At 68.5% G+C, this 112,228-nt stretch carries 96 protein-coding genes and 2 pseudogenes (1 of these 98 cut by a window edge); 35 read left to right on the top strand and 63 right to left on the bottom strand.

The annotated features are described in order from the left end of the window. The 3 genes from AC3WQR_RS10450 to AC3WQR_RS10440 all read left to right on the top strand — a co-directional run. On the top strand, positions 1-441 hold the end of the coding sequence (locus AC3WQR_RS10450; RefSeq protein WP_447776724.1) for a M81 family metallopeptidase. 1,056 nt of this gene lie to the left of the window's left edge; only the last 441 of its 1,497 coding nucleotides appear in the window; its start codon lies off the left edge, out of view; its stop codon occupies positions 439-441. A gap of 132 nt (positions 442-573) precedes the next feature. After that, on the top strand, positions 574-2,202 hold the full coding sequence (locus AC3WQR_RS10445; protein ID WP_447776722.1) for a tannase/feruloyl esterase family alpha/beta hydrolase: 1,629 nt from the start codon (positions 574-576) through the stop codon (positions 2,200-2,202). Between the two features lie 105 nt (positions 2,203-2,307). Beyond that, positions 2,308-2,538: a hypothetical protein gene (locus tag AC3WQR_RS10440; RefSeq protein ID WP_101492455.1), complete on the top strand. Its 231-nt coding sequence runs from the start codon at positions 2,308-2,310 to the stop codon at positions 2,536-2,538. 87 nt (positions 2,539-2,625) lie between these two features. On the opposite strand, the gene AC3WQR_RS10435 is transcribed toward AC3WQR_RS10440, so the two are convergent. The 3 genes from AC3WQR_RS10435 to AC3WQR_RS10425 all read right to left on the bottom strand — a co-directional run bounded on the left by AC3WQR_RS10435 (position 2,626) and on the right by AC3WQR_RS10425 (position 5,710). Next, entirely contained in the window at positions 2,626-3,966 is a 1,341-nt protein-coding gene (locus tag AC3WQR_RS10435) for a metal-dependent hydrolase family protein (RefSeq protein WP_101492454.1), read from the bottom strand. Between the two features lie 75 nt (positions 3,967-4,041). Next, on the bottom strand, positions 4,042-4,830 hold the full coding sequence (locus tag AC3WQR_RS10430; protein ID WP_101492453.1) for an alpha/beta fold hydrolase: 789 nt from the start codon (positions 4,828-4,830) through the stop codon (positions 4,042-4,044). Positions 4,831-4,840: 10 nt separating this feature from the next. Further along, positions 4,841-5,710: a fumarylacetoacetate hydrolase family protein gene (locus tag AC3WQR_RS10425; protein ID WP_447776719.1), complete on the bottom strand. Its 870-nt coding sequence runs from the start codon at positions 5,708-5,710 to the stop codon at positions 4,841-4,843. A 192-nt stretch (positions 5,711-5,902) separates the two neighbouring features. Here AC3WQR_RS10425 and AC3WQR_RS10420 point away from each other — a divergent pair, with 192 nt between their 5' ends. Further along, positions 5,903-6,772: a helix-turn-helix domain-containing protein gene (locus tag AC3WQR_RS10420; protein ID WP_101492764.1), complete on the top strand. Its 870-nt coding sequence runs from the start codon at positions 5,903-5,905 to the stop codon at positions 6,770-6,772. Positions 6,773-7,203: 431 nt separating this feature from the next. Here the strand turns inward: AC3WQR_RS10420 and AC3WQR_RS10415 are convergent, their stop codons facing one another. Both AC3WQR_RS10415 and AC3WQR_RS10410 read right to left on the bottom strand, forming a co-directional pair. Continuing rightward, entirely contained in the window at positions 7,204-8,235 is a 1,032-nt protein-coding gene (locus AC3WQR_RS10415; RefSeq protein ID WP_492741974.1) for an IS110 family RNA-guided transposase, read from the bottom strand. 141 nt (positions 8,236-8,376) lie between these two features. After that, a pseudogene (locus AC3WQR_RS10410) lies at positions 8,377-8,541 on the bottom strand (integrase); the annotation flags it as partial. A 309-nt stretch (positions 8,542-8,850) separates the two neighbouring features. Here AC3WQR_RS10410 and AC3WQR_RS10405 point away from each other — a divergent pair. The 3 genes from AC3WQR_RS10405 to AC3WQR_RS10395 all read left to right on the top strand — a co-directional run bounded on the left by AC3WQR_RS10405 (position 8,851) and on the right by AC3WQR_RS10395 (position 12,116). Next, the gene (locus AC3WQR_RS10405; protein WP_447776717.1) at positions 8,851-10,545 is read left to right on the top strand and encodes a serine hydrolase domain-containing protein; all 1,695 of its coding nucleotides are present in this window, start codon (positions 8,851-8,853) and stop codon (positions 10,543-10,545) included. 257 nt (positions 10,546-10,802) lie between these two features. Beyond that, positions 10,803-11,450 (top strand): DUF938 domain-containing protein, encoded by a 648-nt coding sequence (locus AC3WQR_RS10400; protein ID WP_492741970.1) that lies wholly within the window; start codon positions 10,803-10,805, stop codon positions 11,448-11,450. A gap of 108 nt (positions 11,451-11,558) precedes the next feature. After that, positions 11,559-12,116 carry a C40 family peptidase gene (locus AC3WQR_RS10395; protein ID WP_492734285.1) on the top strand — a complete coding sequence of 186 codons (558 nt, stop codon included), beginning with the start codon at positions 11,559-11,561 and terminating at the stop codon, positions 12,114-12,116. Between the two features lie 22 nt (positions 12,117-12,138). Here the strand turns inward: AC3WQR_RS10395 and AC3WQR_RS10390 are convergent, their stop codons facing one another. The 9 genes from AC3WQR_RS10390 to AC3WQR_RS10350 form a co-directional block, all read right to left on the bottom strand. After that, positions 12,139-13,428 (bottom strand): FAD-dependent oxidoreductase, encoded by a 1,290-nt coding sequence (locus AC3WQR_RS10390; protein ID WP_492741968.1) that lies wholly within the window; start codon positions 13,426-13,428, stop codon positions 12,139-12,141. 107 nt (positions 13,429-13,535) lie between these two features. Further along, entirely contained in the window at positions 13,536-14,903 is a 1,368-nt protein-coding gene (locus AC3WQR_RS10385; protein WP_492741966.1) for a DUF5666 domain-containing protein, read from the bottom strand. Continuing rightward, positions 14,900-15,748 carry a DUF6502 family protein gene (locus tag AC3WQR_RS10380; protein WP_492741964.1) on the bottom strand — a complete coding sequence of 283 codons (849 nt, stop codon included), beginning with the start codon at positions 15,746-15,748 and terminating at the stop codon, positions 14,900-14,902. The genes AC3WQR_RS10385 and AC3WQR_RS10380 overlap by 4 nt, the downstream gene beginning before the upstream one ends. A gap of 119 nt (positions 15,749-15,867) precedes the next feature. Beyond that, positions 15,868-16,407 (bottom strand): GspH/FimT family pseudopilin, encoded by a 540-nt coding sequence (locus tag AC3WQR_RS10375; RefSeq protein WP_492741962.1) that lies wholly within the window; start codon positions 16,405-16,407, stop codon positions 15,868-15,870. Positions 16,408-16,411: 4 nt separating this feature from the next. Continuing rightward, a complete protein-coding gene (locus AC3WQR_RS10370) occupies positions 16,412-19,513 on the bottom strand; it encodes a pilus assembly protein (protein WP_492741961.1) in 3,102 nt (1,033 codons plus the stop codon). Positions 19,514-19,539: 26 nt separating this feature from the next. Then, complete coding sequence (locus tag AC3WQR_RS10365) at positions 19,540-20,157, bottom strand: pilus assembly PilX family protein (RefSeq protein ID WP_492741960.1); 618 nt, start codon at positions 20,155-20,157, stop codon at positions 19,540-19,542. Next, on the bottom strand, positions 20,154-21,284 hold the full coding sequence (locus AC3WQR_RS10360; protein WP_492741958.1) for a PilW family protein: 1,131 nt from the start codon (positions 21,282-21,284) through the stop codon (positions 20,154-20,156). The genes AC3WQR_RS10365 and AC3WQR_RS10360 overlap by 4 nt, the downstream gene beginning before the upstream one ends. Then, positions 21,281-21,841 (bottom strand): type IV pilus modification protein PilV, encoded by a 561-nt coding sequence (gene pilV / locus AC3WQR_RS10355; protein WP_354343249.1) that lies wholly within the window; start codon positions 21,839-21,841, stop codon positions 21,281-21,283. The genes AC3WQR_RS10360 and pilV overlap by 4 nt, the downstream gene beginning before the upstream one ends. Beyond that, a complete protein-coding gene (locus AC3WQR_RS10350) occupies positions 21,835-22,242 on the bottom strand; it encodes a type IV pilin protein (protein WP_354343251.1) in 408 nt (135 codons plus the stop codon). The genes pilV and AC3WQR_RS10350 overlap by 7 nt, the downstream gene beginning before the upstream one ends. 230 nt (positions 22,243-22,472) lie before the next feature. On the opposite strand from AC3WQR_RS10350, the gene AC3WQR_RS10345 reads away from it, so the two are divergent. Together AC3WQR_RS10345 and AC3WQR_RS10340 are read left to right on the top strand one after the other, a co-directional pair. Further along, positions 22,473-24,545 (top strand): carbon starvation CstA family protein, encoded by a 2,073-nt coding sequence (locus AC3WQR_RS10345; protein WP_095744137.1) that lies wholly within the window; start codon positions 22,473-22,475, stop codon positions 24,543-24,545. A gap of 17 nt (positions 24,546-24,562) precedes the next feature. Beyond that, positions 24,563-24,769 carry a YbdD/YjiX family protein gene (locus AC3WQR_RS10340; RefSeq protein WP_062472123.1) on the top strand — a complete coding sequence of 69 codons (207 nt, stop codon included), beginning with the start codon at positions 24,563-24,565 and terminating at the stop codon, positions 24,767-24,769. Between the two features lie 52 nt (positions 24,770-24,821). Here the strand turns inward: AC3WQR_RS10340 and AC3WQR_RS10335 are convergent, their stop codons facing one another. Then, entirely contained in the window at positions 24,822-25,706 is an 885-nt protein-coding gene (locus AC3WQR_RS10335; RefSeq protein ID WP_492741957.1) for a LysR substrate-binding domain-containing protein, read from the bottom strand. Positions 25,707-25,776: 70 nt separating this feature from the next. Between AC3WQR_RS10335 and AC3WQR_RS10330 the strand changes: the two genes are divergently transcribed. From AC3WQR_RS10330 to AC3WQR_RS10320, 3 genes are all read left to right on the top strand, one after another. Continuing rightward, on the top strand, positions 25,777-26,829 hold the full coding sequence (locus AC3WQR_RS10330; protein WP_487850365.1) for a YeiH family protein: 1,053 nt from the start codon (positions 25,777-25,779) through the stop codon (positions 26,827-26,829). Positions 26,830-26,944: 115 nt separating this feature from the next. Continuing rightward, the gene (locus AC3WQR_RS10325; protein ID WP_492741956.1) at positions 26,945-27,364 is read left to right on the top strand and encodes a sel1 repeat family protein; all 420 of its coding nucleotides are present in this window, start codon (positions 26,945-26,947) and stop codon (positions 27,362-27,364) included. An 82-nt stretch (positions 27,365-27,446) separates the two neighbouring features. Next, a complete protein-coding gene (locus AC3WQR_RS10320; RefSeq protein ID WP_492741955.1) occupies positions 27,447-27,911 on the top strand; it encodes a hypothetical protein in 465 nt (154 codons plus the stop codon). A 20-nt stretch (positions 27,912-27,931) separates the two neighbouring features. Here AC3WQR_RS10320 and AC3WQR_RS10315 read toward each other — a convergent pair whose 3' ends face one another. Genes AC3WQR_RS10315 through AC3WQR_RS10305 form a run of 3 tightly spaced genes read right to left on the bottom strand, consistent with a single transcriptional unit; the run spans position 27,932 to position 30,337 of the window. Next, positions 27,932-28,762 (bottom strand): urease accessory protein UreD, encoded by an 831-nt coding sequence (locus AC3WQR_RS10315; protein ID WP_492741954.1) that lies wholly within the window; start codon positions 28,760-28,762, stop codon positions 27,932-27,934. Positions 28,763-28,784: 22 nt separating this feature from the next. After that, positions 28,785-29,312, bottom strand: coding sequence for a nucleoside deaminase (locus tag AC3WQR_RS10310; RefSeq protein WP_492741953.1), 528 nt, complete (start codon positions 29,310-29,312; stop codon positions 28,785-28,787). Beyond that, on the bottom strand, positions 29,309-30,337 hold the full coding sequence (locus tag AC3WQR_RS10305; protein ID WP_492741952.1) for an ABC transporter substrate-binding protein: 1,029 nt from the start codon (positions 30,335-30,337) through the stop codon (positions 29,309-29,311). The genes AC3WQR_RS10310 and AC3WQR_RS10305 overlap by 4 nt, the downstream gene beginning before the upstream one ends. Positions 30,338-30,687: 350 nt before the next feature. On the opposite strand from AC3WQR_RS10305, the gene AC3WQR_RS10300 reads away from it, so the two are divergent. Continuing rightward, on the top strand, positions 30,688-31,761 hold the full coding sequence (locus AC3WQR_RS10300) for an aromatic ring-hydroxylating dioxygenase subunit alpha (protein ID WP_492741951.1): 1,074 nt from the start codon (positions 30,688-30,690) through the stop codon (positions 31,759-31,761). A 52-nt stretch (positions 31,762-31,813) separates the two neighbouring features. Here AC3WQR_RS10300 and AC3WQR_RS10295 read toward each other — a convergent pair whose 3' ends face one another. From AC3WQR_RS10295 to AC3WQR_RS10260, 8 genes are all read right to left on the bottom strand, one after another. Continuing rightward, complete coding sequence (locus tag AC3WQR_RS10295) at positions 31,814-33,313, bottom strand: carotenoid oxygenase family protein (RefSeq protein ID WP_492741950.1); 1,500 nt, start codon at positions 33,311-33,313, stop codon at positions 31,814-31,816. A gap of 12 nt (positions 33,314-33,325) precedes the next feature. Continuing rightward, complete coding sequence (locus AC3WQR_RS10290) at positions 33,326-33,763, bottom strand: DUF2141 domain-containing protein (protein ID WP_492741948.1); 438 nt, start codon at positions 33,761-33,763, stop codon at positions 33,326-33,328. A gap of 145 nt (positions 33,764-33,908) precedes the next feature. Then, positions 33,909-35,018 (bottom strand): AI-2E family transporter, encoded by a 1,110-nt coding sequence (locus AC3WQR_RS10285; RefSeq protein WP_492741947.1) that lies wholly within the window; start codon positions 35,016-35,018, stop codon positions 33,909-33,911. Positions 35,019-35,179: 161 nt separating this feature from the next. After that, positions 35,180-35,887, bottom strand: coding sequence for a GntR family transcriptional regulator (locus AC3WQR_RS10280; protein ID WP_062472095.1), 708 nt, complete (start codon positions 35,885-35,887; stop codon positions 35,180-35,182). 5 nt (positions 35,888-35,892) lie between these two features. Continuing rightward, a complete protein-coding gene (locus tag AC3WQR_RS10275) occupies positions 35,893-37,224 on the bottom strand; it encodes a C4-dicarboxylate transporter DctA (RefSeq protein WP_062472092.1) in 1,332 nt (443 codons plus the stop codon). A gap of 172 nt (positions 37,225-37,396) precedes the next feature. Further along, complete coding sequence (locus AC3WQR_RS10270; RefSeq protein ID WP_492741946.1) at positions 37,397-38,608, bottom strand: dihydrolipoamide acetyltransferase family protein; 1,212 nt, start codon at positions 38,606-38,608, stop codon at positions 37,397-37,399. Further along, positions 38,609-39,622 carry an alpha-ketoacid dehydrogenase subunit beta gene (locus tag AC3WQR_RS10265; RefSeq protein WP_062472230.1) on the bottom strand — a complete coding sequence of 338 codons (1,014 nt, stop codon included), beginning with the start codon at positions 39,620-39,622 and terminating at the stop codon, positions 38,609-38,611. Between the two features lie 5 nt (positions 39,623-39,627). After that, positions 39,628-40,869 (bottom strand): 3-methyl-2-oxobutanoate dehydrogenase (2-methylpropanoyl-transferring) subunit alpha, encoded by a 1,242-nt coding sequence (locus tag AC3WQR_RS10260; protein WP_492741945.1) that lies wholly within the window; start codon positions 40,867-40,869, stop codon positions 39,628-39,630. A 207-nt stretch (positions 40,870-41,076) separates the two neighbouring features. Between AC3WQR_RS10260 and AC3WQR_RS10255 the strand changes: the two genes are divergently transcribed. Then, positions 41,077-42,867, top strand: coding sequence for a SulP family inorganic anion transporter (locus AC3WQR_RS10255; protein WP_492741944.1), 1,791 nt, complete (start codon positions 41,077-41,079; stop codon positions 42,865-42,867). A 97-nt stretch (positions 42,868-42,964) separates the two neighbouring features. Continuing rightward, the gene (locus AC3WQR_RS10250) at positions 42,965-43,939 is read left to right on the top strand and encodes a metallophosphoesterase family protein (protein WP_492694358.1); all 975 of its coding nucleotides are present in this window, start codon (positions 42,965-42,967) and stop codon (positions 43,937-43,939) included. Here the strand turns inward: AC3WQR_RS10250 and AC3WQR_RS10245 are convergent. Next, positions 43,908-44,522, bottom strand: coding sequence for a DUF308 domain-containing protein (locus AC3WQR_RS10245; protein WP_492741943.1), 615 nt, complete (start codon positions 44,520-44,522; stop codon positions 43,908-43,910). The genes AC3WQR_RS10250 and AC3WQR_RS10245 overlap by 32 nt on opposite strands. A gap of 150 nt (positions 44,523-44,672) precedes the next feature. Here AC3WQR_RS10245 and AC3WQR_RS10240 point away from each other — a divergent pair, with 150 nt between their 5' ends. Further along, positions 44,673-46,142 (top strand): HD domain-containing phosphohydrolase, encoded by a 1,470-nt coding sequence (locus AC3WQR_RS10240; protein WP_492741942.1) that lies wholly within the window; start codon positions 44,673-44,675, stop codon positions 46,140-46,142. A gap of 25 nt (positions 46,143-46,167) precedes the next feature. Here AC3WQR_RS10240 and AC3WQR_RS10235 read toward each other — a convergent pair whose 3' ends face one another. Then, complete coding sequence (locus tag AC3WQR_RS10235; protein ID WP_492741941.1) at positions 46,168-49,713, bottom strand: indolepyruvate ferredoxin oxidoreductase family protein; 3,546 nt, start codon at positions 49,711-49,713, stop codon at positions 46,168-46,170. A gap of 263 nt (positions 49,714-49,976) precedes the next feature. Here AC3WQR_RS10235 and AC3WQR_RS10230 point away from each other — a divergent pair, with 263 nt between their 5' ends. The 3 genes and pseudogenes from AC3WQR_RS10230 to AC3WQR_RS10220 all read left to right on the top strand — a co-directional run. Next, on the top strand, positions 49,977-50,864 hold the full coding sequence (locus AC3WQR_RS10230; protein WP_062472076.1) for a LysR family transcriptional regulator: 888 nt from the start codon (positions 49,977-49,979) through the stop codon (positions 50,862-50,864). A gap of 462 nt (positions 50,865-51,326) precedes the next feature. Further along, the gene (locus tag AC3WQR_RS10225; protein ID WP_492728995.1) at positions 51,327-51,605 is read left to right on the top strand and encodes a hypothetical protein; all 279 of its coding nucleotides are present in this window, start codon (positions 51,327-51,329) and stop codon (positions 51,603-51,605) included. Between the two features lie 404 nt (positions 51,606-52,009). Then, a pseudogene (locus AC3WQR_RS10220) lies at positions 52,010-52,267 on the top strand (helix-turn-helix domain-containing protein); the annotation flags it as partial. 227 nt (positions 52,268-52,494) lie between these two features. Here the strand turns inward: AC3WQR_RS10220 and AC3WQR_RS10215 are convergent. Both AC3WQR_RS10215 and AC3WQR_RS10210 read right to left on the bottom strand, forming a co-directional pair. Beyond that, positions 52,495-52,881, bottom strand: a complete 387-nt coding sequence (locus tag AC3WQR_RS10215) for a hypothetical protein (protein WP_492741940.1) — start codon at positions 52,879-52,881, stop codon at positions 52,495-52,497. A 35-nt stretch (positions 52,882-52,916) separates the two neighbouring features. Next, a complete protein-coding gene (locus AC3WQR_RS10210) occupies positions 52,917-53,465 on the bottom strand; it encodes a hypothetical protein (protein ID WP_492741939.1) in 549 nt (182 codons plus the stop codon). Between AC3WQR_RS10210 and AC3WQR_RS10205 the strand changes: the two genes are divergently transcribed. Then, positions 53,464-53,811, top strand: coding sequence for an ATP-binding protein (locus AC3WQR_RS10205; protein WP_492741938.1), 348 nt, complete (start codon positions 53,464-53,466; stop codon positions 53,809-53,811). The genes AC3WQR_RS10210 and AC3WQR_RS10205 overlap by 2 nt on opposite strands. Before the next feature lie 129 nt (positions 53,812-53,940). On the opposite strand, the gene AC3WQR_RS10200 is transcribed toward AC3WQR_RS10205, so the two are convergent. Then, a complete protein-coding gene (locus AC3WQR_RS10200; RefSeq protein ID WP_492741937.1) occupies positions 53,941-54,321 on the bottom strand; it encodes a cupin domain-containing protein in 381 nt (126 codons plus the stop codon). Positions 54,322-54,489: 168 nt separating this feature from the next. Further along, positions 54,490-56,202 (bottom strand): phospholipase D-like domain-containing protein, encoded by a 1,713-nt coding sequence (locus AC3WQR_RS10195; RefSeq protein WP_492741935.1) that lies wholly within the window; start codon positions 56,200-56,202, stop codon positions 54,490-54,492. Between the two features lie 208 nt (positions 56,203-56,410). Here AC3WQR_RS10195 and AC3WQR_RS10190 point away from each other — a divergent pair, with 208 nt between their 5' ends. From AC3WQR_RS10190 to AC3WQR_RS10175, 4 genes are all read left to right on the top strand, one after another. Beyond that, entirely contained in the window at positions 56,411-57,094 is a 684-nt protein-coding gene (locus tag AC3WQR_RS10190) for a response regulator (RefSeq protein ID WP_070061668.1), read from the top strand. A gap of 2 nt (positions 57,095-57,096) precedes the next feature. Continuing rightward, entirely contained in the window at positions 57,097-58,857 is a 1,761-nt protein-coding gene (locus AC3WQR_RS10185; protein WP_492741990.1) for a hybrid sensor histidine kinase/response regulator, read from the top strand. A gap of 30 nt (positions 58,858-58,887) precedes the next feature. Continuing rightward, a complete protein-coding gene (locus tag AC3WQR_RS10180) occupies positions 58,888-64,515 on the top strand; it encodes an alkaline phosphatase D family protein (protein WP_492741933.1) in 5,628 nt (1,875 codons plus the stop codon). Between the two features lie 458 nt (positions 64,516-64,973). Further along, positions 64,974-65,369, top strand: a complete 396-nt coding sequence (locus tag AC3WQR_RS10175) for a hypothetical protein (protein WP_492741932.1) — start codon at positions 64,974-64,976, stop codon at positions 65,367-65,369. Positions 65,370-65,387: 18 nt separating this feature from the next. On the opposite strand, the gene AC3WQR_RS10170 is transcribed toward AC3WQR_RS10175, so the two are convergent. The 3 genes from AC3WQR_RS10170 to AC3WQR_RS10160 all read right to left on the bottom strand — a co-directional run bounded on the left by AC3WQR_RS10170 (position 65,388) and on the right by AC3WQR_RS10160 (position 68,578). Continuing rightward, positions 65,388-67,517: a tripartite tricarboxylate transporter substrate-binding protein gene (locus AC3WQR_RS10170; RefSeq protein ID WP_492741931.1), complete on the bottom strand. Its 2,130-nt coding sequence runs from the start codon at positions 67,515-67,517 to the stop codon at positions 65,388-65,390. A 150-nt stretch (positions 67,518-67,667) separates the two neighbouring features. Then, on the bottom strand, positions 67,668-68,114 hold the full coding sequence (locus AC3WQR_RS10165) for a hypothetical protein (protein ID WP_095744166.1): 447 nt from the start codon (positions 68,112-68,114) through the stop codon (positions 67,668-67,670). A gap of 140 nt (positions 68,115-68,254) precedes the next feature. Next, positions 68,255-68,578 carry a winged helix-turn-helix transcriptional regulator gene (locus AC3WQR_RS10160; RefSeq protein WP_070061672.1) on the bottom strand — a complete coding sequence of 108 codons (324 nt, stop codon included), beginning with the start codon at positions 68,576-68,578 and terminating at the stop codon, positions 68,255-68,257. 58 nt (positions 68,579-68,636) lie between these two features. Between AC3WQR_RS10160 and AC3WQR_RS10155 the strand changes: the two genes are divergently transcribed. From AC3WQR_RS10155 to pyrF, 3 genes are read left to right on the top strand one after another with little or no spacing between them, the layout of a single operon-like run. After that, a complete protein-coding gene (locus AC3WQR_RS10155; protein WP_492741930.1) occupies positions 68,637-69,179 on the top strand; it encodes a carboxymuconolactone decarboxylase family protein in 543 nt (180 codons plus the stop codon). Between the two features lie 37 nt (positions 69,180-69,216). After that, positions 69,217-69,543, top strand: a complete 327-nt coding sequence (locus AC3WQR_RS10150) for an EthD family reductase (protein WP_492741928.1) — start codon at positions 69,217-69,219, stop codon at positions 69,541-69,543. Positions 69,544-69,584: 41 nt separating this feature from the next. Next, the gene (pyrF, locus tag AC3WQR_RS10145) at positions 69,585-70,295 is read left to right on the top strand and encodes an orotidine-5'-phosphate decarboxylase (protein WP_492741926.1); all 711 of its coding nucleotides are present in this window, start codon (positions 69,585-69,587) and stop codon (positions 70,293-70,295) included. Between the two features lie 181 nt (positions 70,296-70,476). Here the strand turns inward: pyrF and AC3WQR_RS10140 are convergent, their stop codons facing one another. The 9 genes from AC3WQR_RS10140 to AC3WQR_RS10100 form a co-directional block, all read right to left on the bottom strand. Further along, positions 70,477-71,373 (bottom strand): NAD(P)-dependent oxidoreductase, encoded by an 897-nt coding sequence (locus tag AC3WQR_RS10140; protein ID WP_447741999.1) that lies wholly within the window; start codon positions 71,371-71,373, stop codon positions 70,477-70,479. Between the two features lie 4 nt (positions 71,374-71,377). Continuing rightward, complete coding sequence (locus tag AC3WQR_RS10135) at positions 71,378-72,826, bottom strand: aldehyde dehydrogenase family protein (protein ID WP_492741925.1); 1,449 nt, start codon at positions 72,824-72,826, stop codon at positions 71,378-71,380. 188 nt (positions 72,827-73,014) lie between these two features. Then, positions 73,015-74,415, bottom strand: coding sequence for an amidase (locus tag AC3WQR_RS10130; protein ID WP_492741924.1), 1,401 nt, complete (start codon positions 74,413-74,415; stop codon positions 73,015-73,017). A 7-nt stretch (positions 74,416-74,422) separates the two neighbouring features. After that, positions 74,423-75,916 carry an ABC transporter substrate-binding protein gene (locus tag AC3WQR_RS10125; protein ID WP_492741922.1) on the bottom strand — a complete coding sequence of 498 codons (1,494 nt, stop codon included), beginning with the start codon at positions 75,914-75,916 and terminating at the stop codon, positions 74,423-74,425. A 52-nt stretch (positions 75,917-75,968) separates the two neighbouring features. Then, positions 75,969-76,796 carry an ATP-binding cassette domain-containing protein gene (locus AC3WQR_RS10120; protein ID WP_492741920.1) on the bottom strand — a complete coding sequence of 276 codons (828 nt, stop codon included), beginning with the start codon at positions 76,794-76,796 and terminating at the stop codon, positions 75,969-75,971. Beyond that, complete coding sequence (locus AC3WQR_RS10115) at positions 76,793-77,785, bottom strand: ABC transporter ATP-binding protein (protein WP_070061677.1); 993 nt, start codon at positions 77,783-77,785, stop codon at positions 76,793-76,795. The genes AC3WQR_RS10120 and AC3WQR_RS10115 overlap by 4 nt, the downstream gene beginning before the upstream one ends. Positions 77,786-77,791: 6 nt before the next feature. Then, positions 77,792-78,676 (bottom strand): ABC transporter permease, encoded by an 885-nt coding sequence (locus AC3WQR_RS10110; RefSeq protein WP_159274476.1) that lies wholly within the window; start codon positions 78,674-78,676, stop codon positions 77,792-77,794. Then, entirely contained in the window at positions 78,673-79,623 is a 951-nt protein-coding gene (locus AC3WQR_RS10105) for an ABC transporter permease (protein WP_070061679.1), read from the bottom strand. Before AC3WQR_RS10105 ends, AC3WQR_RS10110 begins: the two co-directional genes overlap by 4 nt. Before the next feature lie 182 nt (positions 79,624-79,805). Beyond that, positions 79,806-80,897, bottom strand: coding sequence for a tartrate dehydrogenase (locus AC3WQR_RS10100; RefSeq protein ID WP_070061680.1), 1,092 nt, complete (start codon positions 80,895-80,897; stop codon positions 79,806-79,808). A gap of 273 nt (positions 80,898-81,170) precedes the next feature. Between AC3WQR_RS10100 and AC3WQR_RS10095 the strand changes: the two genes are divergently transcribed. Beyond that, the gene (locus AC3WQR_RS10095) at positions 81,171-82,028 is read left to right on the top strand and encodes an aldo/keto reductase (RefSeq protein ID WP_492741919.1); all 858 of its coding nucleotides are present in this window, start codon (positions 81,171-81,173) and stop codon (positions 82,026-82,028) included. 4 nt (positions 82,029-82,032) lie between these two features. On the opposite strand, the gene AC3WQR_RS10090 is transcribed toward AC3WQR_RS10095, so the two are convergent. From AC3WQR_RS10090 to AC3WQR_RS10050, 9 genes are all read right to left on the bottom strand, one after another. Then, on the bottom strand, positions 82,033-83,523 hold the full coding sequence (locus AC3WQR_RS10090) for a nucleobase:cation symporter-2 family protein (protein WP_492741917.1): 1,491 nt from the start codon (positions 83,521-83,523) through the stop codon (positions 82,033-82,035). 232 nt (positions 83,524-83,755) lie between these two features. Next, positions 83,756-84,517, bottom strand: a complete 762-nt coding sequence (locus tag AC3WQR_RS10085) for a GntR family transcriptional regulator (RefSeq protein WP_062479384.1) — start codon at positions 84,515-84,517, stop codon at positions 83,756-83,758. A gap of 14 nt (positions 84,518-84,531) precedes the next feature. Further along, positions 84,532-85,269 (bottom strand): aspartate/glutamate racemase family protein, encoded by a 738-nt coding sequence (locus AC3WQR_RS10080; protein WP_070061684.1) that lies wholly within the window; start codon positions 85,267-85,269, stop codon positions 84,532-84,534. Positions 85,270-85,296: 27 nt separating this feature from the next. Next, positions 85,297-86,790 (bottom strand): NCS1 family nucleobase:cation symporter-1, encoded by a 1,494-nt coding sequence (locus AC3WQR_RS10075; protein WP_492741916.1) that lies wholly within the window; start codon positions 86,788-86,790, stop codon positions 85,297-85,299. 219 nt (positions 86,791-87,009) lie between these two features. Then, positions 87,010-88,704, bottom strand: a complete 1,695-nt coding sequence (locus AC3WQR_RS10070) for a CehA/McbA family metallohydrolase domain-containing protein (RefSeq protein ID WP_492741915.1) — start codon at positions 88,702-88,704, stop codon at positions 87,010-87,012. A gap of 165 nt (positions 88,705-88,869) precedes the next feature. Next, positions 88,870-90,096 (bottom strand): M20 family metallopeptidase, encoded by a 1,227-nt coding sequence (locus AC3WQR_RS10065; protein WP_095744180.1) that lies wholly within the window; start codon positions 90,094-90,096, stop codon positions 88,870-88,872. Positions 90,097-90,119: 23 nt separating this feature from the next. Next, entirely contained in the window at positions 90,120-91,907 is a 1,788-nt protein-coding gene (gene uraD, locus AC3WQR_RS10060; protein WP_369644303.1) for a 2-oxo-4-hydroxy-4-carboxy-5-ureidoimidazoline decarboxylase, read from the bottom strand. Further along, positions 91,904-92,866: an allantoinase PuuE gene (puuE, locus tag AC3WQR_RS10055; RefSeq protein WP_062480836.1), complete on the bottom strand. Its 963-nt coding sequence runs from the start codon at positions 92,864-92,866 to the stop codon at positions 91,904-91,906. The genes uraD and puuE overlap by 4 nt, the downstream gene beginning before the upstream one ends. Before the next feature lie 8 nt (positions 92,867-92,874). After that, a complete protein-coding gene (locus tag AC3WQR_RS10050; RefSeq protein ID WP_056574067.1) occupies positions 92,875-93,549 on the bottom strand; it encodes a GntR family transcriptional regulator in 675 nt (224 codons plus the stop codon). A gap of 93 nt (positions 93,550-93,642) precedes the next feature. On the opposite strand from AC3WQR_RS10050, the gene uraH reads away from it, so the two are divergent. Then, on the top strand, positions 93,643-93,993 hold the full coding sequence (uraH, locus tag AC3WQR_RS10045) for a hydroxyisourate hydrolase (RefSeq protein WP_070061690.1): 351 nt from the start codon (positions 93,643-93,645) through the stop codon (positions 93,991-93,993). Positions 93,994-93,995: 2 nt separating this feature from the next. On the opposite strand, the gene AC3WQR_RS10040 is transcribed toward uraH, so the two are convergent. Further along, positions 93,996-94,499 carry a hypothetical protein gene (locus AC3WQR_RS10040; RefSeq protein ID WP_307584594.1) on the bottom strand — a complete coding sequence of 168 codons (504 nt, stop codon included), beginning with the start codon at positions 94,497-94,499 and terminating at the stop codon, positions 93,996-93,998. A 53-nt stretch (positions 94,500-94,552) separates the two neighbouring features. Between AC3WQR_RS10040 and xdhC the strand changes: the two genes are divergently transcribed. From xdhC to AC3WQR_RS10020, 4 genes are all read left to right on the top strand, one after another. After that, positions 94,553-95,359: a xanthine dehydrogenase accessory protein XdhC gene (xdhC, locus tag AC3WQR_RS10035; RefSeq protein ID WP_492741912.1), complete on the top strand. Its 807-nt coding sequence runs from the start codon at positions 94,553-94,555 to the stop codon at positions 95,357-95,359. A gap of 215 nt (positions 95,360-95,574) precedes the next feature. Then, complete coding sequence (locus tag AC3WQR_RS10030) at positions 95,575-96,786, top strand: urate hydroxylase PuuD (RefSeq protein ID WP_492741910.1); 1,212 nt, start codon at positions 95,575-95,577, stop codon at positions 96,784-96,786. A gap of 69 nt (positions 96,787-96,855) precedes the next feature. Beyond that, complete coding sequence (locus AC3WQR_RS10025; protein ID WP_492741909.1) at positions 96,856-98,196, top strand: glycerate kinase type-2 family protein; 1,341 nt, start codon at positions 96,856-96,858, stop codon at positions 98,194-98,196. Positions 98,197-98,371: 175 nt separating this feature from the next. Then, entirely contained in the window at positions 98,372-99,814 is a 1,443-nt protein-coding gene (locus AC3WQR_RS10020) for an NAD-dependent succinate-semialdehyde dehydrogenase (protein WP_095946746.1), read from the top strand. Here the strand turns inward: AC3WQR_RS10020 and AC3WQR_RS10015 are convergent. The 5 genes from AC3WQR_RS10015 to AC3WQR_RS09995 form a co-directional block, all read right to left on the bottom strand. After that, positions 99,811-100,527 (bottom strand): MgtC/SapB family protein, encoded by a 717-nt coding sequence (locus tag AC3WQR_RS10015; protein WP_062480849.1) that lies wholly within the window; start codon positions 100,525-100,527, stop codon positions 99,811-99,813. The genes AC3WQR_RS10020 and AC3WQR_RS10015 overlap by 4 nt on opposite strands. Before the next feature lie 88 nt (positions 100,528-100,615). Next, positions 100,616-103,381, bottom strand: a complete 2,766-nt coding sequence (mgtA, locus tag AC3WQR_RS10010; protein WP_492741907.1) for a magnesium-translocating P-type ATPase — start codon at positions 103,379-103,381, stop codon at positions 100,616-100,618. Positions 103,382-103,405: 24 nt separating this feature from the next. Next, the gene (locus tag AC3WQR_RS10005; protein WP_492741906.1) at positions 103,406-104,149 is read right to left on the bottom strand and encodes a PA4824 family protein; all 744 of its coding nucleotides are present in this window, start codon (positions 104,147-104,149) and stop codon (positions 103,406-103,408) included. A 219-nt stretch (positions 104,150-104,368) separates the two neighbouring features. Then, positions 104,369-104,584, bottom strand: coding sequence for a hypothetical protein (locus AC3WQR_RS10000; protein ID WP_492741904.1), 216 nt, complete (start codon positions 104,582-104,584; stop codon positions 104,369-104,371). Between the two features lie 289 nt (positions 104,585-104,873). Further along, positions 104,874-105,152 carry a hypothetical protein gene (locus AC3WQR_RS09995; protein WP_492741902.1) on the bottom strand — a complete coding sequence of 93 codons (279 nt, stop codon included), beginning with the start codon at positions 105,150-105,152 and terminating at the stop codon, positions 104,874-104,876. A gap of 201 nt (positions 105,153-105,353) precedes the next feature. Here AC3WQR_RS09995 and AC3WQR_RS09990 point away from each other — a divergent pair, with 201 nt between their 5' ends. After that, entirely contained in the window at positions 105,354-105,830 is a 477-nt protein-coding gene (locus AC3WQR_RS09990) for a low molecular weight protein-tyrosine-phosphatase (RefSeq protein WP_492741901.1), read from the top strand. Positions 105,831-105,845: 15 nt separating this feature from the next. Here AC3WQR_RS09990 and AC3WQR_RS09985 read toward each other — a convergent pair whose 3' ends face one another. From AC3WQR_RS09985 to AC3WQR_RS09970, 4 genes are read right to left on the bottom strand one after another with little or no spacing between them, the layout of a single operon-like run. Beyond that, on the bottom strand, positions 105,846-106,292 hold the full coding sequence (locus tag AC3WQR_RS09985) for an acyl-CoA thioesterase (RefSeq protein ID WP_487850076.1): 447 nt from the start codon (positions 106,290-106,292) through the stop codon (positions 105,846-105,848). 20 nt (positions 106,293-106,312) lie between these two features. Then, positions 106,313-107,302 (bottom strand): Bug family tripartite tricarboxylate transporter substrate binding protein, encoded by a 990-nt coding sequence (locus AC3WQR_RS09980; protein ID WP_062480862.1) that lies wholly within the window; start codon positions 107,300-107,302, stop codon positions 106,313-106,315. 14 nt (positions 107,303-107,316) lie between these two features. Then, on the bottom strand, positions 107,317-108,939 hold the full coding sequence (locus tag AC3WQR_RS09975) for an indolepyruvate oxidoreductase subunit beta family protein (RefSeq protein WP_492741899.1): 1,623 nt from the start codon (positions 108,937-108,939) through the stop codon (positions 107,317-107,319). 14 nt (positions 108,940-108,953) lie between these two features. Continuing rightward, a complete protein-coding gene (locus AC3WQR_RS09970) occupies positions 108,954-111,113 on the bottom strand; it encodes a thiamine pyrophosphate-dependent enzyme (RefSeq protein ID WP_492741897.1) in 2,160 nt (719 codons plus the stop codon). An 87-nt stretch (positions 111,114-111,200) separates the two neighbouring features. Between AC3WQR_RS09970 and AC3WQR_RS09965 the strand changes: the two genes are divergently transcribed. Then, positions 111,201-112,115, top strand: coding sequence for a LysR family transcriptional regulator (locus AC3WQR_RS09965; RefSeq protein ID WP_492729055.1), 915 nt, complete (start codon positions 111,201-111,203; stop codon positions 112,113-112,115). Positions 112,116-112,228: the final 113 nt, after the last annotated feature.

The following is a 112,228-nucleotide window of genomic DNA, read 5'->3' as shown; positions in this document are numbered from 1 at the left end:
GCCGGCGTCGGAAACGAACTCACGCTTTCTCTCGGCGGCCTGAGCGAGCTGAAGGCCACCGGCGACGTCAATGCGCCGATCACTGTTTCAGCGCGCGTGCGCACCATCAGCGATGGCGCGTTCCGGCTGCGAGGTCCCATGATGGCTGGTGTGGCTGTCATTGCGGGAAAGACCGTCGTGCTTCAAGTCGGAGGCGTTCGAGTCGTTGTGACTTCCCTGGCGACTGAGCCACACGATCTCGCGTACTTGATGTCGCTCGGCATCGACCTTGATCGCGTCAGATACCTGATCTTGAAGAGCCGGGTGCATTGGCGGGCCGGCTTCGGCAGCCTGGCACAAGACGTCATCGAATGCGACAGCATCGGCGTGACGACGTCGGACTATTCGAAGCTGCGCTTCGAACGCGTGCGGCGTCCGATCTATCCGCTCGACGAACTCTAAGAGCCCATCGGCGCACTCCTGGCAGCCCGATGGGTCGGCCGCACCCGCAAGCTGAAACGGCCTCCGTCATCCCGATGCGCATCGCTCGATCTCGTCGCGGCGCGGGCTCGAAAACCGATCAAGGAATCAAACATGCACGTCCTCTTCTCGAAACATTCGTCAGCGCGCGCAAGGCTCCAGGTTGCAGCGGCCAGCGTGGCAATGCTGGCTGCTTGCGGCGGCGGCTCCGACAACCATGGTGTTTTGCCCGTGCTGTTTCCCGGCGCTCCGGCTGCACAGCCGGACAGTCCTCCCCCCACGCCGGTCGTAACGGTTCAGAAAGCGTGCGGAAATCTGAACGGCCAAACCGTTGCAGGCGCGTCGCTCACCGCCGTCATGATCCCCGCGACAAAAACCATGGCGATGCATTGCAGGGTCAGCGGGACGATCCCTCCTGCCCTGAACATTCAGATCGCGCTGCCGGAGGTGTGGAACGGCAAGCTTTACTACCAAGGCGGAGGCGGCTACAACGGCACCATCTTGCCGTTGCAGTCCCAGGTCCTGAGCCAGGGCTACGCCATGGTCGCGAGTGATTCGGGACATCAAGCCAATGCATTGAGCGCCGACTTCGCCTTGACCGACACCTTTGCCGCCCAGTTGTTCGGCAGCCTCTCCGTGCCCACTGTGATGTCGACGACCACCGAAGCGCTAACACTGGCCTATGGAGCGCAACCGACGAAGTCGTACTTCGAAGGTTGCTCGAACGGCGGACGAGAAGCATTGATGGCGGTGCAACGATCACCGAACCTTTTCGATGGCGTCATCGCGCGCGCCCCCGCCTACAACTGGGTCGGGTTCATGGGCGCGTTCAATCGGAATGCCAGGGCACTGGCGGCACCTGGAGGCACATTCACCGCCGCGAAGACTGCGCTGCTGAGCAAACATGTGCGAGACGCCTGCGATGGACTCGATGGGATCGTCGACGGGGTCGTGTCGAACCAGGCCGCATGCACGCCGGCGCTCATCAACGTGGCCGCATTGCGCTGCGCTGGCGGCACCGACTCCGGGGACAGCTGCCTGTCGGACGCACAGCTTGACGTGGTGACGTCGTGGACCACCGAAGCGACATTCACGGGCAGTGCCACCTTCCGTAACGCGGGCTGGAACCTGACAGGGAACGAGGACAACCCCGGTGCATGGCGCGCGTGGGTCACGGGCGACGGCAATCTCGCCGGCGCGCAGCAGTTTCTTTTTCAGGATACGACGGTCAAGAACTATCTTGCCCGCGATAGATCCACCAATTCACTGACCTACGCGCCTTGGGATCAGAACCAGAATGCGCTCTATGCCATGGCAGCGCTCAATGACGCGACCAACGCTGACATACGTCCGTTTCTCAACAGCGGCGGCAAGCTGATCCTGTGGCACGGCGGAAGTGATTCCGCCCTCAGCGTGAAATCGACCGTCGAGTACTACGCAACCTTGCGGGCCTCGGTAGGCGCCGCAGCCACCGAAGCATCCACGCGCTTCTACGTCGCGCCAGGAGTGAACCACTGCAGCGGTGGCCCGGGGGCAGACTCGTCGGACCTGCTGGCAGCCCTCGACCAATGGGTGACACGAAGCGCAGCACCTTCGACATTGCTTGCTGAGAAACGCGACACAGAAGGAACGGTTGTCTTTGTTCGGCCTCTATGCCAGTACCCGAAATATCCGCGATACACGGGGCTCATCAACGATGCAGCAGGGCCAAAGTCGGCCGCTAGCTACATCTGCACCTCCTAGGCAACCCGCAGATTTGAACAGCACACTAAATTTCCCGGCGAGCCCAGCTGCGCTGGTTTATCGCGAGAACACGAGCCTTCGAGCGGCCGCGTTGCACCGTGGGGCATGAAGCTGAAAGTACCTTTCCGGGTGTCGAGCATCAGCCTCATCGCGGCATCGAAGGTTTCGATCTCAAAGTCGGAAATACGCTGCAAAACGGACATCCGCCAGGGCGCCAGTGAAAGTCGGAAGAGGGCCCGTTGCGTCGTTCAGGTCCTCGACGAGCAGCCGTTCAACATGCGCAAGTTGAAGGACCGGTTTTGGGAAGAGCGTCGGACGGCTATGGCCCAGTGCTGAATTACAAAGAGAGCCAGCGATCGACCGCTTACGCTGTGAAAGCGGCCGCCCGCCGCAACCATGAACGAGCAGCCGGGCCAGTCGAAGTCAGTGCATCTCTGCCAAGGCTTCCTTGACGCCTTGTTCCTGCAGCGGCGTGTCACCGCCCTCCAGATGCAGCGCGGCATGCGATGGCACGGGCGTCGCGCAGTCCTTGTGGATCACGCCATCCTTCATGACCAGTTGCACCTTTGCCGGGTCCGTCAGCAACGACAGGTCTTGCAGCGGATCGCCGTCGATGAGGACGATGTCGGCAAGAAAGCCCGCCTTCAATTGCCCCAGTTCGTCGGGCCGCAACATGATCTCGCCGCCCAGGCGCGTTGCCGCCATCAGCGCCTCCTTGGGCGTCATGCCGATGTAGTCGACGAAGTACTGAAGGTCGTTGGCATTGGTGCCGTGCGGCATCCATGCGAAGCCGTAGTCGCCGCCCGGCAGGATGCGAATGCCGCGCTTGTGCATCTCGCGCAGCGAGGCCGAGGCGATCTCCAGCTCGCGCTTGTAGCCCATCTGCGTCGCCACGGCCTCGGTGATGCCGTACTCGGCCGCGTTGTAGGTCGTGCGAATCAGCCAGCCGATGCCGGGCGCGACGAAGTGCTTGTCTTTCGCGGCCTCCAGCATGTCGAGCGCCTCCGCGTCTGCAAAGCTCGCGTGGTAAACCATCTCGATGCCGTGGCGCACGCATTGCTTGACCGATTCGCTCGACCGCGCGTGGGCCGCCATGCGCTTGCCGTAGCGCTTGGCCTCCTGCGCGAGCATCGCGACTTCGTCTTCGGCAAAGGGCGACATCTCGGCCGGCAAGCCCGCGATGTACTCGCCCGACAGGTTGATCTTCAGATGGTCAACGCCGTACTTGATGAAGGTGCGCGCCGACCTGCGGATTTCTTCGGGCCCGCTGCACACGCTGCCAAAGCTCAGCTCCTCAAACTTCATGTGCGGCAGCGTGTTGTCGCCCAGCGCGCCGATGGTGGTGATCTCCTGGCTGCCGGCAAGGTAGCGCGGGCCCGGGAACTCGCCCGCGTCGATGGCATTGCGCAGCACCACGTCCAGCCGCGGCTTGGCCGCGGCCGCGCCAATGGCCGATGTCCATCCCATGTCGAGGTAGCGCTTGGCCACGCGCACGCACCAGAGCATGTGCTCCTCAGGCGGCATGAACTGGATGGCCGCGAGCGAGGGCTGGTCGTTCCACGAGAAATGCGTGTGGGCCTCGGTCATGCCGGGCATGAGAAAGCGGCCCTTGCCATCGATCACGCGCGCGTCATCGGTGCTCACGCGGCGTGGAAAGCGCGCCACCTCGACGATGCGTTTTCCCTCGACCAGAAGGTCACCGGCGTAGGGCTCCTCGCCCGAGCCGTCGAAGATGCGGACGTTGGTGAATGCAATACGGGTCATCGTTGTCTCCTCCAGCGCGTGGTGTGCCGGAAATGGGTTATCGAAATCGGGCGGTTCAATCGAACGGGTTGTGTCTCAACGAGGCGCCGCGTAGAAGGCTTCGAGCGCCTGCATGCAGCGCTGCGGTTGTTCGAAGGTGGTCCAGTGGCCGCATCCCTCGAGCACGACGAGCCGGCTGCCGGCGATGCGTGCCTGCATCGCCTGGACGTTGGCCACCGGGGCCACGCCGTCCTGGTCCCCGGTGACCAGGAGCGTCGGCGCATCGAGGCGTTCGAGCGCGGCCGATTGCGCTTCGGCCAGCGCCGCGCAACTTTGCGCATAGCCCTCGGCCGGCTGGCGCATCACGCTCTCGCGCACCAGGGCGAGCACCACCGGCTGCTGTTCCTTCGTCTGCGTGCTCGTCGCGCCCTTCACGATCGCATCGGCGATCTCCTGCATGGCAGCCGTGCCGCCGCGCGCTGCGTTGGCACGCGCCGCGATGTTTGGGCGCGCCGCATCCGGTGGCGCCGCCAGCGGGCCGAACAGCGCCAGCGATTTCACGGCGCCGGGGCTGCGCACCGCGAGGTGCTGCGCGACGATGGTTCCGAGCGAATGCGCCATCACATGCACCGATGCGATGTCGAGCGCCGAGAGCAGCCGCAGCATCGCATCGACGTAGCCGTCGATCGACAAGCCCTTGCCATCGGCCGGCAGCGGCGACCTCGCGCTGCCCGGCAGGTCGGGCCTGATGCGCCGAAAACCGCCGAGCGCCGGCAACACGGGCGTCCAGTTGTTCGACGATCCGCCCAGCCCGTGGATGCACAGCAGCGCCTCGCCTTCCCCATCGATCTCGACGGCGAGCCCGTTCCATACTTGAGTCGTCATGTGCGGCCCCTCAAACGAACTTGTTCTCGATGGCGCCGAGCCGCTCGATCTCGACACGCACCACGTCGCCGGCACGCAGGTAGCGCGGCGGGTTCATGCCCATGCCCACGCCGGCGGGCGTGCCGGTCGCGATGACATCGCCCGGGTAGAGCGTGATGCCGCGCGAGATCGTCTCAATGAGCGTGGGAATGTCGAAGATCATGTTCTCGGTCGGCCCGTCCTGGCGCAGTTCACCGTTGACCCAGCAACGCACGCGCGTCTTGCTGCCGTCGAACTCGTCGGCCGTCACGATCCACGGGCCCATCGGGCAGAAGGTGTCGAACGACTTGCCCAGGTCCCACTGCCCATGGCGCATCTGCACGTCGCGCGCCGTCACGTCGTTGACGACCGTGTAGCCGAACACATGCGACATCGCCGCGTCGCGCGCGATGTTCTTGCCGCCCTTGCCGATGACCACGGCCAGCTCGGCCTCGTAATCGATCTGCGCCGACACCTCCGATGGAACCAGCACCTCGTCGTGCGGGCCCACGACGCACTCGGGCACCTTGGTGAAGACGATCGGCCATTCGTCCGTCTTGGAGGCGTTGTCCTTGAACACCGAGGTCGACAGCTCCTTGGCGTGCGCGTGGTAGTTGCGGCCGACGCACCAGAGGTTGCGCCGCGGCTTGGGCAGCGGTGCATCGAGCACCACGTCGCGCAAGTCGACTGCGGGGCTCGATGCCTCGGGAAGCGATCCACCCCTGGCGAGAATTTCGATCAGCGTTAGCACGCCGCTGTCTGCCTGCTCCGGCGTGAGCTGCAGTGGCGTGACGGTCTTGCCGTCGGCGGAAACGAGGCCGACCTTGCGGTGGCCCTCGCTCGTGAAAGTGGCGATTCGCATGAAGGTTTGCTCCTGTGTTTTAGCGATGCGCCAACTTTAGAAATCACGGGCCGGCGGCGCTTATCGGCTGGTCCGGCGGCGTATCGAATCGTCTGGTGTGCTTCTAAGGACTTACCCGATGCGCTGCCCGAGCCGGCGCTGCGCGGGAGAACAATCGGCCGACCCGAAACCAACCCGATGAAGCGCGCACAGATGCAGGAAGCCTATGCACTCCACGAAGGCGCGTTCGGCACCGCGATCGTCCTGGAGGCGAGCGCCAACCTGGTGGCGCACGCGCACTCCGAAACACAGCTCGCCCTCTGGCTGGGCGGCGCGCGGGCCTGCGCGCATGTCGGCACCGAAGTCGTCGGCTACAGCGAAAGCGTGGCGCTCGGCGTGAACGCCTTCGAGGCGCACGACATGGTTCGCCTGGAGGACAACGGATCGAGCCTGTTCATCGTCTTCATGATCAAGAAGGATTGGCTCGACGAACTCGGCCTGGCGAAGGACCGGAGCTTTAGATTTCCATCACCGCGCGTGCCCATCGGCGATGCGCTGCGGCGTTCGTGTTGGCGGGTGCTGGATTTGATGATCTCCACCGGCGCGGCACGCGAGCACATCGACAAGGAGGTCGAGCGGCTGCTCGAAGCGGCCATCGCCGCCTCTGCCACGGGCGGCGATGCGGCGCCGGTCGCCGGCGGCATTGGCGTCACGCTCGATCACCGATTGCGTGCCGCCATCGCGCACATGCGGGCGCATGTTTCCGAGAAGACGACGATCGACGAAATCGCGGCCAAGGTCGGCCTCTCGCGCGCGCATTTCTTCGCGCTGTTCCGCGACCAGTTGCACACGACGCCCCAGGTGTTCTGGAGCGGCGTGCGCGTCGAGGAGGCGATGCGCAGGGTGAGCGATGGCGGCAAGCTCACCGACGTTGCGCTCGACCTCGGGTTCTCGGCCCCGGGGAATTTCTCGCGCTTCTTCAAGGAGCACACCGGAATTTCGCCGTCGATCTTCAAACGGGCCACACGTTCACCTTCGCCCGTCACTGTCACGGGAATACCGCGGGAAGGTCAGTCGTCTTAGGCACTCAAAAGAGCAGTGGAATTGTCTGGAACGTGATAAACCCAAGCCCGCCCACGGCAGCGCATCGCCGAAAACTGAGCAGCATCGACATCGAGTCTGCGTTCAGGTGGCTGCTTTCGCGTCTGAACCGGACATTACCCGCGGCACGGAGAACGACAGCTTCTCTGATCGGGCCGTTTTGTCAAGGGCAGAGTATCTCGGTCTTTGGTTTCGTTGAACAGAACGTCTCGGTGCAGTTCACGCTTCTCTACGCAGTCGGTCCCGGCCCGAAGGTCGGCGCTGCACGCATTGGTCAGACGGAGCGGAGAGCCACGCTTATGGACGCGCTTTGCAGCGCAGCAGTCATATACGGCTTCATCCGGACCATCGTCCACACCTGAACGCTCAATCCTCGATTCCTTTCGCTTCAATCAATCAGCCAGCCAACACGCTCAGGCCTTCACGGCAACAGGCTCCTGTGAACCCCATCGGAACTCGGAGCCATCCACCCACATGCGGTGCAGGATGACGGCCAGCTTGCGCGCCACAGCGATCACCGCACGTCGATGGCCTCTTGTCTTGGCAAGCCGCATTCCCCAAGCCTTCAGCGATGACCACTGCGCGTTGCGCGTGAGTAGCGAGTGCGCCGCAACATACAAGGCCGAGCGCACATCGGCATCGCCAGCTCGAGAGATATGGCCGGGGTTGTCCATCTCCCCCGACTGGTACCGTTTGGGTGTCAGACCGAAGTGAGCCGCCACGGTACGTGACGACTTGAACCGGGCCGGGTCGTCCACGGCGGACTTGAAGGTCAGCGCGGTCACCGGACCGACGCCTGGGATCGACATCAGGCGCACGCACAAAGGATCTGCCTTGGTCAGCGCCTTGACCGCGTTGTCCAGCTTCAGGTAGGTCTTGTAGAGCACGGTCCTCGCGTCAAGCAGCGGCACGAGCGCGCAGGACAGCATCTCGTCATCGGCGAAGGTCTGGCGCACCTGAGCGTCGAACGATCCGTGGCCCACACGCGGGGCCAGGCGGATACCGAACACGCGCAACAGCCCCCTCAACTCGTTCTCGAGATCGACGCACTTCGTGAGAATCGCCTTGCGGCTGGCCAGCAGTGCGCGCACACGATGGCTGTGAAGGCTCTTGATGTGCACGCGGCTGTACCAACCGGTGCGCAGGATCTGGGCGATGCCGCGCGCGTCGTTGCGGTCGGTCTTGTTGCGCATGGCGTCCAGGGTGTTCTTCACGCGCCGGGCCTCCAGGCAGATGACCTCGAAGCCTGCGGCCTGCAGGCCATAGGTGAGGTACTGGCTCAGCGCGCCGGCCTCGAAGCCGACGGACCTGAGCTCCGGACTGAAGGCGTGCAGCCAGTCGACGATCACGTCGACCTTGCCCTCTCGACAGACCTCGCCGCGGTCGTCCACGATGCAGATTGAGACGGATCTCAGGGACACATCGATTCCGGTGAAGTAGGTCATTCAAGCTCTCCTTCGTAGTGGATTTACGAGTCTAGGAAGAGAACTCCGCAGGTCAAATCAACCCGCCCGATCACCGATGCTTGTGGCCGCATTCTGCACTTGGCTGGCGCCCCTCAAACAGGGCGCCAGGAACCAGTCAGGCTTCGTCTGCTCAGCCATTTCAAGTGCGTCCTCGACTTCGATTCCGAGGTAGCGCACTGTGCTCTCGAGCTTGGTGTGGTCGAGCAGGAGCTGCACCGCGCGAAGCTTCTTCGTTCGGCGGTAGACCAAGGACGCCTTGGTCCGGCGCATTGAGTGGGTGCCGTACTTACCTGTCATTCAGACTACGTGCTGCGGCGCCCAAGGGTGCGAGGTCAGGCCGTGATTCAGCAGGAGCGATTCGCGCTTTTGCATACCGGAAACCGTCGGCTCACTCGTCTCAGCAAGGAAGACGGATCGAATGGGGTTGGAGCGTCCATGTGGACGTGCCAGCGAGAGCCGGTACGACGCATCGGGTGCGAAGCAGCGCGGCTGAGCGGCACCGGCGCAGGGTCGAGAACGCGGCCAGGGCTTCCCTTTTTTGCATGCCTCTTCGACTTCTCCACACTGCGCCCCCACCTCCCATCCGACCGCGACATGCCCTCTGCCATCCCACCCACTTCGGCCGACATTCCAACCGGCCTGGCAGCCGTCGACGCCTTGCTGCAACCCTTCAATCGCGGCGACGGGCCCGGCCTCGTCGTCGGCATCGCGCGCAACGGCAAGACCCTCTATCGTCGTGGGCTCGGGCTGGCGAGCATCGAGCACGGCATCGCCAACACGCCGCGCACTCGCATGCGCATCGGCTCGACGTCCAAGCACTTCGCCTGCCTGGCCGCGTTGCTGCTGGCAGAGGAAGGCAGGCTTTCCATCGACGATTCGATCCATGCGCATTTGCCGGAACTGCCGCGGCTGTCCAAGGTCGGGCCCACGCTGCGCCAGCTGATGAACCACACGAGCGGCTGGCGTTGCCACATCGCGCTGTCGTGCAGCAGTAGCGGCGACGCTGTCCAGCCTAAGGGCGCGGGCTTTGCGTTGTTGGCGCGGCAAGGCGAACTCAACTTCGATCCGGGCACCGGCATGCTCTATTGCAATGGTGGCTATCACCTGCTGACGCACGTGATCGAACGCGTCAGCGAGCAGCGCTTCGAAAGATTCCTCGCCGAGCGCATCTTCGAACCTCTAGGCATGCACGACACCGAGTCGGTGCCGAGCGATTTCGACATCAAGCCCGGCATGGCCACGCTGTACCAAGCCTTGCCCACGGGCGCCACCGCAAGCGACGACGCCGAATGGCGGCGTGGCATCTTCCCGGTAGAAGACATCGGCGGCGAGGGCGCGATCGTCTCGACGGTCGACGACATGCTGCGCTGGATCGCGCATCTGCGCGGCAGCGACAAGCGCGTGGGAAGTGCTGCGAGCTGGGCGCAGATGACGACACCGACGGTGCTCGCCGATGGCGCGGTCACACCCTACGGGCTCGGGTTGATGCAGCATTCGTACCGGGGCGTCGAGGTCATCCGCCATGGCGGGACGGTGATCGGCGGCACGAGCCAGATGCTCACGGTGCCGGCGCATGCGCTGGACATCTCGATCATGACCAACGGCGCCAAGGCGTCACCGCGCACGCTGGGGTGGAAGATTGTCGATGCCTTGTTGGCGGCGCACCTCGGCCAACCGCCTGCGCATGTGCCTTCGGCCGAGCGCCCGGCGCTGATGGACCAGCCCTACTATTCGCCCGCCACGGGTGTGCTGGTCCGCTTCGGCGATGCGGAAGGTCAGCTCGGGCTGTCATGGCTGGGATCGCCGCCCATGCCATTGCGATCGGAACCCGGCCGGCTGTCGCTGGCCAGCGAAGACAGCCTGATGGCGCCGATCGGCATCCAGACGGCGGGGCTCGACGGTGACGTCGCACCCGCCTTCATCACGCTCGCCGTGGGCGGTGCGGTGCATCAGTTCACGCACATGAATGCGCCCGCACCGAGCGCGGCCGATCTCGCGCCGCAGCTGGTGGGGCGCTATCGCGTGCCCGACATGGACGCCACGGCATGCCTCGCGCACACCGGCGACACGCTGCGGCTGCACATCCAGGCCCCGTACGGCAGACGCACCTTGCGGTTGCAGCCGCTCTCGACAGATCTGTTCACGATCGCGAGCGACGGCCTGCCATCGTCCACGCCCACCGCCGGGGTGATCCGCATCGATCGCGACGCCGACCGGGTCGTCGGCTTGCGTCTGGAGGAGGGACGCACCCGTGGACTGCGCTTCACGCGCGAGTACCCCGGCGCATGAGGATTTCGCGCGCGGCATGGCGCCGGCGCGAGCCAGCCGTGCTCCGGGGAAGGTCTGCCGCACCGATTCTGAAGCCCGTCTGACGTCCGCTATTGGCGCCACTGAGCGAGCGGCAGTTCTTGGCCGATAGTACCCATTCGCGCGAGACCGAGGGACGTCGGCAACCGCTGCATTGCCGACATTGCGGAACTACGAAACGGATCTGAGCGATCTTGCTTTGATACCCTGTAAGTTGTACCTGCCCGAAGCTTCTTGTGATGCCCGACCTCCCTTTCAGCCCCGCCGCCGACCGCAACAAACAACCCATCCTCGATGCCCTGACCCGCATCCTCGATGAGCGCGGCACCGCCTTGGAAATCGCCTCCGGCACCGGCCAACACGCCGCCTGGTTCGCCGATGCCATGCCTTCATGGACCTGGCAGCCCACCGACGCAGACGCCCGCTCGATCCCCGCGATCGCCAGTCGCGTCGAGCACGCCGCGTTGCCCAATCTGCGTCCACCGCTGCTGCTCGACGTGATGGCGCCGCAGTGGCCGTCGCAAGGCCCCGCGTTCGCTCAAGAAGGCAAAGAAGAAGAAAAGTTCGACGCCATCTACTGCGCCAACATGCTGCACATCGCGCCCTGGCCTACCTGCGCCGCGCTGATGGTCGGTGCCGCGCGGCATCTGCGTGCTGGCAGCGGCGTGCTGATCACCTACGGGCCTTACTTCGAAGACGAAGCGCAGCACGGCCCCACGGCACCTAGCAATCTGGCGTTCGACGAAGACCTGCGCGCGCGCAATCCCGCGTGGGGCATTCGTCGTCTCGACGACGTGGTGGCAGAGGCGCGTCGCGTCGGCCTTGCATTGCGCGAGCGGCACGCGATGCCGGCGAACAACCTGCTGCTGGTCTTCGGCTTCAGCTGATGATGAGGAGGACGGGCGAGGGCGTTGTCGCCCGCCAAGGGGCTCTGCATTGCGATCCGGCCCACTCGCGCTAGAGTCGGGCCACGTCCACAAGACCGGCCTGCGCCCATGCTCGACACACCATTGCCGACGCCTCCTCATTCCCCCGCATCGCTGTCGCTGCTGCAGCAGCGACTCCTGTTCCGACTGATCCCCGCCGTCACCGCCTGCCTCCTGGCCATCGGCTGCGCGAGCCCGCCGCCCGCGCGTGCGCCCGGTGGTTCGGTGCCCAGCAGCAACATCCCGCCGTTGACGTCGGAGCAGTCGAACAGCATCACGATCCATGCGCTGGGGCTGGTCGGCACGCCGTACCGCTATGGCGGCAACTCGCCCGAGGGCGGGTTCGATTGCAGCGGGCTCATCGGCTACGTGTACCGCCACAGCGTGGGGCAGGTGCCGCCGCGCACGGTGTCGCGCATGGCGGGCTTCGGCCGGCCGGTGCCGATGTCGGAGCTTCGCTCGGGCGATCTGGTGTTGTTCGGCTCGGCGTCGCCCACGCATGCGGGCATCTATGTGGGCGACGGGCGTTTCGTGCACGCGCCGTCCACGGGCGGCGAGGTGCGGCTCGACCGGCTCGATGGCGTGTACTGGTCGCGCCAGCCGACGCAGGCGCGCCGGCCCGGCTGATCCGGCGAACCCGGCTCGCGCGTTACGCGCGCGGCGACCGCACGTGTTCCGGCCGCACACCGATGCCCACGGCGCGCGCGGGCAGGGTGCGCAGCCACGGCCAGCGCCCCAGCAGGCGCAGGGCCCAGGGCATGGGGCGGGGCGCGGTCGATGCAGCCGCCTTGCGGCTGAGCACGGGCATCAGCACGCGGTCCTGCACGAGCCGCTGCGCGGCTTGGGTGACGCGCACGGGCCATTCGCGGCGGCGCTGCAGCTGGGGCAGCAGGTTGTCGATTTCCTTGTCGGTGGCGCTGCCGGCCAGCGACGCAGCGAGCAGGTTGGCCGCGGCCACGGCGTCCTGCACGGCGAGGTTGATGCCGACGCCGCCCACGGGCGACATGGCGTGCGCGGCGTCGCCGATGCACAGCAGGCCGGGGCACGACCACGATTCGAGCCGGTCGACGGTCACTTCGAGCAGCTTCACGGCCTCCCAGTCGGGCAGGGCCTCGGGCAGGCGTGTGGCGAAGAAGGGCGCGATGCGCGCGATCTCGGCGTGGAAGGCGGCAATGCCGCGCGACTGCAGTTCGGCGCTGCCGCCCTTGCGGATGACGAAGGCGCATTGCCAGTAGTCGCCGCGGTTGAGCGTCACCAGGAGGTGGCCCGCGGCGATGTGGCCGCCGGTGGCTTCGGGGTCTCCGGGGAGCTTGGGAATGCGCATCCACAGCACGTCGATGGGCGCGCCGTAGCTGATGTGCGGCAGCGCCGCCGCGTCGCGCAGGGTGGAGTGGCGGCCGTCGGCGGCCACGATGAGGGAGGCGTGCAGCTCGATGTCCTTCGGGCCGCCGCTGTCGGGGCTGCGGGCGCCGACGCGCACTTTCACGCCGTTGACGCGGCCGTTGTCCTGCAGCAGGCCGGTGGCCTCGGCGTCGGTCCACAGCTCGAAGCCGGGGTAGCGCCGCGCCTCGTCGCACATGAAGTCCAGAAACTCCCATTGCGGCATGAGCACCAGAAAGCGGGCGTGCGTGGGCAGCCGCCTGAAGTCGGCAATGGTCACGCTGCGGCCCTCGTAGGTGCCGCGCAGCTCTTCGATGCGGTTGTGCGGGCGCTGCAGGAAGGCGTCGAGCAGGCCGAGTTCGTGCAGCACTTCGAGCGTGGACGGGTGCACGGTGTCGCCGCGAAAGTCGCGCAGGAAGTCGAGGTGTTTCTCGAGCACGACGACGGGCACGCCCGCGCGCGCAAGCAGCAGGCCGAGCACCATGCCGGCCGGGCCGCCGCCGGCGATGCAGCAGCGGGGCGACGTGGGAACGGGGGCAGCGGTGGTGTGTGTGTCCATGGCTCCGATCGATCCGGTCGCGCCATGGGTGGCGTGGCCTGTGGGGTGCGCGGTGCGTGCACCCCTGGGTGTACGCACTGCGCGGCCGGACCGCCGGGGCCCGGACCTCAGGGCAGCGTGAAGCTCACGCGTTGTGCAATGAGCACGCCGTCGACCACGCGGTCGCCGACGACGGTCACGCGCTTGCTGTTGCCCAGGTCGGCAGCCGTGCCGTTTTCGAAGATGGTACCGGAGCCGCTGGCATTCACGCGCTGGCCGCGCACGATGAAGTCGGCGGCCGACACGTAGTTGGCGATGGGGCCGATGACGGTGAACGACACGGGCCCGCCGGTGCCGGGCACGTGGCGGATGCGCAGTTTCTTGACCACGAGCACCTGGCCCGAGAGGAAACCGTCGACCTCGACCTTCACGCCGTTGCCGATGGAGCCGACCGGCCCGCCGGTGATCTGCGCATCGCGCGCGTCGATCTTGTTGCCCAGCACGCGGAAGTCGCCCAGCGCGGCGAAGTCGGTGACCACGCCCGCCAGTTGCAGCGCGATGCCGTCGGCCGAGGGAATGGCGTACCAGCCCTGCACCTGGGTGGCGGTGAAGCGGCCGGCGGTCGGCGCCGCCGTGCCGCGCACGCGGACGAGGGTGCCGTTGGCCAGGCTCGCGGCGTCGATGCCGGGGCCGAAGGCGGCGCCGCCGAAGTCGACGGTCAGCAGGCCGAGCGTGAACTGCTGGGCGCCGCGGTCGAGGTTCTGCACGGTGCCGGTCACTAGCGGGGCGGTGGTGGCGGGTGCCACCTGGACGCGCGTGGCGCGCAGCGTGCCCGGTGCGGCGGGCAGGCCCCACACCTGCACCACGGCACCGTCGACGAGGTCGGTGGTGCCGTCGGCGTCGGCCCAGACGGTGGCGTTGTCGGTGGTCACGCGGGCGCCCATCACGGTGAAGCTGCCGTCCTTCAGGTCGATGGCCGACACGGTGCCGCGCAGCTCGGCGGCCGAAACGACCGTGGCGGCGATGCCGTTGTTGAAGTCGGCGTCGACCTTGCCGGCGATGCGCGCGCTCATGCCGATCTGCAGCTCGGTGGTGTCCTCGAGGCTGAAGGTGGCGCTGTCGGTGTTGTAGCGCAGGCCGTTGAGGATCACGCTGCCCAGGCCGTCGGCCGCGCCGATGCCGGCCGCGTCGGCGGTCACGCCGGTGCCGCCGGAGCCCACGCCCGAGCCGTCGCCGTTGGTGTTGCCGGCGGTGCTGTCGCCGCCGGCGCCGGTGCTTCCGGTGCTGCCATTGCCTGTGCCGCTGCCGGAGCCGGCGTCACCCGAGCCGCCGTCGCCGCCCCCACCGCCGTTGCCGGTGGCCGTGGTGCCGGCGGTGCCGAAGCCCGGCGTGCCGCCGCCTCCACCGCCGCCTCCCCCGCAGGACAGAAGCAGGGCCATGGCGCCGGCCATCAGCAGGCCGCGCACGAGTCGCAAGGAGAGGGGAGGCGTGTTCATCGGGGGGACTCGTTGTGCTGGGGCGCGCCGGGGGCGGGCGCGCCTTCTTCGTCTTCGTAATACGTGTAGATGCCGACGCGGATGCGCGCCTTCGCGGAGGCCTTGGCCTCGGGGGGCACGCGGTCGACGGCTTCGGTCATCTCGCGGGCCAGCTCGTGGTGCAGGCCGGCCCAGCGTTCGCGCACGAGGCGTTCGATGGCCGTGCAGTCGGCCAGCGTGAGCCCGCGCGCGTACACGGCGCGCTCGAGCATGCGGGGCTGTTCGCCCAGGGTGTTGGAGACGGCGGCCAGCAGGTGGTCGCGGCCGTTGTCGCCCAGGAAGGCGAGCATCGACTGCAGGTCTTCCACCGGCACGAAGCCGTCGGCCGTGAGTTCGGCGCTGCCGTCGCTCTCGGCCACCATCTGCAGGCGCACCAGTTCGTCGAGGATGGTGCGGTGGTGCACGTTGCCCCGGCTGGCCAGGCGGGCCACGCGTTCGAACGAGGGCCCGTCACCCTCGGTGACGACGGGCAGGCGGCGCAGGGTGTCGTCGTCGGTGGTCATCTGTAACCACAACGTAAAAGTCTTGGCAGCCGCTGACAGCTCGGTGTGGGGCAGCGGGTCAACGGTGGCGCGGACCTTGGCGGTGACGACCTTGCGGTTCAGCCCGGTGGTGACCGAAATCTGGCTGAGGTTGGGCTTGGTCACGCCCTGGGCGCGCCAGGTGCGCTGGGCTTCCTCGATGAGCAGGTCGCGCAGCAGGGCTTCGAGGTGCGGGTGCTTGACGCCCATGCCCAGCGCCAGCCGGACCACGGGCCTGAGGATGCGAGCGCAGGCGGCAAGGGCCCAGTCCAGCCGGTGTTCCATGAATGCGGGAGCGTTGTTCCTGGTGAAGGTCGTCAAGGCAAGAGAGGCGGGACCGGCGCCCGGGCTTGCCACAGGGCCCTATTGTCGTTCGTCCGGCGGACCCCCTCGGCCGGCCCGGGTCAGGTCGCGGCGCAGGTGCCGCCGCTGGACCGGGTGACGGTGGTGCGCCCCGTGGCGCTGATGCTCACGGCGCGCGACTGGTCGGCGCTCGGGGTGGCGCGGCAGATGGTGATGCTGCTCCGGCCGGCGCCCAGGCCGGTGGCCTGGAACACGATGGCGCTGGCGCCATCGGCCTCGCGCAGCCGGTAGCCGCTGGCGGCCGCGGGCTCGACGCGCAGCACCTGCGTGTCGCTGCGCACGATCCAGCCGGCTTCCCACTGCCCGTTGGTGCTGCAGCTGGTGCCGTTGGCCGAGGCGCACAGGGTGACGGGGGCGTTGCGCTTGATGGCCTCGCTGCGCGCCAGCTGGCTGCCCGCGACCAGCGCGGTGCTGTAGCTGCTCAGGCGGGTGGACAGCCGGATGCCGTCGAACGAGGGCACGGCAATGGCGATCAGCACCACCAGCACGGCCAGCGTGACCATCAGCTCGATGAGCGTGAAGCCGCGCGGCCGGTTGCGGGCCTGCTGCCTGGGGTGGTGGTTGCGCATGCGCGGGTGCACGGCTTTACTTCTGGATGAACCAGTAGACCCGGCCCTTGGGCTGCTTGAAGGCGGCCTTGGGCGCGGTGCCCTTGGGGCTGAGGAAGGAATTGGGACTGGCGCCGATCACCACGTCGCGGATGCTGCCGTTGTCGAGTTCGACCCGGCCCACGACTGGCGTGGGCGCGAGGCCGCCGCCCACCACGTTCTGGAAGCGTCCGAGGGGGCTCTGGGCCGCGGCGTTGACGTACGAGACGTTGTAGACCCGTGCGGTGCCGAGGTCGGCCTTGCACGTCAGCGTGTTGGGAACGGTGGGCGTGTGGGTGTTGAAGGTGGTGACGCCGTAGGCGGTCACCGAGCCGGTCACGACCTGCTCTCCGGCAGCGAGGGCGAGGTACCAGCCCTTCTTGGTCGCAAGGTCCGCGGACGTCGGGTCGTCGGTCGTGGTGATGGCCTGCAGCGAGGCATGGCACAGCAGCTCGTTGCTGGTGCCGGTGCCGCAGCGGGTGAGGACGGCCTCGCTGCTCAGCCAGTTGTCGTCGGTGGGCTTGTCCACCAGCATATAGAAGCGATTGGCCACGCTGAGGGCCGAGGTGTAGCGGCGCAGCGGCTTCTCGCGGTCGCCCGAACCCAGCAGCACGACGTAGGAGCCGGTGTCCTCCAGCACGTCGGGGCCGAACATGAACTTGCGGTTGGGCGTGCAGGTGGTCACGGTGTCGCAGCCGAGCGAGGCGATCTTCTTTAATTCCCAGGCGGACGGTGCTGCGGTGCCGATCTTGATGCGGTAGACGTTGCCGCCCAGGTCGGCGGCGTAGGCGATCTTGGCGACGCCGAGCGCGTCGGTGACCACCGTCACTTCGCCGACCACCGGGCGTTCCGTGGTGAACACCTTGCGTTGCGCGCCGGTATCGGCGTCGAGCACATAGATCCGGTTGCCCTTCACGCCGCTGCCGCAGGCCTGGGTGGCGCTGTTGGTGTCGGCGTCCTCACACTTGTCGTAGCCGCCGCCGAAGATCAGCAGCGGCGAGTTGCCCGACGCGTAGCCGCTGGCCTTCAGCACCTTCGGTGCCGACCAGGTCTGGCCGATGCCTTCGAAGTCGCTGTCGCAGTCGGTGTCATTGGACTGGTTGGGGCAGCCGCGGCGCCATTTGAGAGAAGGCGCCGCTGGGTCGGACACGTCGAAGGCGTACATCTGCCGGCCACCGCGGCGCATGCTGGCAAACAGCCAGGCCGTGTTGCCCTGGCGGTAGGCGGACACCGCGCCGTCCATGCCGTAGGCCTTGGGGGCCACAGTGGTGCCGGTGGGCACGGGCATGCCGGGGAAATCGATGCGGACGTTGTTGTCGTACAGCCGCTTCAAGCTGCCATAGAACTCGGGCGGAACAAAAGACCACAGCTCGGCGCCCGCGGCAGCCGTGCCGATGGCTCTGCTGCGGTTGCCGTTGATGGCTCGCAGCGCGCCGTCGTTGCCGCCGTAGAACACCACCACCTGGGGCGCCGTGGCGGTTCCGTAGTCGATGGCGACCGGCCGTGAATGAACCACGTCGCCATGCACGGAGGGACGCATGCCGCCGGTGGTGACCAGCGTGCCATCGGCCCGGGCCCTGTCATCGCCCTTGTTGTCGAGGCCGCGCACCCAGTCGATCAGCTTGTCGCGGTCGGCATCCACGGCGACGCCAAGGTCGCCCTTGGTGATGGCGCTGTTGCCGGTGGAGAAGTTCGTGAGTGTGCTGCAGCCGGTTGCGGCGCAGGTTTTCATGTTGCGGCTGGCCACGGTCAGGCTGCGCAGCATGTAGCCCTGCGCACCTTTTTCCACCACATCGCCGTCGGGGCTGTCGGACAGCTTGTTCTGACCCAGGCAGCCGCCCGAGGGACGGTCCGCGGGCAGGAGGAAATCCCAGTAACTGCCCCCGCTCCCCTTCGCGGGTGTCCAGAAGGTCTGGGCGCAGGGGTCCACGAAACCGGTGTTGTTGTTGATCGCGTTGCCGTCGACGGCATCCTGCAGGAGAAGTTGGCCGCCGCTGTCCAGTCCCAGTTTGTATTGCTTGAGGTTGCCGTACCAGCGTGGGCGTGCGCTGCGGTCGGGGCGGAACATGCCGACGAACACCTGGTTCAGGTAGGTGCCCTGCGTGTTCACGCTCACGGGCAGGCTCACCGAGGAAAAGACGCTGTTGACCGCCTGGATCTTGCTGAAGATCTTGGCGAGCGCATCGATGAGCGCAGTATTGAGATTGGTGCTGCCGGACAGGTCGAAGTACTCACCGTCGGACCTGTCGGCCATGCTCCGGAGCAACGCCGTCCAGCCTGGGCCTTGGCCGCCGGTCGCGCGGACGGCCTCGATGGTGTAGACCTTCACGCGCATGCTGTCCCTCAGGAAGCGTGCCCATTCGTCGGCGGGGTTGTCTTGCGAGCCGCTGACGCCCAGCACGATGGGGGTCGTGTCGCCACCGGCCGCGCGCAGGGCCTCGGTCGAGATCTGGATGTCGTTGGTGTTGTCCTGCGCCGCGCCGTTGCTGATGTAGATGATGAAGGTGCCGGTGCAGTTCTCGGTGCTCGGCGGGATGTAGCGGGCGCCGTTGAACGAACTGAGCGCGTTGCCCGCCAGCGCATAGATCTGGTTGGACGCGGCGGTCCCGCGTGTATTGCCCAGATAGTCGGTCTTGAGCTTGTTGTTCCCGGCGATCGGCGCGCCACCGGACAGGTAGCGGTAGACCTCCGCCATCGTCTTGCCGGCCTTGCCGCCGTTGGACTTGTCGGCGGTCTTGTCCAGGCTGGCGAGCATGCTGGTGTACGTGATCTTGGTGTCGCCGTCCAGCGTGCGCACGGCGGCGCGCACGTAGCCGCCGTCCGAGTTGGAGTTGCCGCCACCGGTCTCCGTGAACATCATCAGGCCGATCTTGAACTGGTTGGGGTCAAGGCTCCTGAAGGCCGTCTTGAGCGCGTCGAGTTCGGCTTCGAAAGGCTGGTTCCAGTTGGCCGTGTTGTCCAGCACGAACAGCACGTTGGGCATCTGCCCGGCCGCCTGGTTGTATTCCACGAAGAGATCGATGTCCTCCGCCTGCGCCGCCTGCATCGGCAACGCGAGCAGCACGGCGGCCCACAGCGTGGTGAGTAGTTTCCTTGTCATGGCGGGGACCCGTTCATCGTCGTGGTTCAAGAGGCGGCTGGCGCGGGTTCGGCTGGCGCGACCGGCGGCGGCGCGCACAGCGCTTCGAACTGCGCCTTGTTGAGCAGCGCCCGCACGCCCTGGCGCACGGAGGTGGTGGTGCCGGTGGCGCCGGGGGTGGCGTCGGTCACGGTGGTGCTGATGTCCCACACGGCGTTGTACTGGTCGGGCAGGGCCGCGAGCCCCGAGCCGCTGCTGGAGGCGCCGCCCGTGATGCCGCCCGGGCCCGTGCTGCCGCCGCCGCTGCTGTCGACGGCCTTGGTGGCGCGCACGCACACGGGCGGGGCGACGGTGACCGTGTAGTCGTTCAAGCCGTCGTTGTTGATGTCGACCATGCTCACGGTGCCCTGCGGCGGCGCGAGCGACGGGGTGCCGTCGCTGCCGGGCACCAGCAGGCTGGCCGCGACCTCCTCGATCGCGCGGTTGGCGGCGGCCACGGCTTCGTTGCGGGTCTGCAGGTTGCCCACGGCCTTGAGGTTGGCGCCGCTGAGGTTGAAGGCGGCGGTGACCACGAGCGTGATCAGCAGCAACATGATCATCCCGATGATCAGCGCGGCGCCGCGCTGGGTCTGGGTGGAGCGGCCGGCGCGCACGCGTGGCTTCATGGCGTTTCCCTCCGGCCGGTGACGTTGGTCAGGCGCACGGTGGTCGCGAACGCGTGCCGCTTGTAGTGGTCGTTGAACGGCGCGAGCGTCGCAGCGCCCATCTGGTACCTGCGCGTGTCGGTGTGGCCCGGCGAGATGGTGGTGGCGCGCGCGAGCACATACAGCTTCACGGCCACCGCGTTGACCAGCTGGTCGGCGGTGCAGGTCGCGCCGCAGTGCACGAAGGCGCCGTCGGGGCTGCCGTCGCCGCGGTTGGACGGGGTGGACTTGTTCGCCGGGTCGGCCCAGGCGATGGCCTGGGCGTAGTTGACGGCGGCGCCGGTCTTGCTCAGCGTGTCCAGGCCGAGCTCGACGCGAAAGCCCTCGACGCCTTCGATCAGCGCCGTGGGCGGCTGCTGCGCGAGCGTGCCGCCCACCAGGTCGAAGCGCGAGCGTGCCAGCGTGGGAATTCCGTCGTTTTCGGCCTCGGCGTAGTCGCGCACGTAGTAGATGTCGGCCACCAGCTTGCGCTTGGGCGAGGCGCTGGTGCAGTCCTTGAGGAACATCTGGTCGAAGGCGCCGGTCGAGAGGTCGAACGACGAGGGCTTTTGCGTGCCGCACAGCGACGACTGGAAGTACATCGCGCCGGCCACGTCGGCGTCGCAATGCGTCGTGCCGGGCAGGCAGGTTTCGGCATGGCGCACCACGAGGATGTCGGTGCCGGTCTTGTGGTGCGTCAGCAGGTCGGTGCAGGTGGCCGGCACGCTGCTGTAGACCTGCACGGGCAGGTCGAGCAGCTGGCGCTTGTAGTCCTCGGTCCAGTTCGCCGCCGAGTAGGCCAGGCACGGGTCGGGCACATTGCCGGTGGGCACGTGCGTGGGTGCGGCGCTGACCGTGAGGTCGTCGAACTCGGGCATGTAGTTTTCCCAGAAGCCCGCGTGCGAGATCTCGTTCTCGAGCACGAAGATGCTCAGGCGCCCGGTTTCGATCTGGCGGTTGACGCGTTCCATCTCGCGCTGGGAGCCGCTCACGTTGAGGAACAGCGTGAGCAGCGCGGCCATCACGATGAGCATGATGGTGATGGCCACCATCAACTCGATCAGCGTCAGCCCGCGCTGGGCGCGGCGTGCGGTGGGGCGCGGGTTCATGAGAGCGATCCGATGCGCACGAGCGTGGTCACGGTGCGGCGGCACAGGTCGTTGATGCACTTGGAGCCGGTGCCGCCGTCGTAGAGGTCCTTGCCGCAGGCCACGCCGGCCGGCGGCGCCGAGATCGGCCCCAGGCCCTGCCAGGCGACCGTCACGAGGTACTCGTTGTTGCCCATGTCTTCCACGCAGCCGCGCCCGCCGATGACGGTGCCCAACTTGTCGTTGCCCGAGAACTCGGCGGCGCCCTGCAGCGCGTTGCACCACTCCTTGGCGTCGATCTGCTGGCGCGTGCCGGTGCCGGTGGGGCAGGCATCGGTGCCACCCAGCGGTGCGCTGGTGGCGTAGCTGGCCGCCACGCGGCGGTTGATGGCGATGCGGTTGGCCATGTCGTTGAGCAGGATCAGCGCCTGCGAGCGCTGGTACGACTCCATCTCGGACGCCTGCAGCCGGGCCTGCAGCCCCACGAGGCCGAACAGGCCGAAGGCCAGCACGAGCAGGGTGACCAGCACCTCGATCAGCGTGGCGCCGCGCTGGCGCCGCAGGGCGGGGCTCACCATTTGTTGGGCGGCGTCTTCACGCCTTCGCTGGTGAGCCCGAGGTTGCCGTCGCCCACCTGGCTGCCGATCGGCGTGAAGGTGATCGTGAAGGCGGGCGGGAGGCCGGCTTCCTGCAGCGTGACCTCGTAGCTGTAGTTGCTGCTGACTTCGGCGGGCAGGCTGTAGCCGCTGGCGGTCAGCGCCGTCGTGTTCGCGTAGCTGCGGTTGGCAATGAGGAACTGCTGCTGCCGGTTGGCGATGTCCATCATCTGCGCCTGGGCCGCCGAGCGCTTTGATCGCACGATGTACTGCCGGTAGCTGGGCAGGGCAATCGACGCCAGGATGGCCACGATGACCACCGTGATCATGACCTCGATCAATGTGAAGCCGCCGCTTGTGCGCGCCTGCGAATGCTGGGTCATCGTGGACTCGTCAGAGATGTTTCACATTGTTAGTGAATGTGAATTTATCACATCTAATGTGAGCGCAACGGATTTGCGGCGCTTCCCGCGGCGGTCCGGCGGAGGCGATCCGGGTGTGGATAGGGGTTATCCATTAGGCAATTCCACCCGCCCAGCCCGCGCAGTTCGACGGATGCGGCCCGGCGGCGGGCGGGGAACACTCGCCCGGTTCATATCGAGGAGACATCCGCATGCCCAACATTCGCCGCCATCTGGTGTGGCTGGCCGTGGCCGTGCTCGGCGCTTTTGCGCTGGGCACCGTCGCCCTGAGCCGGGGAGAGAGCATCAACGCCCTGTGGGTCGTGACCGCCGCGCTCTGCACCTACCTGATCGCCTACCGCTACTACAGCCTGTTCATCGCCGACAAGGTGCTGGGGCTGGACGCCAACCGCAAGACGCCCGCGCACCGCCACAACGACGGCCTGGACTACGTGCCGACCGACAAGAACGTGCTGTTCGGCCACCACTTCGCGGCCATTGCGGGCGCCGGCCCGCTGGTGGGCCCGGTGCTCGCCGCGCAGATGGGCTACCTGCCCGGCTTGCTGTGGGTGCTGGCGGGCGTGGTGTTCGCGGGGGCGGTGCAGGACTTCATCATCCTGTTCATCTCCACGCGCCGCGACGGCCGCTCGCTGGGCGACCTGGTCAAGCAGGAGATGGGCGTGGTGCCCGGCATGATCGCGCTGTTCGGCACCTTCATGATCATGATCATCATCCTGGCGGTGCTGGCCCTGATCGTGGTGAAGGCGCTGGCCGAATCGCCGTGGGGCAGCTTCACGGTGGCCGCGACGATTCCGGTGGCGCTGTTCATGGGCGTGTACCTGCGCTACATCCGCCCGGGCCGTATCGGCGAGGTGTCGGTGATCGGCTTCGTGCTGCTCATGGCGGCCATCTTCGGCGGCCAGTGGGTCAGCCAGCACCCGGTGTGGGGCCCGGCCTTCACCTTCGACGGCAAGGCGCTCACCTGGATGCTCGTGGGCTACGGCTTCGTGGCCGCCAGCCTGCCGGTGTGGCTGCTGCTGGCGCCGCGCGACTACCTGTCGACCTTCCTGAAGATCGGCACGATCATCGCGCTGGCCATCGGCATCGTGGTCGTGATGCCCACGCTGCAGATGCCCGCCATCACGCAGTTCGCGCAGGGCAACGGCCCGGTGTGGTCGGGCAGCCTGTTCCCGTTCCTGTTCATCACCATCGCCTGCGGCGCCGTCTCGGGCTTCCACGCGCTGATCTCTTCGGGCACCACGCCCAAGATGCTCGACAACGAACGCCACGCGCGCTTCATCGGCTACGGCGGCATGCTGGCCGAGTCGTTCGTCGCCGTGATGGCGCTGGTGGCGGCCTCGTGCATCGAGCCGGGCATCTACTTCGCGATGAACAGCCCGGGCGCGCTGGTCGGCACCACGGTGCAACAGGCCGCCGCAACGATCTCCGGCTGGGGCTTCGTGGTCACGCCCGAGATGCTGCTGCAGACGGCCAAGGACGTGGGCGAGACCACCATCCTCGGGCGCACCGGCGGCGCGCCGACGCTGGCCGTGGGCATGGCCCATATCCTTCACCAGGTGATCGGCGGGCAGGCCATGATGGCCTTCTGGTACCACTTCGCGATCCTGTTCGAGGCGCTCTTCATCCTCACGGCGGTGGACGCCGGCACGCGCGCCGGCCGCTTCATGCTGCAGGACCTGCTGGGCAGCTTCGTGCCTGCGCTCAAGCGCACCGACTCGTTGCCGGCCAACCTGATCGCCACCGCGCTGTGCGTGGCGGCCTGGGGCTACTTCCTGTACCAGGGCGTGGTCGATCCGCTGGGCGGCATCAACACGCTGTGGCCGCTGTTCGGCATCTCCAACCAGATGCTGGCCGCGGTGGCGCTGATGCTGGGCGTGGTCGTGCTGTTCCGCATGAAGCGCGAGCGCTACGCCTGGGTGGCGGCGGCGCCGGCCGTGTGGCTGCTGGCCTGCACGCTGACCGCGGGCTGGCAGAAGATCTTCTCGAGCGATCCGAAGATCGGCTTCCTGTCGCACGCGGCCAAGTACGCCGACGGCCTGGCCAACGGCGTGCTGATCGCGCCGGCCAAGACGCCCGAAGCCATGTCGCGCATCGTCTTCAACGACCGGCTCGACGCGGCGCTGTGCGCGCTGTTCATCTTCGTGGTGCTGAGCGTGCTGGTCTACAGCATCAAGGCCTGCCTGGCGGCCCGCGCGGCCAACCGGCCGACCACGCAGGAGACGCCGTTCGAGGCGATGGGCGCGGCCTCGTCCGCCGCCCACTGAACGGACGCAAGAAAGCCATGGGCCTCGCCATGCCGGAAGCCGGGCGCTACATCGCCCGCTCGATCAAGCAGTCGCTGCGGCTCATGGTCGGGCTGCCCGACTACGACGTCTACCTGACGCACATGGCAGCCACCCACCCGGACCGGGCGCCGATGAGCTACGAGGAATTCTTCCGCGAACGGCTCGAGGCGCGCTACGGCGCGGGCAAGGGGCGCTGCTGCTGACGGGTAGCGGTTGAAGGAAAAAAGGGCGCACACGGTGCGCCCTTTTTTATTGTCACGAGGCGTCGAGGATCTGCGCCATCCGCAGCGCCGCCGGCGAGAGCGGCCGGTTCTTCAGCGCCAGCCGGTACAGCGGCCGCGACAGCACCGCGCCCGGCAGCTTCAGCTCGCGCAGCGTGCCCAGCGCGAGCATGTCGGCCACCACCACGCGCGGCAGCATCGAGATGCCGACCCCGCTGGCCACGGTGCGCGCAATGGCTTCGTTGCTCGCCATTTCCATCCACGGCGGCGCGTCGATGCCGTGCGCCGCGCACAGCGCCTCGGTGGCCTGGCGCGTGCCCGAGCCGGGCTCGCGCAGGATCCAGTTCTGCCGGTCCAGCAGTGCGGCCGTCACGCCGCGCCGGGGCAGGGCGGCATCGGGCGGCGCCACGATGACGAGCGGGTCGGTGGTCCATTCGCGCACCTCCACGCGCTCTTCGTCCACGCGGCCCTCGACCAGCGCGAGGTCGATGCGGCATTCGAGCAGCTGCTCGCACACCCACTGCGTGTTGCCGACCGTGACGCGCGGCACCACCGCCGGATAAGCCGCGCAGAAGGCCGCGATCTGCGGCGGCAGCCAGTAGCTCGCCACCGTGGTGCTGGCGCCCAGCGTGAGGCTGCCGCGCTGCACGCCGACGCGCGCACGCACGTCGTCCAGCGCCGCGCGCTCCATCGCGAAGATGCCGCGCGCATGCGTGAGCAGCGACGCGCCCGCCTCGGTGAGCCGCAAGCCCTTGCCCGCGCCGCGCTCGATGAGCGTCAGGTCGAGCTGGTGCTCCAGCTCGCGGATGCCCTTGGACACCGCCGGCTGGCTGATCCACAGGCCCTCGGCCGCGCGCGAGAAGCTGCCCGCCTCGGCCACGGCGACGAACAGGCGCACCAGGTGCAGGTTCAGGGTCATAACTTAACTTCATGCATCGGTGAAGTTTATGTCTTTGTCTCATGGGGTGTCGATTCCTAAGCTCGGGTCCATGTCCTCCCTTGCCGCCTCCTTGCCCGGTTTCTCCTTCGTTCGCCGCTGCGGCCCCGGCGTGTTGCTGTCTGCACTGCTGGCGGCCGCCGCCGCGCTGCTGGCCGAGTGGCCGCCGATGGTGCACCTGGGCCTGAGCGCGCTCACGCTGGCCATCGCGCTGGGCATGGTGGCGGGCAACACGGTGTTCCCCGCGGTGTCGCAGCGCACCGGCGCGGGCGTGGACTTTGCGCGCAGCGCCTTGCTGCGCGCGGGCATCGTGCTCTACGGCTTTCGCATCTCGCTGAGCGACATCGGCGCCGTCGGCTGGCCCGGCGTGCTGATCGCGATGGCGATGGTGGCGCTGACCTTCGGCCTTGCGGTGCGCATCGGCACGCGCTGGCTGGGGCTCGACCGCGAGACCGCCGCGCTGATCGGCGCGGGCAGCGCCATCTGCGGCGCCGCCGCCGTGATGGCGACCCAGCCCGTGGTGCGCGGCGAAGAGCACAAGGTGTCGATCGCCGTCGCCACGGTGGTGGTGTTCGGCACGCTGTCGATGGTGGCGTACCCACTGGTCTATCCGTACCTCGGGCTCACGGAACATGCCTTCGGTCTCTTCGCGGGTTCCACCATCCACGAGGTGGCGCAGGTGGTCGCGGTCGGCGAGGCCGTCAGCCCGGGCGCGGCCAACGCGGCCGTGGTCGAGAAGATGCTGCGCGTGATGATGCTGGCGCCGTTCCTCATGGGCCTGTCGTTCCGCGTGGCGGCCTCGACGCCGGGCGCGGCGAGCCTGGGCGCGTGCTGGCGCCAGGTGCGCGTGCCATGGTTCGCCGTGCTGTTCATTGCCGTGAGCGCCGTGCATTCGCTCGACGTGCTGCCGCATGCACTCGTCGCCGCGCTGGTGCAGCTCGACACGCTGCTGCTCGCCACCGCCATGGCCGCGATGGGCCTGCGCACCAGCGCCGCGAGCCTGCGCAAGGCGGGGGCGCAACCGCTCAAGCTGGGGGCGCTGCTGTTCGTGTTTTTGACTGCCGGCGGCTATGCGGTGAACGCGGCGGTGCTGGCGATGTTCTGAACGAATTTCGCGCAGGGCTCAGGCGGCGCCTGAGGCGTCCTGCGTGAATTCCAGTTTCTCCTGCGCGCGCCTTCGCGGGACCATCGGTGCCACGCAACCCGTGGAGAAATAACCGATGTCATCCGAACTCAACCAGATCGCCAGTTGGTCGCTGCGCTGGCGCATCTTTCTGTCAGGCGCGCTGTGCCTGGTCGCCGCCATCGCTGCAGCGAAGCCTTTCGACGTGAACACCGACCTGCAGACCGAGCAGCGCTACCAGCTCGCCCTCGAAGCGCAGGCCGCACGCGACTACCGCACGATGCTCGAGCAACTGCGCCAGGCCGCCACCGAAGGCCATCCCGAGGCGCAGGAGATGCTGGGCATGGTGCTGTTGACGGGGCCCACGCTGTACGGATCGGCCGTGAAGGCCGACCGCTGCGAAGCGCGCACGTGGATGCTGCGCGCCGCCGGGCAAGGCAGTGAAACGGCCAGGGTGCAGCTGGCGTTTCTCAACAGGCTGCGCAGCGCGCCGTCCGGAAAGATCGCCTGCGGTTGATGGCGGGTGCGGTGCGGCCATACTCGGCGCTCCTTCACGAGCGCGCCGTTGCATGCCCACTCCTTCTTCTGCGAACCGACGCATGCGCACCGTGTCCTGGATGCTGTCCGCGCTCGCGCTTGCCGGGTGCACGGCAACAGGCAACAAGCCCGACGCGACCGTCACCCGGACCGCCGACGGCTACGAGGTCACGCTCTACGCCACCCGGGGCCTGATGGTGCATGACCCTGTGTCGCTGATCTTCCACCGCAGCTACGAACTCGAATCCCGCATCCGGGTGCCGTCGATCGAAGGGCGCATCGACGCAGCCAACGCCTCGGTGTACGAGGTGAGCGAATTCGACAAGGCGGCGCAGAAGAAGGCGCCTTCCACGCACCCTGTCGACCTCCGACTGCGGGAGCACTACGAGAAGGAGCGCAGGCCGCGCCTCACGGGCGCGCTCGTTTTCTCGGGCAAGACGCTGACGGTCGACGTGCAGGCGGTGGGGCAGAACGGTTCGTCCCCGTATCCGTTCAACGGCACCTACCGCCTGAAGACACGAAAGTAGCGGCGATTGCCGCCTGCTCCTCAGGTCGCCCAGATGCGCGGCGTGGCCGCCGGCAGTTGCCACAGCTCGCTGCGCCACGCCTGCCAGACCTGTCGCAGCAGCTGCATCGCAGGCTCGACCACCGGCGCGAGCACACGCAGCACCACCACTTCCGCATGCGGGCTGGTCGCGCCCGCGCTCTCGTGCAGTTCGTGCGCTTCGAGCAGCCCGCGCGCCTGCGCCAGCAGGGCTTCGCGCCGTGCCTTGGCCATCGGCGAGCCGGCCACGACGAACAGCGAGGCGAGGCAGCGGTGGCCGCCCAGGCCCAGCGGGCTTTGCAGCAGGCGGTGATCACTCGCATCGATGCGCCCGCGTTCCAGCCACACGCCGGGCGCCTCGATGTGCTGCAGGTAGGTGCCGCGTTCGAAGGGCTGGTTGGCGTTGGGCAGGCCGAGTGCGCACACGTCCCAGCCGATCATCTCGGCACCCGGTGCGACCTCGAGCGTGAGCCGGTTCTCGGCCTCGCAGCCGCTGTAGCAGATGGCTTCGAGCGGCAGCCATTCGAGCCGCGCGCCCGGTGCGAGCCGGATGCGCGTGCGCTGCAGTGCGGTCTCGCCTTCGGAGCGGTAGAAGCGCGAAGCGCCGGGCGTGGTGATCAGGCCGTGGCTGCCGTCGGCGGCCTCGATGTCGATGTCGAGCGTGTCGCCGCCCACGAGGCCGCCGGGCGGATGCACCAGCACGTTGTGGCACACCGCATCGCCCTCGGGGTAGAGGCTCTGCAGGATGCGCAGCGGGCCGTCGTGGCGGAAACGGGCGACGCTGCGGTCGGCTTCTTTTTGGTAGGCGAGGTGGAGACGGGCGTGCCAGGGCATGCGGGGAGTCTAGTGCGCCGGCTCAGGTCTTCCAGGCGCCGTCGTGCGCGGCCGCAGCTTCATCGATGAGCGCAGGCCCGATGCACTTGATCGGATGCGGCGAGGCGCGGAACACGTCGCGGCACGACAACTCCGCGTCGCGCTGGTCCTGCCGCTCGCCGCGGAACACGCGCAGCCGCTGCGCGTCGATGCCGAAGACCACGCGGCCGATGTTCGACCAGAAGATCGCGCCCGCGCACATCACGCAGGGTTCGCCCGAGGCATAGAGCGTGGCGCCCGCCAGTTCTTCGCGCGTGAGGCCGCGACCGGCCAGCGCGCGCAGCGCGTTCACCTCGGCGTGCGCGGTGCAGTCGCCGGTTTCGGCGTTGCTGTTCGCGGCCTCGGCCAGCACCTCGCCGGCGGCCGAGACGATGACCGAGCCGAAGGGCCGGTTGCCGCGCCGGCGCGCGGCATGCGACCACACGATGGCCTTGCGCAGGTAGCGGCCGTCGCGCTCGTCGAGCGTGGTTTCTTCGGGGAGGGTGGGGATGGCGTTGTCAGGAAGGTTCATGCCTTGGGTGCGGGAAGAAGGCGCTCGCTGCGCGCAGGCAGCATCGCGCCGTTGAAGAGGGCGTCGGCCGAGGGCCGCGTCTTCAGGCCGAAGGTGTCGGCCACCTCGTCGACCTGCTGTTCGAGCGTGAGCTTGCGGATGTCGCCCAGCCCGTGGCCGCGCGTGTCCGCCGCGCCCACGTACTGCGCCGTGAGGCCCCAGCGTTCGAGTTCGACCTTCTCGTCCAGGATCGGTTCGCGCTGGCGCATGGCCGCGATGCTCGGCACGGGGTTGGCAAAGGTCTCGACGATGGCGCGGTTGGTCGCGCGCAAGAAAGCCGCCACCACCTTCGGGTTCTGCGCGATGAGGTTGCTGCTCGCCAGGATCGCGTTGCCGTACAGGTTGACGCCCGCGTCCGCGTACTTGAGCACCGAGAGCTCGTCGGCCTTCATGCGCGCGAAGAGCGAGACGGCCGAGTCGTGGAAGTAGGTGGCGGCATCGACGTCGCCGCGCACCATCACGTTGTCGCGCGCGCTGAAGTCGGTGGTCTGCCACTGGAAGGCGTCGCCGCGCATGCCCTGTTTGCGCGCCACCATCGGCCAGGCGCGGCGCGTGGACTCGACGGCGGCGGCCGCCACCTTCTTGCCGGTGAGGCTCTTGAAGTCGGTCGTCACGCCGCGGTCCTTGCGCCCGATGATCACGAACGGTGCACGGTTGTAGTACTGGTACACGGCCTGCACCACCGGCGTGCCCGGGTTCTGTGCGTTGAACTCGACCAGCGAGCTGATGTCGCCCAGGCCCAGCTGGTACACGCCGCTGGCGATGCGGGTGATCGACGCGACCGAGCCGGCGCCGGTGTCGATCGTCACGTCCAGCCCCTCGTCGCGGTAGTAGCCTTTGGCCTGCGCCAGGAAGAAGGGCGCGGTCTGGCCGTTGATGCGGAAGTCGAGCGTGAACTTCAGCGGTGTGAGCTTGCCGCCCTGCGCGAACACGGCAGGGGCGGCGAGGGTGGCGGCAGCGGCGGCAAGGAAGGATCGGCGTTGCATGGTGGGGCCTCGGAGTCGGTGGTCTTGACGGATGCCTCCCACCGCGGGCGGGAGGCGCCTCAAGAGCAATTTTCGGGCGGGCGCACGGGGTTGGTGCGTGCGCTGCTGAACGCTTCTACTCTTGCTCGCTGTCTTGCATGAGGCATGCCAGGGTGCGGCGCTCGGGCATGGCGGCAAGGGGCTTGGACGCGCGACAAGGGCGCGCCACAATCCGGGCGCGCTAATTGCAAGTCGATCGGCGCAGAGTAGAAGCGTTCAGCCTCGCGCATGCCTTTCATCGGGCATGCCGACGAAGCAGGAAATTGCTCTTTCACGTTCGTCCCTACACGCAACAACGAAGGAGTTCGCCCATGCTCGTCACCCGACAACCCGTCTTCCGCAAGTTCTGGCATGCCGTCATGCCGCTCACCGAACTGGCCCACGGCCCCAAGCCCTTCCGGCTGCTGGGCGAAGACATCGTTCTGTTCCTCGACGCCGACGGCCAGCCGGCCGCGCTGCGCGACCGCTGCTGCCACCGCACCGCGAAGCTTTCGAAGGGCTGGTGCGTGGACGGCGAAGGCAAGGCCTGCGGGCAGGGCGCGATCCAGTGCGGCTACCACGGCTGGACCTACGACCGCAGCGGCCAGGTGGTGCGCATTCCGCAGTACGAGCCCGACCGCAAGATTTCGCCCGAGTACAAGACCACGGCCTACCACTGCACCGCGCGCTACGGCTACGCCTGGGTGGCGCTGGAGGAGCCCATTGCCGACATCCCGGCCATTCCCGAGTTCGACGACCCGGGCTACCGCACCATCTTCCAGTTCTACGAGGAGTGGCAGACCAGCCCGATGCGTGCGCTCGAAAATTCCTTCGACAACTCGCACTTCAGCTTCGTGCACCGTGCCACCTTCGGCGTGGCCGCGAGCCCGAAGCCGAGCAAGTACGAGCTGGTGGAAAACGAGTCGGGCTTCCATGCCGAGACGGTGATCGAAGCGACCAACCCGGCGAAGTTCCACGCGATCAGCGGCGTGACCGACGCGATCACCACGCGCCACATGCGCAACGCCTACTTCCTGCCGTTTTCGCGCCGCCTCGACATCGAGTACCCGAGCGGCATCCGCCACATCATCATCAACTGCTTCACGCCCATCGACGACGGGCGCATGCAGCTGTGCCAATGGCTGTTCCGCAACGACACCGAGGCCGATTGCGCGGCGCAGATGCTGATCGACTTCGACGAGGAGATCACGCGCGAGGACAAGGACATCCTCGAGTCGACCGACCCCGACGCGCTGGTCGACACGCGCCGGCGCGGCGTGGAGTACTCGATGGAGTCCGACCGCCCGGGCATGCTGATCCGCAAGCACCTGATGCAGCTGCTGGCCAGGCACGGCGAGGCGGAGGTGCACTGGGGCATGACGATCCCGATCGCAAAGGCCGCCTGAACGCGTGACCGCTGCAGGCCCCGCGTGCGCGTGGCCCGCAGCGGTCGGGGGTTCAGGCCTTCACGAAGGCGCCGTGCAACCCCAGCGGCAGCGCGTAAGGCAGCGTCGCCTGCGCCACCGGCCCGGCGGCCAGGTGGTCGGCGGCGAAGCACGACAGCACCGTGCGCTGCCGGCCGAAGTCCAGCGCCGTGCCCAGCACCCAGCCCGGCTTGGCGCCGTCGGGCACGAAGACGTGCTCTTCCACGATGGCCTGCGCGCCGTAGCTGAAGCGTTGGCTGCGTCCGCTCTCGATGTCGGTACGCGCGACGGCGCCGAAGCCGGGCACGTCGGCGCGCGTCTGCGTGGCGTGCACCACCTGGCGGTGGCGCAGGCCGACGCGGCGCGGGTCGATGCGCGGGAACTCGGCCTCCAACGGCAGTTCGCGCTGCGTGGCCTTGCCAGTGCCCAGGTCGAGCGTGGCGACGGTCAGGCGCGGCTCGTTGCGGCGCACACGGCGTGCGCGCATCACCTCGCGGTTGCTGGTGAACACCGACTCGGCGTTCTGCGTGCGCACGTAGTCGATGTGGATGCGCGCACCGCGCGGCGTGTCTTCTTCCCACGCATTGCCGACGTGGAACAGGAAGCCGGCCGGCAGCTCCAGCAGCTGGCGCTTGTCCCAGTCCTGCTTGTCGACCACCAGCGCGCGCATGCCGAGCTCGGGCCGCCAGACGTGGGCGTCGAGAAAGCTCGCGCCGGCCTCCTTGCGCTTGCTGTCGTACACCAGTGGCGGCATGAGGAACACGAGGTGCCGCGCGGTCACGGCGAAGTCGTGGACCATCGGCAGCTCGGGCACCGGCACCACGGCCGCGCGGCGCAGCGCGCCGCCGGGTGCGATCTCGTACAGCGCCAGCAGGCTCTGGCCCGAGCTCACGCCGAAGTTCCACACCGTGCCGTCCGGGTCGACCTTGGGGTGGGCCGAGAAGGGCATGCCCGCGAGGTCGGCGCGCCAGGTCTTCACGCCCAGCGTGTCGAGCGTGCGCGCATCGATGCGCGTGGCCGAGCCGCCTTCCCACAGCGCCAGCACCTCGCCCTGCATCGGCAGCACGCTGGTGTTGGCGACGTTGATGGCGTCGGCCGAGGTGGGCGGCTCCACGCCCGGCGGCATGGTGCCGAAGGCTTCGGTGAGGTGGCGGCCGGCCTTCACCTCGGCCAGGCGCTTGGGCGTGGCGACGTAGCGGCCCTGGTGGCGCACGTCGGCGCCTTCGATGACGAAGCGATGCACCATGCCGTCGCCGTCGAACCAGTGGTGGTAGCGCTCGCCGCCCAGGTCGTGGCCGGCCGGTCCGATGCGAAACAGCGTGCCGGCGACGGCGTCGGGAAAGCGCCCGCGCACGGTGGCGCGGGTCAGGGGCAGGTCGCCGGGGGGCGTGGCGAAGCCGATCTTCCAGGGCGCGTCGGCGGCTTCGAACTGGGCTTGCCAGTCGTCGGTGGTGCCGGCGGCACGCGCCAGCGGGGCGAGCAGGGGCAGGGCGCCGGCTGTGGCCAGCAGGCGCAGGAGTTCGCGTCGTTCCATGGCCGTGTCTCCTCAGCGCAGGTGGATGACGGCTTGGGCGTCGGCGTCGATGCGCAGCGCCGCGGCCTCGAAGTCGGGCGCGCCGCGGTTGCCCTTGGCGTCGTTCGAGAAGCCGTAGCGTTCGATCGGCATGCCCACCAGGTTGGTGTCGAGCTTGCCGTTGCCGTTCTCGTCGGCGAACACGCGCAGCGCGTAGCGGCCCGGCGCCAGGTCGGTGAAGACGAAGCGAGCCTTGCCTTCGCGCATCGGCGCGGTCTGCGAAGCGAGGGCCTTGCTCTCGGCGTAGCTGGCGGCGTCGTTGTACAGCGCGACGTAGAGCGTGGCGCCGGCGGCCGGGCCGTCGGCGATGCGCAGGTTCAGGTCGGCGGCCAGGGCGCCGAGCGGGGCGAGCGCGGCAGCGGCGAGCAGGCCGCGCGCGGCGGGGCGGGAGAGGAAAGCGGGAAGGTGCATGGCAGGCCTCGTGGTGGGTGGAGGGCCCGACGATCCCGCAGTCGCTGGGCGGTGCCCAGCGTCATGCGACGGAATGCGCGAATGCGTGCGCGAAATGCGCGCAGAGGGAGCGAACGCCGCGGCCCGGGAAGGGCCGCGACCGGTGTCAGGCCTTGTCCTGCCCGTCCTTCGGGGCCTGCGCGGCCTCTTCGACCGCGTGCCCCGTGCCCACATGGCCCGAGTCCGCAAAGAGGCTCCAGGCCGCCATGAACAGCGCCGCGATCACCGGCCCGATCACGAAGCCGTTGATGCCGAAGATCGCCATGCCGCCGATGGTGGACATCAGCACGATGTAGTCGGGCATCTGCGTGTCCTTGCCCACCAGCACGGGGCGCAGGATGTTGTCGACCAGGCCGATCACGAACACGCCGATGAAGATCAGCACGCCGCCCTGCCAGAAGTGCCCGGTGGCCAGGTAGTAGATGGCCACGGGGCCCCAGATCAGCGCCGCGCCCACGGCCGGCAGCAGCGACAGGAAGGCCATCAGCACCGCCCACAGCAGCGCGCCCTGCACGCCCAGGAACCAGAAGGCCAGCCCGCCGATGGTGCCCTGCGCGATGGCCACGGCCACGTTGCCCTTCACGGTGGCGCGGATCACGGTGGTGAACTTGTTCAGCAGGTAGTGCGTGTGCGGCTTGGCCAGCGGCAGCGCGTCGCGCATGGTCTTGGACAGCGACGTGCCGTCGCGCACCAGGAAGTACAGCAGGTACAGCATCACGAAGAAGCTCACCACGAAGTCGAAGGTGTTCTGCCCGATGGCCAGCGCCTGGCTGGCGATGAGCTGGCTGGCCTGGCCCGCGATGGCCGAGACGCGCGCCTGCCAGGCCGCCATGTCGCCCAGGTTGAAGCGCTCCACGATGTTCAGCAGCCATTGCGGCGTGGCGTTCAGGATCTGCTGGAAGTAGGCCGCGAAGTTGATCTGGCCCGAGCGGATGCTCTGCGTGATCAGCGCGATCTCCTGCACCAGCGACACGCCCACCATCGCCAGCGGCAGGATCACGATAAAGAGGCAGATCGCCAATGTGGACAGCGCGGCCACGTTGCGCCGGCCGGGCATCTTCTTGAGCAGCCACTTGAAGAGCGGCGTGAACAGAATCGCCAGCGCCACCCCCCAGAGCACCGCGCCGAAGAACGGCATCAGCACCCACAGAAAGGCGACGGTGACGGCGGCAAGCAGGGCGAGGAAGACGCCGCGCTGGAGTTGGGGAGAGTTCATAAGTGTCTCGGACTGTAGCCGAGCCGGAACCCGCCGCTGTGTCAGTCGGCGCGCCCTTGTGCGGCGCAACAGGGTTGCCCAAGAAAAACGCCGCAGGCGCAGGGCCGGCGGCGGGTGTCAGCTATGCAATCGATAGCTGATGGCGGCACAAATGCACAGCTTCAACGCCTGGCGGCACGCGGCAGCGCCACCGGCGCGAGCGTGGCGCGCAGCCGGCTCGGCGCGTCGGGCTCGGCGGTGGCGTCGACTTCCAGCGCCCGTTCGACATTGCCGATGTGGTCGAGCATGAGCTGGCGCGCCTGCTCGATGTTGCCGGCCTCGAGCGCCGCGACGATGGCGCCGTGCTCCGCGCACGACTGTCCGGCCTCGTGCTTCGATTGGTAGAGCGTGGCGGCCAGCGTGGTGCGCGCCGTGAGGTCGCGCAGCACGTCGACCAATAACTGGTGGCCCATCTGCTCGGCCAGGCAGACATGGAAGTCGGCCAGCAGGAAGGCGCGCGTGGCGGCGTCGGCGCCTTCGATGGCGCGCTGCTCGTCGGCGATGTGATCGCGCAGCTTGCGGATCACCTGGCCCAGCGGCCGGCCTTCGCTGGCGGCCAGGATGCCGGCCTCGACGATGCGGCGTGCCGAGAAGGCGTCGCGCGCTTCTTCGGCCGAGGGCTCCACCACGTACCAGCCGCGGCGCGACTGCACCTCGACGAAACCGCGCGCCTGCAGCTGCATCAGCGCCTCGCGCACCATGGTGCGGCTGACCGAGAAGTTCTCGGCCAGCGCCTGCTCGCCGAGCCGGTCGCCGGGCGCGAGCTTCTGCGCGAGGATGGCCTCGACGACGCGTTCGGCGATGGCGGTGGGGCTGACGTCGGCGGGCATTTTTTTCAGTGAGCGGTGGAAGCGGCGGTGCCGGTGTTTACCACGGGCGCCTCGGCCAGCGGCTCGTCGTCGGGCGAATAGGTGCCGTCGAGCACGGCATGGGCACGTTCGCGGTCGATGTCGCCTTCCCACGCGGCGATCGCCACGGTGGCCACGCAGTTGCCGATCAGGTTGCCCAGCGCGCGGGCGATGCCCATGAACCAGTCGACCGACAGCACCAGCACCAGGCCGATGGCGGGAATCGCCGGAATCGCATGCAGCGTGGCGGCCAGCACCACGATGGCCGAGCCCGGCACGCCGTGCGCGCCCTTGGAGGTGACCAGCGCGATCGCCAGGATGGTCAGCAGGTCGGCCATCGAGATCGGCGTGTTGGTGGCCTGTGCAATGAACACGGCCGCCAGCGTGATGTAGATCGAGAACGCGTCCAGGTTGAACGAGTAGCCCGTGGGAATCACCAGGCCCACCGTCGAATCGCGGATGCCCATGCGGCGCAGCTTGGCCATGATCTGCGGCAGCACGCTGTCCGACGAGGTGGTGGCGAACACGATGGCCAGCTCTTCGCGCAGGTAGCGCAGCAGCTTCCAGAGGCTGAAGCCCGACATGCGCATCACCAGCCCCAGCACCACGAACACGAAGACCAGCACCGCGCCGTAGAAGAGGGCGACCAGCATGCCCAGCTGCTTGAGCGAGCCGATGCCGTACTTGCCGACCGTGAAGGCGATGGCGCCCAGCACGCCCAGCGGCGCCAGCTTGATGATGATGCCCATGATCTTGAACAGCACCAGCGAGAGCGCATCGACCACCGCCGCCACCGGCGCACCGCGATCGCCCAGCAGGGAGAGCGCGCAGCCGAACAGCACCGCGAACAGCAGCACCTGCAGCACGTCGCCCGTGGCGAAGGCGGCCACCACCGTGGTGGGAATGAGCTTCATCAGGAACTCGACCGTGCCGCCGCTCGTGAGCTTGTCGGCGTTGGAGGCGTAGGCGCTCATGGCGCTGGCGTCCAGCGCCTTGGGGTCGACGTTCATGCCCACGCCCGGCTCGAACACGAAGGCCAGCACCAGGCCCATCGCCAGCGCGATGGTGGTCAGCACCTCGAAGTAGATCAGCGCCTTCACGCCGACCCGGCCCACGCGCTTGAGGTCGCCCGCGCCGGCGATGCCATGCACCACCACGCAGAACACCAGCACGGGAATGATCATCTTGATCAGCTTGATGAAGCCGTCACCCAGCGGCTTGAGCTTGGCGGCGAACTCGGGCGCAAAGAGGCCGACGAGCACGCCGATCACCAGTGCGATGACCACCTGTCCGAAGAGCGATTTGGCAAAGCGAGGCATGGGAATCTCCTGTCGTTGTCGTGTCGAGGTTTTGCATGCAAGGATCGCTTTTTCTTGCATACAAGAACTGTAGGCAAGAAGATTGCAGGGGGTTCAGAGGGTATTCCCGGGGCGTTCCGGTCGACGGGGTACCCCCGCCGCGCGCCCGGGCGGTGAGGTCTGTGCGGGGCAGCTACTCGACAAAAAGCAGCGCCGGGCATTCGAGCGACGCCCGCACGGCCTGCACGAATTCGGCCGCCAGCTGGCCGTCGACCACGCGGTGGTCGAAGGAGGAGGACAGGTTCATCATGCGGCGCGCGACCACCGCGCTACCCAGCATCACCGGGCGCTGCACGATGCGGTTGACGCCGACGATCGCCACCTCGGGCGCGTTGATGATCGGCGTGGAGGCGATGCCGCCCAGCGCGCCCAAGCTGGTGACGGTGAGGGTCGAGCCGCTCAGCTCGTCGCGCGTGGCCCGGCCCGCGCGCGCGGCGTCGGCCAGGCGGGCGATCTCGGTCGCGCTCGACCAGAGGTCGCGCGCTTCCGCGTGGCGCAGCACCGGCACCATGAGGCCGGCCGCCGTCTGGGTGGCGATGCCGACGTGCACCGCGCCGTGGCGCGTGAGCACGCCCGCCTCGTCGTCGAAGCGGGCGTTGATCTGCGGGAAGCGCGGCACCGCCAGCACCACCGCGCGCACCAGCAGCGGCAGCAGCGTCAGGTGCGCCCGCTCGCCGCCCCAGCGTTCGTTGATGCGGGCGCGCAGCAGCTCCAGCTCGGTCACGTCGACCTCCTCGACGTAGGTGAAGTGCGGAATGCGGCGCATCGCGTCCTGCATGCGCTGCGCGATGCGGCGGCGCACGCCGGTCACGGGCACGGCCTCCTCGTCGTGGCGCTCGGCGTAGCGCGCCGCATCCGGTGCCGGCGGACCGGGCCGGCGCAGCAGCCAGGCGTCGAGGTCCTCGTGCAGGATGCGGCCGTCCGCGCTGCTGCCCGGCACCTGCCGCAGATCGATGCCGAGGACCGCCGCCCGGTGGCGCACCGCGGGTGAGGCCAGCGGCTTGTCGCCCGAGGGGCGCGCGCGTTCGGCCGGTGCCGGTGCAGGCACCGCTGCAGGCGCTGCCGCCGATACGACCGGCGCCTTCTCCCGCGCCTCCCCGCCGTCCGCCACATCGATCCGGATCAACTCCGCGCCCACCGCGATCTGCTGCCCCACCTCGCCGCCGAGCGCGACCACCCGGCCCGCGACCGGCGAGGGAATCTCGACGGTGGCCTTGTCGGTCATCACGTCGGCCAGCACCTGGTCTTCGGCCACCGTGTCGCCGGGCTGCACGCGCCACGCCACCAGTTCCACCTCGGCGATGCCTTCGCCCAGGTCCGGCACCTTGATCGTGAGCGTGCCCATTCAGTTCTCCATGGCGCGGCGCAAGGCCGCGCCGACGCGCGCCGGACCGGGGAAGTAGGCCCACTCCTGCGCGTGCGGATAGGGCGTGTCCCAGCCGGCCACGCGCCCGATCGGCGCTTCCAGGTGGTGGAAGCAATGCTCCTGCACCAGCGCCGTCAGCTCGGCGCCGAAGCCGCTGGTGCGCGTGGCCTCGTGCACGATCACGCAGCGGCCGGTCTTCTTCACCGAGGCGACCAGCGTCTGCAGGTCCAGCGGCCACAGGCTGCGCAGGTCGATGATCTCGGCGTCGATGCCGGTCTCGCGCGCGGCCGCTTCGCAGACGAAGACCATGGTGCCGTAGCTGATCACCGTCAGGTCGGCGCCGGGGCGGAACACCGTGGCCGATTCCAGCGGCACCGTGTAGTAGCCCTCGGGCACCTCGCCCAGCGGATGGGCCGACCAGGGCACCAGCGGCCGGTCGTGGTGGCCGTCGAAGGGGCCGTTGTACAGCCGCTTGGGCTCCAGGAAGATGACCGGGTCGTCGTTCTCGATCGAGGCGATCAGGAGGCCCTTGGCATCGCGCGGATTGGAGGGCATCACCGTGCGCAGCCCGCAGACGTGTGTGAACAGCGCCTCCGGGCTCTGGCTGTGGGTCTGGCCGCCGTAGATGCCGCCGCCGCAGGGCATGCGGATGGTGATCGGCGCGGTGAAATCGCCCGCCGAGCGGTAGCGCAGGCGCGCCGCCTCCGACACGATCTGGTCGTAGGCCGGATAGACGTAGTCGGCGAACTGCACCTCCACCACCGGACGCAGGCCGTACGCGCCCATGCCGATGGCCGAGCCGACGATGCCGCCCTCGTTGATCGGCGCATCGAACACGCGCGAGCGTCCGTACTTGGCCTGCAGGCCTTCGGTGCAGCGGAACACGCCGCCGAAGTAGCCCACGTCCTGGCCGTAGACGATCACGTTGTCGTCGCGCTCGAGCATCACGTCCATGGCGGAGCGCAGGGCCTGGATCATGGTCATCGAGGCCATGGCCGTCACCCCTCGGACGCCAGCTGTTCGCGCTGGCGCTTCAGGTGCTCGGGCATGTCCTTGTAGACGTCCTCGAACAGGGCAGCGTCGCCCGCGACATGGCCGTCGGCCATGGAGCCGAAGCGCTCGGCCTCCTTCACCGCGGCGTTCACCTGTGCCTGCATGTCGGCCTGCGTCTGCGCGTGCTCCTGTTGCGACCAGGCGCCGATCGCCGTCAGGTGCTGCGCCAGGCGCGCGATCGGATCGCCCAGCGGGAAATGCGCCCAGTCGTCGGCCGGGCGGTAGCGCGACGGGTCGTCCGAGGTCGAATGCGCGCCGGCGCGGTAGGTGACCCACTCGATCAGCGTCGGCCCCAGGTTGCTGCGGGCGCGCTGGGCCGCCCAGCGCGAGGCCGCCAGCACCGCGAGGAAGTCGTTGCCGTCGACGCGCAGCGACGCGATGCCGCAGCCCACGCCGCGCGCCGCGAAGGTGGTGGCCTCGCCGCCGGCGATGGCCTGGAAGGTCGAGATCGCCCACTGGTTGTTGACCACGTTCAGGATCACCGGCGCGCGGTAGACGTGCGCGAAGGTCAGCGCCGTGTGGAAGTCGGACTCGGCGGTGGCGCCGTCGCCGATCCAGCCCGAGGCGATGCGCGTGTCGCCCTTGATTGCCGAGGCCATGCCCCAGCCCACCGCCTGGATGAACTGCGTGGCCAGGTTGCCCGAGATCGAGAAGAAGCCGGCCCGCTTCATCGAATAGCACACCGGCAGCTGCCGCCCCTTGAGCGGGTCGCGCTCGTTGGACATCAGCTCGCAGGTCAGCTCCAGCAGCGTCACGTCGTCGCGCGCCAGCAGCAGCCCCTGCTGGCGGTAGGTGGGAAAGCACATGTCGCCCTGCTGCAGCACCAGCGCGTGGCCGGTGGCGATGGCCTCTTCGCCCAGGCACTGCATGTAGAAGGAAATCTTCTTCTGCCGCTGCGCGATCAGCATGCGGGCGTCGAAGGCGCGTGTCTTCATCATCGCGCGCAGGCCGCGGCGCAGCAGCTCGGGGTCGGCCGGCGGCGCCCACGGGCCGACGGCGCGGCCTTCGTCGTCGAGCACGCGCACCAGCGTGTAGGCCAGGTCGCTGGTGTCGGCCGGCGATGCGTCGACCGGGGGTTTTCGCACCTCGCCGGCACGCGACAGGTGCAGGTAGGAGAAATCGGTCTCGTGCCCCGGCCGCCCGGTGGGCTCCGGTACATGCAGACGAAGAGATGTGCCTTGGCTCATCGCGTTGTCTCCGCGCTCGATGGCATCGCGCGCCACCACAGCCTAGCGAATTTCGGGCGCGGGCGCAGCCGGTCAAGTGCGTGTTTCGCAGGCGCCCGGGGCGCAGGGGCGGGGAGGAGCGCGCGGCCCGCGCCGGCACCCGTGTCTTCCCCCTTGCCTTTCCTGGCGCGCCTCTGCACTGTCCGTCCACCCTGTGGCCCGCGGCGCATGAACGACCTGGAACCTCCCCCTCCTCTTTCCGAACCCGGCCGCAGTGCGCCGCGGGCGAAGTCCGCCGATGCGGCCGGATGGCGCCGCTGGCTGCCGGTGCTGCGCACGCTGCGCGGGTACGAGCTGGCCTGGCTGCGGCACGACATCGTGGCCGGGCTGGTGCTGACCACGATGCTGGTGCCCGTCGGCATCGCCTACGCACAGGCGTCGGGCGTCCCCGGCATCCACGGCCTCTACGCGACCATCGTGGCGTTGCTCGCGTACGCCGTGTTCGGCCCCAGCCGAATCCTGGTGCTGGGCCCGGACTCCTCGCTGGCGGCCCTCATCCTGGCCGTCGTCCTTCCGCTGTCGGGCGGCGACCCGCAGCGCGCCATCGCCCTGGCGGGCCTGATGGCGATCGTGTCGGGCGCGGTGTGCATCCTCGCGGGCGTTGCGCGCCTGGGCTTCGTCACCGAGCTTCTTTCCAAGCCGATCCGCTACGGCTACATGAACGGCATCGCGTTGACCGTGCTGATCAGCCAGCTGCCCAGGCTGCTGGGTTTTTCGGTCGAGGGCGACGCACCGCTGGCGACCCTGAAGGCCATCGCCGTGTCGGTGATGGAAGGCAAGACCCACGCGACCACGCTCATGGTCGGCGCGGGCACCCTGGCGGTCATCCTGCTGCTCAAGGGCCGCCGGCGTGTGCCGGGCATCCTGATCGCCGTGGTGGGCGCGACCGTGGCCGTCGGCGTGCTGGGCCTGGCGACGCGCGAGGGGGTGCCGGTGCTCGGTGCCCTCCCGCAAGGCCTGCCGGCATTCGGCATCCCGTGGATCACGGCCGCCGACATCGGCCCCGTGCTGATCGGCGGTTGCGCCGTCGCGCTCGTCTCGTTCGCCGACACCAGCGTGCTCTCCCGTGTCTATGCGGCGCGCACCCGCACCCACGTCGACCCGAACCAGGAGATGGTGGCGCTGGGCGCCGCCAACCTGGCGGCCGGATTTTTCCAGGGCTTTGCCGTCAGCAGCAGTTCGTCGCGCACCCCGGTGGCCGAGGCCGCGGGCGCCAGGACCCAGCTGACCGGCGTCGTCGGCGCGCTGGCCGTTGCCCTGCTGCTGGTGGCGGCGCCGGACCTGCTGAAGAACCTGCCCACCAGCGCACTGGCCGCGGTCGTGATCGCATCGGCCATCGGCCTGATCGAGATTGCCGACCTGCGGCGGATCTACCGCATCCAGCGCTGGGAGTTCTGGCTGTCGATCGCCTGCACGGTCGGCGTGGTCGTGCTGGGCGCTGTCGAGGGCATCGGCCTGGCCATCGTGATCGCGGTCATCGAATTCCTGTGGGATGCCTGGCGCCCCTATTCCGCGGTGCTGGGCCGCGCCGACGGCGTCAAGGGCTACCACGACATCACGCGCTATCCCGACGCGCGCCTCATTCCGGGCCTGGTCCTGTTTCGCTGGGATGCGCCGTTGTTCTTCGCCAATGCCGAGCTGTTCCGCGACCGGGTGGGCGAGGCCATGGCGTCGTCGCCCGCGCCGGTGCGCTGGCTGGTCGTCGCGGCGGAGCCCGTCACCAGCGTGGACGTGACCTCCGCCGACATGCTGGCCGAGCTGGTCGACAGCTTGCGGGACGCCGGCATCCAGTTGTGCTTTGCCGAGATGAAGGACCCCGTCAAGGACAAGCTGAAGCGCTTCGGGCTCTTCGCGCGGCTGGGCGAAGCCGCGTTCTTTCCGACCGTCGGTGCCGCCGTCAGCGGGTACCTCAAGACCCATCCGGTGGAGTGGGTCGACTGGGAAGACGAGGGGCGCTGAGCCCTTGCGGCCCGCGGCATGCGCCTCCCATGGATGGGGGAGGCGACGTTTCGGGGCGGCTCCTAGCATCCGCGCACCCACAACGAGGAGCCTCCCGATGAAGATCGCCTTTACTTCCTGCTTCAGCGCCCAGACCTTCAAAGAACAACCTGTCTGGACCCAGGTGGGCGCGTCTGGCGCCACGCACCTGGTGCTGCTGGGTGACTCGGCCTACTACGACGCGGACGGCTCCAGCATGGGCGCCATCAAGGCCATGGGCGCGAACGACTTCGCGATCCACGCCTTCGGCCGGCTGCGCGACCAGCTGAACCAGAAGGAGTTCGCCAAGCTGGTGCGCAAGACCGACCTGCAGATCCATCCGATCTGGGACGACCACGACTTTCTGTGGAACGGCGCCTGCGGTGCGCAGATCGAGGGACAGCCTTCCTACCGGCACCTGCTGGACCCGACCCGCGCGGCGTTCCAGGAATACCGCAAGGCGCTGGATTCGAACGATCCGAAGACCTTTCCCAAGGCCGGCGATCCCTGGGCCTCCGGCGTTCCCGAACCCGGTTACCGGCCCCTCATGCTGAGCAATGTCGGCGACGCGGATGGCCCGGTGATGCTGCACCTCACCGACGGCCGCAGCTACAAGACCAAGGGCGGAGAGGACGCCGTACTCGGCAAGAAGCAGATGAACAAGCTGAAGAAGGCCATCGAAGACTCGGACGAGAAGACCGTGCACCTGATCGCCAGCGGCCTCACCTTCGAAGCCCGCCACGGCGAGACCTGGATGGATTGCGCGGCCGAGCACGCCGCGATCCTCAAGCTCGCGGAGAAGCGCCGCATCCTCATCCTCAGCGGCGACGTGCACGAGAACCGCTTCGCCGTGCCGTGGCCGGCCGGCCCCTGGAGCCTGTTCGAAGCCACGTCCTCCGGCGCCGCACTGCGCACGGCCGTCACCGTCGGCGCGCTGCAATGCAACTGGGGGCTGGTCGACATCACGAAGGACCAGGTGAACATCGAGCTGTCGCAGCTGAACATGGACACGCGCCGCCGCGTCATCGACCGCAAGAAGTGGAAGATGCTGTAGGCGTGGCGGCGAGCGGGTTCACGGGCCGCTCCTGCGGCTTGCGAAGCAGGATCACGAGGCCGGAGATCAGGAAGTACACGGCGCCCACCGTCGCATAGCCCGCGAGCGTCTGCAGGACCGGGGCATCGGTGCCTTGCCGTGCGACGAAGAGGCCGCCGGCCAGCGCAGACTGCGCGCCGCTCAGCATCATCACCCACTGCCCCCGATGGCTCTTTCGGCGGCGAACGGCCGTCGCCAGCTGCAGCAGGCCCGACACGATGGCCCAGGCGCCGAAGATGGCCAGGCCGATCTGGAGCCCGAGCACCAGCGAGGCCACCACGGCCACGGTGACCAGCGCGCTGATCCAGGTGTTCAGCATCTGGCTGGGGTTGGCCCGGGGGCCGCCCGTCATCCGGGCGTCCACCAGGTTCGCCAGCGCGTCCCACGCCGGATAGACGACCAGCAGGATCGTCGTCAGCACCGGTGACTGCCTGGCGACGCTGAAGGCCAGCGCGACCCACACGAAGGAAAAGGCCGCACGGGTGAAGTAGAGCTTGCGCAGCCAGGCGGCCGGCTGCAGAGGGGGGTGGATGATGTCGGGCATGAAGGGGTGTGGGTAGGAGGAGGGGGCGCGCCTCGCACGAGGCGGGTGCAACGATTCTTCTGCGTTCCCCCGGACCCCGGTATCGGTCGAATGACCGACACGCGCCGAACCGGCGGCTGTGCGATGCTGTGCACTCGCCCCCGCGATCCCATGCCCGAAGACACCACCCTCACCGCTTTCGACGCGGCCCGCGCGCTCGCCTTCATCGGCGACCTGAGCATGGGCCAGCCCATCGACCATTCGCTGCGCACCGCCTGGCTGGCCGGCATGATCGCGACACAGGCCGGCTGCCACGCGGCGCAGGTCGAGGTCGCGCAACACGTGGCGCTGCTGCGCTGGTCGGGTTGCACGGCGAACGCGCAGGAGTTCGCAGATTTCCTGGAAGACGACGTGCTGGGCCGACGAGCCCTTCTGGCCTCCGCGCAACCGCGCCTGCGCCAGCCCCACCAGGCGTCCATTCCCGGGGCCGTCGTGGCGATGGCCCAGATCCACTGCGAGATTGCCGGCGACATCGCGAACATGCTCGGCCTGGGGCCCGAGGCCGAAGCCGCACTGCGCGCCGTCTTCGAGGCCTACGACGGCAGTGGCGTCCCCGGCCTGCTGCAGGGCGAGGGCGTGCCGCTGGCGACCTACGTCGTGGCCCTGGCGAGCGATCTCGAGATCTTCAGCCGCCTCTACGGGCTCGACGAAGCCCTCACGCTCGCGCGGGGGCGCGCCGACAGCCTCTACCCCGGTTTCCTGGTCGACGCCTGCGCACCGCACGCTGCGGCTTGGATGACGCGGCTGGATGCGTTGCCCGCGCCGTGGACCGATGCCGCCGATCCGCCGGTGTCGATGCGCCGGCGTGTCGGGCTGGAACTCGTCGGCGACGTGAGCGACCTCAAGCTGCCGTGGATGACGGGCTACTCGCGGCGCGTGGCCCGGCTGGCGCGCGATTGTGGCGCCCAGCTGGGCATGGGCGAAGCGATGTGCCATCGCATCCACAGGGCCGGCCTGATCCACGGCATCGGGCGGGCCGCGGTGCCCAACGCCATCTGGAATGCGCCCGAGCCGTTGCCGGCCGCGTCGATGGAGCGCCTGCGGCTCGTGCCGTACTGGACGTCCCGCGCAGCGGGGCAGATCGACGGCCTTGCGGCAGAAGCAGAGATCGCCTCGTTCGCCTTCGAGCGGCGCGATGGCTCCGGTTATTTTCGTGGCCGCTCCGGCGCGTCGATGCCGCTCGAAGGGCAGGTCGTCGCGGCGGCCGAGCAGTGGGTGTCGCACCGCACCCGCCGCCCGTGGCGACCCGAACTGACCGACGACCAGGCGCGCGATCGCATGCAGGCGGACGCCGAGGCCGGCCGTTTCGACGCGGAGGTCGTCGGCGCGCTGCTCGCCTGCGCGCTCTCGGGCACGCCTGCGAAGCCCGTGGTGCCCGCGCAGGACGACGCGTCGCTGTCCCAGCGCGAGCTGGACGTCCTGCGTTGCATCAGCCAGGGCGACAACACGAAGCAGGTCGCGCGTGCGCTGGGCATCAGTGCGAGCACGGTGCGCACGCACGTCGAACGCGTGTTTCGCAAGCTCGGTTGCTCGACCCGCGCGGCCGCCACGCTGAAGGCCTCTGCCAGAGGCCTGCTGTAGCGGGCCGCGCCGGCCGCCCCATCGACTAGGCGGCCACCGGCTCCGGTCGAACCGCCCGCGCAGGCGCTGCGCTGTCGAGCTGCCCGCGCAGCATCTCCCACCGCACGCGCGCCGACACGATGCTTTCTTCCTTCACATGCCCGAAGCCGCGGATCTGCTCCGGCAGGCGCGCCAGCGACAGGGCGGTGTCGAAGTCGATGCGCTCGAAGCGCGCGAGCAGGTCTTCGACCATCGCGCGGTAGTCGGCCACGAGCTGGCGCTCCATGCGGCGCTCGGCGGTGCGGCCGAACGGATCGAGCGCCGTGCCGCGCAGGCCACGCAGCTTGGCGAGCACGCGGAAGGCGCCGAGCATCCACGGGCCGAAGCTGGTCTTGACCGCGCGGCCTTCGGCATCGCGCCGGCCCAGCACCGGCGGTGCCAGGTGAAAGCGCAGCACCGGCTTGCCTTCGAACTGCTCGCCGAGCTTCTCCATGAAGCGCGGATCGGCATACAGGCGCGCCACCTCGTACTCGTCCTTGTAGGCCATGAGCTTGAAGAGGCCCGAGGCCACGGCCTTGGCCAGCACCGTGCTGCCGCGCGTGCGCTGTTCGGCGTCGCGCACGCGTTCGACGAGGTCCGCGTAGCTGCGTGCGTAGGCGGCGTTCTGGTACGCCGTGAGGAACGCGGTGTGGTCGGCCACCAGCGCTTCGAAGCTCTGGGGCTTTTGCAGCGACACCACCTGCGCCGGCGCCGCCTGGCGCGTGACGGCCGCGAGGTCGAGCGCCGCCTTGCGGCCCCAGCGGAACGCGGCCTGGTTGGCCTTCACGGCCACGCCGTTGATCTCGATGGCCTTGTCGAGCGCCTGCGCCGACAGCGGCACGAACCCCTTCTGGAACGCAAAGCCCAGCAGGAACAGGTTGGCGGCGATGGCGTCGCCCATGAGGCGCGTGGCCAGTTGCGTGGCGTCGATGAAGTCGGCGCGGCCTTCGACCGATTCCTCGATGAGCGCACGCACCTGCGCGGCCGGGAACTGCCAGTCGGGCTGCTGCGCGAAGTGCCCCGTCGGCTGCTCGAAGGTGTTGACCAGCGCATAGGTGCGGCCCGGCCGCATGCGCGCGATGGCGTCGGGCGCGCCGGCCGTGAGCATGTCGCAGCCCAGGATCAGGTCGGCCTCGCCGGTGGGAATGCGCTGCGCCTTCAGCTGCGCCGCGTCGCGCGCGATGCGCACGTGCGACGTGACCGAGCCGTTCTTCTGCGACATGCCCGTCATGTCGAGCACGCTCACGCCCTTGCCCTCGAGGTGCGCCGCCATGCCGATCAGCGCGCCGATGGTGATCACGCCCGTGCCGCCGATGCCGGTGATGAGGATGTTGTGCATGCCTTCGAGCGCGAGCGGCACCGGCGCGGGCAGGGCGGGCTCTTCGGCGGCCTTCACGGCCACGGGGGCGTGCTTGCGCGGCTTCACGCCCTCGACCGTCACGAAGCTCGGGCAGAAGCCCTTGATGCACGATTCGTCGGCGTTGCACGCGCTCTGGTCCACGCTGCGCTTCAGGCCCAGGTCGGTTGGCTTCGGTAGCAGGGCGGTGCAGTTCGACTGCTCGCCGCAGTCGCCGCAGCCTTCGCACACCACGTCGTTGATGAACACGCGTCGCGCGGCGGGAGGAAACTCGCCCTTCTTGCGGCGGCGGCGCTTCTCGGCCGCGCACACCTGGTCGTAGATCAGCACCGACACGCCCTCGAAGCCGCGCAGCTCGCGCTGCACCGCGTCCATGTCGTCGCGGTGGTGCACGCTCAGCGCAAAGAGGCCGTCGCGGTCGGGCGGCAGCAGGCTGCGGTCGGCCCAGCGGGTCGGGTCTTCGGCCACCAGCGCGATGCGCTTCACGCCTTCGGCCGCCACCTGGTGCGCGATGCGCGGCACGGTGATCGGCCCGTCGACCGGCTGGCCGCCTGTCATCGCGACCGCGTCGTTGTAGAGGATCTTGTAGGTGATGTTCACGCCCGCCGCCACGGCCGCGCGAATGGCCAGCGAGCCCGAGTGGTAGTAGGTGCCGTCGCCCAGGTTCGCGAACACATGCTTGCGCTTGGAGAACCACGCCTGTCCCAGCCACGGCGCGCCTTCGCCGCCCATGTGCGTGGTGGTGCGGTTGTGCTCGGGGTAGATGGCGGTGGCCATCACGTGGCAGCCGATGCCCGCGAGCGCGAGGCTGCCCTCGGGCACCTTGGTCGAGCTGTTGTGCGGGCAGCCCGCGCAGTACCAGGCCGGTCGCGAGGGCGTGGCCACGGCCTTGCCGAGCACCACGTCTTTCGCGTCGAGGATCGCCAGCCGCATGCGGATGCGGTCGCTGGTGTGAAAGCGCGCCACGCGCCCGGCGATGACGCGCGCGATCTGCGCCACCGAGAAGTCGGCCGTGGCCGGCAGCAGCCACTGGCCGCGCGGGTGCGCGCCCCATTCGCCCTGCTCGTCGAACTTGCCGATGACGCGCGGGCGCACGTTCTCGCGCCAGTTGTACAGGTGCTCCTTGAGCTGGTACTCGACGATCTGGCGCTTCTCTTCGACCACCAGGATTTCTTCGAGCCCGTCGGCAAACTCGCGGATCGAATCGGGCTCCAGCGGCCAGGGCATCGACACCTTGAACAGGCGGATGCCGATGCGCGCGGCCTCGTCGGCGTCGATGCCCAGTTCTTCCAGCGCTTCGAGCACGTCGCGGTACGACTTGCCCGAGGCCACGATGCCCAGCCGCGCCTGCGGCGAATCGATGGTCACGCGGTTCAGGCGGTTCTCGCGCGCGTAGGCGATGGCGGCGTAGATCTTGTAGTCCTGCATCAGCGCTTCCTGCTTGCGCGCCTGCACGCCGAGCGTGTCGGTCGACAGCCGCGCATGCACACCTCCGGGCGGGAACACGAAGTCCTTCGGCAGCCGCGTGTGCACGTCAAGCGCGCCGGCGGCAATCGAGCCCGACGACTCCACCGTGTCGGCCAGCGCCTTGAAGCCCACCGGCAGGCCGGCAAAGCGCGACATCGCAAAGCCGTGCAGGCCCAGCTCGATGTATTCCTCCACGCTCTGCGGGTAGAGCATGGGGATCATCGAGGCGGCGAACAGGTGGTCGCTCTGGTTGGGCAGGGTGGACGACGACGCGCCGTGGTCGTCGCCCGCCACCAGCAGGATGCCGCCCTTGGGCGAGGTGCCCGCGTGGCTCATGTGCTTGAACACGTCGCCGCAGCGGTCCACGCCGGGCGCCTTGCCGTACCACATGGCGAACACGCCATCGACCGCGCTCTCGCCGGTCAGGTGCACCTGCTGCGTGCCCCACACGGCGGTGGCGGCCAGCTCCTCGTTCACGCCGGGCAAGAATTTGACGGCATTGGCTTCGAGTTGGGGCTGGGCTTTCCACAGCGCTTCGTCCAGGCCGCCGAGCGGCGAGCCGCGGTAGCCCGAGACGAAGCCCGCGGTGTTCAGGCCGGCCTGCTGGTCGCGCCATTTCTGCACGAGCATGAGGCGCACCAGCGCCTGGATGCCGCTCAGGTAGATCCGGCCTTCGGTGGCCGTGTATTTGTCGTCCAGCGCAACGCTGGCGAGTTCGTGGGTTGCCATGAGAGAAAAGACTCCGGGTAGGACTCGTGGAATGCGGGCGTGGCCCCGGTAGAGGGCCGGCCCGCGAAACGCCTCGCCGGGGTTGCCGCCGAGACAGCGACGATTCTTTCGCACCCCGGCCCGAAAGTGCTTCTTCGTTTCGACGGGGAAACCCGCATTCCGGAAGAACCATCGCCGCCGCCGTCGATTCGCCGAAAGGCCTTCGGCCATGCGTTCGCAACCGCGCAGGCCCGACAATGTCCGCCCGATCGACCGAGGACCCGATGAGACCCGACCTGGATTCGCTGGCGCTGTTCCTGCGCGCCATTGAGCACGGCAGCCTGTCCAAGGCGGCCGCCGAGAGCCACATGGTGCTGTCGGCCGCGAGCCGGCGCCTGGCCATCCTCGAGAGCCAACTCGGCGTGGGGCTGCTCAACCGCACCTCGAAGGGCGTCACGCCCACGGGCGCGGGCGAGTCGCTGGCCATGCATGCGCGCCAGATCCTGCGCGACGTGGACCGCATGCGCGCCGACCTGTCGGACTACGCGCAGGGCGCCACCGGCCGCGTGCGGCTGCATGCCAACGCGTCGGCGATGGGCCAGTTCCTGCCCGACGACGTGGCGAGCTTTCGGCTGCGCTACCCCGAGATCCGCGTGAGCGTGGAAGAGCACCGCAGCGTGTACATCGTGCAGGCGATTCGCGACCGCCAGGCCGACGTGGGCGTGATCACCAGCGAGGCGGTCGACCCGGCGCTGCACTTCATTCCGTACCGCACCGACCGGCTCGTGGCCATCGTGCGCCAGAAGCATCCGTGGCGCGGGCGCGAGGTGTCGTTCGAAGAACTGCTCGACTTCGATTTCGTGGGGCTCGAAGACGACTCGGCCATCTCCCGCACCATGGAAGACGCCGCGATGAGCGCGCGCAAGGTGCTGCGCCTGCGTGTGCGCGTGAAGAGCTTCGAGGCCGTGTGCCGGATGATCGAAGCGGGGATGGGCGTGGGCATCCTGCCCGAGGGGGCGGCGGTGACCTACCGCAAGGAGATGAAGCTGCGCTTCATCAACCTCACCGATGCGTGGGCGTCACGCCGGATGTACCTGTGCACGCGGCAGGAGGCGCTGAGCTTTCCGCAGCGTCGGTTGGTCGATCATCTGTTGGCGCGCGGGATGCCCTGAGCGTCATTCGGGGCGACGCTCCCGCCGATGGGGCACCTTGCTCCGCGAATGTCCCCCGGCCTTCGGCCTCCTCCTTGATTTCGCTGCGCAAGGCACCCCATCGACGTGAGCGTGTTCAGCGCTGCTGCCGATTGGCACGGCGCTCGTAAGGCCCGCGTGCGGCGCATTGCGGAAGCTGCATTTATTGGCGCTCGTCGGGACTTCGTGCCGCACGAAAGCGCCACTGCGCTGCGCTCTTCTCTAAAGTAGCTGCCCCTGTCACTCAAAACCCCAACAAGGGGACTCGGAAGGCGCTACATACACAGCCGTTGAAATGTTGAAAGGCTGCTTGCCTCGCGGCAGGTTGTCGGTGCGAAAGCAGCGATGCAAATGCGAGGTATCAAAAGGCGACGGCCGGGGTGTTACGAGCACCCCGACCGTCTAACCAAAGACGTGCAATCACCTTGGAAGGAACGCACAAAAATGGCTACCAAGACTATAGCCCGGCCTCGCACGCCGGTACCTCCCGCCGGAATCACTCACGAAGACCCGGCGAACCTCCTCGAAAACACACTCGCCCAACTCGAAGCCCTGCTGTGGGTCTGCCACGGGGAAGACATCGACTGGTGCAGCGGCGAAGGCCCCCGGCAACTGGACAACCTGCTTTGGCTTGCGGCGGAATTGGCGCGCAAGGCGGGGGAGTTGTTTCAGGCGAGTGAGAGGGCGCGGTGCGGAGCGCTTGAAGATGGCCATCGACGCTGACTTCAACACCGTCGAGATTCCCAGCGAGTCGGGCGTCATCAAGTTCGGCTAGACGCGTGTCGCTCCACTCGCCAGCCAGCATCCGCTTGCGTTTTCAACGTTGAATGCGGCATGCAGTCGCAGCCGTTCATGGACGCACTGGCAGCAGAACTCTGCGTGGAAATGCCAGATCGGCCGGCTTCAAACCCAGTACTTTGTCATTACTAAAAACCATGGCCGATTCCTAATTCTGTTGTAAGTCAGGTTCTGGTCAGCTATCTTCAGCGCCTTGCCAACGAAGAAGAAAGCGCTGCAGAGTGTTGATTGCCGCCGAAAACTGACCCAGCTAACGCAGTAATTTCCGTCTAAGACTGACCCACGTAAAACCCTACCCTGCTCATTTTTAAAGCAGGGGGATCCTAGGAGTGATAGACGTGGCGACATTGAGTGTCATCAGACGCTGGGCCCTGCGCGAGCAGATGTCCATTCGCGAGATAGCCAGGCGTACAGGCCTGTCTCGCAACACCGTAAAGAAGTACCTGCGAGCCGGCGATGAAGAGCCGCGCTACGCCAAGCGGACGAGCTCAAGCAAGCTCGATCCCTATGCCGAGAAGCTCGCGACCTGGCTCGCGATCGAGGCAACCAAATCGCGCAAACAGCGGCGCAATCTGCGGCAGATCCACACACAAAAAGGAGAACACCAAGCACTTATCCACACCGTGAAGCCTTCAGGCTCACAAAGCGGGTGGGTCAGTATTCAATGGAAATCTCGGGTCAGAGATCGATGGAATCCAACATGTAGCCGGTCGCGCTACCGTCTTGAGCGGGCCCCAAACGGTAGTTCGCTCGTTCTGGAAAGCGGTCACTCAGCGGCTACTGGCGAGACCGCGCCCCTCGTTGCTCAGGAGTGTTAGCGCTCGTCAGCCGCCTCCGCGATTTCTTGTGCGGCCTTCCAGTTCGACTCTGCCTGTAGCCAAGTAACGAAGGACATTGGCAGTCCCAACCCACCGAGAGCGGCCGAGACCACTTCGTTGACATCTAGGCCAACGAGAGCTGAGGCGTCAACATGGACAGTCGTACCAGACTGCGGCGACGATAAAAACTCATCAAGAAAGACCATCATTCCATTAGGAAGGTGGCAGCCAAAACCACGCGCCTCCCCCATGCCTAGCTCTTGCCAGCTCTCAACCGGTAGTTCCAATTGAGCGGAGATCTGCGCAATTGGCAGGCTGAGAGCGCAGATCGGAAACTGCATCCGCAAGGTTTCGCTTTCCAACAAGGGGCGAAGAGGGCTCATCAGTTTGAAAGTCAGGTCGTGGCCGAGTGCCGCCGCTACTGCTGAACTCGCGCCGGCGCCAAATCGTACTCGGACGGGGAGGATGCGTTGTGGGTAAGGCGTCCTCCTCGCTGAAAATGCTCCATCGCCTTGGGGCCAACCCAGTACGCGTTGACGCGCTTGAACAGCTTCCCGATGGCATTTGTGAAAGCGGATTGAAGCCTTACGGCCTGCGGTACACCGGATGCCGTCGCGACGCGGCCAGAGATGAGCGTCAAGTTTGCGTCGAAGCCGCCGTGAATCAGGGTGACGCTGATCGGATTGAACAACTGATCTATCGCAAAGCGCGTCGGGCCGAAAGCAGTCGGAACCGGTCGAACTTGCACCGCAACGTCGACCGGAGTGACCAGGTAAGTCGCGCAGTTCACCGAGGAGCCTGACGCCGGCAAGTTCAGGCTAGGGAGTGCCTGGCCGGTATGTACTGTCGACAAGTCGGGCGTGTCAAAGATACCGGCGAGGGTGTAGGAGACAGCGGTCTTGCCTTCGACTGCTTCAAACACCGGAAACAGGTCGTCGGGCAACGCGAAGAAGTGTCGCTGTGTCATGTCCGTCGATCGGTTTTGGCAAATTGGAAGGCAGGCGCGAACGTCCGTTGTTGGCAGACTGGCGCCGGCGGCATGCTACCTTCCGGACCGATACGGCTCGTTGGAATCACAGATGGACGTACATCAGCCTCGCCGCCCGCACCGACCCGGTTGGCTGCCTGTTGTCGACGCCGCGCGTTGCACGGGCTGCGGCTGGTGCGTCGCTGCGTGCGACCTTCACCTTCTCAGTCTCGAAGTCGAGCAATGGAAGAAGTTGTCGACGCTTCAAGACGCGGATTGGTGCACGGGCTGCAGCGATTGCGCAGTGACTTGCCCTTTTCATGCGATCACCATGCGAAAGGGCTGAAACGCCCTCGGCGTCCGGCTCGCCGCCCAGGCAATCCGCAGGCCCGGGCGCGTGAGCCGGGCGGTCGCGGGTGTCACGCCCCGTTCGACCATCCCGAAGAAGTCTCTTCCCGAGGCCTCTCACCCCGGCTCAGCTTTGGGGCTTTGCGAATTCCTCTGCGCTCATCATCTCCAGGCCGACGAACGGTGCGTTGCCTTCGACCCAAGCGTCGTGGCCCGGCGGAATCGTGTACGACATGCCTTCCTCGATGACGGTCTGCGAGCCGTCATTCATTTGCACGGTGACCCGGCCGGAGACCGCGTACCCGACGTGAGCCACCTGGCAACTGTCCGTGCCCACGACCGGCTTGATGCACTTCGACCAGCGCCACCCGGGCTCGAACTTGAAGCGTCCGAGCGTGTAGCCCTCGAGGCGGACCACTTCGACCCGGGTCTTCTCGGGCTCCCGAACCTCATCCGGTTCGTCATGGGATTTCGTCTGAAGCTTGTTGACGTTCATCGGACTTGCCATCGCGACTCTCCTTGCGACACGAGTGAGCAAACAGTCCGCGGCAGTCTCGTGCCGAACCGCACGTGAACGATGGAATGGTAGTCCTGGGACACGCTTGCGATGATCTATTTCTTGCACGCAAGTGCCGCTCTTTCGATGAGTGTCATGTGGCAGTTTGCGTAAGCCGGGTTACAGAAAATCTTCGTCCACCACCAGCGACAGCACGGACCAGCGCAGTCGTTGGGCCCAGTTCGATTCGGGCTCCCGGTGAAGCACCCAGCGACGTCCGTCGCGCAGGAAGCTCCATTGCAGGCCACCTCTCAGAGGTACCTCGCTCACGGTGAAGCTCGCGGGCATGCGCACGCGCTGGATCAGGTCGGCCAGCTCGCTGGCCAGCGCGGGGCTGTCGACGATCAGGCCCAGTTCGGTGTTGCAGTGCGCAGAGCGCCGGTCCATGTTCATCGACCCCACGTAGAACCAGCGCCGGTCGACCACCGCCAGCTTGGCGTGCAGGCGCCCGAGCGAGCCGCGGCCGCTTTCGGTGTCGCTCCAGGCGGGATGCGCTTCGCTGGCCGGCATCAGCTCATACAGGATGGCGCCCATCTGCAAGAGGGCGCTGCGGTAGCGCGCGTAGCCATAGTGCACCAGCGGTTCGTCGGTGGTGGCGAGCGAATTGGTCATCACCGACACGCGCGCGCCCTCGCGGCTCGCATGGCTCAGGGCCTCGATCATGCGGGGCATGGGCACGAAGTAGGGCGAGACGACGAGCACCTCGGAGCGCGCGGTCCGGAACAGGTCGAGGTTCGCAGCCATGACCGCGCCCTCGCGGCTTTGTGGCTCAGCGATATCGTCGACGTTGCCGCCGGCATCATCAGCGAAGCGGCCTGGCACCGCCGCGTCCGCAACCACGCGCACCTGCGCAGGCACCAGCGCGACGCGTCCCTGCGCCAGCTGCGCGCCGACCGGGCCGCGTCCCAGCGCATCGGGTTCGTCGGCAGGCGGCATGAAGCGCGCGAGGTCGCGCACCAGCGCGGCGAAGCGTTCGCGCGCAGGAGCCGGTGCCGGGGAGCCGCTGGCCGCAATGGCTTCGAAGGGGTACGACAGCGGTCCGTTCCAGAAGGCGTCGAAGCTCGCCGACAGCGCGTGCACCGCCGGCCCGGCCAGCAGCGCGTCCATGTCGATGAAGTTCGCCGGCTTGCTGCGCCCGAAGTACTCGTCGGCGATGTTGCGTCCGCCGGTGATGGCGAAGCTGTTGTCGGCAATGAAAAGCTTGTTGTGCATGCGCCGGTTCACGCGGCCGATCTCGTGCAGCGACAGAAGCACGCGCGTGCGCAGGCCGCCGCTGCGCACCGGCAGCGGGTTGAAGACGCGCACCTCCACGTTGGCGTGCGCAGCCAGCCCGGCCAGCATCTCGTCGTCTCCGCCCGTGTACAGGTCGTCGACCAGCAGGCGCACGCGCACGCCGCGCTGCGCCGCGTCGCGCAGCTCGCGCAGGAACTGCCGCCCCGCGCTGTCTGGGGCCACCACGTAGTACTGCACGTCGACGGTGTGCCGTGCGGCCTGCGCGAGTGCGATGCGTGCGTCGAAGGCCTGATCGCCGCCCGGTAGCAGGCGCACGCCGGATACATCGGGCACTGCGGACATCGCGCTGTCCGCGGCCGGCAAGGACGCGGCGGCGATGCGCGCCAGGGGGCTGTCCCCGAGGTCGGTGCGCGCGTGCGACGCGACACGGGGTACCTCGTTGGGCAATGCAGCGCAGCCAGCGAGCAGCGAGACGGCGAGCATGGCTGCGGCGCACAGCCAGCGGGCGAGCGCCGCATGCTGCAGCGCCAGGATGCACAAGCGGCACGCAAGGGGTTCCCATGCGGCACGCAGCGCGGCAAGAGAGTTTTGGGTGTTCATGGCGGTCCTCGGTGCATCGGATGTGAAGTGGCGATCGATGCAGCCAGTTTTCCGCGCGGCGCCCGCCGCAACCATTGCGCGCAGCGCCTAGTCCCCGGCGTGGCCATCCGACTAGGCCTTTGGTGTAGGTGCGCACGCTCGCTTCTTGGGGGGCTTTGCGCTAATCTGCATTCAGGACGGGGAGGGTCACCGTAGACGAGAGGCCTGTATGAAGGTTCTGCTGGTCGATGACCACGAGATCGTCTGGAACGGCACGCGCCTCCTGCTGGAGCGCATGGCCGCCGAGATCGAACCCGGCCGTCCCTTCCATTTCGACGCCGTGCGCGACGCCGAACAGGCCTGCCAGCGCGACCCCGCCGGCATCGACCTGCTGCTGCTCGACTACCACCTGCCCCAACTGTCCGGGCTGGCGGCGCTCAAGGCCGTGAAGGCGCATTTCGAGGCCACGCCCGTGTGCATGCAGTCGGCGGAAAGCTCGCCGCAGCGCGTGCGCGAGGTCATCGAGGCCGGCGCGGCCGGCTTCATTCCCAAGTCGTACCGGCTCGAGGACATGGAGGCCGCCCTGCGCGTGGTGCTGCGCCACAAGATCTACCTGCCGGCCGAGTTCGTGCTGGCCGACGACGTGACCCGCGCGCGCGACCCCGACGAGCTGCCGCGCGAAGACCTCGCCGGCTTCCTGCGCGTCGAGCTGTCGCCGCGCCAGCGCGAGGTGCTGGCGCTGGCGATGCGGGGCATGCCGGTCAAGCTGATCGCGCGCCAGCTGCTGATTGCCGAGGGCACCGTGAAGGTGCACCTGTCGATGGTCTACCGGGCGCTCGGCGCGCGCAACCGCACCGATGCCATGTGCCGCGTCTTCGACGCGCAGGCGGCATGGGCGCTCGAGGCTGCGTGAGCATGCCGGCCGCGCTGGACGAACTGGACGAGCGGCGCCTGCAGGTGGTCGCCGAGCAGGCCGTGGGCTTGCGCTGGCAGATCCTGCTCACCGCCGTCGTCGTCGCGGCCATCGTCTGGCGCGACGTGCCGGCGCCCTGGGTGCTCGGCTGGTTCGCGGCGGTGATCGCCAGCCGCGAGTGGCGCGCCGCCGCGCTCGCGCGCATGGCCGCCGACCGCGCCCGTCCGATCGCCGCGCGGCTGCGCGCCACCGTGCACTGGAACGTGCTGATCGGCGCCTGCAACGGCTCCGCGGCGCTGTTCATGGCCCGGCTCGACCCGACGCTGGACGCGGTCCTCACGATGATCCTGGTGTCCTGGGGCGCGGGCGCCGTGTCGACCAGCGCGACCGTGATGCCCGCCTTCCTGGCCTACGCAGGGCTGCTCTTCGTGCCCACGGCCGCCATGTGGCTGGTGGCCGGCGGCTGGCTCGGCGGGGGCGTGGCCGCGCTGGTGCTGATGTTCTTCGGCGTGCAGACGCGCTTTGCCCGGCGCAACCTGCAGACCTTCGAGGAGTCGTTCGGCATCCGCGCCGAGAACCAGGCGCTGGCCACCTCGCTGGAGTTCGAGCGCGCGCAGCTGGCCATCGCGCGCGACCAGGCGGTGCGCGCCAACAACGACAAGAGCCGCTTCCTGGCCGGCGCCAGCCACGACCTGCGCCAACCCTTGCAGGCGATGGCGCTCAACGTGGGGGCGCTGCGCCACGTGGCGATGGCGTCCGATGCGCGCGCGATCGTCGAGGTGGTCGACAGCAGCCTGGAGCAGCTGCGCGCCATGCTCGATGCGTTGCTCGACGTCTCGAAACTCGATGCCGGCGTGGTGGTGGCCCAGCCCCAGCGCGTGCAGATCGACCGGCTGCTGACCGCCGTGATGGCCAGCTTCGGCGCCGCGGCGGCGGCGCGCCGGGTCGCGCTGCACACCGACTGCCCGCCCGGCCTGGCGGTGCGCACCGACCCCGACCTGCTGCGCCGCATGCTGGCCAACCTCGTGGACAACGCGATCAAGTTCTCGCCCGCGGGCGGGCAGGTCGAGGTGCGGGTCCGTACGCAGGACGCATCGGACGCCGGGGTCGAGCTGACCGTGCAGGACAGCGGCCCTGGCATCGCACCCGAGAACCACCGGCTCGTGTTCGAGGACCTGGTGCAACTCCAGGCGTCGGGCTCCGGCACCACGCCTGCCGCGGGACATGGCCTGGGCCTGGGCATCGTGCGGCGCATGGCCGAGCTGCTGGGCGTGCCGGTCGAGCTCGAGTCCCGCCTCGGCGCGGGCGCCTGCTTCCGCCTGCGGCTGCCGCGCGCCGCGCCCGTCGGCGCCGACGGCTGCGAGGGTGACGGCACCGGTGCACCGTGGAGCCTGGCCGGGCGCTGCGTGCTGGTGCTGGAGGACGACCCGATGGTGCGCGGCGCCTACCTCAACGCGCTGGGCGCGATGGGCTGCCGCGTGCTGTCCGCCGCCACGCTCGACGAGGCGCTGGCGCAGGTCGACGCGCCCGACGCGGTGGTGCTCGACTGCCGGCTCGGCGGCGGCGTCTCGGGCTTCGATGCCGCCGGGCGCCTGCGCGCGCAGCGCTCCGCACAGCCTGCGCTGCCCATCGTCATGGTCACGGCCGACACCGACCCGGCGGTGGTCGAGGCGGCGCGGCGGCAGGCGCTGCCGCTGCTGCGCAAACCTGTCGACGACCAGACGCTCGGCCGCGCGCTGGCCGCGGCCATCGAGCATCCCTGAATCCGCGATCCATTCCGCGAGGAGCCGAACATGAACGACGGTGGCCGCGACGACGAGGATGACCCCGGCGACCGCCTGCTCTCGCAGGGCGCCGAGGTGCTGGTGCGCGAGATCGCCGCGGCGCCGCCCGACGCGCTGCACTGCGATGTGCTGGTCATCGGCAGCGGCTACGGCGGCGCGGTGGCGGCGGCACGGCTGGCGGGCGCGCTGTCGCTGGACGCGGCGCCCGGCATTGCACCGGGCGCCGTGCCGATCAAGGTCTACGTGCTGGAGCGCGGCAGCGAATACCTGCCGGGCGAATTTCCGGCCACCTTCGCCGAGCTGCCGGGGCACGTGCGCTTCAGCATGCAGGACGGCCGGCCCGCGCGCGGCAACGCCTCGGGGCTGTTCGATCTGCGCCTGGGCGGCGAAGTGAACGCGCTGCTCGGCAACGGGCTGGGCGGCGGGTCGCTCATCAATGCAGCGGTGATGGAGCGCGCCACGTCCGATGCCTTCGAGGACGGTGCCTGGCCGGAGGGCCTCGACCTTGCCGCGCTGGCGCAGGGCTACGGCAAGGCCGAGGCCATGCTGGGCCTGGAGCAGATCCCCGAGAGCGTGTCGAAGCTCGACTCCCTGCTGAAGGCCGGCGCGCGGCTGCATGCGGCGGGCGGCAAGGCCCATGTCGCCATCGCCTTCGCCGACGGCACGCGCACGCCGGCCCAGGTGGCGATGCACCGCTGCCTGCGCTGCGGCGACTGCGTGAGCGGCTGCAACCACCGCGCCAAGAAATCGCTGGACACCAACTACCTCGCGCTGGCCCATGCACGGGGCGCGCGCCTGTTCACCGGTGGCACCGCGCACCGCATCGCGGCCCTGCCGGGAGGGGGCGGCTATGCGGTCGAGTTTTTTTTCACTGACCGGCGCAAGGCACGCACCGACAACGCCCGGCCCTACGTGGTGCGCGCGCGGCGCGTGGTGGTGGCTGCCGGCACGCTGGGCTCCACCGAGCTGCTGCTGCGCTCCAGGGGCGCGGGGCTGCCCGTCTCGCTGGCGGTGGGCCGCGGCTTCTCGGCCAACGGCGACATGATCGCGGTGGCGGCCGCGCAGAACGACGAAGCGCTGTCCAGCGCGCCCGAAGGCGAGGCGCCGGCACAGCGCGGCATCGGGCCGACCATCACCGGGCTGCTGCGCACCTGCGCGACGCATGGCGAGCGCCCGTTGGTGATCGAGGAGTTCGCCATTCCCGCGCCGCTGCGCCGCCTGCTGGCCGAGGTGGTGACCACCACCGACGCGCTGCAGGCGCTCGCGCACATGGACCTCGACCTGCACGCGCCGGACGAAGGGCGCGATCCGCTGGCCGTGGACGACGACATGCTGCGCCGCACGCCGGTCTACGGAATGATGGGCGACGACGGGGCGGCCGGCCAGATCCGCTTCGTCGGTCATGGCGGCGAGGGCGCCGTGCTGGCCGACGCGCAGGTGCGCGTGGCGTGGCCGAAGGTGGCCGCGCTGCCCGTGTTCGAGGCGCAGATGCGCGCACTGCATGCGGCCCACGATGGCGTGGGTGGACTCGGCGGGCGCGTGCTGGCCAACCCGCTGTGGAAACCGATACCGCCGTTCGGCAGCCTCGCCGACCTGGTCGGCCAGCTGGAGGACGTGGGCTCGGTGCTGACCGTGCACCCGCTGGGCGGTTGCCGCATGGCCGACCGGTGCGAGCGCGGCGTGGTCGACAGCTGGGGCCGCGTCTACGACGGCGCTGCGGGTGCTTCTGCTGTGCCGTCGTTGCTGCCGGGCCTGGCGGTGCTTGATGGCTCGATCGTGCCGGTGTCGCTCGGCATCAACCCCTCGCTCACCATCGCTGCATTGGCCGAGCGCGCGGTGCCCGTGCTGGCCGAGGACTGGGGCCTGGCGCTGGCCGGTTCGTCGCAGCCGCCGCCGTCGCAGCGCCCGTTGCGCCGCGACCTGACCCGTCCCCGCGCGCCCGCGCCCACGCGCGTCTCGCTGCGCGAGCGCATGACGGGCCGCGTGCACATCGACGGCCAGGCCTTCGCGTTGAGCGCCGAAGTCGAATTCGAGCCGTTCGACGTGCCGTCCCTGCGCGCGGCGCCGCGCGTGCTGTCCCAGCCCGTGGTGCTCCTGCGCTTCGGCAAGGGCGACCACGCGCCCGTCGCGCATTGCACCGGCACCGCATCGATGCTCGTGCGCGAGAAGAGCGACAGCATCGAACGCATCCTGCGCAGCCACGGACTGGCCCGCAAGAAGCTGCTGGCGCTGGTGCAAAGCCTGCTGGACGCGCGCGCCGCATCGGCCGGCCGAGCGATCGATGAGGACGATGCCGTCTTCGAGGGCCCCGCCATGGCCGACCTGCTGGCGCTGTGCTCGCACCTGGGGCAGGTGCGCCTCATCGAGTACGACTGGACGGTGGCGCGGGTCGCGCACGGCGCGCCGCTGAAGGAGGGCGATCGGCTGCGGCTCACCAAGCGCATCGCGTTCGTCGAAGGCGGCAACCCGTGGCGGCAGCTGAGCGAGGGCGACCTGCAGCTGCTCGGCCCCGATGCGCCGAAGCCGCTGGGCCGGCTGGTGCTGGACCCTTCGTACTTCGTCGAGACGCTGCAACCCCTGCTGCGCATCGAGCACCAGCAGGACATGCCCAACCAGCTGGCGGACCTGGCCGAACTGGCGCTGTGGGTGCTGCGCATCGTGCTGCAGGTTCACCTGCTGCACTTCGTGCCGCCGCCCGACTCGCCGCAGCGCGACTGGGAACGCCTGCCCGGCGAGGTGCACGGCGTGCGGCCCGAGCCGGTCGAGCTCGTCACCGCGGCCGGCCCGGGCAGCGCGCCGCCGCGGCTGCTGTCGCGCTACCACCCGCCGGTGCGCCGCGCGGGCACGCGGCCCGTGATGCTGATCCACGGCTATGGCGCAAGCGGCTCCACCTTCGCGCACAGGAGCATTCCCGGCAACCTGGTGCACAGCCTGCTCGCGGCCGGGCGCGAGGTCTGGGTGCTCGACCTGCGCACCAGCATCGGCTTTCCGAACCGGCCTCGGCGCTATTGGTCGTTCGACGAGGTGGCCGAGACCGACATTCCGGACGCCTTGCGCACCGTGCAGGCGGCGCATGCGACGCCCGACGAAGCGGCGCCCATCCAGGTCGACGTGGTGGCGCATTGCATCGGCGCCGCCATGTTCAGCGTGGCGGTGCTGCGCCTGCCGGGGCTGCATGCGTCCATCGGCGCGGTGGTGCTGTCGCAGGTGGGGCCGCTGCTGCGCGCCACGGCCTTCAACCGCTTCCGGGGCTATGTGGCGGGCTACCTGCAGCAGTTCATCGGCATCGACGAGTTCGACACGCGACCCACGCTCACGCGCATGAAGCGCCTGCTTGTCGACGGCCTGCTGGCGACCTTTCCCTACCCCGACGACGACGGGGAGGCGCAGCGTCTGCGCGAGGCGCCGGGCTTCGCGGCCGTGCGGCACCGGGCCGACGCCATCTTCGGCCAGACCATGCGGCTGCACAACATCGGCAAGGACACGCTCGATGCGCTCGATTCGATCTACGGCTTCGTGAAGGTGCGCGGCCTCGCCCAGGTCGGCAACTACGCCCGCGAAGAGGTGCTGACCGACGCCGGCGGACAGGGCCACGCGGTGGGCTTCGAGCAGGTCGGCCAGCGCTTCGGCTTTCCGGTGTTCATGCTGCACGGGCAGCGCAACGCAGTGTTCGACTGGCGCGGCTCCTACGAGAGCTTCTGGCTGCTCAAGCGCGTGTTCGGCAAGGACGAAGGCCTGCCGCGGGAGCCCCCGGAATTGCCGGACCCATCGGACGCTTCGAAGCCTTCCGGGAGCGACCTGTTCCTCGGCGAAGGTACCCCGCATCAGCTGCTGGTGCTCGGCGACTACGGCCACCAGGACACGCTGATCGGCGAGAAGGCCTGCATCGACGTGTTCCCGCACATCGTGCGCTTCCTCGAGGCCTTCGACAACAAGCCCGGCCGTGGCCATCCGGTGCCGCCCGACTGGCGGGCCAGCCTGCCGTGGACCGGCCCGTGGCTCGGCCTTGCGAGCCGGTCGGCGGACAACGCGGGCCGGCTGCATTGCCGGCTGGCGCTGCGCGCGCCGCCCGCGCATGTGTCGGCGCGCGCCGTGGTCTTCGTGCCCGCGTGGCGCCGCGACGGGCGCTGGTGCTTCGACTTCGAATGGATGGTGGGCCTGGAGACCACGCGCGACAAGCTCCTGCAGGAGGCGGTGGAGATCGACCTGTTCGACGACCGGCTCGCCGACTACCAGGGCTTCGCGGTGCTGACGGCGCACGACGACCTGCCCATGGCGCGCGGCCCCCTCGAGGTGCTGGGCCGGCGGCTGCCGGCCGGGCTGTTCGCGCAGCCGCAGGACGAACCCATCGAGCCCATCCGCAACCAGGTGATGAAGACGCTGGACGCCGCCACCGACGCGCAGCGCGAGCGCGCCGTGGTGCGCCTCGACCCCGCATGGACCGGCGCCGTGCAGCGCGAGGGCGAGCCCGCGCAGGCCTCGCTGTGCTTCGTGCTCGCCAGTTGCCAGTACGTGCCGGGCCTGGTCGACCGGGTGCCCGCGCAGGCGTCGTACCGGCGGCTCGCGCAGCGGCTCGAGGTGCTCGCGCCGCCGCACAAGCCGCAACTGCTGGTGCTGGCCGGCGACCAGGTGTATGTCGACCAGACCGCCGGGCTCTTCGTTCCGGCCGGCGGCGACGACGTCGGCCAGGCCTATGCGCTCACCTTCAGGCTGGAGGCGCTGCGCCAGGTGATGGCCTCGCTGCCGACCTGTCCGCTGCTCGACGACCACGAGGTGATGGACGACTGGGAGCCGGGCCCCGACCCCTGTGGAACGCCGGCCGTGCGCGCCGCGCTCGACGGCTACGTCGCGCAGCAGCACAAGCTGGTGCGGGGCATCGGCCCGCACCGCGACCCGCGTCCCTTCGACTACCGCATCGCGCCGGCCGGTTTTCCGTTCTACATGCTCGACACGCGCAGCACGCGGCAGCGGCGGGCGCTGCGCACCGACGCGCAAGCCACGCCGCTGGACCAGGCGGCGATCCGCGCCGAGGCCGGCATGGGCGACCTGAAGAAGTGGCTCGAGGCCGCGCCCGCCGGGCTGCCCAAGTTCATCGTGTCGCCGGTGGCGCTGTTCCCGACGCCGCGCGCGGCCGCCTTCGGCGACCCGGCGCAACGCCTGGGGATGGACGACTGGAGCGGCTACCCGGCCTCGCAGCGCGCGCTGCTCGAACTGCTGCGCGACACCAGCGCGCGCCACGTGGTGGTGCTGTCGGGCGACCGCCACATGTCGAGCGTATCGAGCCTCTGGCTGGAGGCGGCGGGCGGGCCCGTAGAGGTGATCTCGGTCGTGTCCTCGGGCCTGTATGCACCCTGGACCTTCGTCAATGCGCGGCCCGACGCGTTCTGGCTCGACGGTAAGGTCGACCTCGGCGCCGTGCCGGGTGCCTTCGGCGCCACCATGGTCACGGCGGCCGTGGGCACCGGCAACGGCTTCGCCGTGCTGCAGGTGGAGCGTGGCGCCACCGGGCATTGGCGGATCGGCGTCACCCTCGACCTGGACGACGGGCTCACGCAATGCCTTCGCGAGCTCGATCCGGCCGGCGGTGGCTGGACGGTGCAGGGGCCGGCGCGCTTCGAACGCAAGCAGCGCCTGTGATCCGCGACAGCAGGCAGAAGAAATGGGCCCGCGAAATCGACAGGCCGTTTACAGGCACCGTACGCACGACACAGTGCCATACAAGCCATTGCACAGCTGCCTTCACAGTGCTCTTCCGCCGTCGCCGGCGCCGTTGCCACGGAGTTTGCGTAGGCCACCCACAACGCCCTTCGGCCACCTTGCCGAGGGGCCATCGGAGCACAAGCCGTGTCGTCGCAGAAAAAGAACGCCGCCTTCCTCGTCTCGACCTCGGGCCACCGCCTCCCGGCATGGCCGTGGCGCGCAGGAAGAAGCAGGCCTCGTTCGCGTACGCCGGCCGGATCTGGCGCGCAGAAAAGTAGCGCTTTTTAGTTAATGCCATGTAACGCCATCGGGCGTTACCGACAGGCCAACCAGGCGCTTGGACGCACGCGCTCGGCTGAACGCATGCCGACTGCGCGACGTCAGAGGGGCATGTCATGTTCACCCGTTACGCCATCCGCGCGCTGCTGTGCATCGCCGTCGTGCCGGCCATCTCCGAGGAGCCCGCACCCATCCATGGCCGCGTGTTCCTGAGCAAAGCCGAGGTCGAGAGCACCTTGATCGGCAAACCCATCGTCTCGAGCAATCTGTCGACCGGCATGGTCTCGCGCTGGCAGTTCTATACGGATGGCCGCGTCGACTTCGTCAACCAGAGCGGGCCCGGCAGGGCGTCGGGCAAATGGGTTCTCAACGCCGACGGCTCGATGTGCGTGACGATGATTTCTCGAACCGGATGCCGCTACTGGTTCAGGAACGAAAAAGACGGTGCCATTGCGAATGCCAGGACCAGGGAGCCGAACGCGCCGACCGTGGCCGAGATACGGTTCGAGTGATGGTGCGAGACAGCGCCCTCAACGCGCCGGTGATGAAAGCGCACGCATCCAGCGTTCGCGCTCTTCGTCTTCCAGCGCCAGCAGGCTCTCTGGCGAACCGCCGCCGCCGACCACGCGAAGGTCTTGCAGCTGCTTGCGCACCTCGGGCGTGGCAAGCACCTGGGCCACGGCTTCCTGCAAGGTGCGATTGGACGCGGCCTCCGAATTCGCGGGTGCCCAGAGGCTGAAGTGGTCGTAGGTCGTGTAGCCGGCCAGGGGCGCGCTCGAGGCCAGCGTCGGCCACGGCACGCCCTCGAAGCTTTGCGGGTGCGCCGGGTCGGCGGTGGTGCCCAGCACACGCAACTGGCCGCGCCGCACGGCGACCGCCACGCCGTTCACGGGCGCGAACAGCAGGTCCACCGCATGCTCCTTCGTGATGACGTCCGAGTCGGGGTACATGCCCTTGAAGACCACACGCTGCACGTCGACGCCGCTCGCTGCGCGGAACTGGCCGAAGGCGAGGTGGCCCGTCCAGCCGTCGTCGCCCGTGCCGATGCGCAGGCTGCCCGGGTGGGCCCGTGCGTAGGCCAGCAGGTCGTCCGTGCTGCGGATGCCCAGCGCGTCGGCCTTCGTGCTGTCGATGGCCAGCACCAGAGGCTCCGATGCCAGCAGCGTGACGGGGCGAAGGGCATGCATCAGCGCATCGATCGGCGCGGCCTGGTGCACGCCCTCGATGCCTCCGCGCGGCAGCCGCAACGCCGCGAGCAGGACCTTCTCGTTGCCGCCCTCCGTCATCAGCCGGCGATAGTCGGCCTCGGTGGCTGTCGGCACGTGATCGACCTGCACGCTGCGTCCCAGCAGGGTGGGCAAGTGGCTGGCCAGCATCTCGGCATAGTGGCCGCTGCGGCCACCGGGCGGAACCAGCACGGTGACGTGCAGCGCGGGCTGCGGCACGGCGGCAAGCCATTGCCCTGCATCGTTCATCAGGCCATAGCGTAATTCCCACGCGCCGCCCGTGGACGCGTTGCGCACCAGGGCGTCGACCACCCAATGGCGGCCCACGCGGTGGAACTGCCGGATGATCGGCCGTTCGTCCTGCCACCCGGGCGGCCGCCAGTCCTCTGGGAACGAACCCGAGACGACGGCGTAGCCATGACGGAACCGGCGCGCCGATTCGAACTGCGGCGCGATCGCCCATTGGCCCCGCGCGTTCTGGTAGCCCCATCGGCCGGTGACCGCGTCCTTGACCGGCCGCAGCGCGGCGCCGGCATCGCTGCTGCCATGCAGTCGTTGCCAGCGGCACACCTGCGGCGTGCCGGCGTTGCGCTGGAGGTCCAGCCCGTCGGCGGTGCACAGCCGGATGCGCCGCTGGGCGGTTACGTCGGGCCGCTCGCCGAAGATGAACGGAATCACCATGCGTCCTCGCGCGTCGATCAGGCCCGAGCCGGTGGAGCCGGGCGTCACCATCTGCCGCTTGTAGTCCATCCATCGTGCGGTGGTGATGTCCCGCGGCGGGGCGGGGGGGCGCCACTGTCCCCGTGCATCGCGCAAGCCGGGCTGTGCGAACACCGTGTCCACCTGCAGTTCGGAGGGCACGGGCCTGGATCCATCGGGCATCAGGTACGAGAGGGCCGCGGGGGAGTCGGCGGAGATCGTGTCCTTGCCATCGCAGCTCACGGGCGGAACGGCCCACTGGCCTTGCGCATCGATGCGCCCGTTGGCCGTGGTGGTGCGCAGTCCGCCGCCGGGCTTTCGCTCCACCAGCCACACCCGGTGCAGCGGCTGCAGTGCGGGATTGACGGAGATGTATTCCTGCCGCACGACCTGCCAGCGTCCGTCGCAGAAGCTGCGCGCCGTCGGCGAAAGGAAAAGCACGCGCCCGTCGAGGGCGTCGAACAACGCGGGGGCGCGCTCGCTGTGCTTGCCCGGATTCAGGCTCAGCCAACGCGCCCGTTCGATCAGGTTGGGGGCGATGCCGATGGTGAAGGTGAAGATGTCTTCCCACGGTGGCGCCTGTGCATCCACTGGCTGCAGTTGCCAGGTCGGCTGCATCGGCAACGCGCGTTCCGGGTTGGCGTACAGCGCCTGGTAGGTCGGTGGCGCTGCGCGGGCCGGACCGAGGGCGATGCCGAGCCACAGCAGGGCGGCAAAGAGACGCAGCCGCTTCATCGGGCGAGCAAGAAACAAGGGTTCAGCCTCGGGTCGTGGCCGTAGATGTAGATGGATGCCATTCCATCGCAGGCATCGCAGTTCGCCGAGGCGCTCGCGGTTGAACGCGCGGCGGCTGTCTGCCTGCTTGAACGATTTGTGGGCCCACGCTCAAACTTCGTATGCATAGATGCAAGTGAGCTCGGCCCCTTTCAGCGCGGATTGAAAGGGCTCAGGCGCATTCTTGAGGATGGCGCCAAAGCTGGCGTTGAGTTTGCCGGCACCCATGCTGCCTTTGTACTTGATGCTCTTGGGCTTGGCTTGAAGCTGGAGCTTGTTCGAACCGGACAGCGCAGCCTCCAACCTGAAGACGCCATGGCGGAAATCGGTGGACTCGGAGGTTTCCGCCTGGGGTGAAACCAGGCGCATGGTTTTCCCGCCGTAGGAGAGCTTCAGATCGACTTCCACGATGGAGGCGGGAACATCACCCACCAAGGTGAGTGCCTGCCCCGCGTGACTGCCCGTGCAGTTCAGTCGCGCCGTATTGGCACCTGCGAGGGCCTGACCCGAGAGGGCGGACAGCAACACGAGGGCGCAGAGAGGAAAGATTTTTCTCATAGGTTCTCCAAGGCACTGACGCGATGCATCCCGCACGACCTGCGAGACAGGCTGGGCAGCGCGAACATGCCGGTCACGGGCTCCTCCACAAAAACGTTTCTGATCATAGGCGGAGCCATTCGCCGCGGATGCTCCGCTTCTCATCGCTTTCCGCGCCCCCACTGGTCCGCCCAGGCTGACAACGGCTTCAGCGCCTTCGAAAGCCGCCGCCCTTCGTCCGTCAGTCGATAGCCACCCTCGGCATGTTCGACCAGATCGACTTCCCTCAGTTCGGTGAGCCGCGTGTTGAGCAATCGGGTGTTCGTCTCGCACGCGTCCTGCAGCGCTCTGAAGGTCAGCGAGCCCTCCCGAAGTTCCCAGAGCACGCGCAGCGCCGTGCGCCGTCCCAACAGGTCCAGCGCGACCATGAGGGGGCGGCCGGTGGTGGAGCCGCGAACTGGGTGGCCGATGCGAGGTGTCGTCATGCTTTACTTTATACAGCAACGGACCTACGATGGCGTGGCCCTTGAATCAGGAGTCTGCATGCCCGCACGCATCGAGCCAGCAACGCCACCATTTGGCGAAGACATTTCCAGGTCACTCGACAGGGTGATGAAGGGGCAGCCCCCCTTGCGGCTGTTCACGACCTTGGCACGCGACCCTCGTCTGTTTCAGAAGTTCTTTGCCGGCGGATTGCTGGACAAAGGCCACTTGAGCATCCGACAGCGCGAGATCGTGATTCACCGCACCACGGCATTGTGCAAGTCCGAATACGAATGGGGCGTCCACGTCACGGTCTTCTCAAGGTTCGCCGGCCTGACGCCAGAGCAGGTTCAGGCGACCGTCACCGCTTCGGCGAACGACGCCTGCTGGTCAACCGAGGATCAGGTGCTTCTGCGCCTGTGCGACGCCTTGCACGCGCACGCCGACATCGACGATGGCCTGTGGGACGCGTTGCGAACGCACTTCAGCGAAGAAGCCATCATCGAACTGCTGATGCTGGCTGGCTTCTATCGCACCGTCAGCTACCTCACGAACGGGCTGCGCCTGCCCCTGGAAGCGTCGGGCGCACGATTCCCCGCTTGAGGCTGTCAACCAGCGTGCAACCCCAGGAGAAATCTCGATGATCAAGGTCAGTGTCATGTACCCCTACGCCGCAGGCGCGCGATTCGATCACGCGTACTACCGCGAGAGGCACATGCCCATGATGAAAAGACTGCTCGGCGCTGCGTGCCTGTACTACATGGTGGACAAGGGCATCTCGGGGCGTGGTGTGGACACCGACCCTGCGTACATCGCCAAGTGCGACTTCGTCTGCACTTCCGTCGACGCTTACCGGGCAGCCTCTGCCCAGCACCAGGAGGAGATCCGGGGCGACATCGCCAACTACACGGACATTCAACCCGTGGTGCAGATCAGCGAGGTGGTCGTGGAGCGTTCGGAGGCCTGAGTTCCCTCCGAGCACGGGGCGTCGGCATGGAGGACAAGCCAATGAGTACGGACAGCCGCATCATCGTTTCGCTCGACTTCCCAGCCGCCGCATTGGCGGCGGACCTCGTGAAGCAACTGGGCGCGGCGACCACGCACTACAAGGTCGGCCTGCAGCTGCTGACCGCGGCAGGACCTTCGGTCGTCCGCGAGCTCGCAGAGGCAGGGAAGCGTGTCTTTCTCGACCTCAAGCTGCTGGAAATCCCCAGCTCGGTGGCGGGTGCAGTCACCGCAGCCGGACATCTGGGTGCGTCGATGGTGACGGTGCACGCCTCAGGCGGTTCCGCCGTGCTTCGCTCGGCCGTCCAGGCCGCGAGCCAGTTCCCTCAACTGAAGGTGCTTGCGCTCACCGTCATCACCAGCATGAGTGACCAGGATCTGGAAGAGGTGGGCGTCGCCTCGACGGTTCCAGAGCAGGTCGCACGGCTGGGCCGTCTGGCAGCCGCGGCCGGTTGCCATGGCGTTGTTGCGTCGCCATTGGAGGTGAGGCTGCTTCGCGAGATCCTGCCGCCCGATGCCCTGATCGTGACGCCAGGCACGCAGCTCCCAGGCGATGAAAAGAATGACCACGCGCGGGCTGCGACGCCCTGGCAGGCCATCGGGGCTGGTGCGACGCACGTGGTCATCGGCCGCCCGATATCGCGTGCCCCAGATCCTGCAGCCGTGTTCGCGGCCGTGCGCGCAGAACTGGCTACCGCCATCCGACAACACTGAAGCGGTCAGGCGGGTTGGGGCTGGCACTTCGCCGCAGCGCCTGAACGGCCAGCACCACAGCCACGCTCATCGTGCGCAGGACACCGGGTGCTTCCCGCAGCGAAATCAAGGAGGAGGCCGCAGGCCGGGGACATTCGCGCAGCGAAGTACCCGGTGGCCTGCGCACGCGCCCCGAAGAGTTTCAGCGCAGCGCTTCGACCAGATCGAGCACCATGCGATCCGGCCCGAACACTTCGACCCCGTGCGCCAGCAAGGCATCCACAGCCTGCGCGATGCCATGGCTCGAAGACGACTGTTCCGCCATGTCGTTGTAGTACCCCAGGTCCTTCTTCGCATTCGCCATCGAGAACTTCAGCGAATCGGTGCTGCCCGTCAGCAGCTTGGGCTTGAGGCGTTCCAGCGCCACGCCGTTGCCGCCGCCCTTGGCGAGCACGTCGACGAACACCTCGGGCTTCACGCCGGCGCGTTGCGCGCAGGCCGCGGCCTCGCACAGCAGCGCCACGGTGCCCAGCGACACGAAGTTGTGCAGCAGCTTCATCGCATGGCCCGCGCCCACGTCGCCGACGTGCGTGACGTTCTCGGCAAAGCAGCGCAGCAGTGGCAGGCACGAGGCCAGCACCTCGGCATCGCCGCCCACCAGCAGGTTCAGGCGGCCTTCGGCGGCCTCCTTGGCGGTGCGGGTCATCGGCGTGTCGAGGAAGCGGCCGCCCTTGGCGAGCACAGCCTGCGCGACCTTGGCGGTGGAGGCGGGCACGGCGGTGGAGCAGTCGATCACCACGGTGCCGGGGCGCAGCGTGCTCAGCGCGCCGTTGTCGCCCAGCATCACGGCCTCGACCTGCGGCGTGCCGGTGACGCACAGGATCAGCACATCGACCTGCGCGGCCAGCGTGGCCACGTCTTTGACCGACGTGGCGCCGGCCTTCAGCAGGTCGTCGATCGGCTGGTTGCCCGCGTGCTCCAGCACCGTGAGCTGGTGGCCGTGCTTGACGATGTTGCTGGCGATGCCGTGGCCCATCAGGCCGACGCCGACGAGGCCGACCTTGCGCGAGGTTTGTGGTTGCTGTTCAGTGGTGGTCATGAATTCATCCGTGCTTGATGGCGATGGTCTTGAGGGTCGTGAAGCCGAGCAGGGCCTCGAAGCCCTTCTCGCGGCCGAAGCCACTCGATTTCACGCCGCCGAAAGGCAGTTCTACACCACCCGCCGCCCCGTAATTGTTCACGAACACCTGGCCGCAATGCAGCTTGTGCGCCATGCGCAGCTGGCGCGCGCCATCGCGCGTCCACACGCCAGCCACCAGGCCGAAGTCCGTGCCGTTGGCCAGGCGCACCGCCTCGGCCTCGTCGGCAAACGGCATCACGGCCAGCACCGGGCCGAAGACTTCGCGCTGGGCCAGGTCGCTGTCATGCGGCACGTCGCGGAACAGCACGGCTTCCTGGTAGTAGCCGGTGGACGGTGCCTGCGGCGACACGGTGCCGCGCGCCGCCACTTTCATGCCGCTGGCCTCGGCGGTCGCGACCATGTCGCGCACTTGGCGGAACTGCTTCTCGTTGATGAGCGGGCCCATGTCCAGGTCTTCGGCGGGCGTGCCCGCGCGCACGGCCGTGAAGCGCTTCGCGAGGCGCTGCACGACTTCTTCATAGATCGATTGCTCGACCAGCACGCGGCTGCCCGCCGAGCAGGTCTGGCCGGCGTTCTGGATGATGGCGTTGAGCAGCACGGGCTCGGCCGCGTCGAGGTCGGCGTCGGCGAACACGATCTGCGGCGACTTGCCGCCCAGCTCCAGCGTCACCGGGCAGTGGCGCTCGGCCGCGGCCAGGCCCACGCTGCGGCCGGTCATGGTCGAGCCGGTGAACGAGATGTGGTCGATGCCGGGGTGCGCGCACAGCGCGGCGCCGGCTTCCTTGCCGTAGCCCGTGACCACGTTGAGCGCACCGGCCGGAAAGCCGACTTCGGTCGCGATCTCGGCCAGGCGCAGCAGCGAGAGGCTCGCGTCTTCCGCCGGCTTCACCACGCAGGCGTTGCCCGCGGCGAGCGAGGCGCCCACGCTGCGGCCCGCGATCTGCATCGGGTAGTTCCAGGGAATGATGTGGCCCGTCACGCCGTGCGGAATGCGCACCGTGAGCACGGTGTAGCCGCGCTCATAGGGCAGGGTGTCGCCGTGCAGCTTGTCGCAGGCGCCGGCGTAGTACTCGAAGTAGCGTGCCAGCGCGGTCGCGTCGTTGCGCGCCACGCGCAGCGCCTTGCCGGTGTCGCGCGCCTCGAGCTGGGCCAGCTCTTCGTGGTGCTGCATCACGGCGGCGCCGAGCTTGGCGAGCAGCCGGCCGCGCTCCAGTGCGGTGGTGGCGCCCCAGGGGCCGTCGAAGTGCTCGCCCATGGCCTGGCGCGCGGCGCGCACCGCGGCGTCGATGTCGACAGCGGTGCCGCGTGCGATCTCGCCGAATTTCTGGCCGTCGCTCGGGTCGATCACGTCGATGGTGGCATTGCCTTCGGACGCCACGCGGCGGCCGTCGATGTATTGGGTGGCGTTCATGGGAAGGTGTGTCTCCGTGTGGCGGGTCAGGTCGGGTCAGAAGGTGTGAATGAATCCGGCGTGGCCGAGCAGCCCGTCCAGGCGCGCCCCATCAAGGCGCAAAGCGCAGCCATAGCTTGGGCTATGGCGAGCATTTGCAACGCAGAGGGGGTGTGTCTGGGCGGGATGAGCGGGCATGGCGGGTTCGTTCACACCTTCTCTGGCCAGGGCTTCTGGGCGCCGCGAATCTGTTCGAAGGCGCGGCTGAACTGCAGCACGCCCAGGTCGTCGAAGCGGCGGCCGGCCACCTGCAGGCCGATGGGCAGGCCTTCGGCCGAGTAGCCGCAGTTGACCGACGCCGCCGGCTGCTCCGACATGTTGTAGGGCACCGTGAAGCCGATGTGCTCCAGCGGCCGCATCGGGTCGTTGGTGGGCGAGGCATGGTCCGCGGGCGCGGGCATGTTCGGCGACACCGGCGAGATCACGAAGTCGTAGGCCTTGGTGGCGGCGACCGTGGCCGCGCGCGTGGCGACGAACTGGCTGTAGCCGTCGAAGACGTGCGCGCCCGAGAAGCCGGCCGCGCTTTCGGCCCATTCGCGGATGTACGGCAGGATCTTCGCGCGCTGTTCGGCGCTCATGGCCTGCATGTCCAGGCAGGAACGCATGCGCCAGAAATGGTCCATGCCCTGCAGCATCTGCGGCGTCATGAAGGCGGGGATTTCCTCGACGTGCGCGCCGGCCGCCTCGATGCGTTTGGCGGCATCGCGCACGGCTTGCGCGATCTGCGGATCGAGCGGCAGGCCGCAGCCCGCGTCCATGTGCAGCGCCACGCGCTTGCCCTTGAGGAACGACGGATCGACTTCGAAGGCGGTCCAGTCGATGCCCGGTGCGGGCAGCTCGGAATAGTCGCGGTCGTCGGGCTGCGCGACCGAGGCCATCATCAGCGCCGCGTCGGCCACGGTGCGCGTCATCGGGCCGGCGCAGCGGCCCATGTAGGGCGAGCTCAGCGGAATGCGGCCGAAGCTGGGCTTGAGCGTGAAGATGCCGCACCAGCTGGCCGGCAGGCGCAGCGAGCCACCGATGTCGGTGCCCACGTGCAGCGGGCCGTAGCCTGCGGCGGCGGCCGCACCGGCGCCCGCGCTGGAACCGCCCGGCGTGCGCGAGGTGTCCCATGGGTTGCGCGAGAGGTCGTGAAAGCTCGACAGGCCCGACGACAGCATGCCCAGGTCGGGCATCGTGGTCTTGGCCACCATCACCGTGCCGTCGGCCTTCAGGCGCGCGGCGGGGGGCGAGTCGTACGTCACCGGCACGAGCTCGTGGGCGGCGGTGCCCAGCGGCATCGGGTCGCCCTCGGTCGCGAGGTTTTCCTTGATGGTCACGGGCACGCCGTCGAGCGCGCCGCGCGGCGTGCCGGCGAGCCAGCGCGCTTCGGAGGCGCGCGCCTGTTCGAGCGCGGCTTCGGGGCGGAACAGCCAGGTGGCGCGCAGCTGCGGCTCGCAGGCCGCGATGCGTTCGTTGACCGCGCGCGTCACCTCGACCGGCGAGAGTTCCTTGGCGGCGTAGGCGGCGTGCAGTTCCTGCACGCCCAGGGCGTAAAGAGGTTTCGTCATGGCCGCATCAACCCCACGAGATGGCAGCCAGGTCGTTCGCGACGATCGGCATGTTCGGCCACAGGCCCTTCACTTCCTTGCGCGCGACCGTGGGGAACACGGCCTGGAACAGGAAGCCGTTGACGGCGTCGTTGGCGAGCATCTTCTGCGCCTCGCCGAGCAGCGCGTTGCGCTTCTTCTCGTCGGGCTCGCTCTGCACCGAGGCGTACAGGTCGCGGAACTTCTTCGAGTCGTAGCCCCAGTAGTAGTCGGGCTCGGTGTACTTCACGAGGTCGAAGGGTTCGACGTGCGCCACGATGCTCAGGTCGAAGTCGTGCCCGCCGCCGAAGGTGCCGCTGAGCCACTGGGCCCACTCGACGTTCTGGATCTTCACGTGGATGCCGATGGCCGCGAGCTGGGCTGCGATCACCTCGCCGCCCTGGCGTGCGTACGAAGGCGGCGGCAGCGTCATGCGCAGTTCGAGCGGTGTCTTCACGCCCGCGTCGGCCAGCAGCTTCTTCGCCTTGGCGATGTCGAAGGGGTTGATGTCGGTGGTGTCGACATAGCCCGGCGCACCGATCGGGTAGTGGCTGCCGATGGCCTTGCCGAAGCCGTCGGCCGCGCCCTGGATCACCACGTTGCGGTCCACCGCGGCCAGGATGGCGCGGCGCACGCGCACGTCGTCCAGCGGCTTGCGCTTGTTGTTGATGGCCAGGATCACCTTGCTGCGCGTGCCCACTTCGAGCACGCGGAAGCGCGGGTTGGCGCGGAACTGGCCCACGCTGCGCGTGCCGGCGCGCGGGAAGATGTCGATGTCGCCGGCCATCAGCGCCGCGGTCTGCGCGGCCGAGTCGGACATGAACTTGAAGACGAACTTGTTGACCTTGGCCAGCGCCGGGTTGCGGTACGTCGGCGACTTCACCAGCGAACAGGCCGAGCCGCGCTGCCAGCTGTCGAGCTTGTAGGGGCCGGTGCCCACGGGCTTGGTGGCGTTGGTGTCGGCGCTCTTGGGCTCGACGATGCAGGCGGTGGCCTGGCCGAGCATGAAGAGCAGGTCGGGGTTGGGCTGCGCGGTGGTGATGACCACCGTGTCGGCGTCGGGCGTCTTCAGGCTGATCTCGCTGAAGAAGCGCTTGTCCTTGTTGGTGCTCTTCTCGCCGGCCGCGCGCTCGAAGCTGAACTTGACGGCGGCGGCGTCGAAGGCCTCGCCGTTCTCGAACTTCACGCCCTTGCGCAGCTTGAAGGTGTGGGTCTTGAGGTCGGGCGACACGGTCCAGCTCTCGGCCAGGAGCGGCGTCACGCTGCCGTCGGCGTTGATCTTGGTCAGCGTCTCGAAGATGTTGTAGTGCGCGATCTCGGCAATGGCCGAGGCGGCGGCGGTCGTCGGGTCCAGGCCCGGCGGTTCCAGCGGCATGCCGATGGTCAGCATGTTCTTGCCGGTCTGGGCCTGCGCGAACAGCGGGAAGGCGCCGGGGATCGCGGCGGCGATGGCGGTGCCCATGAGGGTGCGTCGCTTCAACATTCGGGGGTTCTCCTGGAAGAAAAAAGAGGCTGCCGGTTCGACCCGTTCGGGCCTACCGCGATGGCGTGTGCAGCACGGCCGACAGCAAGGTGCGTGTGTATGGGTGTTGCGCGTGGGCAAAAAGTTCGGCGGGCTGGCCGCGTTCCACGATCTGGCCCTTGAACACCACGCACACCTCGTCGCACAGGTGGTTGACCACCGCGAGGTCGTGGCTGATGAGCAGGTAGCTGATGCCGAACTGCTGCTGCAGGTCCTGCATGAGGTTGAGCACCTGGGCCTGCACCGACACGTCGAGCGCGCTCACGGGCTCGTCGGCCACGATGAGCTTGGGCCGCGTGATGAGGGCGCGCGCGATCGCGATGCGCTGGCGCTGGCCGCCGGAGAACTCGTGCGGGTACTTGTCGAGGTCGGTGGTGCGCAGGCCGACGGCCGCGAGCGCTTCGGCGGCGCGTTCGCGCTGTTCGGCACGGCGCGTTTCGGCCAGCGCTTCGAGCGGCTCGGCGACGATGCGGGCGACGGTCTGGCGCGGATCGAGCGAACCGTAGGGGTCCTGGAAGACCATCTGGAAGTCGCGCCGCGCGGTGCGCAGCTCGGCCTTCGAGAGCGCGTGCAGGTTGCGGCCTTCGAGCGCGACGCTGCCCGAGGTCGGGGTGTCCAGCGCCATCACGAGGCGCGCGATGGTCGACTTGCCAGAGCCCGATTCACCGACGATGCCCACGCTCTTGCCGGCCTGCATGCTGAAGCTCACGCCATTGAGGGCCTTCACGGTGGGCGGCGGGCCGAAGAGCTTTTCGCGCGGCAATGCGTAGTGCCGCACGAGGTCGGTCACCTGCAGCAGCGGGGTCGAAGAGGAAGACGTCGAAGTCATCGGGGTGCTCATGCGGCGGCCAGCGTGGCGTGCGCGGCGACGGCGTCGAGGTGCAGGCAGCTCACCGCATGGCCGTTGGGTTGGCGCGCCACCGGCGGCTTCGTGGTGTGGCAGGCGTCGGTCGTGAAGTCGCAGCGGCCCGCGAAGCCGCAGCCGCGCGGAATGTCGACCAGCTCGGGCACGCTGCCGCGGATGGTGGGCAGCCGGCCCGCGCGCACGGCGCCGAGCGCGGGGCGCGCCGCGAACAGGCCGCGCGTGTAGGGGTGGGCGCGGTCGGCAAAGACCGTCTCGGTCGGGCCGCTTTCCACCGCGCTGCCGCCGTACATCACGAGCATGCGCTGCACGCTGCTGGCGATCACGCCGAGGTCGTGCGAGATGAGGATCAGCGCCATGCCCATTTCGGCGACCAGGCCCTGGATCAGGTCGAGCACCTGCTTCTGGATCGTCACGTCGAGCGCGGTGGTGGGCTCGTCGGCAATCAGCAGGTCGGGGCCGCAGGCCAGTGCCATCGCGATGCCGATGCGCTGGCGTTGCCCGCCGGAGAACTGGTGCGGGTAGGCGTCGAGGCGCGAGGCGGCATCGGGAATGCCGACGCGGTCGAGCAGGTCGAGCGCTTCCTTGCGCGCCTGCGCCTTGGTGAGGCCGCGGTGCAGCATCAGCGGTTCGCCGACCTGGCGCGCGATGGTGTGCACGGGGTTCAGCGCCGTCATCGGTTCCTGGAAGATCATGCCGATGCGGTTGCCGCGCAGCTGGCACATCTGCTTTTCGGGCAGGCCCACGAGTTCCTGGCCGTCGAGCTTGATGCTGCCCGTGACCTTGGCGGTGGACGGCAGCAGGCCCATGAGCGACATCACGGTGATCGACTTGCCGCAGCCCGATTCGCCGACGATGCCCAGCGTTTCGCCGCGCTCCAGCGAGAAGGAAATGCCGCGCACGGCTTCGGCCGGCCCGCGTTGCGTCTGCAGGCCGATGTGGAGGTCGTTGACTTCGAGGAGGGGCATGGCGGTCTACCTTGCGCGGGCCAGGCGCGGATCGAGCAGGTCGCGCAGACCGTCGCCCAGCAGGTTCAGGCCGAGCACCGCGAAGGCGATGGCCATGCCGGGGAACACCGCGAGCAGCGGCTGCTGGAACATGAGGGTCTGGGCTTCGCTGAGCATGCGGCCCCATGAAGGCTGTGGTGGTTGTGTGCCCAAGCCGAGGTAGGAGAGGGCGGCTTCGGCCAGGATCGCGATGGCGAAGCGGATCGTGATCTGCACGATCAGCACGGCGGAGATGTTCGGCAGCACGTGCTGCATGGTGATTGCGAACGATCCCTTGCCGCAGGCGCGCGCGGCGGCGACGTATTCGCGCGACCAGATGGCGTTGGCCGAAGCGCGCGTGATGCGTGCAAACGTCGGGATGTTGTAGATGCCGATGGCGATGATGGCGTTGACGATGCCGGCGCCGAACACGGCGGTCATCATGATGGCGGAGAGGATGGCGGGGAAGGCGAGCGTGAAGTCCGACAGGCGCATCACCGCCTCTTCGACCCAGCCGCGTCTCGCAGCAGCGAGCAGTCCCAGCGCGGTGCCGACCACGAGGCCGATGCCCACGGCGATCACGCCGACGAGGATGGACGCACGCGCACCCACCAGCAGCAGCGAGGCCACGTCGCGCCCGAAGGCATCGGTGCCGAGCCAGTGCGTCGCCGAAGGGCCCTGCATCTTGTTCGCCATGTCCATCGCGTAGGGCGACCACGGCGTCCAGACGAAGGAGATCAGAGCCGCCAGCAACAGCAGCAGCGCGAACACGCCGCCGATGACGAAGCTGCGGTGCTTGACCGCGCGGCGCCAGAAGCCGGGCGCGAGGGGCGCGGCGGATGCGGGCACGGAAGGGGAGAGGATGGCGCTCATATGTCGCTCGCCTTGATGCGTGGGTCGATGACGGCATACAGCACATCGACCACGAAGTTCACGATGACGACCATGGCCGCGAGCAGCATCACGCAGTTGCGCACCACGATCAGGTCGCGGTTGCTGATGGCCTGGAAGATCAGGCGGCCCAGGCCGGGCAGGTAGAACACGTTCTCCACCACGATGGTGCCGGCCAGAAGTTCGGAGAACTGCATGCCCATGACGGTGATGACGGGGATCATCGCGTTGCGCAGCACGTGGGTCCACAGCACCATGCGCTGCGACACGCCCTTGGCGCGTGCGGTGCGAACGAAGTCTTCTCGCATCACCTCGAGCACGGCGGAGCGTGTGATGCGCGCAAGGATGGCCGCCTGCACCACTGCGAGTGACAGCGCGGGCAGCAGCAGCGATTTCAATCCCGCGAAGATGCCTTCACCCCAGCCCTCGAAGCCGCCGGCGGAGAACCACTGCAGCTGCACCGAGAACACGAGGATCAGCAGGATCGCGAACCAGAAGTTGGGGATGGCGATACCGACCTGGGCCATGCCCATGAGGCCGACGTCGCCGAGCTTGTTGTGGCGCGCGGCGGCGGTCACGCCTACGAGCAGGGCGATGACGACAGTGAGGGCCATCGCCATCACGGCCAGCGGCACGGTGAGGGCCAGGCGCTCCAGGATCAGGTCGATGACGGGCGAGCTGTAGGCGTAGCTGTCACCGAGGTTGCCGGTGAGCAGGCCGCCGATCCAGTGCCAGTAGCGGGTCCACGCGGGCTGGTCCAGGCCGAGCTTGGTGGCCAGGGCGGCGACGGCGTCGGGCGAGGCGTCGGGGCCCATGAGCATCTGCGCGGCATTGCCCGGGAGAATTTCGAGCACCAGGAACACGATGACGGATGCGCCGATCAGCGTGCCGATGAGCGTCAAGGTGCGCTTGAGCAGGAACAGGCCCATGGTTCAGTGGCTCCGTTGTTTGTCGCTGTTCGGGGCGTGTGCCCAGGCCACCGGGTACTTCCCTCCGCGAATGTCCCCCGCCCTTCGGGCTCCTCCTTGATTTCGCTGCGGGAAGCACCCAGTGCCCTGGGCACCGGGACGCAGCGCGTTTTTTCCAACGCGACAAGGAAGGCCGAGAGGTGTCATGCCGAAGCGATGCACTCGGCAATCGCGCGGCCCACGTCCACCGTGTTGGCGGTGCCGCCCATGTCGCGCGTGCGCGGGCCTTCGCTGAGCACGGTCTCGATCGCCGAGAGCACGGCGGCCGAGGCCTGTGCGTACACGGGGTCGTTGTCGCCCAGGTGGTCGAGCATGAGCGCGGCCGACCAGATCTGGCCGATGGGGTTGGCGATGCCCTTGCCTGCGATGTCAGGGGCCGAGCCGTGCACGGGTTCGAAGAGCGACGGGAACTTGCGCTCCGGGTTCAGGTTGGCGCTGGGCGCGATGCCGATGGTGCCGGTGCAGGCCGGGCCCAGGTCGGAGAGGATGTCGCCGAACAGGTTGGAGGCCACGACCACGTCGAACCAGTCGGGGTGCTGCACGAAGTGCGCGCACAGGATGTCGATGTGGTACTTGCTCGTGGCCACGTCGGGGTAGCGCGTGGCGATCTCGGCCAGGCGCTCGTCCCAGTAGGGCATGGTGATCGAGATGCCGTTCGACTTGGTGGCGGCCACCAGGTTCTTGCGCTTGCGGCGGTTGGCGAGCTGGAACGCGTAGTCGATGATGCGGTCGACACCCACGCGGGTGAACACGGCTTCCTGGATGGCCATCTCGCGCGGCGTGCCTTCGAACAGGCGCCCGCCGACCGAGGTGTATTCGCCTTCGGTGTTCTCGCGCACGACGAGGAAGTCGATGTCGCCGGGCTTGCGGTGCGCCAGCGGGCCGGGCACGCCGGGCATCAGGCGCACGGGGCGCAGGTTGACGTACTGGTCGAAGTCGCGGCGGATCTTGATGAGCAGGCCCCACACGGCGATGTGGTCGGGCACCTTGGCAGGATCGCCGACGGCGCCGAAGTAGATGGCGTCGTGGCCCTGGATCTTGTCGGCCCAGTCGGCCGGCATCATCAGGCCGGTGCGCACGTAGTGGTCGGAACCCCAGTCGAAATGGTCGTACGCGAAATCGATGCCGAAGCGCCGACTGACCGCGTCGAGCACGCGAAGGCCCTCGGGCATGACTTCGACGCCGATGCCGTCTCCGGGAATGACGGCAATCCTGTGCTTTTGCTTCTGCTGCATTGACTCAACCTGTTCCTGAACCGTTTCGATAAGAGCGCCGACGCTTGTGACACCGGGCCGTCAAAAAATTCTAGGAGCGGGTGGGGCGCGCGCGATGGGGGTTGGCACCCACCGGGCATTGACAAAAAGCGAAGGCCAAAACGCCAGAACACGGCGGAAGATAGGCAATTGATGGTCATCGAACTGACTTGAGCTTCGAAAAATTAGAAGGCGACGGGGGCGGAAAACCCGCACCCGGGCACCCGCCTTGAGGGCCTGCGTACCATCGTGCCCATGCGAACACTTCCACTCCCCACCGGCGGCGAGATGCCGGTTCTCGGTCTCGGCACCTGGCGCATGGGCGAGGACGCCACCCGTCGCGCGGCCGAGGTGGCCGCGGTGCGCGAGGCCATCGGCCTGGGCTACCGCCTGATCGACACGGCCGAGATGTACGGCGAGGGCGGCGCCGAGACGGTGGTCGGCCAGGCCGTGGTCGAGGCGCTGCGCGCGGGCGACGTGCAGCGCGAAGACCTCTTCATCGTCAGCAAGGTCTACCCGCACAACGCCAGCCGCCGCGGCACGGGGCAGGCCTGCGAGCGCAGCCTGGCGCGGCTGGGGCTGGAGCGCATCGACCTGTACCTGCTGCACTGGCGCGGCAACCACCCGCTGGCGCACACGGTCGAGGCGATGTACGAACTGGTGGCGGCCGGCCGCATCGCCCACTGGGGCGTGAGCAACTTCGACACCGACGACATGCAGGAGCTGGCGCAGGTCATCGGCAACGGTCCGGCCTGCGCGGCCAACCAGGTGTACCTGTCGCTCGGCGAGCGCGGCCCCGAGTTCGACCTGCTGCCCTGGCAGCGCGAACGCGGCATGCCGCTGATGGCCTACAGCCCGATCGACCAGGGCGCGCTGGCAGGGGACGAGGCACTGGGCGCTCTGGCGGCGGACCTCGGCGTGAGCGCCGCACAACTGGCGCTGGCCGCGGTCATCGCGCGCCCGGGCGTGGCGGCGATTCCGAAGGCGGTGCGCAGCGCGCACCTGAAAGAAAACAGGGCTGCCGCCGAGCTGCAGCTCGATGCGACGACCCTGGCGGCGCTGGACCGGATCTATCCGGTGCCGAAGCGCAAGACGCCGTTGGCGATGATCTAGTTCGTCAGTGCGCGTCGGCGTGCTTGGCCGCCGCGATCACCGCCTCTTCATCGTGCTTCGCACCGTTGAGGAACAGGTTCAGCAGCACGGCGGTAATCGACGCCAGCAAGATGCCCGACTCGATCAACGAGTGAATGGCATGCGGCATCCACTGCTTGAAGTTGGGGGCGATCAGCGGAATCATGCCGACACCGATGGCCACGGCGACGATCATGGCGTTGTGGCGGTTGGTCTTGAAGTCCACGCCCGACAGGATGCGGATGCCGGTGGCGGCCACCATGCCGAACATCACGAGGCCGGCGCCGCCGAGCACCACGGTGGGCAGCGACTCGACCAGCGCGGCCATCTTCGGCAGCAGGCCCAGCACGATCAGGATCACGCCGCCGGCCACGCAGACATAACGGCTCTTGATGCCGGTGACGGCCACGAGGCCCACGTTCTGCGAGAAGCTGGTGTACGGGAAGGTGTTGAAGATGCCGCCGATGAGCGTGCCCAGGCCGTCGGTGCGCAGGCCCTTGGCCAGGTCTTGCTGGCTGATCTTGCGGTCGGTCATTTCGCCCAGCGCGAGGAACATGCCGGTCGATTCGATCATCACGACGATCATGATGAGCGTCATCGTGAGGATCAGGATCGGGTCGAACAGCGGCATGCCGAAGTGGAAGGGCAGCACGACGTCGACCCAGGCGGCCTTGCCGACCTTCTCGTACGTCATGAGACCGGTGATCGACGCGACCACCGCGCCGATCACGATGCCCAGCAGTACCGAGATGTTGGCGATGAAGCCCTTGGCGTACTTCACGATGAGCAGGATCGACACCAGCACCAGCGCGGCCACGCCGAAGCCCGACAGGTCGGCGTACTTGGGGTTGGGCACGGTGGGCATGATGGCGAAGCCCTTGGGCACCGCGGGGATCGAGCTGCCCGGCGAGGTGACCTCGGCCAGCCACTTGGCGTACACCGGGTCTACCAGCGCGGGCGCCGTCGGGCCCACGGGGTTGCCGAAGATCCAATTGATGCCCACGCGCATCAGGCTGATGCCGATGACCGCGATGATCGTGCCCGTCACCACCGGTGGGAAGAACCGCAGCATGCGGCTCACCAGCGGCGCGATCAGTATCGATATCACCCCCGCGCCGATGATGGCGCCGAACAGCAGCTGCGCCCCGTTCTGCCCGGGGTTGGCGTTGGCGATGGCGACCATGGGCGCCACCGAGGCGAAGGTCACGCCCATCATCACGGGCAGCTTGATGCCGAACCACTGCGTGGCGCCCAGCGCCTGGATCAGCGTGGCGATGCCGCAGCAGAACAGGTCGGCCGAGATCAGCAGCGCGACCTCGTCGGGTGAGAGCTTGAGCGCGCGGCCCACGATGAGCGGCACCGCGACGGCGCCCGCATACATCACGAGCACGTGCTGCAGGCCGAGGGCCGCGAGCTTGCCCGAAGGCAGGCGCTGGTCCACGGGATGGACATTGCTGGAAAGGGAATCTGCCGTCATCGTTGTCTCCTGGCGCGGCGAGGGGAACGGAGCAGTGATGCGCGTCGCAGAGCCGTCGCGCACACCAGTTGTGTACGCGAAACTGTATACAATTTATGCGGCAATCCGGATTCAGGTAAACCCGAATCCGGCGAAGAAGCGCTGTAGGAGGCGCGCGCCAAGGCATCCGGCGTTTCGGCCGGCGCTTAGGTATGGGGAGTGGGGCGCGTCAGCGACGCGTGGGCTCAGCGGTTCAGGCCAGCAGTGCCTTGACCAGGTCGAGCTGGCGGTCGGGCTTCTCGGTGCCCAGTTCGAGGCTCGCCTCGATGCGTTCGAGGTGCTCGATCATGCAGGTCACGGCCGCTTCCACGTCGCCCTTGCGGCACAGGCGCAGGAAGTCGGAATGCTCGTCGGACGAGCAGTGCGGGTCGTTCGACGAGTGGTAGAGCATCGCGATCAGCGAGCTGCGCGCCACGAGTTCGCGCACCATCTCGGCCAGCGTGTGGTTGCCGGTGGCTTCGGCCAGCGCCACATGGAAGTCGCCCAGCAGTTTCTCGCGCACCGTGCCCATGGTGGTGCTCTGGCGCAGCGCGGTGCGCTCGAACTTGATGTGCTGCTCGAGCGTCTGATAGTCGCGCGGCCGGGCGTTGGCGATGAACAGGCGCACCACCTCGCGCTCGAGGATGCGGCGCACCGCGAACACTTCGCGCGCCTCGTCCACCGTGGGCTGGCAGACGAAGGCGCCCTTGTCGGGAATCATCTCGATGAGCTTGTCCTTCGACAGCATCAGGAGGGCCGCGCGCACCTTGGTGCGGCTCACCGAATAGACGCGGCCCAGCGCCTCTTCGCGCAGCCAGGTGCCGGGCGGCAGGCGCTTCTCGACGATCGCGGTGGCGATGTCGTTGGCGATGCTCTCGATGGAACTGTTCTTGTCGGCCGGCGCCGTGCCGTTCTCGGCCGGTGCGGCAACGGGGGCGGCGGAAGGGACGGAGGTTTTGGAACTGGCGCGGGGCATCCGTCGATTGTGGCTCAGCGCGTGAGGGTGAAGGCCTCGAGCGCGCCGATCATGGGCTTGGGCAAGGGCCTTGCCAGCTCGCCGCGCTTGCTGGTGCGCAGCTTCAGGGCTACCAGCGATTCGATGAGCTTGGTGCCCGCGGCCACGCCGTCGATCACCGGCACGCCGAGCACCTGCTCGATGTGCGCGCACAGATCGGTCATGCCGGCGCAGCCGAGCACGATGCAGTCGGCACCGTCTTCTTCGAGCGCACGCCGGCACTCGTCGACGATGCGCTCGCGGGCGTTGGAGCCCGGTTCTTCCAGCTCGAGCACCGGCAGCTCGCAGGCGCGCACGTTGGCGCAGAAGCGCTCCATGCCGTAGATCTCGGCCAGGTGCCAGGCCTGGCCCATGGTGCGGCCCAGCGTCGTCACCACGCTGAAGCGGCTGCCGATCATGCTGGCCAGGTGCATCGCGGCCTCGGCGATGCCGACCACGGGGCCGCGCGCCAGCTCGCGCGCCGCCTTCAGGCCCGGATCGCCGAAGCAGGCGATCACGTAGCCGTCGATGCCGTCGCGCTCACCCGCGGCGATCTCCTGCAGCAACCCCGGCACGGCCAGCGCCTCGTCGTAGTGGCTCTCGATGGAGACCGGCCCCATGGCCGGGCTCACGGCCACGATCTCGGTGCCGGCGTGCGCCACCGCGCGGGCGCAGGCACCGATCTTCTCGGTCATGCTCCAGGTGGTGTTGGGGTTGATGATCTTGATGCGCACGGCGCGGTCCCTTCTTCGGTCAGTTTTTCAAGTCTTGTTGTTGCGGTTCAAGAGCACGTAGAGCACGAAGCCCAGGCCCATGCCGATGAACCACGCATAGTTGGCGGCGCCGCGCAGCGTCGGCACCATCACGCACAGGATGGGCACGAGGGCCGAGGGCACCAGCGCCTGGATCGCCTTCGGGTTGTAGCCGCCGCTGTACCAGTACTGGCCCTGCTTGCTCATGGTGTAGAGCGCGTCGACATCGATGCGCTGCTTGCGCACGATGTAGTAGTCGGCAATCAAAATGCCGAACAGCGGCCCGATGAACGAGCCCAGCACGTCCAGCGTGTAGTGGATGACCTCGGGGCTGTTGTAAAGGTTCCAGGGCGTGAGAAACACCGAACCCACCGCGGCGATCATGCCGCCCGTGCGCCAGCTGATGTGCTGCGGCGCCACGTTCGAGAAGTCGAAGGCCGGCGACACGAAGTTGGCCACGATGTTGATGCCGATGGTGGCGATCATGAAGGTCAGCGCGCCCAGCACCACGGCCGTGGTGCTGTCGATCTTGCCCACGGTGTGCACCGGGTCGGTGATCAGTTCACCAAAAACGGGCAACGTGGCCGCCGTGGTGATCACGGTGAGCAGCGAGAAGAACACGAAGTTGATCGGCAGGCCCCAGAAGTTGCCCTTCTTCACCGCGTCGAAGCTCTTGCCGTAGCGCGAGAAGTCGCCGAAGTTGAGCATCGGGCCGCTGAAGTAGCTCACCACCAGCGCGATGGCCGAGAGCATCACCGGCAGCGCGTCCCAGCCCTGGAACTTGATGCCGCCCAGGTTCAGGTCGATGTTGCTCCAGCCGGCCTTCCACACCAGCCAGCCGCACAGCACGGCCATCACCACGTACACCGCCGGGCCGGCCCAGTCGATGAACTTGCGGATCGCTTCCATGCCGTGCCAGAACACGAAGGCCTGCAGCACCCACATGACCATGAACGCCACCCAGCCCAGGGCCGAGAGGCCGACGAAGCCGTACTGCGCCACGTCGGCATACGGCGCCAGGCCCGGCGCCATGTGCAGCGCCAGCACCATGAAGGCCGCCGACGCCAGGTAGGTCTGCACGCCGTACCAGGCCACCGCGATCAGCCCGCGGATGATGGCCGGGATGTTGGCGCCCAGCACCCCGAAAGAGGCGCGGCACACCACGGGGTAGGGCACGCCCGTCACCTGGCTGGGCTTGGCCACCAGGTTGCAGAAGACCTGCACGATCACGATGCCCACCAGCAGCGCCACCAGCACCTGCCAGCTCGACAGGCCCAGCGCGAACAGGCTGCCGGCCGTGATGTAGCCGCCCACGCTGTGCACGTCGGACATCCAGAACGCAAAGATGTTGTATTGCCCCCAGGTCTGCTTCTTCAGCGGGGCGAGGTCCTCGTTGGTCAGGCGCGGGTCGTAGCCCGGCTTGATGAGGGCGTTCGATTCCGCGTGCGGCGCGATGCCGGCTTCGCTGGCCCCGGCGGGGGCATGGCTGGCGACTGTGCTCATGGTCTTTCCTCGTACTTGGTTGGGATGAGGGACTTTTTGACGCAAATTTCGCGCCGTCTTTATGGGTGCGTTATTTGTATACAAAAATTGAACCCAATCAAGACCATGCGGGGAATCATATATCCGTAGATTCCCTGATGCGGAAGGGTAGGGGCAAAGAAAAAGCGCCGTGCCCCGCGAGGGACATGGCGCCTTGGAGGCCGGGGGCGAGGGCGCCGCCTACTGTGTCGCCACCTTCACGAACACCGGATTCGAATAGAACCACAGGTCGTTGTAGTTGCGCGCATTGATCGCATTGAAGCGCGTGACCGGGTCGTCGCCGGCCGGCGTGGGCGTGCGTGCATCGAACAGCGGCTCGCCGCCCGCCGTTTCGTTCGGCACGTCGGTGCCCAGGTTGGTGCCGCGCAGGCGGAAGTACTGGTTGTTGCCGGCCTTCACGGTGTAGGTCACCGCGAAGTAGCCTTCGGTGTCGAGTGTCCAGTCGGCGCGGGTGAAGCGCTTGACCACGCGGGTCGTCGGGTTGGTGTCGCGTGCATAGCCGGGCGTGCCCGGGAGTTCGCGGCCGGTCACGTCGCCTGCGATGAGGTCGATGTGGTCGACCACCGGCTTCACGTTGGCGTACACGCCGCTGCCGAGCTGGTACTCGAAGTTGTTGCGCTCGGGGCTCTTGAAGCGGATGGTGATCTTCAGGTCTTCGCCGGGTTTGGCGCTCACTTCGGCGCCCATCTCGCCCGCGCCCTTGGCGCTTTGCACCTTGAAGTCGAGCGCGTCGATGAGGCCGCCGTTGACCGCGAACAGCTTGCCCGAGCGCATCGCGGTGAGCAGCGACTTCGGGTCCTTGATGTCGCCCCAGAGGTGGTTCCTGGCGTACTCGCCGGGCGCGTAGCCGCTGCTGTACAGGCCTTGCGAGGTGGTGAAGTGGTAGTCGGAGTCGGCCGTGTTCCAGATGCGGCGGCCTTCGGACAGCAGCGCGTCCCAGGTGCCGCCGAGTTTGGCGACGAGGTAGTCGACGCCGCCGTAGGTGCGCGAGGGCAGGTTGGCTGGCGTGTAGGCGCTGTTGTAGCCGCCGCGGTCAGGCTCCATCTGGTTGCCGACCATGCCTTCGAGCGAGAACACGATGTCGGGCGCGGCATCGTTCATCTCGCGCAGCTGGGCGGCTGTGTACTTGCCGGGGTTGCGCGAGGGGTGGTTGATCTGCAGGTAGCTGCTGTCGGGGTAGTTCTTCTTTAGCCAGGCGATGGCCTTGAGCACGTCTTCGTGCGTGGTGAAGGCGCGCGCATCCTTGGCGTTCCATGCCGCGACATCGGCGGCCGGGAACAGCGCGGGGTCGCGGTTGGTGAACAGGTATTCGAACTGGCTCACAGCCTTGAGTGCCGCGTCCGACATCGGGCTGTCGGTCAGGATGCCGACGTTGCCGTGGTCGTGCGTGGCCATGTCCCACTCGAAGGACGCGAAGATCGTCTTGTCGGTGTACTTGCCGCCGGCCTGCAGCGCCTTGATGCGCGGCACCTGGTGGTCGGCCATGCCCTTCGAGAACGGAATCTGCGCCGGCAGCTTGCGGCCGTCGTTGTCATAGGAAGACAGGCGCAGGTGGTCCGAGATCGCGACCCAGTCGAGGCCGAAGGTGTCGAAGGCCTTGGCGAGCACCTGGTCGAGCGTGGAAATCTGCTGCGTGTCGTCCGACTGGATGGTGTGGACATGCAGGTCGCCCACGGTCCAGCGGCCGGCGGGTGCGGCCGGAGGTGGCGCGGCGGGCGAGGGCGCCGGTGCAGGGGCCGGCGGTGCGATGGGCAGGCCGGCGAACGGCGCACCGCCGCCGGAGCCGCCGCCGCACGCGGTCAGCAGGGCCGCGCCGAGCGCGAGGGTGGAGAAAAGGGACGTGCGAAAGCGGGGCGCGGGAGGCAGGATTTTCATGGCGACACAAACAGCAACGGCCAGCGAATGGCTGGCCGCCGCTTCGGGATTTCAATGAGGCGGAACGCATGAAAGCGCATCCGCCGAAGAAGCCCGGAGTCTGAAATCCTGTCGTGACGGTTCGATGAAACTGCGATGAAAGTTCACACCCGAAGGCCTGTGCTTTCAGGCCAGCAGGTCGCTCAGCGTGCGCGCCACCACCTTGGTCGCGCGGCGCAGGTCTTCGAGCACCACGCGCTCGTCGCTGCGCTTGGCGTGCGACTCGAGCACGGTGCGCGGGCCGGCGCCGTAGATCACGCCGGGAATGCCGGCTTCGACGTACAGGCGCACGTCGGTGTACAGCGGCGTGCCCATGGCCTTGATGGGCTCGCCGAACAGCTCGCCGCCGTGCTTCTGGATCGCGTCGACCAGCGGCTTGTTGCCGGCCAGCGGCTTCATCGAGTTGGCGAGCAGCATGCGCTTGATCTCGACCGTGATGCCCGCGCTTTCGGCGGCGGCATCGGCGATCACCTGGCGGATGTTGGCTTCGACCTCGACCGGGTTCTCTTCGGGGATCATGCGGCGGTCGAGCTTGAACACGACCTTGCCGGGCACGACGTTGGTGTTGGTGCCGCCCTCGATGCGGCCCACGTTCAGGTACGGGTGCGTGATGCCCTCGACCTTCGACGTGACCTTCTGGTAGAGCGTGTTCTGCGCGTACAGCGCGTTCAGGATCTTGGTGGCGCCCTGCAGCGCGTCGATGCCGGTGGTGGGCACGGCGGCGTGGGCCATCTTGCCGTGCACGGTCACTTCCATCTGCAGGCAGCCGTTGTGGGCGGTGACCACTTCGTAGCTGAAGCCGGCCGCGATCATGAGGTCGGGCTTGGTCAGGCCCTTCTCGAGCAGCCAGCCTGGGCCGAGGATGCCGCCGAACTCTTCGTCGTAGGTGAAGTGCAGCTCGATGCTGCCCTGGGTGGGCTTGGCCACGGCCTCGAGGGCGCGCAGCGCGAAGGTGAAGCTGGCGAAGTCGCTCTTGCTGACGGCGGCGGCGCGGCCGTAGAGGCTGCCATCGACGATCTCGCCGCCGTACGGGTCGTGCGTCCAGCCTTCGCCGGGCGGCACCACGTCGCCGTGGGCGTTGAGCGCCACGGTGCGCCCGCCGTTGCCGTATTTGCGGCGCACGATCAGGTTGGTGATCGATTCGAGGCCGTAGTCCTTCACCTCTTGCGCGGGCACGGCGTGCTTCTCGGCGTCGAGGCCGAAGTCCTTCAGCAGCTCGGCGGTGCGCTCGGCGTGCGGCGCGTTGTTGCCGGGCGGGGTGTCGGTGGGCACCTGCACCAGTTGCTGCAGGAATTGCACTTCCTCGTCGAAGTGGGCGTCGATCCAGGCGTCGAGTTTGGCGTAGTCGGTCATGGTGGTTGTTCTTGTGGGGTCGGTCAGTGGGCTTGTTCGGCGGCGAGGTTGTCCAGCAGGAGCTGGAAGGCCTGCACGGCGAGCTGGATGTCGTCGTTGGTGCTCGACTCGAGCGGGTTGTGGCTGATGCCCGAGTTGATGCCGCGCACGAAGAGCATGGCCTGCGGCATCACTTCGTGCAGCTTCATGGCGTCGTGGCCGGCGCCGCTGGGCATGCGGAAAAGCGGAATGCCCAGCGCGTCGACGGCCTGTTCCCAGCGCTGCTGCCAGGCGGGTTCGCTCGGCGCGGCGGCGGCGCGCATGGTTTCCTCGAGCTCGTAGCGCACGCCGCGGCGTTCGCAGATGTCCTTCAGTGCGGCGACCACGTCGTTGGCCAGCGCGTCGCGCTGTGCGTTGTTGGGCGCGCGCAGGTCGAGGCTGAACTTGCAGCGGCCGGGCACGACGTTGATCGAGCCGCTGGGCACTTCGAGCATGCCCACGGTGCCGACCGAGTCGCCGTCTTTCGCGGCGCGCTGTTCGGTGTAGAGGATGAGTTCGGCCACGGCGGCGGCGGCGTCGCGGCGGCGGTCCATGGGCGTGGTGCCGGCGTGGCTGGCCATGCCGATGACTTCGCCCACGTAGCGCACGCTGCCGTTGATGGAGGTGACGATGCCCAGCGGCAGATCGAGCTCGGTGAGCACGGGGCCCTGTTCGATGTGCACTTCGACGAAGCCGAGGTAGCGCGCCGGGTCGCGCTGGATCTTCGGAATGTCTTCTTCCTTCAGGCCGGCGTGCTGCATGGCCTCGCGCATGGTGATGCCGTCGGCATCTTTCTGGTCGAGCCAGCGCTGGTCGAAGTGGCCGATGAGCGCGCCCGAGCCGAGGAAGGTGGCCTTGTAGCGCTGGCCTTCTTCTTCGGCGAAACCGACGACTTCGAAGGCGAAGGGCAGGCGGCGGTTCTGGCGCTTGAGTTCGCGCACGCAGGCCATGGGCACGAAGATGCCCAGGCGGCCGTCGTACTTGCCGCCGTTGCGCACGGTGTCGTAGTGCGAGCCGGTGAGCAGGGTCTTGGCGTCGGGCGTGGCGCCTTCGTAGCGGCCGACCACGTTGCCCACGGCATCGATGTGCACGGAGTCGAAGCCGCAGTCGCGCATCCAGCCCGAGATGTTCGCGGCGCAGGCGCGGTGCGCGTCGGTCAGGTACGTAACGGTGAGCTGGCCCTTCTCGGCATAGCCCGGGTCGGTGTGCACCGACAGCTGTTCCTGCCAGTCCCACACGTCGTTGCCGAGCGTGATGTCGGCGCCGAACTTGTCGTTCAGGCGGATCTCGGCGATGCGGTGGATGTTGCGCAGCGCCTCGCCGAGCTCGAAGCTCGGATGGTTGTGCAGCCGGCGCGCAAAGGTCTCGATGATCTCGCGCTTGGCCAGACCCGTGCCGCGCGGGCCGCGCACGGCCAGGATGAACGGGAAGCCGAACTTCGCGTTGTAGTCGGCGTTGAGCTTCTGGATCTGCGCGAACTCTTCGGGCGTGCAGTCGGTCAGGCCGGCCTTGTTCTGCTCGTTGGTCGACTCGGCGGTGAGCGTCTTGCTGACCATGGCCTTGCCGGCGAGCTCGGGGTGGGCGCGGATCAGGCCGATCTGTTCGTCGGCCGACGACGCGGCCAGCGCCTGCACCAGCGCGTGCTTGAGGTGCGCGAGCGAACGGAAGGGGCGCTGCACCAGCGCGCGCTGCGCGATCCAGGGCGAGTGCTCGTACACGCCGTCGAGCATGGCGACGGCAGCGGCCGGCCCTGCGGCGTTGAGTTGGGCAAGGGTGAGGAGAGGGGTGCTCATGATGCGGCTCCGGCTTCGAAAGGATGTGCCTGCTTCCAGTGGCGTGCAATGTCGACGCGGCGGCAGACCCAGACCTTGTCGTGCGTGGCGATGTGGTCGAGAAAGCGCTGCAGCGCCGTGATGCGGCCGGGGCGGCCGAGCAGGCGGCAGTGCATGCCGATGCTCATCATCTTGGGGCTGTCGTCGCCGTTCGGGTCGCCTTCGGCGTACAGCGCGTCGAAGGTGTCCTTCATGTACTGGAAGAACGGGTCGGCGTGCGAGTAGCCCTGCGGCAGCGCAAAGCGCATGTCGTTGCAGTCGAGCGTGTAGGGCACGATGAGCTGGGGCACGACGCTGCCGTCGGTCTTCTGCACCTTCATCCAGAAGGGCAGGTCGTCGCCGTAGTAGTCGCTGTCGTATTCGAAGCCGCCGTAGTCGGCCACGAGGCGGCGCGTGCGCGGGCTGTCGCGGCCGGTGTACCAGCCGAGCGCGCGCTCGCCGGTGAGCTTTTCGATGGCTTCCATGCCCAGGCGCATGTGCTCGCGCTCGGTGGCTTCGTCGAGGTTCTGGTAATGGATCCAGCGCCAGCCGTGGCAGGCGATCTCGTGGCCGAGTTCCTTGAAGGCGGCCGTGAGCTCGGGGTAGCGCTGCAGCGCCATGCCCACGCCGAACACGGTGAGCGGCAGGCCGCGCTTTTCGAACTCGCGCAGGATGCGCCACACGCCGGCGCGCGAGCCGTACTCGTAGATGCCTTCCATGCTGATGTGCCGGTCGGGGAAGCTCGCCGGGTTGAACATCTCGGAAAGGAACTGCTCGGAGCCCGCGTCGCCGTGCAGCGTGGCGTTCTCGCCGCCTTCTTCGTAGTTGAGGACGAACTGCACCGCCACGCGCGCACCGCCGGGCCAGCGGGCGTGGGGCGGGTTGCGGCCGTAGCCGATCAGGTCGCGCGGGTAGGGCAGGGTGGTGTCGTAGACGGTCATGGTGTGGATCAGGACAGCGCGAGGGAGATGTCGTTGGTGGGAACCTTGCGGTCGAAGGTGAGGTTGGCCTCGACGTGTTCCAGGTGCTCGGTCATGAGGCGCACGGCGAGTTCCTCGTCGCGCGCGGCCAGCGCCTTCACGATGTCGGCGTGCTCGTCGTTGGAGTGCTCGGCGGCGCTGGTGCTCTGGTACATGAGCGTGATGAGGGCGCAGCGCGAGATCAGCTCGCCCAATATTTGCGCCAGCACCTGGTTGCCCATGAGCTCGGCCATGCGCACATGGAAGTCGCCCAAGAGCTCGGTGCGGCCCGACACGTCTTCGCCGCCGACGGCCGATTTCTCGAGCGCCACGTGCTCCTTGAGCGCCTTGATCTTGGCGGGCGTGACGCTGCGCACGAAGGCGCGCGTCATTTCGGCCTCGAGCATGCGGCGCACGGCGAACACCTGCTTGGCCTCGTCGACGGCGGGTGCGGCCACGAAGGCGCCGCGCGCCGGCTCGAGCCGGATCAGCTTGTTCTGCGAGAGCTGGAACAGCGCCTGGCGCACCAAGGTGCGCGACACGCCGAAGTGGTCGGCCAGCTTCTGCTCGGCGAGCTTGGTGCCGGGCTGAAGGCGGTGCTCGACGATGGCCTTCGTGAGGGCATCGACGATCGAACGGGTAGTGGAGGACTCCATGTTTTTCATGATAGACCCAAAGCCGGTAACTGTATACACTTTTGTCCACCGGAATTTCCCGCACCCGATCTCACCGATCCGACACCCTTTGAAGGAGGCCCCATGGGCTTGAGCACTCACGTACTGGACACGATGCACGGCGGCCCCGCGGCCGGCATGGAGGTGGCGCTGTACACCACCGACGGCGACGCCGCGACGCTGGTGAAGCGCTTCACGCTGAATTCGGACGGCCGCAGCGACGGTCCGCTCTACGACAACAACTCGATCAAGGTCGGCACCTATCGGCTGGTGTTCGACGTGGCGGGTTACTTCAAGGCCCGCGGCGTGACGCTGCCGGAGCCGAACTTCCTGAACAAGGTGGCGCTGGACTTCGGCGTGGCGCACACCGACCAGCACTACCACGTGCCCCTGCTCGTGAGCCCGTGGAGCTACTCCACGTACCGCGGCTCCTGAGGTCAGTCGCCTTGTTGCTGCCCTTCGGTCAGGGTGTCGAGCTGGAAGCGCCCGCTCTTGTCCCACAGCCAGGTGTCGGTCCACGTGACCGCGCCCAGGCGCTGGGCGGGCGGGAAGGGCGCGGCCTGCAGCACGGCGCGCTCGATCTCGGCGATCACCTCGGGCGCGTGCTTGGGCGCGCGCAGCCAGTGCATCGAGACCACCTTGCCGCCGGTGTCCAGGTTCACCTGCAGGGTGCCGACCGCGTACAGCAGCGGCGGCATCTGGCCCTTGTAGATGCGCGAGGCGTTGGCGTTGTAGATGTGGCGTGCGGCGTCGCGGCGGTACTCGCGCGCAGTGGCCGCACTGGAGGCGCGCGGCGCGGGGCCGCTGCCCTGTGCGCTGCTGGCACCGCTCAGCTGGCCGGGCACCGAGCCCGTCGAGCCGCAGCCGGCGAGCCACAAGGCGGAAAGAACAGTGGCGGCCCAGGCGAGGCGGCGCGGCGTAAGCTGGCGGTTCGTCATCATCGCCGGGGTTATACCGTGAGTTGTTGCCGCCTCGGCAACCGAAGGTTTCGGGCATGAACGGTGCGGTCGATCAATTGCTGGCGCGTCTTCGGAATGAAGACGCCGTGCTGGTGCGCGTCGAATCGACGCAAGGCTCGGCCCCGCGCGAGGCCGGCACCTGGATGGCCGTCTGGGCCGACGGGCTCACGGCCACCATCGGCGGCGGACAGCTCGAGTTCCAGGCCACGCAGGAAGCGCGCGAAATCCTGGCCGGCACCCGCAGCCTCGACGGCGTGCAGCGCTACCCGCTGGGCCCGAGCCTGGGCCAGTGCTGCGGCGGCGTGATGTTCCTGACCTACCGGCGCATCGGCGCGGCCGACGCGTCCGCGCTGCAGAAAGAACTGGTCGCGCAACTCGAACCCGTGGCGCTGTTCGGCGGCGGCCACGTGGGCGCCGCGCTGGCGCGCCTGCTGGCCGTGCTGCCGTTCTCGGTGCGCTGGATCGACAGCCGCGACGGCGTGTTCCCCGACGCGCTGCCCGCGCAGATCGACACCGAGCACTCCGAGCCCGTGCAGGACGCCGTGGCTGCGCTCGCGCCCGGCAGCCGCGTGCTGATCATGAGCTTCAGCCATGCCGAAGACCTGGACATCGTCATCGCCTGCCTGAAGCGCCTGCGCACGCGCAACGACCTGCCCTACATCGGCCTCATCGGCAGCAAGACCAAATGGGCCACCTTCCGCCACCGGCTGGAGGCGCGCGGCTTCACGACCGACGAGCTGGCGCGTGTCACCTGCCCGATCGGCGTGCCCGGCATCACGGGCAAGGAACCCGAGGTGATCGCGGTCGCCGTGGCGGCACAGTTGTTGCAATCGCTGGGCTGAACAGGGTTTTCCCTTGGCGACGACGCCGCAAATAGCATCCCGCCTCGTGCCAAAACTGTATACACTTTCGGTCCACAACAAGCCGCAGCGGAGCGAGGTCCATTTCAACGGACCTGCGTTCGCGGCACTTTCTCTGCTTACAGCGCCCGCGGTGGTGAGCAGGCTGAAACCCCTCCTTGGCGCCCCCACGCGCCAACAGGGTTGAGAGAGAGCACATGGAAAGCTACTACCTCGACTGGGCCAACCTGCTGCTGCGCTGGGTCCACGTCATCACCGCCATCGCCTGGATCGGCGCCTCCTTCTACTTCGTGATGCTGGACAACAGCCTCGAGAAGCCGCAGGACCAGGAATCCCTCGACAAGGGCGTGGGCGGCGAGCAATGGGCCGTGCACGGCGGCGGCTTCTACAACAGCCAGAAGTACGCGCTGGCGCCCAAGAAGCTGCCCGACCACCTGCACTGGTCGTACTGGGAGAGCTATTCGACCTGGCTCACGGGTTTTGCGCTCTTCACCATGTCGTACCTGTGGAACGCGAGCACGTACCTCATCGACAAGAGCAAGATGGACTGGCAGCCTGGCGCCGCCATTGCCGTGGCGCTGGCCTTCTTCGTCGTGTTCTGGATGGTCTACGACGGCATCTGCCAGATCTTCGGGCGCCGCAAGAACGGCGACACCATCGTCGGCGTGCTGATCGCGGTCTTCATCGTCTTCGCGACCTGGCTGGCCTGCCAGTGGTTCGCGGGCCGCGCGGCCTTCCTGCTGGTGGGCGCCATGATGGCCACCACCATGAGCGGCAACGTGTTCTTCTGGATCATCCCGGGCCAGCGCAAGAACGTGAAGGCGCTGCGCGAAGGCCGGCCGGTCGATCCGGTGCACGGCCAGCGCGGCAAGCAGCGCAGCGTGCACAACACCTACTTCACGCTGCCGGTGCTGTTCGCGATGCTGAGCAACCACTACAGCTTCACCTACACGCACAAGTACAACTGGATCGTGCTGCTGCTGATCATGCTCGGCGGCGCGGCCATCCGGCAGTTCTTCGTGGTGCGCCACCGCTTCAAGCTGGGCAACGCGGGCAACCCGCTGCCCTACGCCATGGTCGGCATCGCGGTGCTGGGTCTCACGATCGTGTGGATGAAGCCCGAGCCAGTGGCGCCGGTTGCGGCCAGCGCCGCCCAGGCGGTGCCCGCCGTGGCCTACCAGGACGTGCAGAAGGTGCTGGAGCAGCGCTGCTTCATGTGCCACGGCGCGGCCGTGCAGATGAAGAACGTGCGCGTCGACACGCCCGACCAGGTGACGGCGCATGCCCAGGCGATCTACCAGCAGGTCGTGGTGACCAAGATCATGCCGATGAACAACGCGACGAACATCACTGACGAAGAGCGGGCGCTCATCAGCCGCTGGTTCCAGGCCGGCGCCAAGACGAACTAGAAGACCGTGGCCTGCGAGGGCGGGCCACCGGTCGTCGCACAATCGCCGAATGGAGACAACACGCAAGCCATGACCGCATCGACCTCGCCCTCAGCAACAGCTCCCGATCCGCGCGAAGCCCCGCGCGCCTTCCTCGAACACCTGTACCGCGTGGCGGTGGACCGCGCACTGCCGCTGTCCACGCTGGGCGCGCATCTGCCGAAACCGCCCAAGGGCCGTACCGTGGTGCTCGGCGCCGGCAAGGCCGGCGGTTCGATGGTGCAGGCGCTCGAGGCGCTGTGGCCGGCCGACGCCCCGCTGTCGGGCCTGGTCGTCACGCGCTATGACCACATCCCGCCGCGCCCCGAAGGCGTGCCGCAGCGCATCGAGCTCGTCGAGGCCGCGCACCCCGTGCCCGACGCGGCCGGCCAGCAGGCGGCCGAGCGCATCCTGGCGCTCACGCAGGGACTCACGGCCGACGACCTCGTGCTGTGCCTCATCTCCGGCGGCGGCTCGTCGCTGCTGGTGCTGCCGGCCGAAGGCCTCACGCTGGCCGACAAGCAGCGCATCAACAAGCAACTGCTCGACAGCGGCGCCCACATCGGCGAGATGAACTGCGTGCGCAAGCACCTGTCGCGCATCAAGGGCGGCCGGCTCGCGGCGGCCTGCGCGCCGGCGCGCGTGGTCACGCTCACCATCAGCGACGTGCCCGGCGACGACCCGGCCGTGATCGCCAGCGGCCCCACCGTGCCCGACGCCACCACCTGTGCCGACGCGCTGGCCATCCTCGACCGCTACGGCATCGAGGTGCCGGCGCCCGTGCGTGCGCAGCTCGAAAGCGGCGCGCTTGAAACCCCCAAGCCCGACGACGCCGTGTTCGCCGGCCACAGCACCCACCTCATCGCCACGCCGCAGCAGTCGCTCGAAGCCGCCGCCGCGGCCGCGCGCGCCGCCGGCATCGGCGTGCACGTGCTGAGCGACGAAATGGAAGGCGAATCGCGCGAAGTGGGCAAGGTGCATGCGGCGCTCGCCCGCGCCGTGGCCCTGCGCGGCGAGCCCTTCGCCCGGCCCTGCGTCATCCTGTCGGGCGGCGAGACCACCGTCACCATCCGTCCGCGCCAGCCCGGCCAGGCCAAGGGCCGCGGCGGGCGGGCCGGCGAGTTCTGCCTGGGCCTGGCCGGCGCGCTCATGGGCCAGCCGCAGGTGTGGGCACTGGCCGCCGACACCGACGGCATCGACGGCGTGGAAGACAACGCCGGCGCCTTCGTCACGCCCGACACCCTGGCGCGCGCCACGGCGCAGGGCAGGAAGCTGTCCGACCACCTCGACCGCAACGACGCCTACGGCTACTTCGACGCCATCGGCGACCTGTTCGTGACCGGTCCGACGAACACCAACGTCAACGACTTCCGCGCGATCCTCGTGCTGTAGGCGCGCCCCGGCCCCTGGCGGGGGCCGCCGGCAAGCTTTGTGAACTCAGGTTAATCTACGGCCCCGGCGGCGCTTGGCCGCCGTTGTCGCATGCGCACCCCCACGGGGTGCCGCGCCGCGCGCCCGATTTCCCGTTTCGTTTTCACCATCCAGTCCTCGAAGGAAAGAGTTCGCCATGACCGCCACCTACACCGACACCCGCCTGCTGATCGACGGCCAATGGGTCGACGCCGCCGACGGCAAGACGCTCGACGTGCTGAACCCCGCCACCGGCAAGGCCATCGGCAAGGTGGCGCACGCCAGCATCGTCGACCTCGACCGCGCCCTGGCCGCCGCCCAGCGCGGCTTCGAAGCCTGGCGCGACACGCCCGCCAACGAGCGCGCCGCCGTGATGCGCCGCGCCGCCGGCCTGATCCGCGAACGCGCCCTGGACATCGCCAAGCTGCTGACGCAGGAACAAGGCAAGCCGCTGGGCGAAGCCAAGGTCGAAATGATGGCCGCCGCCGACATCATCGAGTGGTTCGCCGACGAAGGCCGCCGCGTGTACGGCCGCATCGTGCCCTCGCGCAACCTGGCCGCGCAGCAGCTGGTCATCAAGGAGCCGGTCGGCCCGGTCGCGGCCTTCACGCCGTGGAACTTCCCCGTCAACCAGATCGTGCGCAAGCTCGGCGCCGCGCTGGCCACCGGCTGCTCCTTCCTGGTGAAGGCGCCCGAGGAAACCCCGGCCTCGCCGGCCGCGCTGCTCAAGGCGTTCGTCGACGCCGGCATTCCGGGCGGCGTCGTGGGCCTGGTGTTCGGCAACCCGGGCGAGATCTCGAGCTACCTCATCGCGCACCCGATCATCCGCAAGGTCACCTTCACCGGCTCGACCCCGGTCGGCAAGCAGCTGGCCGCGCTGGCCGGTTCGCACATGAAGCGCGTCACGATGGAACTGGGCGGCCACGCCCCGGTGATCGTGGCCGAAGACGCCGACGTGGCGCTGGCCGTCAAGGCCGCCGGTGCCGCCAAGTTCCGCAACGCGGGCCAGGTCTGCATCTCGCCGACCCGCTTCCTGGTGCACAACAGCCTGCGCCATGAGTTCGCCAGCCTGCTGGTCAAGCACGCCGAAGGCCTCAAGCTCGGTGACGGCCTGGTCGAAGGCACCAACCTCGGCCCGCTGGCCAACGCCCGCCGCCTCACGGCCATGGCCCATGTGCTGGAAGACGCGCGCAAGAAGGGCGCCACGGTCGCGACCGGCGGCGAACGTGTCGGCGACACCGGCAACTTCTTCGCGCCCACCGTCATCACCGACGTGCCGCTGGACGCCGACGTGTTCAACAACGAACCCTTCGGCCCCATCGCCGCCATCCGCGGCTTCGATACGCTCGAAGAAGCCATCACCGAAGCCAACCGCCTGCCTTTCGGCCTGGCCGGTTATGCCTTCACCAAGTCGATCAAGAGCGCGCACCTGCTGAGCCAGAAGCTCGAGCTGGGCATGCTGTGGATCAACCAGCCCGCCACGCCCTCGCCGGAAATGCCGTTCGGCGGCGTGAAGGATTCGGGCTACGGTTCGGAAGGTGGCCCGGAGGCGATCGAGGCCTATCTGAACACCAAGGCGGTGTCGATCCTCGGCGTTTAATCTTCGGCGGAGGCGTTCCAGAACGCCTGCTGGACGCCTTCCAGCGTTTCCAGCTCCGCGATCACCTGGTCGAGCTCTTCGGGCTCGACCGCGGTGGCATACAGCGTTGCGGCGATCTCCGTGTCGGCCTGCCCGAAGGCGTGCTGGTCGATGTCGCGCACCGGGTAGTTCGCGGCTTCCAGCTGCACCAGCAGCTGGTCCATCACCTCGGGCCGCGCCGCGCGCGAACAGATCACGCGCACTGTGTAGGTCGCCTCGCTCGATTCCTCGTGCACCGGGCGGCGGTTGATGCGGTTCACCACTGGCCGCAGCAGCGTGTTGCTCGCCAGCACGAAGAGCGCGGCGATCAACGCCTCGCCCAGCAGGTCGGCGCCCGCGCAGGCGCCCACCGCGGCCGACCCCCACAGCGTGGCGGCCGTGTTCAGGCCCGTGATGTTGGCGCCTTCCTTCATGATCGCGCCGGCGCCCAGAAAGCCGATGCCCGAGACCACGTAGGCGACCACGCGCACCGCGCCGTCGGGGCCGCCCAGGCGGGCCGCCATGTCGACGAAAACGGCCGCGCCCACGGCCACCAGCGTGTTGGTGCGCAGCCCCGCGGTGCGCTGGCGCACCTGGCGCTCGAAGCCGATCAGCGAGCCCAGCAGAAAGGCCGCGCCCACGCTGACCAGGGTGTCCAGCAGCGAGGGCAGGTTGATGTGGCGAATGGCTTCCATGAGTGATCCTCCTGATCCTCTGTGTGCGAAGCAGGGTAGCGGCCTTGTGTGACAGCCGCGACCCCGCGTCCGGACGGTTGTCTGTGTCTCATTGCCAGCCGTACTTGCGTGCGTACCAGCCCTTCACGGCCTGCGTCAGCGTCGCGTAGCCGACGAGCATCAGCACCAGCCACGGGAAGTACGCGAGCGGCAGCGCCTGCAGCTTGAAGTAGTGCGCCAGCGGTCCCATCGGCAGCCAGATGCCCACGGCCGCGATCGCCGCGCCCATGGCCAGCAGCGGCCAGGCCGCGCGGCTTTGCAGGAACGGAATCTTGCGGGTGCGGATCAGGTGCACGATCAGCGTCTGCGACAGCAGGCCCTCGATGAACCAGCCCGACTGGAACAGCGTCTGGTGCTCCACCGAATTGGCCGCGAACACGAACCACATCACGGTGTAGGTCAGGATGTCGAACACCGAGCTCAGCGGCCCGAAGAACACCATGAAGCGGCCCAGGTCGGCCGGGTTCCAGCGCTGCGGCGTCTTCAAGAACTCTTCGTCCACGTTGTCGAACGGGATCGCGATCTGCGACACGTCGTACAGCAGGTTCTGCACCAGGAGGTGCAGCGGCAGCATCGGCAGGAAGGGCAGGAAGGCACTGGCCACCAGCACCGAGAACACGTTGCCGAAGTTCGAGCTGGCCGTGATCTTGATGTACTTGAGCATGTTGGCGAAGGTGCGGCGGCCTTCGACCACGCCTTGCTCCAGCACCATCAGGCTCTTCTCGAGCAGGATGATGTCGGCCGATTCCTTGGCCACGTCCACCGCGCCGTCCACCGAGATGCCGATGTCGGCGGCGCGCAGCGCGGGCGCGTCGTTGATGCCGTCGCCCATGAAGCCGACCACGTGGCCGTTGGCATGCAGCGCCTGCACGATGCGTTCCTTGTGCGCGGGCGTGAGCTTGGCGAACACCTGGCGCATTTCGACCACCTGCCGCAGCTCGGCCTCGTTCATGCGCTCGACCTCGTGGCCCAGCACCATGCGCCCGGCGTCGATGCCGACGTCGCCGCAGACCTTGCGCGTGACCAGCTCGTTGTCGCCGGTCAGCACCTTCACGGCCACGCCGTGCGCGGCCAGCGCCTGCAGCGCGGGCGCGGTCGATTCCTTCGGCGGATCGAGAAAGGCCACGTAGCCCAGCAGCGTGAGCCCCGCCTCATCGGCCACGCCGTAGGCCGGCTTGCGCGCGTCGGCGTGCAGCGTGCGGCTGGCCACGGCCACCACGCGCAGGCCCTGGGCATTGAGCTCCGAGGCCACGCGGTGGATGCGCGCCATCACGTCGGCGTCGAGCGCGAGCACTTCGGCACCGCGTTCGACCGAGGTGCACACCGACAGGATTTCTTCGAGCGCGCCCTTGCAGATCAGCAGGTGCTCGTCCTCGCCGTGCGCCACCACCACCGACATGCGGCGGCGCGAGAAGTCGAAGGGCACTTCGTCGACCTTGCGCCAGCCGGTCTGCAGCTGCGTGTCGAGCTGCACCTCGGCGTGGCTGAGCACGGCCTTGTCGAGCAGGTTCTTCAGCCCCGTCTGGTGAAAGCTGTTGAGGTAGGCCTGCTGCAGCACGTGGTCGGAGTCTTCGCCCCAGGCGTTGGTGTGGCGTTCGAGCACGATGCGGTCCTGCGTGAGCGTGCCGGTCTTGTCGGTGCACAGCACGTCCATCGCGCCGAAGTTGTGGATGGCTTCGAGCCGCTTCACGATCACCTTCTGGCGCGACATCACGACGGCGCCCTTGGCCAGCGTGGCCGTCACGATCATCGGCAGCATCTCGGGCGTGAGGCCGACCGCGATCGACAGCGCGAACAGCGCCGCCTCCCACCAGTCGCCCTTGGTCACGCCGTTGATCACCAGCACCAGCGGCGCCATCACCAGCATGAAGCGGATCAGCAGCCAGCTCACGCGGTTGATGCCGGCCTGGAAGGCGGTGGTGCCGCGGTCGGTGGCGCTCACGCGCTGGGCCAACGCGCCGAAGAAGGTGCGCTCGCCCGTGTGCACGATCACCGCGGTGGCGGTGCCGCTGATCACGTTGGTGCCCATGAAGAGCAGGTTGTCGCGCTCGAGCACGCCGGCCTGGTGGTCGGCGGCGGTGGCTGCGAACTTCTCCACCGGCATCGATTCGCCGGTGAGCGCCGACTGGCTGATGAACAGGTCTTTCGCCGAGATCAGGCGCGCGTCGGCCGGGATCATGTCGCCGGCCGACAGCGCGATCACGTCGCCGGGCACGAGGTCGCGCATCGGCACTTCGATGCGTTGCGTGCCGGCGTGCGCGAGGTCGAAGCCGTCGTCACCCGCGCGGCCAGCCTTCTCGCCGGGCGCGGGGCGCAGCACCGTCGAGGTGTTGCTGACCATCGCCTTGAGCCGGTCGGCGGCCTTGTTGGAGCGCGACTCCTGCAGGAAGCGCAGCACGGTCGACAGCAGCACCATGCTGCCGATCACCACCGTGGCCTTCGTGTCCTCGGTGACGTACGAGACCAGCGCGAGCACCGTCAGCAGCAGGTTGAAGGGGTTGCGGTAGCACTGCCACAGGTGGTTCCACCACGGCAGCGGCTGCTCGTGGCGCACCTCGTTGCTGCCCAGCCGCTTGCGCAGCGCCAGCGCGTGGGCTTCGGTGAGGCCTTGCGACGAGCTGTTCATGCGCACCAGCACCTCGCCCGCGTCGGTGTGCGAGGCGGCGGCCAGCGCCTTGGCGATCTCGGGTGGCATCGCGGCCGAGCCGAGGCTGCTGGGCTTGGCGCTCAGCAGCGTCTGCCAGCGCTCGAAGTGATGCCGCATGTGGCGGCTGCGCAGGAAGCTCTCGAAAAAGGACTTCAGGACGTTCTTCATTGTTTTTCTCCTGTGTGGGGGCGCTCAGCGAGCGAACGCCCAGGTGAGGCCCAGCGTCCAGCCGCGGGGGCCGTCGTGGCGCAGGTCGCGTGCGTGGCTGAGATCGACGTTGACGGACGGGGTGGCCGTCCAGCGCAGGCCGGCGCGCCAGGCGTTGCGCCCGCCTTCGCGGAAGCGCTCGGCCACGAACGACAGCGCGGGCAGGGCGGCCCATTCGAGCGCGGCGCCCGAGTGGCTGGTGCTCGGCTGCGCACGATGGAAGTCGCGCCCCAGGTTCAGGTGGGCGCGCCAGGCGTCGTCGAACTGCCAGGTCACGGGGATCACCACGCTGCTGTCGGCCAGGCGCAGCGAGGCGTGGCCGACGTCGCTGCGTTGCCATGTGGCCGAGGCCAGCACGCCGGTGCTCAGCGTGTCGGTGAGTGCAAAGGCCCACTTGATCTGCGGGCCGGCACGCAGCGTGCGGCTGTCGGCTCCGCGCTCGCGTTCGAGGTTCAGGCCCAGCTCGACGGGGCCGACACGGCAGGCCGGACCGAGGTGCACGAGGCGCTGGCCGCCCCAGGTCTCGATCTGGCATTGGCCCGGATCGAGGATGGCGGCGTCGTCCACCGAATGGTGGCCGCCGGCGGCGTGGGTCTGCGTGGCGGCCAGGCCGCAGAGGGTGGCCAGCCAGGCGCGGCTTGGCGCGCGGCGGCGGAAGGTAAGAGGGCGGGCGTTGGAACGGGCGGCCGTGGCCGTCCGCACGACACGCCGCAGGCGTTCGCGGGTCATGGGAGTTTCTCCTTCGGGTGCGGCGCGCCGCGAAGGAAGGAAACGCCCGTGACGACTTGCTTACTTACTCAGCAGTCAGCCGGCGGGGCTCCTCCGCAGCGCGGCAGGCTGCGAGGTGAATGGGGGATCGATCGGGCAGTGAAGGCGGCGCACAGCGGCGCAAGCAAGGGTCCGGGTCCATGAGGGCCTCCTGTTCTGTGGGGGTGGCAGGGGCGGGCTTCAGCGGCGCGTGGTGCCGTGGCCGGACGGGTCGAGCAGCAGGAAGAAGCTGCGGATGCGGCGCGTGGTCCACAGCGCGGCGGCGCGGTCCAGGGCCTGCTCGTCGTCGACGTGCGGCGCCGGGTTCACGCGCGCGGGCGCACCGGCGTGCGCCGACGGACGACCGTGCGACGGTTGCACCTGCGGATGCAGCGGACGAATTTGAAACTGGCGCATGACAAGGCTCCTTCACGCTGAAGGGCCTCGCGCACGGACGCACGCAAGCTGACTGACAAAGTCAGCGACGAAGAACAACGGGAATCGGTAGGGGGAGCCGCTTGCCCGAGGGGCAAGGGGTTCGCGCTGCGGACACGGCGGCCGCAAGCGCGGGAGCTGCCTGCGCTAGAGGGCCGGGGGTGTCACGCCTGCCGAGGCACGCGTCTTGTCACTGATCCAACTGGCACTGTCCACGCACGGGGCTCCGAAATGATGATTTCCGGATTGTTGCACCGCATCATTGGCAGCGTCAACCCTTGGCATGAAGCAACAGGCTGCGTCGGGGCCGCGTGGCGTGGAGCCGGGCCTCGTTCGCGCTGCGTTCGATAGGGGCCGGAAACCAGCGGAAGATGTTCGAGTCGCTGCGCCAGCCGTTGCTGAAGCGCACGAACAGGAAGCCCGAGATGGCATTGCCCAGGTCGTCCACCGGAATGCCCGCGGCGCGCAGGGCCTCGACCTCTTGCGCGGCGTTCATGTCGAAGGGAAGTTTCAGCGTGATGCTCGCGCTGTGAAGACTGGGTCGGGGCATCGTGACCTCCTTTGCACTGACCAAGGGCCGTAGTGAAGCGCAAGGAGTTGTGTCAGGCGATACCGAAGATATGGGAGCTGTCCATTGGACAGAGGGGGTGCGATTCGCCCTCGCTCCCTCGTGGCATCCCCTGACCGGGGGATGCCAGGGGTAGGGCGGCCTATGCCGAATGCCTGCTCCTCGTGCCTATAGTCGACGCGCATGAAACCAAGCACCCCTGCCATCCTGTTCGTGTGCACAGGGAACATCTGCCGCTCGCCGACCGCGCACGCATTGCTGCTCGACAAGGCGCAGCGCGCAGGCTTCGCGGTGGAGGTCGACAGCGCCGCCATCTCCGACGAGGAGCGCGGCAATCCGCCCGATCCGCGCTCGGTGGCCGAGGCGCTGCGGCGCGGCATCGCGATGCCCGCGCACCGCGCACGCCAGGTGCATGCGGCCGACTTCGAACGCTTCGACTGGCTCATCGGCATGACGCAGCAGCACTGCGCCGCATTGCGCCGACGTGCGCCCGCCGATGCGGGGCGCAAGGTGCGCCTGCTCTCGGAGTTCGCCGATGCCATCGGCGGCGACGTGCCCGACCCGTGGTACGGCGGTCACCAGGCCTTCATCGAGGCCTTCGACCTGATCGACCTCGGCGTGGAAGGCCTGCTCGCGCAGCTGTGTCGCGACGCGGCCTGAACGGGCAGGCCTTGTTCAGCCCGTGCAGAGCGCGCGGATCGTCGGCGGAATCGGCACCGCGCGGATGCCGCCGCCTTCGCGCTTCGCGGCAAAGATCCGCACCTCTTCGCATTCGAGGATCAGGTCGTCGCCGCGCGTCACGCGGTAGGTCTGCACGAAGCTCTTGTCGCGCCATTCGGTGATGCGCACCGCGATGTGCAGCGTGTCGCCGTAGCTGGCCGCCTTGACGAAGCGCGTGTGCGTGTCGACCAGCGGCGTGCCGATCACGCCGAGCGTGCGGGCGGTGTCTTCCCAGCGCGGCACGCCGCACTCGGCGAAGAAATGGCGCGAGGCTGCGTCGATCCAGCGGAAGAAGTTGGGAAACCAGACGATGCCGGCCGGGTCGCAGTCGCCGAACTCGACGCGTGCGGTGTAGACGACTTCCTTGCCGGAAGCGTCGGTGGGAGAGGGAGTGCTGCTCATCCGTCGATTGTCCCGGCTGCTCAGTCCGCCTTGATGCCGCGCTCGCGGATGAGTGCGCCGAAGCGTTGCGAATCGGCCGCCGCGCGGCGCTGGAAGTCGGCCGGCGTGCCCGGCGCCGGCTCGCCGCCGATGGCCGCGATGCGCTCCTTCACCGCCGGCAGCGCGAGCGCGCGGTTGACCTGCGTGTTGAGCTGCGCCACCACCTCGGGCGGCGTGCCGGCCGGGGCGTAGAAGCCGAACACCGTGTCGGCGTCGAAGCCGCGCAGGCCGGCCTCGTCGAGTGTGGGCACGTCGGGGAACTGCGACGAGCGGTGCGGGCTGCCCACGGCCAGCAGCTTGAGCTTGCCGGCGCGCACCTGGTTCAGGGCAATGCCGGGGTCGAAGGCGTAGTCGATCTGGCCGGCCAGCAGGTCCTGCAAGGCGGGCGCCGCGCCGCGGTAGGGTACGTGCAGCGCGAACAGGCCGGCCTGGCTCTTGAACATCTCGCCCGCCAGGTGCGGCGAGCTGCCGTTGCCCGGCGAGCCGTACGACAGCTTGCCGGGGTTGGCCTTGAGGTAGGCCATGAACGACTTCACGTCGGTCGGCGGCAGGGAAGGGCGCGTGACCAGGAACACCAGCACGCGCGCGGCGGCGGCCACGGGCACCAGGTCCTTGGCGGGGTCGAAGCTCATGCGCGCATACAGGTGCGGGTTCACCGACACCATGCCGCCCGAGCTCATGAGCAGCGTGTAGCCGTCGGCCGCCGCGCGCGCCACGGCCTCGCCGCCGACGTTGCCGTTGGCGCCGCCACGGTTCTCGATCACCACGGGCTGCTTCAGCGCCTCCTGCAGCGGCTGCGAGACGGCGCGCGCGAGCTGGTCGGCCGCGCCGCCGGCCGGGAAGTTGACGATCACCTTGATGGGTTTGGAGGGCCAGGTGTCGGCGTGCACGGCGGGCGCGCACAAGGCCGTGCTGGCCAGGGCGAGCGCCAGCAGCAGGCGGCGCGATGAGGCGGGGGTGGATGGGGTCATGGTTCTTTGTCTCCTCAGATCGTGGTCGTTGTCTTGGGCCGCTTCATCCAGCGGATGGGTTGCGCCTGCACCGGGCGCGGCGCGGCGCCGTGGCGCGTGAGCGCGGCGTCCAGCGCCTTGCCGCCTTCGTCGGCGAGCGCGGCCTCGCGTGCCGCCGCAATCGCCTCGGCGCGCGCGGCGGGCTGCAGCGTGGCGCGGCCCGCGAGCTCGTCGATCACGTGCAGCAGGTTGTGCTTGCCGCGTTCGTTGGTGCTGCCGTAGCCCTTGATGAGCCGGCCGCACAGCGCCAGCTCGCGGCCCAGCGCCCAGTGCGTGCGCGTGCCGGTCTCGACGGCGGTGAGCCAGCGCTCGATCAGCGCCTGCTCTTCGGCAAAGCGGCTGCCGCGCCGGCGCAGCCAGGTGAGCGAGGCCAGCACGCGCAGCGAGGCCATGCCCAGCACCGAGTGGCTGCCCACCTGCAGCGGCAGCGCCCAGGGTGCGAGTCCGCGCGACTGGCGGGCGCGGTCCCAGGCGGTCACGCGGCGCGCGAGCGACGGCGGCAGCAGCGCCGCGAACTCGGGCGCGCCGGGCTTGAAGTGGTCGAAGACCTTCACGAGGTCGTCGTCGCCCGCGCGCACTTCCTGGCGCACGCGCTGCGCACGGCTGGCGCGGCCCTTCAGCGCGGCCACGCGCACGATGTCGTCGAAGGCCATCCACAGCGCCAGCCAGCGCGCCATTTCGCGCGTGACCGCGAAGCCCTGCGCGCCCGACGGATCGGCGGCGCGCTCGGCCTCGAGCACCCGCGCGAGGCGATCGGCGTACAGCGCGGCGTAGGCGTTGTCCTGGTAGTCGCGCACCCGCGCGTGGCCCAGCGCGAGCATGTCGTGCACGGCCGGCGGAAAGCGGCGGGCCACCTCGTCGGGCAGGGCCTGCGGCGGCGGGGGCGCGTCGCGCGTGTCGTCGCCGGCCAGCACGCCCTGCACGAAGGCGGCCTGGGCGCGCGGCGCGCGCACGGCCTCGAAGGCGGCGGCAAAGCCACGCAGGCTGGCGGCGGCCATCTTGCCGAGCTTGTCGGGCGCGGCTTCGTCGCCGCCGCGCACCGCGCGCTCGTAGGCCTCGCGCGGGAACGGGAACAGGCCGCTGCCCGCGATCGCGCCCAGCATCACGGCGCTGACCACCGTGCCGGCCTCGCGTGCCATGGCGCCCATGTCGAGCACGTGGTGCTCGCGGCTGAAGGCCTTGACCACGTCCAGCAGGCGCTGCGCGTCGGCGCGGCCGTCGCCGGGCACCATGCGCTCGGCCGTGGTGAGCACGCGCGCCGACGAGCTGATGACCAGCGTGCGCAGCGGCGCGCTCATGCCGTTGCCGATCTGGCGCGTGGTTTCCAGCAGCTCCGACGAGACGATCGCGTCGAGCGCGCCCGGCACCGGGCCCAGGCTGAACACCGGCCGCCGGCCGCCCAGCTGCGCCATCGGCACCGGGAACACTTCGAGGTAGTAGGTGGTGGCGCCGGTGCGCTGCGCCACGCCGGGGATCGACGTGCTCTGCGCCGCGTAGCCCGCGTGCCGCGCGGCGTCGACCAGCCATTCGGTGAGCACGCCGCCGCCTTCGCCGCCGAGGGCGCACACGAGCAGGGTGGTGGGACGGTTCTGTTCCATGTCTCAGTTCTCTTTCATGCCGGGCGCAGGGCGCCGACGATCGCGCTGCGCAGGCCGTGCAGCAGGCGTTCGTGCCACTTCGGGTTCTGCACCACCTCGGCCCGGTAGAAGCTCGGGCACAGCGTGGCCGCGTGCGCGTTGGCGCCGCACAGGCCACAGCCCACGCAGCCGTCGATGACCACTGCCACCGGGTCGACCTTCAGCGGATCGGGGTTGTCCTTGAGCGTGAGGGTGGGGCAGCCCGACAGGCGGATGCAGGCGTGGTCGCCGTTGCACACGTCCTCGTCGACGCCGTACTTCACGCGCACCACGCGCTGGCCCTTCTTGAGCAGGCCGGCGATCCACGGCTTGATGCGGCGCTGCCGCTCGAGCTGGCACTCGCCTTCGGCGATCACCACCTTCAGGCCGTTGAAGTCGCTCGTGAGCGCCTCGGTGAGGGTCTTGCGCATGCGCTCCACGTCGTAGGTGGTGACGGTGCGCATCCACTTCACGCCCAGGCCCGTGAGCGTGGCCTCGATGGTCTGGTTCTTGTCGACCAGGCTCTGCTGCTTGTCGACGGCGCGCTCCTTCACCTCGTCGTCGGGCGTGGAGATGATGTCCTGCGTGCCGGTGGCCGAGGTGTAGCCGTTCTTGAAGATCAGCAGCACCGCGTCGTCGTCGTTGAACAGCGCGCTCTGCACGCCGGTGAGCAGGCCGTTGTGCCAGAAGCCGCCGTCGCCCATGATCGACAGCGTGCGCCGGTTCATCATCGGCGCCACGCCCGCGCGGCTGGCCAGGCTCATGCCGTAGCCGAGGATCGAGTGGCCCATCGAGAAGGGCTCGAAGGTGCCGAAGGCATGGCAGCCGATGTCGGCCGCGATGTGCACCGGCCCGGTCTCCTGCTGCGCGAGCTTGAGGGCCGAGAACACCGGCCGCTCGGGGCAGCCGACGCAAAAACTCGGCGGGCGGTTGGGCAGCGGCGCATCGAGCCGACGCGCCACCGCTTCGCGACGTTCGCGGTTGCCGGCCAGCCAGGCCTGCGCCGAGGTTGCTGCCTCGCTCGCGCCGAGGTAGCGCTCGGCAAAGGCCGCGAGGCCGCCCGACAGCACCTCCACGCCGTACTCGCCGGCCTGCGGCAGCAGGTCCTTGCCGTGCAGCGGCGTCTGGATGTCGCGCCGGCGCAGCAGCGTGGCGATGTCCTGCTCGATGTACTCGGGCTGGCCTTCTTCCACCACCAGCACCGCACGCTTGCCCACGCAGAAGTCGGCCACCTGCTCGGGCACCAGCGGGTAGGTCACGTTGAGCACCAGGATCGGGATGTCGGTGTCGCCGAAGGCATCGGCCAGGCCCTGCTGCTGCAGGCTGCGGATCAGCGCGTTGTACAGGCCGCCCTGCACCACGATGCCCAGGTCGGGGTGGCGCCGGCCGGGCATCAGCTCGTTGAGGCCGTTCGCCACGATGTGGCGGCGCGCGGCCGGCATGCGCTCGTCGCCCTTGAGCTTCTCGTGGCGGAAGGTGACGGGCGGGTGCGCGAGCTTCATGTAGTTGAAGCCGGCCGGCTCGTCCATCAGCGCGCGCGTCGACACGGCGGGCGCGATGTTGTCCTTGCAGTCGAAGCTGCCGCGCACGTGGCAGGTGCGGATGCGCAGCTCCATCAGGCAGGGCATGTTCGAGGCCTCCGACAGCTGGAAGCCCTGCTCGACCATGCGCACCATCACGCCCAGGTCGGGCCGCGGATCGAGCAGGCACATGCTCGACTTGAGCGCGTAGGCGTGCGTGCGCTCCTGGATCACGCTGGCGCCTTCGCCGTAGTCTTCGCCGACCACGATCAGCACGCCGCCGGTCACGCCGGGCGACGACAGGTTCGACAACGCATCGGCCGCCACGTTGGTGCCGACGATCGACTTCCAGGTCACGGCGCCGCGCAGCGGGTAGTGGATGGACGCACCGAGCATCGCCGCGGCCGAGGCCTCGTTGGAGCAGGCCTCGACGTGCACGCCCAGCTCGTCCATGTAGGCCTTGCCCTGCACCATCACGTCCAGCAGGTGCGACACCGGCGCGCCCTGGTAGCCGCCGACGTAGGCCACGCCCGACTGCAGCAGGCCCTTGGTGATCGCGAGGATGCCCTCGCCGTGGAAGGTGTCGCCCGCGCCCAGGCGCAGCATTTCCACTTCCTTGCTGAATGAAACTTCCATCGTGTCTCGTGCTTCTTGTCGTGAGGAGAACGCGGGAGTGTGGGCGGGCCTGCGTCATACTTCAATGCAATGAGCCAGCTATCGAATATGAATGGGGTGCATATTGATTCGGTCGACCTCAACCTGCTGCGGTTGTTCGACGCCGTCTACCGCACCCGCAACGTGAGCCGCGCCGCCGAGGCCCTGGGCCTCACGCAGCCGGCGGCCAGCCACGGCCTCACGCGGCTGCGCCTGCTCCTGGGCGACGCGCTGTTCACGCGCAGCCTCGGCGGCGTGGCGCCCACGCCGCGCGCCGAGCGGCTGGCGGTGCCCGTGCAGTCGGCGCTGGCCATGCTGCAGCAGGCACTGAGCGAGCCCGAGCGCTTCGACCCGGCCGCCTCGCGCAAGCTCTTTCGCATCCACATGAGCGACATCGGCGAGGGCCGTTTCCTGCCTGCGCTGATGGCGCGGCTGCGCGAGCTGGCGCCCGGCGTGCGCGTGGAGACCATGCCGCTCGCGCCGGGCGAGATCGCCACCGCGCTGGACAGCGGCCGGGTCGACTTCGCCTTCGGCTTCCTGCCGCACGTGGAGGACACCCAGCGCACCCAGCTGCTGAAAGACCGCTACATCGTGCTGCTGCGCCACGACCACCCCTTCGTGAAGCGCCGGCGCAGCGGCCAGGCGCTGCTGGCCGCGCTGCACGAGCTCGACTACGTGGCCGTGCGCACCCACGCCGACACGCTGCGCATCCTGCAGCTGCTGAACCTCGAAGACCGGCTGCGCCTGACGACCGAGCACTTCATGGTGCTGCCGGCCATCGTGCGCGCCACCGACCTGGCGGTGGTGATGCCGCGCAACATCGCGCGCGGCTTCGCGGCCGAAGGCGGCTACGCCATCGTCGAGCCGCCGTTTCCGCTGCGCGACTTCACCGTGTCGCTGCACTGGAGCAAGCGCTTCGAGGCCGACCCGGGCAACCGGTGGTTGCGGCAGGTGATCGTGGCCCTGTTCTCGGAGCGCGGCTGACCGCGACCGCCGAACACCCGCAGCGTGCCCCGTGACCAGGGCACTGGGTGCTTCCCGCAGCGAAATCAAGGAGGAGGGCGAAGCCCGGGGGACATTCGCGGAGGGAAGTACCC

The sequence above is a fragment of the Variovorax sp. FW305-3-2-15-B-LB1 genome, assembly GCF_058787635.1.
Note: the sequence above shows the minus strand (reverse complement) of the source record. Positions and strands in the feature narration are given on the sequence as shown.

Coding starts and splice junctions, on each gene's coding strand:
- AC3WQR_RS10300 (WP_492741951.1), top strand. CDS start 30,688: ATGCTCGTCACCCGACAACCCGTCTTCCGCAAGTTCTGGCATGCCGTC.
- AC3WQR_RS10070 (WP_492741915.1), bottom strand. CDS start 88,704: ATGAAAATCCTGCCTCCCGCGCCCCGCTTTCGCACGTCCCTTTTCTCC.
- AC3WQR_RS10110 (WP_159274476.1), bottom strand. CDS start 78,676: ATGAGCGCCATCCTCTCCCCTTCCGTGCCCGCATCCGCCGCGCCCCTC.
- AC3WQR_RS10270 (WP_492741946.1), bottom strand. CDS start 38,608: ATGGGCACGCTCACGATCAAGGTGCCGGACCTGGGCGAAGGCATCGCC.
- AC3WQR_RS09965 (WP_492729055.1), top strand. CDS start 111,201: ATGAATGGGGTGCATATTGATTCGGTCGACCTCAACCTGCTGCGGTTG.
- uraH (WP_070061690.1), top strand. CDS start 93,643: ATGGGCTTGAGCACTCACGTACTGGACACGATGCACGGCGGCCCCGCG.
- AC3WQR_RS10395 (WP_492734285.1), top strand. CDS start 11,559: ATGCTCGACACACCATTGCCGACGCCTCCTCATTCCCCCGCATCGCTG.
- AC3WQR_RS10295 (WP_492741950.1), bottom strand. CDS start 33,313: ATGGAACGACGCGAACTCCTGCGCCTGCTGGCCACAGCCGGCGCCCTG.
- AC3WQR_RS10125 (WP_492741922.1), bottom strand. CDS start 75,916: ATGTTGAAGCGACGCACCCTCATGGGCACCGCCATCGCCGCCGCGATC.
- AC3WQR_RS09975 (WP_492741899.1), bottom strand. CDS start 108,939: ATGGAACAGAACCGTCCCACCACCCTGCTCGTGTGCGCCCTCGGCGGC.
- AC3WQR_RS10430 (WP_101492453.1), bottom strand. CDS start 4,830: ATGACGACTCAAGTATGGAACGGGCTCGCCGTCGAGATCGATGGGGAA.
- AC3WQR_RS10135 (WP_492741925.1), bottom strand. CDS start 72,826: ATGAACGCCACCCAATACATCGACGGCCGCCGCGTGGCGTCCGAAGGC.
- AC3WQR_RS09985 (WP_487850076.1), bottom strand. CDS start 106,292: ATGAGCAGCACTCCCTCTCCCACCGACGCTTCCGGCAAGGAAGTCGTC.
- AC3WQR_RS10370 (WP_492741961.1), bottom strand. CDS start 19,513: ATGACAAGGAAACTACTCACCACGCTGTGGGCCGCCGTGCTGCTCGCG.
- AC3WQR_RS10115 (WP_070061677.1), bottom strand. CDS start 77,785: ATGCCCCTCCTCGAAGTCAACGACCTCCACATCGGCCTGCAGACGCAA.
- AC3WQR_RS09970 (WP_492741897.1), bottom strand. CDS start 111,113: ATGGAAGTTTCATTCAGCAAGGAAGTGGAAATGCTGCGCCTGGGCGCG.
- AC3WQR_RS10190 (WP_070061668.1), top strand. CDS start 56,411: ATGAAGGTTCTGCTGGTCGATGACCACGAGATCGTCTGGAACGGCACG.
- AC3WQR_RS10225 (WP_492728995.1), top strand. CDS start 51,327: ATGGCTACCAAGACTATAGCCCGGCCTCGCACGCCGGTACCTCCCGCC.
- AC3WQR_RS10350 (WP_354343251.1), bottom strand. CDS start 22,242: ATGACCCAGCATTCGCAGGCGCGCACAAGCGGCGGCTTCACATTGATC.
- AC3WQR_RS10100 (WP_070061680.1), bottom strand. CDS start 80,897: ATGCAGCAGAAGCAAAAGCACAGGATTGCCGTCATTCCCGGAGACGGC.
- pyrF (WP_492741926.1), top strand. CDS start 69,585: ATGAGTACGGACAGCCGCATCATCGTTTCGCTCGACTTCCCAGCCGCC.
- AC3WQR_RS09980 (WP_062480862.1), bottom strand. CDS start 107,302: ATGACCCCATCCACCCCCGCCTCATCGCGCCGCCTGCTGCTGGCGCTC.
- AC3WQR_RS10025 (WP_492741909.1), top strand. CDS start 96,856: ATGACCGCATCGACCTCGCCCTCAGCAACAGCTCCCGATCCGCGCGAA.
- AC3WQR_RS10030 (WP_492741910.1), top strand. CDS start 95,575: ATGGAAAGCTACTACCTCGACTGGGCCAACCTGCTGCTGCGCTGGGTC.
- AC3WQR_RS10445 (WP_447776722.1), top strand. CDS start 574: ATGCACGTCCTCTTCTCGAAACATTCGTCAGCGCGCGCAAGGCTCCAG.
- AC3WQR_RS10310 (WP_492741953.1), bottom strand. CDS start 29,312: ATGAACCTTCCTGACAACGCCATCCCCACCCTCCCCGAAGAAACCACG.
- AC3WQR_RS10425 (WP_447776719.1), bottom strand. CDS start 5,710: ATGCGAATCGCCACTTTCACGAGCGAGGGCCACCGCAAGGTCGGCCTC.
- AC3WQR_RS10105 (WP_070061679.1), bottom strand. CDS start 79,623: ATGGGCCTGTTCCTGCTCAAGCGCACCTTGACGCTCATCGGCACGCTG.
- AC3WQR_RS10185 (WP_492741990.1), top strand. CDS start 57,097: ATGCCGGCCGCGCTGGACGAACTGGACGAGCGGCGCCTGCAGGTGGTC.
- AC3WQR_RS10155 (WP_492741930.1), top strand. CDS start 68,637: ATGCCCGCACGCATCGAGCCAGCAACGCCACCATTTGGCGAAGACATT.
- AC3WQR_RS10040 (WP_307584594.1), bottom strand. CDS start 94,499: ATGATGACGAACCGCCAGCTTACGCCGCGCCGCCTCGCCTGGGCCGCC.
- AC3WQR_RS10335 (WP_492741957.1), bottom strand. CDS start 25,706: ATGACCCTGAACCTGCACCTGGTGCGCCTGTTCGTCGCCGTGGCCGAG.
- AC3WQR_RS10235 (WP_492741941.1), bottom strand. CDS start 49,713: ATGGCAACCCACGAACTCGCCAGCGTTGCGCTGGACGACAAATACACG.
- AC3WQR_RS10275 (WP_062472092.1), bottom strand. CDS start 37,224: ATGCCTCGCTTTGCCAAATCGCTCTTCGGACAGGTGGTCATCGCACTG.
- AC3WQR_RS10195 (WP_492741935.1), bottom strand. CDS start 56,202: ATGAACACCCAAAACTCTCTTGCCGCGCTGCGTGCCGCATGGGAACCC.
- AC3WQR_RS10380 (WP_492741964.1), bottom strand. CDS start 15,748: ATGGAACACCGGCTGGACTGGGCCCTTGCCGCCTGCGCTCGCATCCTC.
- AC3WQR_RS10000 (WP_492741904.1), bottom strand. CDS start 104,584: ATGCGCCAGTTTCAAATTCGTCCGCTGCATCCGCAGGTGCAACCGTCG.
- AC3WQR_RS10170 (WP_492741931.1), bottom strand. CDS start 67,517: ATGAAGCGGCTGCGTCTCTTTGCCGCCCTGCTGTGGCTCGGCATCGCC.
- AC3WQR_RS10290 (WP_492741948.1), bottom strand. CDS start 33,763: ATGCACCTTCCCGCTTTCCTCTCCCGCCCCGCCGCGCGCGGCCTGCTC.
- AC3WQR_RS10095 (WP_492741919.1), top strand. CDS start 81,171: ATGCGAACACTTCCACTCCCCACCGGCGGCGAGATGCCGGTTCTCGGT.
- AC3WQR_RS09995 (WP_492741902.1), bottom strand. CDS start 105,152: ATGCCCCGACCCAGTCTTCACAGCGCGAGCATCACGCTGAAACTTCCC.
- AC3WQR_RS09990 (WP_492741901.1), top strand. CDS start 105,354: ATGAAACCAAGCACCCCTGCCATCCTGTTCGTGTGCACAGGGAACATC.
- AC3WQR_RS10175 (WP_492741932.1), top strand. CDS start 64,974: ATGTTCACCCGTTACGCCATCCGCGCGCTGCTGTGCATCGCCGTCGTG.
- AC3WQR_RS10285 (WP_492741947.1), bottom strand. CDS start 35,018: ATGAACTCTCCCCAACTCCAGCGCGGCGTCTTCCTCGCCCTGCTTGCC.
- AC3WQR_RS10085 (WP_062479384.1), bottom strand. CDS start 84,517: ATGCCCCGCGCCAGTTCCAAAACCTCCGTCCCTTCCGCCGCCCCCGTT.
- AC3WQR_RS10345 (WP_095744137.1), top strand. CDS start 22,473: ATGCCCAACATTCGCCGCCATCTGGTGTGGCTGGCCGTGGCCGTGCTC.
- AC3WQR_RS10015 (WP_062480849.1), bottom strand. CDS start 100,527: ATGGAAGCCATTCGCCACATCAACCTGCCCTCGCTGCTGGACACCCTG.
- AC3WQR_RS10360 (WP_492741958.1), bottom strand. CDS start 21,284: ATGAACCCGCGCCCCACCGCACGCCGCGCCCAGCGCGGGCTGACGCTG.
- xdhC (WP_492741912.1), top strand. CDS start 94,553: ATGAACGGTGCGGTCGATCAATTGCTGGCGCGTCTTCGGAATGAAGAC.
- pilV (WP_354343249.1), bottom strand. CDS start 21,841: ATGGTGAGCCCCGCCCTGCGGCGCCAGCGCGGCGCCACGCTGATCGAG.
- AC3WQR_RS10165 (WP_095744166.1), bottom strand. CDS start 68,114: ATGAGAAAAATCTTTCCTCTCTGCGCCCTCGTGTTGCTGTCCGCCCTC.
- AC3WQR_RS10320 (WP_492741955.1), top strand. CDS start 27,447: ATGCGCACCGTGTCCTGGATGCTGTCCGCGCTCGCGCTTGCCGGGTGC.
- AC3WQR_RS10330 (WP_487850365.1), top strand. CDS start 25,777: ATGTCCTCCCTTGCCGCCTCCTTGCCCGGTTTCTCCTTCGTTCGCCGC.
- AC3WQR_RS10200 (WP_492741937.1), bottom strand. CDS start 54,321: ATGGCAAGTCCGATGAACGTCAACAAGCTTCAGACGAAATCCCATGAC.
- AC3WQR_RS10305 (WP_492741952.1), bottom strand. CDS start 30,337: ATGCAACGCCGATCCTTCCTTGCCGCCGCTGCCGCCACCCTCGCCGCC.
- AC3WQR_RS10020 (WP_095946746.1), top strand. CDS start 98,372: ATGACCGCCACCTACACCGACACCCGCCTGCTGATCGACGGCCAATGG.
- AC3WQR_RS10255 (WP_492741944.1), top strand. CDS start 41,077: ATGAACGACCTGGAACCTCCCCCTCCTCTTTCCGAACCCGGCCGCAGT.
- AC3WQR_RS10090 (WP_492741917.1), bottom strand. CDS start 83,523: ATGACGGCAGATTCCCTTTCCAGCAATGTCCATCCCGTGGACCAGCGC.
- AC3WQR_RS10075 (WP_492741916.1), bottom strand. CDS start 86,790: ATGAGCACAGTCGCCAGCCATGCCCCCGCCGGGGCCAGCGAAGCCGGC.
- AC3WQR_RS10385 (WP_492741966.1), bottom strand. CDS start 14,903: ATGAACACGCCTCCCCTCTCCTTGCGACTCGTGCGCGGCCTGCTGATG.
- AC3WQR_RS10065 (WP_095744180.1), bottom strand. CDS start 90,096: ATGACCGACTACGCCAAACTCGACGCCTGGATCGACGCCCACTTCGAC.
- AC3WQR_RS10005 (WP_492741906.1), bottom strand. CDS start 104,149: ATGACCCGCGAACGCCTGCGGCGTGTCGTGCGGACGGCCACGGCCGCC.
- AC3WQR_RS10415 (WP_492741974.1), bottom strand. CDS start 8,235: ATGACCTACTTCACCGGAATCGATGTGTCCCTGAGATCCGTCTCAATC.
- AC3WQR_RS10250 (WP_492694358.1), top strand. CDS start 42,965: ATGAAGATCGCCTTTACTTCCTGCTTCAGCGCCCAGACCTTCAAAGAA.
- AC3WQR_RS10180 (WP_492741933.1), top strand. CDS start 58,888: ATGAACGACGGTGGCCGCGACGACGAGGATGACCCCGGCGACCGCCTG.
- AC3WQR_RS10405 (WP_447776717.1), top strand. CDS start 8,851: ATGCCCTCTGCCATCCCACCCACTTCGGCCGACATTCCAACCGGCCTG.
- AC3WQR_RS10150 (WP_492741928.1), top strand. CDS start 69,217: ATGATCAAGGTCAGTGTCATGTACCCCTACGCCGCAGGCGCGCGATTC.
- AC3WQR_RS10160 (WP_070061672.1), bottom strand. CDS start 68,578: ATGACGACACCTCGCATCGGCCACCCAGTTCGCGGCTCCACCACCGGC.
- uraD (WP_369644303.1), bottom strand. CDS start 91,907: ATGAGCACCCCTCTCCTCACCCTTGCCCAACTCAACGCCGCAGGGCCG.
- AC3WQR_RS10245 (WP_492741943.1), bottom strand. CDS start 44,522: ATGCCCGACATCATCCACCCCCCTCTGCAGCCGGCCGCCTGGCTGCGC.
- AC3WQR_RS10230 (WP_062472076.1), top strand. CDS start 49,977: ATGAGACCCGACCTGGATTCGCTGGCGCTGTTCCTGCGCGCCATTGAG.
- AC3WQR_RS10435 (WP_101492454.1), bottom strand. CDS start 3,966: ATGACCCGTATTGCATTCACCAACGTCCGCATCTTCGACGGCTCGGGC.
- AC3WQR_RS10265 (WP_062472230.1), bottom strand. CDS start 39,622: ATGGCCTCGATGACCATGATCCAGGCCCTGCGCTCCGCCATGGACGTG.
- AC3WQR_RS10205 (WP_492741938.1), top strand. CDS start 53,464: ATGTCCGTCGATCGGTTTTGGCAAATTGGAAGGCAGGCGCGAACGTCC.
- AC3WQR_RS10140 (WP_447741999.1), bottom strand. CDS start 71,373: ATGACCACCACTGAACAGCAACCACAAACCTCGCGCAAGGTCGGCCTC.
- AC3WQR_RS10280 (WP_062472095.1), bottom strand. CDS start 35,887: ATGCCCGCCGACGTCAGCCCCACCGCCATCGCCGAACGCGTCGTCGAG.
- AC3WQR_RS10365 (WP_492741960.1), bottom strand. CDS start 20,157: ATGAAGCCACGCGTGCGCGCCGGCCGCTCCACCCAGACCCAGCGCGGC.
- mgtA (WP_492741907.1), bottom strand. CDS start 103,381: ATGAAGAACGTCCTGAAGTCCTTTTTCGAGAGCTTCCTGCGCAGCCGC.
- AC3WQR_RS10400 (WP_492741970.1), top strand. CDS start 10,803: ATGCCCGACCTCCCTTTCAGCCCCGCCGCCGACCGCAACAAACAACCC.
- AC3WQR_RS10260 (WP_492741945.1), bottom strand. CDS start 40,869: ATGAGCCAAGGCACATCTCTTCGTCTGCATGTACCGGAGCCCACCGGG.
- AC3WQR_RS10315 (WP_492741954.1), bottom strand. CDS start 28,762: ATGCCCTGGCACGCCCGTCTCCACCTCGCCTACCAAAAAGAAGCCGAC.
- AC3WQR_RS10210 (WP_492741939.1), bottom strand. CDS start 53,465: ATGACACAGCGACACTTCTTCGCGTTGCCCGACGACCTGTTTCCGGTG.
- AC3WQR_RS10325 (WP_492741956.1), top strand. CDS start 26,945: ATGTCATCCGAACTCAACCAGATCGCCAGTTGGTCGCTGCGCTGGCGC.
- AC3WQR_RS10120 (WP_492741920.1), bottom strand. CDS start 76,796: ATGAGCACCCCGATGACTTCGACGTCTTCCTCTTCGACCCCGCTGCTG.
- AC3WQR_RS10390 (WP_492741968.1), bottom strand. CDS start 13,428: ATGGACACACACACCACCGCTGCCCCCGTTCCCACGTCGCCCCGCTGC.
- puuE (WP_062480836.1), bottom strand. CDS start 92,866: ATGACCGTCTACGACACCACCCTGCCCTACCCGCGCGACCTGATCGGC.
- AC3WQR_RS10420 (WP_101492764.1), top strand. CDS start 5,903: ATGCAGGAAGCCTATGCACTCCACGAAGGCGCGTTCGGCACCGCGATC.
- AC3WQR_RS10130 (WP_492741924.1), bottom strand. CDS start 74,415: ATGACGAAACCTCTTTACGCCCTGGGCGTGCAGGAACTGCACGCCGCC.
- AC3WQR_RS10440 (WP_101492455.1), top strand. CDS start 2,308: ATGAAGCTGAAAGTACCTTTCCGGGTGTCGAGCATCAGCCTCATCGCG.
- AC3WQR_RS10340 (WP_062472123.1), top strand. CDS start 24,563: ATGGGCCTCGCCATGCCGGAAGCCGGGCGCTACATCGCCCGCTCGATC.
- AC3WQR_RS10215 (WP_492741940.1), bottom strand. CDS start 52,881: ATGAGCCCTCTTCGCCCCTTGTTGGAAAGCGAAACCTTGCGGATGCAG.
- AC3WQR_RS10240 (WP_492741942.1), top strand. CDS start 44,673: ATGCCCGAAGACACCACCCTCACCGCTTTCGACGCGGCCCGCGCGCTC.
- AC3WQR_RS10050 (WP_056574067.1), bottom strand. CDS start 93,549: ATGAAAAACATGGAGTCCTCCACTACCCGTTCGATCGTCGATGCCCTC.